The sequence below is a fragment of the Bradyrhizobium prioriisuperbiae genome, assembly GCF_032397745.1.
GTDB lineage: Bacteria > Pseudomonadota > Alphaproteobacteria > Rhizobiales > Xanthobacteraceae > Bradyrhizobium_A > Bradyrhizobium_A prioriisuperbiae.
Genome location: NZ_CP135921.1, coordinates 5,279,483 through 5,394,825 on the forward strand (window position 1 = coordinate 5,279,483; position 115,343 = coordinate 5,394,825).

General features: G+C 62.4%; 93 protein-coding genes and 1 pseudogene (1 of these 94 cut by a window edge). 64 read left to right on the forward strand and 30 right to left on the reverse strand.

Annotated elements, in window-relative coordinates:
• Together ahcY and RS897_RS24955 are read left to right on the forward strand one after the other, a co-directional pair.
• A protein-coding gene (ahcY, locus tag RS897_RS24950) for an adenosylhomocysteinase (RefSeq protein ID WP_315831383.1) crosses the window boundary here: on the forward strand, positions 1–232 show its 3' portion. 1,172 nt of this gene lie to the left of the window's left edge; the window shows 232 of its 1,404 coding nt (coding positions 1,173–1,404); the start codon falls outside the window, past its left edge; it ends in the stop codon at positions 230–232.
• 205 nt (positions 233–437) lie between these two features.
• The gene (locus RS897_RS24955) at positions 438–632 is read left to right on the forward strand and encodes a hypothetical protein (protein WP_315831384.1); all 195 of its coding nucleotides are present in this window, start codon (positions 438–440) and stop codon (positions 630–632) included.
• Between the two features lie 80 nt (positions 633–712).
• Here RS897_RS24955 and RS897_RS24960 read toward each other — a convergent pair whose 3' ends face one another.
• The 3 genes from RS897_RS24960 to galE (RS897_RS24970) form a co-directional block, all read right to left on the reverse strand.
• Positions 713–1,405: a fumarylacetoacetate hydrolase family protein gene (locus tag RS897_RS24960; RefSeq protein WP_315831385.1), complete on the reverse strand. Its 693-nt coding sequence runs from the start codon at positions 1,403–1,405 to the stop codon at positions 713–715.
• A gap of 95 nt (positions 1,406–1,500) precedes the next feature.
• Positions 1,501–3,315 carry an ABC transporter ATP-binding protein gene (locus RS897_RS24965; RefSeq protein ID WP_315831386.1) on the reverse strand — a complete coding sequence of 605 codons (1,815 nt, stop codon included), beginning with the start codon at positions 3,313–3,315 and terminating at the stop codon, positions 1,501–1,503.
• A 192-nt stretch (positions 3,316–3,507) separates the two neighbouring features.
• A complete protein-coding gene (galE, locus tag RS897_RS24970; RefSeq protein ID WP_315831387.1) occupies positions 3,508–4,521 on the reverse strand; it encodes a UDP-glucose 4-epimerase GalE in 1,014 nt (337 codons plus the stop codon).
• 187 nt (positions 4,522–4,708) lie between these two features.
• Here galE (RS897_RS24970) and waaC point away from each other — a divergent pair, with 187 nt between their 5' ends.
• Complete coding sequence (gene waaC / locus RS897_RS24975; RefSeq protein ID WP_315831388.1) at positions 4,709–5,662, forward strand: lipopolysaccharide heptosyltransferase I; 954 nt, start codon at positions 4,709–4,711, stop codon at positions 5,660–5,662.
• Here the strand turns inward: waaC and RS897_RS24980 are convergent.
• Genes RS897_RS24980 through waaF form a run of 3 tightly spaced genes read right to left on the reverse strand, consistent with a single transcriptional unit; the run spans position 5,659 to position 7,935 of the window.
• Positions 5,659–6,195: a D-glycero-alpha-D-manno-heptose-1,7-bisphosphate 7-phosphatase gene (locus tag RS897_RS24980; protein WP_315831389.1), complete on the reverse strand. Its 537-nt coding sequence runs from the start codon at positions 6,193–6,195 to the stop codon at positions 5,659–5,661. The two genes, waaC and RS897_RS24980, sit on opposite strands and share 4 nt — an antisense overlap.
• Complete coding sequence (locus RS897_RS24985) at positions 6,192–6,794, reverse strand: D-sedoheptulose 7-phosphate isomerase (protein ID WP_315831390.1); 603 nt, start codon at positions 6,792–6,794, stop codon at positions 6,192–6,194. The genes RS897_RS24980 and RS897_RS24985 overlap by 4 nt, the downstream gene beginning before the upstream one ends.
• Positions 6,795–6,813: 19 nt before the next feature.
• Positions 6,814–7,935 carry a lipopolysaccharide heptosyltransferase II gene (gene waaF, locus RS897_RS24990; protein ID WP_315831391.1) on the reverse strand — a complete coding sequence of 374 codons (1,122 nt, stop codon included), beginning with the start codon at positions 7,933–7,935 and terminating at the stop codon, positions 6,814–6,816.
• 184 nt (positions 7,936–8,119) lie between these two features.
• On the opposite strand from waaF, the gene rfaD reads away from it, so the two are divergent.
• From rfaD to RS897_RS25010, 4 genes are all read left to right on the forward strand, one after another.
• A complete protein-coding gene (rfaD, locus tag RS897_RS24995; RefSeq protein ID WP_315831392.1) occupies positions 8,120–9,100 on the forward strand; it encodes an ADP-glyceromanno-heptose 6-epimerase in 981 nt (326 codons plus the stop codon).
• Between the two features lie 31 nt (positions 9,101–9,131).
• On the forward strand, positions 9,132–10,616 hold the full coding sequence (gene rfaE1 / locus RS897_RS25000) for a D-glycero-beta-D-manno-heptose-7-phosphate kinase (RefSeq protein WP_315831393.1): 1,485 nt from the start codon (positions 9,132–9,134) through the stop codon (positions 10,614–10,616).
• A complete protein-coding gene (locus RS897_RS25005) occupies positions 10,613–11,920 on the forward strand; it encodes an O-antigen ligase family protein (RefSeq protein WP_407654296.1) in 1,308 nt (435 codons plus the stop codon). Before rfaE1 ends, RS897_RS25005 begins: the two co-directional genes overlap by 4 nt.
• Before the next feature lie 79 nt (positions 11,921–11,999).
• Entirely contained in the window at positions 12,000–13,892 is a 1,893-nt protein-coding gene (locus tag RS897_RS25010) for an SDR family NAD(P)-dependent oxidoreductase (protein ID WP_315831394.1), read from the forward strand.
• Between the two features lie 101 nt (positions 13,893–13,993).
• Here the strand turns inward: RS897_RS25010 and RS897_RS42320 are convergent.
• The 5 genes and pseudogenes from RS897_RS42320 to RS897_RS25025 form a co-directional block, all read right to left on the reverse strand.
• Positions 13,994–14,350 (reverse strand): annotated as a pseudogene (locus tag RS897_RS42320) (DUF4214 domain-containing protein); the annotation flags it as partial.
• A gap of 76 nt (positions 14,351–14,426) precedes the next feature.
• Positions 14,427–14,663: a DUF4214 domain-containing protein gene (locus RS897_RS42325; protein ID WP_407654565.1), complete on the reverse strand. Its 237-nt coding sequence runs from the start codon at positions 14,661–14,663 to the stop codon at positions 14,427–14,429.
• A 736-nt stretch (positions 14,664–15,399) separates the two neighbouring features.
• Positions 15,400–16,674: a DUF4214 domain-containing protein gene (locus tag RS897_RS25015; RefSeq protein WP_315831395.1), complete on the reverse strand. Its 1,275-nt coding sequence runs from the start codon at positions 16,672–16,674 to the stop codon at positions 15,400–15,402.
• A gap of 68 nt (positions 16,675–16,742) precedes the next feature.
• Complete coding sequence (locus RS897_RS25020) at positions 16,743–17,801, reverse strand: MraY family glycosyltransferase (protein ID WP_315831396.1); 1,059 nt, start codon at positions 17,799–17,801, stop codon at positions 16,743–16,745.
• Between the two features lie 44 nt (positions 17,802–17,845).
• Positions 17,846–19,024, reverse strand: a complete 1,179-nt coding sequence (locus tag RS897_RS25025) for a glycosyltransferase family 4 protein (protein WP_315831397.1) — start codon at positions 19,022–19,024, stop codon at positions 17,846–17,848.
• Positions 19,025–19,338: 314 nt separating this feature from the next.
• Here RS897_RS25025 and gmd point away from each other — a divergent pair, with 314 nt between their 5' ends.
• The 11 genes from gmd to RS897_RS25080 all read left to right on the forward strand — a co-directional run bounded on the left by gmd (position 19,339) and on the right by RS897_RS25080 (position 30,543).
• Entirely contained in the window at positions 19,339–20,430 is a 1,092-nt protein-coding gene (gmd, locus tag RS897_RS25030; protein WP_315831398.1) for a GDP-mannose 4,6-dehydratase, read from the forward strand.
• 118 nt (positions 20,431–20,548) lie between these two features.
• A complete protein-coding gene (locus tag RS897_RS25035; protein WP_315831399.1) occupies positions 20,549–21,604 on the forward strand; it encodes a GDP-mannose 4,6-dehydratase in 1,056 nt (351 codons plus the stop codon).
• 108 nt (positions 21,605–21,712) lie between these two features.
• Entirely contained in the window at positions 21,713–22,852 is a 1,140-nt protein-coding gene (locus RS897_RS25040; protein WP_315831400.1) for a glycosyltransferase, read from the forward strand.
• A 44-nt stretch (positions 22,853–22,896) separates the two neighbouring features.
• Positions 22,897–23,715 (forward strand): ABC transporter permease, encoded by an 819-nt coding sequence (locus RS897_RS25045; RefSeq protein WP_315831401.1) that lies wholly within the window; start codon positions 22,897–22,899, stop codon positions 23,713–23,715.
• Between the two features lie 5 nt (positions 23,716–23,720).
• Positions 23,721–24,479, forward strand: a complete 759-nt coding sequence (locus RS897_RS25050; RefSeq protein ID WP_315831402.1) for an ABC transporter ATP-binding protein — start codon at positions 23,721–23,723, stop codon at positions 24,477–24,479.
• A gap of 133 nt (positions 24,480–24,612) precedes the next feature.
• Positions 24,613–25,863 (forward strand): hypothetical protein, encoded by a 1,251-nt coding sequence (locus RS897_RS25055; protein WP_315831403.1) that lies wholly within the window; start codon positions 24,613–24,615, stop codon positions 25,861–25,863.
• 13 nt (positions 25,864–25,876) lie between these two features.
• The gene (rfbC, locus tag RS897_RS25060) at positions 25,877–26,407 is read left to right on the forward strand and encodes a dTDP-4-dehydrorhamnose 3,5-epimerase (protein WP_315831404.1); all 531 of its coding nucleotides are present in this window, start codon (positions 25,877–25,879) and stop codon (positions 26,405–26,407) included.
• Complete coding sequence (locus tag RS897_RS25065) at positions 26,404–27,309, forward strand: NAD-dependent epimerase/dehydratase family protein (protein ID WP_315831405.1); 906 nt, start codon at positions 26,404–26,406, stop codon at positions 27,307–27,309. Before rfbC ends, RS897_RS25065 begins: the two co-directional genes overlap by 4 nt.
• Positions 27,310–27,443: 134 nt before the next feature.
• Positions 27,444–28,217 carry a glucose-1-phosphate cytidylyltransferase gene (gene rfbF, locus RS897_RS25070; protein WP_315831406.1) on the forward strand — a complete coding sequence of 258 codons (774 nt, stop codon included), beginning with the start codon at positions 27,444–27,446 and terminating at the stop codon, positions 28,215–28,217.
• 2 nt (positions 28,218–28,219) lie between these two features.
• A complete protein-coding gene (rfbG, locus tag RS897_RS25075; RefSeq protein ID WP_315831407.1) occupies positions 28,220–29,290 on the forward strand; it encodes a CDP-glucose 4,6-dehydratase in 1,071 nt (356 codons plus the stop codon).
• Between the two features lie 14 nt (positions 29,291–29,304).
• Positions 29,305–30,543 carry a methyltransferase domain-containing protein gene (locus RS897_RS25080; protein ID WP_315831408.1) on the forward strand — a complete coding sequence of 413 codons (1,239 nt, stop codon included), beginning with the start codon at positions 29,305–29,307 and terminating at the stop codon, positions 30,541–30,543.
• Between the two features lie 131 nt (positions 30,544–30,674).
• Here the strand turns inward: RS897_RS25080 and RS897_RS25085 are convergent, their stop codons facing one another.
• Both RS897_RS25085 and RS897_RS25090 read right to left on the reverse strand, forming a co-directional pair.
• The gene (locus RS897_RS25085; protein WP_315831409.1) at positions 30,675–31,493 is read right to left on the reverse strand and encodes a hypothetical protein; all 819 of its coding nucleotides are present in this window, start codon (positions 31,491–31,493) and stop codon (positions 30,675–30,677) included.
• 3 nt (positions 31,494–31,496) lie between these two features.
• Complete coding sequence (locus RS897_RS25090) at positions 31,497–33,437, reverse strand: glycosyltransferase family 2 protein (protein ID WP_315831410.1); 1,941 nt, start codon at positions 33,435–33,437, stop codon at positions 31,497–31,499.
• A gap of 428 nt (positions 33,438–33,865) precedes the next feature.
• Between RS897_RS25090 and RS897_RS25095 the strand changes: the two genes are divergently transcribed.
• Together RS897_RS25095 and RS897_RS25100 are read left to right on the forward strand one after the other, a co-directional pair.
• The gene (locus RS897_RS25095) at positions 33,866–35,176 is read left to right on the forward strand and encodes a class I SAM-dependent methyltransferase (RefSeq protein WP_315831411.1); all 1,311 of its coding nucleotides are present in this window, start codon (positions 33,866–33,868) and stop codon (positions 35,174–35,176) included.
• 138 nt (positions 35,177–35,314) lie between these two features.
• Positions 35,315–38,485: a glycosyltransferase gene (locus RS897_RS25100; protein ID WP_315831412.1), complete on the forward strand. Its 3,171-nt coding sequence runs from the start codon at positions 35,315–35,317 to the stop codon at positions 38,483–38,485.
• A 9-nt stretch (positions 38,486–38,494) separates the two neighbouring features.
• On the opposite strand, the gene RS897_RS25105 is transcribed toward RS897_RS25100, so the two are convergent.
• The gene (locus tag RS897_RS25105) at positions 38,495–39,976 is read right to left on the reverse strand and encodes a glycosyltransferase family 4 protein (RefSeq protein WP_315831413.1); all 1,482 of its coding nucleotides are present in this window, start codon (positions 39,974–39,976) and stop codon (positions 38,495–38,497) included.
• 13 nt (positions 39,977–39,989) lie between these two features.
• On the opposite strand from RS897_RS25105, the gene RS897_RS25110 reads away from it, so the two are divergent.
• Entirely contained in the window at positions 39,990–41,171 is a 1,182-nt protein-coding gene (locus RS897_RS25110; RefSeq protein WP_315831414.1) for a glycosyltransferase family 4 protein, read from the forward strand.
• A 54-nt stretch (positions 41,172–41,225) separates the two neighbouring features.
• Positions 41,226–42,389 carry an LPS export ABC transporter permease LptF gene (gene lptF, locus RS897_RS25115; RefSeq protein WP_315838740.1) on the forward strand — a complete coding sequence of 388 codons (1,164 nt, stop codon included), beginning with the start codon at positions 41,226–41,228 and terminating at the stop codon, positions 42,387–42,389.
• A 73-nt stretch (positions 42,390–42,462) separates the two neighbouring features.
• Here lptF and RS897_RS25120 read toward each other — a convergent pair whose 3' ends face one another.
• Positions 42,463–44,022 (reverse strand): ArnT family glycosyltransferase, encoded by a 1,560-nt coding sequence (locus RS897_RS25120; RefSeq protein ID WP_315831415.1) that lies wholly within the window; start codon positions 44,020–44,022, stop codon positions 42,463–42,465.
• Between the two features lie 17 nt (positions 44,023–44,039).
• A complete protein-coding gene (locus RS897_RS25125) occupies positions 44,040–45,542 on the reverse strand; it encodes a glycosyltransferase family 39 protein (protein WP_315831416.1) in 1,503 nt (500 codons plus the stop codon).
• A 468-nt stretch (positions 45,543–46,010) separates the two neighbouring features.
• On the opposite strand from RS897_RS25125, the gene RS897_RS25130 reads away from it, so the two are divergent.
• The 16 genes from RS897_RS25130 (at position 46,011) to RS897_RS25205 (ending at position 66,245) form a co-directional block, all read left to right on the forward strand.
• On the forward strand, positions 46,011–47,546 hold the full coding sequence (locus RS897_RS25130) for a glycosyltransferase family 39 protein (RefSeq protein ID WP_315831417.1): 1,536 nt from the start codon (positions 46,011–46,013) through the stop codon (positions 47,544–47,546).
• A 152-nt stretch (positions 47,547–47,698) separates the two neighbouring features.
• Positions 47,699–48,352 carry a winged helix-turn-helix transcriptional regulator gene (locus tag RS897_RS25135; RefSeq protein WP_315831418.1) on the forward strand — a complete coding sequence of 218 codons (654 nt, stop codon included), beginning with the start codon at positions 47,699–47,701 and terminating at the stop codon, positions 48,350–48,352.
• Positions 48,349–48,858, forward strand: a complete 510-nt coding sequence (nusG, locus tag RS897_RS25140) for a transcription termination/antitermination protein NusG (protein ID WP_315831419.1) — start codon at positions 48,349–48,351, stop codon at positions 48,856–48,858. Before RS897_RS25135 ends, nusG begins: the two co-directional genes overlap by 4 nt.
• 189 nt (positions 48,859–49,047) lie before the next feature.
• Positions 49,048–50,031: a UDP-glucose 4-epimerase GalE gene (gene galE, locus RS897_RS25145; protein ID WP_315831420.1), complete on the forward strand. Its 984-nt coding sequence runs from the start codon at positions 49,048–49,050 to the stop codon at positions 50,029–50,031.
• A 22-nt stretch (positions 50,032–50,053) separates the two neighbouring features.
• Positions 50,054–52,123, forward strand: coding sequence for an acyltransferase family protein (locus tag RS897_RS25150; protein WP_315831421.1), 2,070 nt, complete (start codon positions 50,054–50,056; stop codon positions 52,121–52,123).
• Positions 52,124–52,262: 139 nt separating this feature from the next.
• Positions 52,263–53,096 carry an ABC transporter permease gene (locus RS897_RS25155; protein WP_315831422.1) on the forward strand — a complete coding sequence of 278 codons (834 nt, stop codon included), beginning with the start codon at positions 52,263–52,265 and terminating at the stop codon, positions 53,094–53,096.
• Positions 53,097–53,192: 96 nt separating this feature from the next.
• The gene (locus RS897_RS25160) at positions 53,193–54,509 is read left to right on the forward strand and encodes an ABC transporter ATP-binding protein (protein ID WP_315831423.1); all 1,317 of its coding nucleotides are present in this window, start codon (positions 53,193–53,195) and stop codon (positions 54,507–54,509) included.
• A gap of 235 nt (positions 54,510–54,744) precedes the next feature.
• Positions 54,745–56,820, forward strand: a complete 2,076-nt coding sequence (locus tag RS897_RS25165; RefSeq protein ID WP_315831424.1) for a glycosyltransferase — start codon at positions 54,745–54,747, stop codon at positions 56,818–56,820.
• A 97-nt stretch (positions 56,821–56,917) separates the two neighbouring features.
• The gene (locus RS897_RS25170; protein WP_315831425.1) at positions 56,918–57,910 is read left to right on the forward strand and encodes a glycosyltransferase family 2 protein; all 993 of its coding nucleotides are present in this window, start codon (positions 56,918–56,920) and stop codon (positions 57,908–57,910) included.
• 770 nt (positions 57,911–58,680) lie between these two features.
• Positions 58,681–59,202 (forward strand): glycosyltransferase, encoded by a 522-nt coding sequence (locus RS897_RS42330; protein ID WP_407654566.1) that lies wholly within the window; start codon positions 58,681–58,683, stop codon positions 59,200–59,202.
• A 42-nt stretch (positions 59,203–59,244) separates the two neighbouring features.
• Entirely contained in the window at positions 59,245–60,183 is a 939-nt protein-coding gene (locus RS897_RS25180; protein WP_315831426.1) for an NAD-dependent epimerase/dehydratase family protein, read from the forward strand.
• 25 nt (positions 60,184–60,208) lie between these two features.
• The gene (locus tag RS897_RS25185; RefSeq protein WP_315831427.1) at positions 60,209–61,120 is read left to right on the forward strand and encodes an alpha-1,2-fucosyltransferase; all 912 of its coding nucleotides are present in this window, start codon (positions 60,209–60,211) and stop codon (positions 61,118–61,120) included.
• A gap of 46 nt (positions 61,121–61,166) precedes the next feature.
• On the forward strand, positions 61,167–61,889 hold the full coding sequence (locus RS897_RS25190; RefSeq protein WP_315831428.1) for a class I SAM-dependent methyltransferase: 723 nt from the start codon (positions 61,167–61,169) through the stop codon (positions 61,887–61,889).
• A gap of 42 nt (positions 61,890–61,931) precedes the next feature.
• Positions 61,932–62,807: a glycosyltransferase family 2 protein gene (locus tag RS897_RS25195; protein ID WP_315831429.1), complete on the forward strand. Its 876-nt coding sequence runs from the start codon at positions 61,932–61,934 to the stop codon at positions 62,805–62,807.
• The gene (gene asnB / locus RS897_RS25200; protein WP_315831430.1) at positions 62,807–64,774 is read left to right on the forward strand and encodes an asparagine synthase (glutamine-hydrolyzing); all 1,968 of its coding nucleotides are present in this window, start codon (positions 62,807–62,809) and stop codon (positions 64,772–64,774) included. The genes RS897_RS25195 and asnB overlap by 1 nt, the downstream gene beginning before the upstream one ends.
• A gap of 37 nt (positions 64,775–64,811) precedes the next feature.
• Entirely contained in the window at positions 64,812–66,245 is a 1,434-nt protein-coding gene (locus tag RS897_RS25205) for a glycosyltransferase (protein ID WP_315831431.1), read from the forward strand.
• Positions 66,246–66,263: 18 nt separating this feature from the next.
• On the opposite strand, the gene RS897_RS25210 is transcribed toward RS897_RS25205, so the two are convergent.
• A complete protein-coding gene (locus tag RS897_RS25210) occupies positions 66,264–67,226 on the reverse strand; it encodes a lysylphosphatidylglycerol synthase transmembrane domain-containing protein (RefSeq protein WP_315831432.1) in 963 nt (320 codons plus the stop codon).
• 349 nt (positions 67,227–67,575) lie between these two features.
• Here RS897_RS25210 and RS897_RS25215 point away from each other — a divergent pair, with 349 nt between their 5' ends.
• The 9 genes from RS897_RS25215 (at position 67,576) to RS897_RS25255 (ending at position 79,446) form a co-directional block, all read left to right on the forward strand.
• Entirely contained in the window at positions 67,576–68,859 is a 1,284-nt protein-coding gene (locus RS897_RS25215; protein ID WP_315831433.1) for a nucleotide sugar dehydrogenase, read from the forward strand.
• A gap of 38 nt (positions 68,860–68,897) precedes the next feature.
• Positions 68,898–69,914, forward strand: a complete 1,017-nt coding sequence (locus RS897_RS25220) for an NAD-dependent epimerase (RefSeq protein ID WP_315831434.1) — start codon at positions 68,898–68,900, stop codon at positions 69,912–69,914.
• Positions 69,915–69,925: 11 nt separating this feature from the next.
• Positions 69,926–71,338, forward strand: a complete 1,413-nt coding sequence (locus RS897_RS25225; protein ID WP_315831435.1) for a mannose-1-phosphate guanylyltransferase/mannose-6-phosphate isomerase — start codon at positions 69,926–69,928, stop codon at positions 71,336–71,338.
• Between the two features lie 220 nt (positions 71,339–71,558).
• Positions 71,559–72,554 (forward strand): Gfo/Idh/MocA family oxidoreductase, encoded by a 996-nt coding sequence (locus tag RS897_RS25230; protein WP_315831436.1) that lies wholly within the window; start codon positions 71,559–71,561, stop codon positions 72,552–72,554.
• Between the two features lie 43 nt (positions 72,555–72,597).
• Complete coding sequence (locus RS897_RS25235; protein ID WP_315831437.1) at positions 72,598–73,746, forward strand: DegT/DnrJ/EryC1/StrS family aminotransferase; 1,149 nt, start codon at positions 72,598–72,600, stop codon at positions 73,744–73,746.
• A gap of 85 nt (positions 73,747–73,831) precedes the next feature.
• The gene (gene murJ, locus RS897_RS25240) at positions 73,832–75,358 is read left to right on the forward strand and encodes a murein biosynthesis integral membrane protein MurJ (RefSeq protein ID WP_315831438.1); all 1,527 of its coding nucleotides are present in this window, start codon (positions 73,832–73,834) and stop codon (positions 75,356–75,358) included.
• Between the two features lie 72 nt (positions 75,359–75,430).
• Positions 75,431–77,725, forward strand: coding sequence for a xanthine dehydrogenase family protein molybdopterin-binding subunit (locus RS897_RS25245; RefSeq protein WP_315831439.1), 2,295 nt, complete (start codon positions 75,431–75,433; stop codon positions 77,723–77,725).
• A gap of 120 nt (positions 77,726–77,845) precedes the next feature.
• Positions 77,846–78,283 (forward strand): c-type cytochrome, encoded by a 438-nt coding sequence (locus RS897_RS25250; protein WP_315831440.1) that lies wholly within the window; start codon positions 77,846–77,848, stop codon positions 78,281–78,283.
• A 236-nt stretch (positions 78,284–78,519) separates the two neighbouring features.
• The gene (locus tag RS897_RS25255; protein WP_315831441.1) at positions 78,520–79,446 is read left to right on the forward strand and encodes a c-type cytochrome; all 927 of its coding nucleotides are present in this window, start codon (positions 78,520–78,522) and stop codon (positions 79,444–79,446) included.
• Between the two features lie 129 nt (positions 79,447–79,575).
• On the opposite strand, the gene RS897_RS25260 is transcribed toward RS897_RS25255, so the two are convergent.
• Positions 79,576–81,069 (reverse strand): porin, encoded by a 1,494-nt coding sequence (locus tag RS897_RS25260; protein ID WP_315831442.1) that lies wholly within the window; start codon positions 81,067–81,069, stop codon positions 79,576–79,578.
• Between the two features lie 521 nt (positions 81,070–81,590).
• Positions 81,591–81,785 carry a hypothetical protein gene (locus RS897_RS25265; RefSeq protein ID WP_315831443.1) on the reverse strand — a complete coding sequence of 65 codons (195 nt, stop codon included), beginning with the start codon at positions 81,783–81,785 and terminating at the stop codon, positions 81,591–81,593.
• Between RS897_RS25265 and RS897_RS25270 the strand changes: the two genes are divergently transcribed.
• A complete protein-coding gene (locus RS897_RS25270) occupies positions 81,769–82,251 on the forward strand; it encodes a MarR family winged helix-turn-helix transcriptional regulator (protein WP_315831444.1) in 483 nt (160 codons plus the stop codon). The genes RS897_RS25265 and RS897_RS25270 overlap by 17 nt on opposite strands.
• A gap of 125 nt (positions 82,252–82,376) precedes the next feature.
• Positions 82,377–83,354: a DMT family transporter gene (locus RS897_RS25275; protein WP_315831445.1), complete on the forward strand. Its 978-nt coding sequence runs from the start codon at positions 82,377–82,379 to the stop codon at positions 83,352–83,354.
• A 53-nt stretch (positions 83,355–83,407) separates the two neighbouring features.
• Here RS897_RS25275 and RS897_RS25280 read toward each other — a convergent pair whose 3' ends face one another.
• Complete coding sequence (locus RS897_RS25280; RefSeq protein WP_315831446.1) at positions 83,408–83,644, reverse strand: Lrp/AsnC ligand binding domain-containing protein; 237 nt, start codon at positions 83,642–83,644, stop codon at positions 83,408–83,410.
• Positions 83,645–83,770: 126 nt separating this feature from the next.
• On the opposite strand from RS897_RS25280, the gene thiD reads away from it, so the two are divergent.
• The 7 genes from thiD to RS897_RS25315 all read left to right on the forward strand — a co-directional run bounded on the left by thiD (position 83,771) and on the right by RS897_RS25315 (position 90,209).
• Positions 83,771–84,580: a bifunctional hydroxymethylpyrimidine kinase/phosphomethylpyrimidine kinase gene (thiD, locus tag RS897_RS25285; protein ID WP_315831447.1), complete on the forward strand. Its 810-nt coding sequence runs from the start codon at positions 83,771–83,773 to the stop codon at positions 84,578–84,580.
• Positions 84,581–84,732: 152 nt separating this feature from the next.
• Complete coding sequence (locus RS897_RS25290; RefSeq protein WP_315831448.1) at positions 84,733–85,392, forward strand: class I SAM-dependent methyltransferase; 660 nt, start codon at positions 84,733–84,735, stop codon at positions 85,390–85,392.
• 65 nt (positions 85,393–85,457) lie between these two features.
• Positions 85,458–86,273 (forward strand): UDP-2,3-diacylglucosamine diphosphatase, encoded by an 816-nt coding sequence (locus tag RS897_RS25295; RefSeq protein WP_407654297.1) that lies wholly within the window; start codon positions 85,458–85,460, stop codon positions 86,271–86,273.
• Positions 86,273–87,322 (forward strand): glycosyltransferase family 4 protein, encoded by a 1,050-nt coding sequence (locus RS897_RS25300; protein ID WP_315831450.1) that lies wholly within the window; start codon positions 86,273–86,275, stop codon positions 87,320–87,322. The genes RS897_RS25295 and RS897_RS25300 overlap by 1 nt, the downstream gene beginning before the upstream one ends.
• A 97-nt stretch (positions 87,323–87,419) precedes the next feature.
• Complete coding sequence (locus RS897_RS25305) at positions 87,420–88,400, forward strand: threonine ammonia-lyase (RefSeq protein WP_315831451.1); 981 nt, start codon at positions 87,420–87,422, stop codon at positions 88,398–88,400.
• A 14-nt stretch (positions 88,401–88,414) separates the two neighbouring features.
• Entirely contained in the window at positions 88,415–89,209 is a 795-nt protein-coding gene (locus tag RS897_RS25310; protein ID WP_315831452.1) for a tyrosine-protein phosphatase, read from the forward strand.
• 61 nt (positions 89,210–89,270) lie between these two features.
• A complete protein-coding gene (locus RS897_RS25315) occupies positions 89,271–90,209 on the forward strand; it encodes an SMP-30/gluconolactonase/LRE family protein (RefSeq protein WP_315831453.1) in 939 nt (312 codons plus the stop codon).
• Positions 90,210–90,237: 28 nt separating this feature from the next.
• Here the strand turns inward: RS897_RS25315 and RS897_RS25320 are convergent, their stop codons facing one another.
• Positions 90,238–91,878 (reverse strand): 5'-methylthioadenosine/S-adenosylhomocysteine nucleosidase family protein, encoded by a 1,641-nt coding sequence (locus RS897_RS25320; protein ID WP_315831454.1) that lies wholly within the window; start codon positions 91,876–91,878, stop codon positions 90,238–90,240.
• 165 nt (positions 91,879–92,043) lie between these two features.
• Positions 92,044–93,564, reverse strand: coding sequence for a hypothetical protein (locus RS897_RS25325; protein WP_315831455.1), 1,521 nt, complete (start codon positions 93,562–93,564; stop codon positions 92,044–92,046).
• A 125-nt stretch (positions 93,565–93,689) separates the two neighbouring features.
• On the opposite strand from RS897_RS25325, the gene RS897_RS25330 reads away from it, so the two are divergent.
• On the forward strand, positions 93,690–94,901 hold the full coding sequence (locus RS897_RS25330; RefSeq protein ID WP_315831456.1) for an MFS transporter: 1,212 nt from the start codon (positions 93,690–93,692) through the stop codon (positions 94,899–94,901).
• Here RS897_RS25330 and dgcA read toward each other — a convergent pair.
• Positions 94,871–95,866, reverse strand: a complete 996-nt coding sequence (gene dgcA, locus RS897_RS25335) for an N-acetyl-D-Glu racemase DgcA (RefSeq protein ID WP_315831457.1) — start codon at positions 95,864–95,866, stop codon at positions 94,871–94,873. The two genes, RS897_RS25330 and dgcA, sit on opposite strands and share 31 nt — an antisense overlap.
• 257 nt (positions 95,867–96,123) lie before the next feature.
• On the opposite strand from dgcA, the gene RS897_RS25340 reads away from it, so the two are divergent.
• From RS897_RS25340 to RS897_RS25350, 3 genes are read left to right on the forward strand one after another with little or no spacing between them, the layout of a single operon-like run.
• Positions 96,124–97,257 (forward strand): MlaE family ABC transporter permease, encoded by a 1,134-nt coding sequence (locus tag RS897_RS25340; RefSeq protein ID WP_315831458.1) that lies wholly within the window; start codon positions 96,124–96,126, stop codon positions 97,255–97,257.
• 4 nt (positions 97,258–97,261) lie between these two features.
• A complete protein-coding gene (locus tag RS897_RS25345; RefSeq protein WP_315831459.1) occupies positions 97,262–98,086 on the forward strand; it encodes an ABC transporter ATP-binding protein in 825 nt (274 codons plus the stop codon).
• Between the two features lie 14 nt (positions 98,087–98,100).
• Positions 98,101–98,991: an MlaD family protein gene (locus RS897_RS25350; RefSeq protein WP_315831460.1), complete on the forward strand. Its 891-nt coding sequence runs from the start codon at positions 98,101–98,103 to the stop codon at positions 98,989–98,991.
• A gap of 3 nt (positions 98,992–98,994) precedes the next feature.
• Here the strand turns inward: RS897_RS25350 and RS897_RS25355 are convergent, their stop codons facing one another.
• Together RS897_RS25355 and RS897_RS25360 are read right to left on the reverse strand one after the other, a co-directional pair.
• Entirely contained in the window at positions 98,995–99,708 is a 714-nt protein-coding gene (locus tag RS897_RS25355; RefSeq protein ID WP_315831461.1) for an alanyl-tRNA editing protein, read from the reverse strand.
• Between the two features lie 123 nt (positions 99,709–99,831).
• Positions 99,832–105,639 carry an apolipoprotein A-IV repeat region-like domain-containing protein gene (locus RS897_RS25360; protein WP_315831462.1) on the reverse strand — a complete coding sequence of 1,936 codons (5,808 nt, stop codon included), beginning with the start codon at positions 105,637–105,639 and terminating at the stop codon, positions 99,832–99,834.
• Between the two features lie 538 nt (positions 105,640–106,177).
• Here RS897_RS25360 and RS897_RS25365 point away from each other — a divergent pair.
• The gene (locus tag RS897_RS25365) at positions 106,178–106,570 is read left to right on the forward strand and encodes an Hpt domain-containing protein (protein ID WP_315831463.1); all 393 of its coding nucleotides are present in this window, start codon (positions 106,178–106,180) and stop codon (positions 106,568–106,570) included.
• A gap of 159 nt (positions 106,571–106,729) precedes the next feature.
• Positions 106,730–107,050: a 2Fe-2S iron-sulfur cluster-binding protein gene (locus tag RS897_RS25370; protein ID WP_315831464.1), complete on the forward strand. Its 321-nt coding sequence runs from the start codon at positions 106,730–106,732 to the stop codon at positions 107,048–107,050.
• A gap of 85 nt (positions 107,051–107,135) precedes the next feature.
• On the opposite strand, the gene RS897_RS25375 is transcribed toward RS897_RS25370, so the two are convergent.
• Together RS897_RS25375 and RS897_RS25380 are read right to left on the reverse strand one after the other, a co-directional pair.
• A complete protein-coding gene (locus RS897_RS25375) occupies positions 107,136–108,095 on the reverse strand; it encodes a helix-turn-helix transcriptional regulator (RefSeq protein WP_315831465.1) in 960 nt (319 codons plus the stop codon).
• Positions 108,096–108,223: 128 nt separating this feature from the next.
• The gene (locus RS897_RS25380) at positions 108,224–108,667 is read right to left on the reverse strand and encodes an acyl-CoA thioesterase (protein WP_407654299.1); all 444 of its coding nucleotides are present in this window, start codon (positions 108,665–108,667) and stop codon (positions 108,224–108,226) included.
• Positions 108,668–108,858: 191 nt separating this feature from the next.
• Here RS897_RS25380 and RS897_RS25385 point away from each other — a divergent pair, with 191 nt between their 5' ends.
• Positions 108,859–109,887: an NAD(P)/FAD-dependent oxidoreductase gene (locus RS897_RS25385; RefSeq protein WP_315831466.1), complete on the forward strand. Its 1,029-nt coding sequence runs from the start codon at positions 108,859–108,861 to the stop codon at positions 109,885–109,887.
• A gap of 65 nt (positions 109,888–109,952) precedes the next feature.
• Entirely contained in the window at positions 109,953–110,633 is a 681-nt protein-coding gene (locus tag RS897_RS25390; RefSeq protein WP_315831467.1) for an O-methyltransferase, read from the forward strand.
• Between the two features lie 28 nt (positions 110,634–110,661).
• On the opposite strand, the gene RS897_RS25395 is transcribed toward RS897_RS25390, so the two are convergent.
• The 3 genes from RS897_RS25395 to RS897_RS25405 all read right to left on the reverse strand — a co-directional run bounded on the left by RS897_RS25395 (position 110,662) and on the right by RS897_RS25405 (position 114,948).
• A complete protein-coding gene (locus tag RS897_RS25395; RefSeq protein WP_315831468.1) occupies positions 110,662–111,570 on the reverse strand; it encodes an acyl-CoA desaturase in 909 nt (302 codons plus the stop codon).
• A gap of 237 nt (positions 111,571–111,807) precedes the next feature.
• Positions 111,808–113,784, reverse strand: a complete 1,977-nt coding sequence (locus tag RS897_RS25400) for an SGNH/GDSL hydrolase family protein (RefSeq protein ID WP_407654300.1) — start codon at positions 113,782–113,784, stop codon at positions 111,808–111,810.
• A 111-nt stretch (positions 113,785–113,895) separates the two neighbouring features.
• On the reverse strand, positions 113,896–114,948 hold the full coding sequence (locus tag RS897_RS25405) for a lysylphosphatidylglycerol synthase transmembrane domain-containing protein (protein ID WP_315831469.1): 1,053 nt from the start codon (positions 114,946–114,948) through the stop codon (positions 113,896–113,898).
• Positions 114,949–115,343 lie beyond the last annotated feature (395 nt).

The window sequence follows — 115,343 nt, forward strand, 5'->3', positions numbered from 1 at the left end:
CGTGATGTCGGCCTCGTTCACCAACCAGACCATCGCGCAGATCGAGCTGTGGACCAATCCCGGCAAGTACGAGAAGAAGGTCTACACGCTGCCGAAGCATCTCGACGAGAAGGTCGCGACGCTGCATCTCAATAAAATCGGCGTGAAGTTGACCAAGCTGCGTCCGGATCAGGCTGCCTATATTGGCGTCAAGCCGGAAGGCCCGTTCAAGTCGGATCATTATCGCTACTGATCCGCGTAGCTTAAGCGACAAGGAAAGCCCCGGATCGATCCGGGGCTTTTTTGTTTCAGGGTGCACTCACGCGGGTTCAAGTCGACGTGCGAGCAGATCGGCTGCCATCTTCTGGTCGTGCTTTTCGGCAAGCTGCAGTCGTGTTGGTGGTGGGGGCCAGATTCTCTCAGGTCTGGCGCATCTGTTTCTTCACCGGAGGCTGTTCATGGTGTTCGACAAACGAAATAATGTGACACCGCTTTCACGGGCCGATCGCGCGACTGTGTCCGATCCGGGGACGTCGATGCTCGCAGCGGAAGGACTGGAGCTCATGCGCATCTTCGTCCAGCTTGCGTCCACGGACGATCGGCTCAAGGTTATCGCGTTCGCAAAACAAGTGCTGCGAGGTGCGGAGCAATGATCGGCGTCACCCCCTGAACGCGAAACGGCCCCGTAACATCGGGGCCGTTGTAAGCTTGCAGTTGAAGCGGCGGGCGCGCCTTAAGCGGGCTCTGCGATCTGAACCTTCAATGTGCCAATGCCGTCGACGCCGCACTCGATGTTGTCGCCGGGCGACAGGGCGGCGACGCCCGCGGGCGTGCCGGTCAGGATCAAGTCGCCGGCGCCGAGCGAAACCTGGAGCGACAGCTTGGAAATGATCTCGGCCACGTTCCAGATCATCTCTGAGAGATCGCCCTTCTGCCTCTCAGCGCCATTGACCGACAGCCAGATCTTGCCCTTTGACGGGTGGCCGATCTCGCTGGCGGGGCGCAGCGCGCCACAGGGCGCGGACTGATCGAACGACTTGCCGATCTCCCAGGGCTGTTCCTTCTTGCGCGAGGCCATCTGCAGGTCGCGCCGGGTCAGGTCGATGCTGACGCCATAACCGTAGACATGATCCAGCGCCTTGTCGGCCGCGATGTTCAGGCCGCCGCTCTTCAGCGCCACCGCCAATTCAACCTCGTGCTGGAAATCCTTGGTCAGCGACGGATACGGCACGGTGACGCCATCGGGCGCGAGCATGTCGGCGTGCTTGGCGAAGAAGAACGGCGGCTGACGCTCGTCGTTGCCGAGCTCACGGATGTGTTCCAGATAATTGCGGCCGACGCACCAGATCCGCCGGACCGGGAAGGCTTGTCCGGTGCCTGCAACGGGGATCGATGGGGTGGCGTGGGCGGGAATGACGAACGACATGGACGGGTCTCGATGGTTGGGAACGACGGCGTGATTGCCGGAGGACGAGGACGGCGGGCTTGTAAAACGTGCCGCCGGGTGGGGCGACGCGGAACTTACGCCGACGCCGCAACCGGCGCCAGTGGCGAGGTTTCACGATGTTGCAAGCGGAAGAACGAGGCATAACGGCCGCCGCGCCGCAGCAGGTCGTCGTGCTGGCCGGATTCGACGATGCGCCCGCCTTCGACCACCAGGATCGCATCCGCGTGCATGATGGTGTGCAGGCGATGGGCAATCACGATGGTGGTGCGGTTCTGGCATAGATGTTCGATGGCTTCCTGGACCTGCCGCTCGGATTCGGAATCGAGCGCGGCAGTGGCCTCATCCAGCAGGATCAGCGGCGCATCTTTCAGCAGGGCGCGGGCAATCGCCACCCGCTGGCGCTGGCCGCCTGAGAGCTGGGTGCCGTGCTCGCCGACCGGCGTGTCGTAGCCGAGCGGGAAGCCCATGATGAAATCGTGGGCACAGGCGGCCCGAGCAGCGGAGATGACGTCTTCATCGGATGCGCCGATCCGGCCGAATGCGATGTTTTCCCGGATGGTGCCGCGGAACAGATAGACATCCTGCCCGACATAGGCGGCCTGTTGGCGGAGTGACCGGCGCGAGACGCTGGATATATCCTGGCCGTCGATCAGGATCTGCCCGGCGCTGGTCTCATAGAGCCGCAGCAGCAGCGCCAGCACGGTGGATTTCCCGCCGCCGGACGGGCCGACCAGCGCGGTGACCTTTCCGGGTTCGGCGATCAGGCTCATGCGGTTGAGCACCGGCTCATCCTGGCGATAGGCGAAGCTGACGTCGCGCAGCTCCACGCGGGCATCGCTGAGCTTCAAGGCGGGCTTGTCGCTGTCGTCGGGCTCGGTCGCGGGGCTGTCGACGATTTCCAGCAGCTTGCTCGCGCCAATGAGACTGCTGTTGAGGTCGATGTTCAGCCGCGCCAGGCGCTTCGCCGGCTCATAGGCCAGCAGGAATGCGGTCAGGAACGAGAAGAACTGCCCAGGCGTCGCGCCCTTCACGACCACGCCATAGCCGCCATAGATCAGCGAGGCTGCGATCGCAAAGCCGCCGAGCATTTCCATCAGCGGGCTGGAGCGGTTGGACACCCGCGCCATCTTGTTGGCGTTGCGCTCGACCGCCGCGATGTTGGCGTCGATGCGTTCCCGCATGGTGTCTTCGAGGGTGAAGGCCTTGACCGTGCGGATGCCTTGCAGGGACTCCTGCATCGTTTCGAGGATGTCGGAATTGTTGGTGAACTGGGTGTGCGCCAGGTTCCTAACCCGCCGGACCAGCTTGCGCAGCACCAGGATCGCGGGCGGAGCGACCACAAGCCCGAACAGCGACATCAAGGGGTCCTGCAACAGCATGACGATGACGAGGCCGATCAGCGACAACAGATCGCGCCCGAGCGCGGTGATCAGCAGGCTGAGAACCTGTGTGACCGAGGTCGCGCCCGCAGTCAGCCGCCCCAGGAACTCCGATGAATGCCGTTCCGAGAAGAAGCCGACGTTTTCGCGCATCAGTTTGGCGAACAGGCGCCGCTGATTGTTGGCGACGATGGCATTGCTGATCTGCGACAGGATCACCGACTGGCCGTAGGTCGCGGCCCCCTTGGCCATGAACAGCGCCATGGTGGCGAGCGACAGCAACACGATGCTGTGGAAATCGCGGGCCACGTAGGCCGCGTTGATCACTTCACCGAGCAGCCAGGCCGAGAGCGCCGTGGTGGCGGCGACGATGGCCATCAGGCCGAATGCCACCAGATACCGCCGCCAATAGGCAACGCCCTGTTCCGTGACCAGCCGCCGGATCAGCGCGGCCGCGCCATAGGGATCGTCGGTTACTTTTCGTGTGTTTTTGACTGGGAAATCGGTCATCCGCGTTCCATTGACAGCGTGGCGAAACATGCCGCGGCGCGGTCAGGGTTCGTGCGAAACGTCCGCCTCAATGCCCCCAATGGGTGGTTTTTTCAAGCAAAAACAGGGCCTCGTCCCCGATCATTGGAGGTCCTGAGCGCGAAAATTGGGCTTGAATATCCGAGACTTGTTACAGGTTCGTCATCGCCTCGGTCAGCCGGTGGCGACGCGTCCTTCGCCCTGCCGGCGCTCCTGCAGGAGCTTTTCCTCCCAGGCCAGCGCGTGCGCCGCGATGGTCTCGAGATTGTCGTACTGGGGCGCCCAGGCGACGGCGGAGTGGATGCGGCGGGTATCCGCGATCATGGTCATGATGTCGCCGGGGCGGCGGTCGGCCTGCTGGACCGCGAAGTTGCGGCCGGAGACGCGCCGCACCGCTTCGATCACCTCGAACACCGAATAGCCGCGGCCGTAACCGCAGTTCCATGTGGTCGAGGGGCCGCCATTGCTCAGATAGCCGAGCGCGGCGCGATGGGCCTGCACGAGGTCGCTGACATGGACGAAGTCGCGGACGCAGGTTCCATCCGGGGTCGGATAATCGGTGCCGAACACGTCGATCTTGGCGCGCTGGCCGGTGGCGGCTTCGACCGCGATCTTCAGCAGATGGGTTGCGCCCGCGGTGGCGAGGCCGACGCGCGCCAGCGGATCGGCGCCGGCGACATTGAAATAGCGCAGCACGACATAGCTCATGCCATGCGCGGTGGCGACGTCATGCAGCATGATCTCCGCCATCAGCTTCGACATGCCGTAGGGCGACAGCGGCCGCGTCGGAGCTTCCTCGACCACAGGCATGTGGTCGGGATTGCCGTAGACGGCCGCGGTTGATGAGAAGATGAAGCGCGGGATGTTGCAGCGAACCGCGACGTTCAGGAGGTTGCGCGTCGCCATGGCGTTGTTGCGATAATAGCCGAGCGGATCGCGCATTGATTCCGGAACGACGACCGAGCCAGCGAAGTGGATGATGGAATCGACGTGGTGCGCGGCGATGACGCCTTCGACGAGATTCTCATCCGACACGTCGCCGATGAACAGCGGCACGCCGTCGGGAATGAAGTTGGAAAAGCCGGTGGACAGGTTATCGATGACGACGACGTTTTCGCCGGCTTCCGCCAGCGCGAGAACCATGTGGCTGCCGATATAGCCGGCTCCGCCGGTCACAAGAACGGTCATGCGAATCTCAACCTCTGCGTCCGGCGCCGAAATGGTCGGCGCCGAGTGTGTTCGATCCTGCTCGTCGTTCGTCGATATCCGGTATAACGCACACCGCGCGAGGTGCATTTTGATGGCTTTTTAGCCGCGAAACGGCTTTATGGTTTCCAAACCGTAACGGACCTTCCGCGCTTTGAAGACGATGTCGATGCCTCAGATTCTGGTCGTAAAAACATCGTCGCTCGGCGACGTCGTTCATCAGATGCCGGCGATGTCGGATGTACGCCACCGCTTTCCGGATGCAAAGCTGACATGGATTGTCGAGGAAGCCTTCGCGCCGCTGGCGCGATTGCATCCGGGCGTGAACGAGGTCGTGGCGGTATCCACGCGCCGCTGGCGATCCCAGCTGTTTCAAGGCGGGACATGGCGCGAGTTCGCTGCGTTTCGAGCCAAGGTTCGTGCCATCGCGGCGGAGACCGTCATCGACACGCAGGGTCTGCTGCGTTCGGCCTTGATTGCACGGCTCGCCGCCGGCACGCGCCACGGCTATGACCGCACCAGCATTCGTGAGCCGATCGCATCACGGTTTTACGATGTCACGCACAATGTGGCGCGCGATCAGCATGCGGTGACCCGCAACCGGCTGCTGACGGGATTGAGCCTCGGTTATCGGCCGGACGAGGCGATCGATTATGGTCTGGTTCGCCCAGTTCAGGCCGACGTGCGGCCCTATGCATTACTGCAGCACGGCACCTCGCGCGCCGCCAAGGAATGGCGCGAGGTCGATTGGATCGGCGTCGGCAAATGGGTGGCCGGCCGTGGGCTCGAGGTGGTGCTGCCGTGGGGCAACGAGCGCGAACGGCTGCGTTGCGCGCGGCTGGCGGCCGCCATCCCGGGGAGCCGCATTCTCGAGCGCCAGCCACTCGATGCGACGGCGCAGGTGATCGCCGGCGCCACGCTCGTGATCGGCGTCGACACCGGGCTGCTGCATCTCGCGGCAGCTTATGGCGTGCCGCTGGTGGCGATCTTCCTGGCGACGGATCCGGGACTCACGGGTCCTGTGGGTTCAGGCTCGATCACGGTGCTTGGTGGCAAGGGGGCTTATCCCTCGTTCGTCACGGTGACGGAAACTCTGGAGCGGCAGCAGTCGCTTTCCGTTTAACGCAGTTTCGCCAGCACCTCGTCGACCATGACGGCGAGGTCGCCGCCGCGAAACAGGAAACCCGGAAGTCCGGCGGCGGCGGCCGCGTCCATGTCGATCGGCTTGTCGCCGATCATGAAGCTGCGCTCGCGCACGACCGGCCAGTGCTGCATCAGATCGAGGAGCATGCCGGGCTTCGGCTTGCGCCAGTCGCTGTCGCGACGATAGCGCGCGATGGTTGCTTCGGGATGGTCCGGGCAATAACGGATGTCGTCGATTCGCGCGCCGCTGCCGGCGAGTTCGCTGCGCATCCAGTCGTGCAGGGCGCGAACATCGTCCTCCGAAAAGAAACCGCGCGCGACGCCGGACTGATTCGTCACAACGAATACGAAGTAGCCGGCTTCGTTCAGCCTGCGGATCGCGGTAGCTGCGCCGGGCATCCAGCGGAAGCGTTCTCGTGTGCCGATATAATCGTCGTCGTAGTTGAGCACGCCGTCGCGATCGAGAAAGGCGGCGGGCCGGGGCGCAGGCGAGGGTGCGCCGCTCGTGCTCATGCTTTCGGCGCCGTGGTCAGCGCGTGCTCGATCTCGTCGCAGATCGCGTGTCCGGCCACCATGTGCAGTTGCTGGATCACCGGGGTGTCGTCGGTGGGCGAGACGAACAGCAGATCGCAATGCGCCGTCATCGGCTGGTCGTTGATGTCGCCTTTGGCGCCGACGAAGCCGACGGTGACGAGGCCGAGTTCGCGCGCCATCTTCAGCGCGGCCACGATGTTGGGCGATTTGCCTGACGTGGAGAAGCCCCAGAAGATATCGCCGCGCCGTCCCAATCCTTGCACCTGGCGCGCGAACACCTGCTCGTAGCCGTAGTCGTTGGAAATCGCGGTCAGTGCCGAGGTGTCGGTGGTCAAGGCGATCGCCGCCCAGCCGGGCCGGTCGATCTTGTAGCGGCCGACGATTTCGGCGGCGAGGTGCTGGGCGTCGGCGGCGCTGCCGCCGTTGCCCGCGAGCAGCAGCTTGCCGCCGCCCTGCAGCGCCCTGATGGTCGCCCAGGCGATGTCATGCGCGGTCTGCAGCAGGGGATCGCTGCACGCGGCTTCGGTCATGGCCGTGAGCGAACTCTGGAAATGGGCGGCGATCCGGTATTGGCTCACGGCGTCCTCCGTCACATCGTCACTGGTACTGACCGGGCAGCACCGGTGCAAGCGGCGCGGGATGGGGTGCAAGGGTGGCGCCGGTTTTCGCCAGAATGTCCCGCACGATCGTCGTCACCGATCCGGAGCCGATATCGGTCATGCAGCGGTGGTTGTTCGCCGTGCACACCGGTTTGTGGCAGGGCTGGCAGGGCAGTTTGGTGTCGCTCTGGACGGTGGCGGCAAGGCCGTTGAGCGGCGCCCAGTGGTAGGGGCTGGTGGGCCCGAAAATGCCGACCGTGGGGGTGCCGATCGCCGCCGCAGTGTGCACCAGACCTGAGTCATTGGAGACGGCGAGATCGGCGGCGGCCAGCGCCAGGATGCCGTTGCGCAGGTCGGTGCCGGTGAGGTCGCGCACCCGGGGGCCGCCGGCTTTGACGATGTCCGCCGCCAACGGCTTCTCGCCGGGGCCGCCGACCACCCAGACGTCGATGCCGCGCTCAGTCAGTTGCCGGGCGAGTTCGGGATACGACGTCCAGCGCTTGGAAGGGCCGACGGATCCGGGTGCCAGGGCCACGATGGACGCTTTTTGCTCCAGCGCCTGAGCCTTTCGCCAGGCGTCGACTTCGGTGGATGGCACCACCAGCTGCGGCGGCGGCCAGTCCATGGTCAGTTTGGTGTCGGGGGCCAGCGCCAGGGCGACCTTCTTGTCAATCAGCCGGGGCAGGGCCTTCTCGCCCCAGCGCCAGTCGTTGACCAGGCCGAAACGCAACTCCCCGACAAAGCCGGTCCGCTGCGGAATGCCCGCCAGCGCTGGCGCAATGGCGCTTTTCCAGGTGCGCGGCATGATCAGCGCCGTGCCGTAGCTCTCGGCGCGCAGCCGCTTGGCGAGCTCCCATTGGCTGGCGAGGGACAGCCGGCTGCGGCGCAGGTTCCAGACGATGGGCTGGCGGACGCCCGGCATGTAATCCACCAGCGGCGCGCACAGGCTGGTGGCCAGGATATCCACCGGGCGATTCGGCCAGCGCTGCTTCAGCACCCGCACCACGGTGTGGCCGCGGACGAAATCGCCGATCCACATATAGGGCACGATCAGGATCGGCCTGGTATCGACCGTGTCGATCTCCGACTCCTCCAGCTGAAAGTCTGAATTTATATTCATAGTATCGAAAGATTCCGGCTCGGCCCGATCCCGAACATTGGGCTTCAGCCGGTTATAACCTGATCCGCCCGCCGTCTAGTGGCCGATGCATGCGATATTCCCGATCCCAACAGGCCGCGCATCGGTTGCCTGCCGGACACGACTGAGGCAAAGGTGGCCTCGCAACGCAAAAGACGGATTTTTCATGCTGCTGGTGACCGGCGGGGCCGGATTTATCGGATCGAACGTCGTGGCCGCCCTGAACGAGGCCGGCCGCGCCGACGTGGCCGTTTGTGACTGGCTCGGCAGTGACGGCAAATGGCGCAACCTGGCCAAGCGGCAACTCGCCGACGTGGTGCCGCCACCCGAACTGATGACATGGCTGCAGGGCCGGCGCGTCGAGGCCGTCATCCATCTCGGCGCCATCTCGGAGACGACTGCGACCGACGGCGACCTCGTCATCGACACCAATTTCCGCTTCTCCCTGAAGCTGCTCGACTGGTGCACGGCCAATGCGACGCCGTTCATCTATGCCTCCTCGGCCTCGACCTATGGCGATGGGGCCCAAGGTTTTGCCGACGACAGCTCGGTGGCCGCGCTGAAGCAGCTGCGGCCGATGAACCTCTATGGCTGGAGCAAACATCTGTTTGATCTCGCGGTGCTGGGCAGGGTCGAGAACGGCGACAAACTGCCGCCGCAATGGGCCGGGCTGAAGTTCTTCAACGTGTTCGGCCCGAACGAATATCACAAGGGCACCATGGCGAGCGTGCTGGCGCGCCGCTTCGACGACGTCAAGAATGGCCGCGTGGTGCAGCTGTTCAAGTCGCACCGCGACGGCATCGCCGACGGCGACCAGCGGCGCGATTTCATCTATGTCGACGACGTGGTGCGGGTGATCGTGTGGCTGTTGTCGCGGCGCTCGGTCTCAGGCCTGTTCAATGTCGGCACCGGCCACGCCCGCAGCTTTCGCGACCTGATGCTGGCGGCCTACGGCGCGCTCGGTGCCAAGCCCAACATCGAATACATCGACATGCCGGAGCAAATTCGCGGCAGTTACCAATATTTCACGCAAGCCGGTGTCGATCGCCTGCACGGCGCGGGCTATAACGGCGGCTTCACGGCGCTGGAAGATGCGGTTGGAGCCTATGTCGGGGGGTTCCTCGATCAACCCGATCGCTATCGCTGATCGCGTCAACCTAAAGGTACGGAACGTCCGCATGCTGGATTTTGAGGCGCTGTCGCAGGCGATGGTCGGCCAGACGGTGCTGTGCATCGGCGACCTGATGCTCGATGAGTTCGTCTATGGCGAGGTCTCGCGCATCTCGCCGGAAGCACCGGCGCCGGTCATTGCAGTCCAGCGCAGCGAAATCAATGTCGGTGGCGCCGGCAACGCGGCGCGCAACATCGCGAGCCTCGGCGCGCGCTGCCTCTTTGTCGGCCTCGTCGGAGAGGATGACGCGGGCAAGACATTGCGGGTGGAACTCGGGCGCGAGCCGTTGATCGAGCAACTGCTGGTGGTGGATCCTGCGCGGCCGACCACCCGCAAGGTGCGTTATGTGTCCGAGCATTTCTCGACCCACATGCTGCGCGCCGATTGGGAGCAGGCGGCGCCCGCGTCCGACGCGATCGAGCGCAAGCTGATCGACACGGCGTTGGCGGCATTGCCGCGTGCCGATATCGTGTTGTTGTCCGATTATGCCAAGGGTGTGCTGACGGCGCGGGTGATCCGCAATGTGATCGATGCCGCTCGCAAGCTGAACAAGCGGGTGATCGTCGATCCCAAAAGTGCCAACTTCGCTGTTTATCGCGGCGCCTCCCTGCTGACGCCCAACCGCAAGGAACTGACGGTGGCGAGCCGCAACCGGACCGGCACCGCGGCCGAGATTGCCACCGCGGCGCGCGAGCTGATGCTGCTCGCCGATTGCGAGGCGATGCTGGTCAAGCAGAGCGAGCACGGCATGACGCTGGTGCCGGGCGAGGGCGCGTCGATCCATGTGCCCGCCCAGCCGGTTAAGGTGCGTGACGTCTCGGGCGCGGGCGACACGGTGGCGGCGGTGCTCGCCGTGGCCCTTGCCGCCGGTGCCGACTGGGACACCGCACTGCGCTGTGCCGCCGCCGGTGCTGCGGTGGCCGTCGGCAAGCAGGGGACTGCGACGGTTTCGCTCGCGGAGTTGCGCCGCCGTATTCTTCCGCATGCATCGCTCACGGCCGAGGAGAAGATCGCGGAGACGGCTGTCGATCTCGATGCCCGCGTGGCGGATTGGCGGGCACAGGATCTGCGGATCGGCTTCACCAATGGCTGCTTCGACATTCTCCACCCCGGCCATGTGCGGGTGCTGACGCGGGCCCGCGCCACCTGCGACCGGCTGATCGTCGGCCTCAACAGCGATGCCTCGGTGACGCGTCTGAAGGGCGAAGGGCGGCCGGTGCAGAACGAACGCGCCCGCGCCGAGGTGCTGGCGGCGCTTGAGGCGGTGGACCTGGTGGTGATTTTCGAGGACGACACGCCGATCGAGCTGATCACCCGGATCAAGCCGGGAGCTCTGGTCAAGGGCGGCGACTACACCCGCGAACAGGTGGTCGGCCACGAGATCGTCGAAGCGCATGGCGGCGAGGTTGTGCTGGTCGATATCCTCGAAGGCTTCAGCACCACATCGCTGGTGGCGCGTGCGCGTGAAGGCAAGACAGAAGGCAACGCATGAGCGAGGGCCTCGCCCAGCATCAGGTCGCGCGCGACTGTCCGGTACCGGGTACGCGTGGGCCGGTGGCCCGGCTCGTGGCGGCATGTCGCGATCCGGCGGTGCGAATGCGAAACGCCGATGTGCTGGCGGCCGCGATTGCTGCGACGCTGCCGTGGTCGACGACGGCGCCCGCCGTGTTCACGGTGCTCTGGTTGATCGCACTGGCGCTGGCGGTGGACCTGCGCGGGTTGTTGCGCTCGTTGGCGCGGCCGGCCTGCGCGCTGCCGCTGGCGTTTTTTGTACTCGCTGTGGTCGGCACGCTGTGGTCGGACAGCTCCTGGGCGGCGCGGCTGCACGGCATCAATCCGGTCAGCAAGCTCTTGGCGATCCCGATTCTGCTTTATCATTTCGAGCGGTCGGAACGTGGCCTCTGGGTGCTCAAGGCCTTTCTGGTCTCCTGTGCGTTGCTGATGGTCCTGTCGTGGATCGTGCTGGTCGCGCCCGGATTGAAGGTGACTGCCACCACCAATCCCGGCGTTCCGGTGAAAAACTACATCGACCAGAGCCAGGAATTCACGCTGTGCATGTTCGCACTGGCGTCGCCGGCGCTGGCGCTGTTTCGCCAGCGGCGCTTTGCCTGGGCTGCGGCCTGCGTAGCGCTGATGCTCGGCTTTTTCGCCAACATGATGTTCGTGGTGTCGGCGCGCACGGCGCTGGTCTACATCCCGGTGCTGCTGGTGCTGTTCGCGGTGCTGCACCTCAGCGCCCGCGCCTCGCTGATATTGCTGGCCGCGACCGTCGCCGCCGCGGTGCTGGTGGGGCTGACGTCACCCTATCTGCGCGACCGGATCGCCAACGTGGCCGTCGAGTATCAGGGGTACCAAAGCAACGCGGTGACATCGACGGCACAGCGACTGGAATACTGGAACAAGTCGCTGAAGTTCATTGGTCAAGCACCGGTGTTCGGCAACGGAACGGGGTCGACCAAGCAATTGTTCGAGCGCGAGGCGGTCGGTCAGACCGGCCTCTTGGCCGAGGTGATCGGCAATCCGCACAACCAGACCCTGAACGTGGCGGTGCAATGGGGGCTCGTCGGTTGTCTCGTGCTTTATGCCATGTGGATCGTACACTTGATGCTATTCCGCGGTGTCGTTGGCCTTGCAACCTGGGTTGGGTTGACCGTGGTGGTGCAGAACGTGGTCAGTTCGCTGCTGAACTCGCATCTGTTCGATTTCCACGAGGGATGGATGTATGTTCTCGGCGTCGGCGTCGCCGGTGGAATGGCGCTGCGCGAGCGGGCGGCGAAGCAAGGCGCGGCGCCATGAAAGGCGCCGCATCCGGTCCCATGGTCACATTCGCGCGCATCGCGACAACTGTCTGGCAGCAATGATCCGATTCTACGGCATGACATGGCGGAACTGGCTGATCGCAGCGCACGACGTGCTGGCGACCGCGGCCGCCGTGCTCGTCACTTTTTTTGTGCGGTTCGAGGGCTCCAGCTTTTTCGACCGCCTGCCGGTCCTGTTCTGGATCCTGCCGTACTTCCTCGTCCTGAGCTTCGTGGTCTGCTACCTGTTCAAGCTGACCGCCACCAAGTGGCGCTTCATTTCCTTCCCCGACCTGCTGAACATCGTCCGGGTCGCAACCGTGCTCGCGGTCGCGTTGCTGATCCTGGACTACATCCTGCTGGCGCCGAATGTGTACGGCACATTCTTTTTCGGCAAAGTCACCATCATCCTCTACTGGTTCATCGAGATCTTCTTCCTCAGCGGCGCGCGGCTGGCCTATCGCTATTTCCGCTACACCCGCACCCGCAACCAGGCGCGGGTGGTGGATGCCGTGCCGGCCCTGCTGATCGGGCGGGCCGCGGACGCCGAAGTGCTGCTGCGCGCCATCGAGAACGGCGCGGTGAAGCGGCTGTGGCCGGTGGGCGTGCTGTCGCCGTCACCATCCGATCGCGGGCAGCTGATCCGCGGTGTTCCCGTGCTCGGCAACCTCGAAGATCTCGCCGATGTGGTCGGTGACTTCGCGCGCCGGGAAAAGCCGATCGATCGGGTGGTGATGCTGCCGTCGGCGTTCGAGCCGGAGGTGCAGCCGGAATCTGTGCTGACCCGCTCGCGCAAGCTGGGGCTGACGGTGAGCCGGCTGCCGTCGCTGGACGAAAGCCAGGATGCGCCGCGGCTTGCACCGGTGGCGGTGGAGGACCTGCTGCTGCGCCCGAGCGTCAAGATCGACTATCGGCGGCTCGAGGCGCTGGTGAAGGGCAAGTCCGTGGTGGTAACCGGCGGCGGAGGCTCGATCGGCTCGGAAATCTGCGAGCGTATGGTGACGTTCGGCGCGGCGCGGCTGCTGATCATCGAGCATGCCGAGCCGGCGCTGCATGCCGTGGTGGAGCAGCTGTCGGCGCGGGGATCGGCGGCGGTGATCGAAGGTCGCATCGCCGACATTCGTGACCGCGACCGCATCATGCGGCTGATGCACGAGTTCAAGCCCAGCATCGTGTTCCATGCCGCCGCGCTCAAGCACGTGCCGATCCTGGAGCGGGACTGGGCGGAGGGCGTCAAGACCAACATCTTCGGCTCGGTCAATGTGGCCGATGCGGCGCTCGCCTCCGGTGCCGAGGCCATGGTGATGATCTCGACCGACAAGGCGATCGAGCCGGTGTCGATGCTCGGGCTGACCAAGCGCTTCGCCGAGATGTATTGCCAGGCGCTCGATCGCTATCTGGCCAGCAAGGGCAACGGCAAACCGCCGATGCGGCTCATTTCCGTGCGGTTCGGCAACGTGCTGGCCTCGAACGGATCGGTGGTGCCGAAGTTCAAGGCGCAGATCGAGGCCGGCGGGCCGGTGACCGTCACTCATCCCGACATGGTGCGCTACTTCATGACCATCCGCGAGGCCTGCGATCTCGTGGTCACCGCGGCCACCCATGCGCTGCAGCCGCAGCGGCCGGACGTCTCGGTCTACGTGCTGAACATGGGGCAGCCGGTGAAGATCGTCGATCTCGCCGAGCGGATGATCCGCCTGTCCGGACTGCAGGTCGGTTACGACATCGAGATCGTATTCACCGGCATTCGCCCCGGCGAGCGGATGAACGAAATCCTGTTTGCGCATGAGGAGCCGACCACCGATATCGGCATTGCCGGCATCGTCGCCGCCCGCCCCAACGAACCGCCGTTGGACACCCTGCGCGGCTGGTTGCTGTCGCTGGAGAAGGCAGTGGCCACGGAAGACCGCAGCGTGATCGAGGTGGTGCTGAAGGATGCGGTGCCGGAGTTCAAGGCGGGCGCGGCCTGAACCTCGGCATGGAGTTTTCGAACCGCCAATCCAGTTGACGAGTTGCATTTAGTAGACCAAGTGCCGCCCTTCTCGATCGACGGGAGCAGATGCTTTTGCGCTTCCTGAGACTCCGAAATACCCAGCTCAACATCCGCGCGGGACGCGCCGTGGGCCAAAGTATCAGTCCATCCTTGGAGCCCGGCCGGGTCAGCATGCCTGCCGTGTGCGTTGAAGTAGAGGATATCGACGAATTGAGCGTTGCTCATTCCAGTATGCGTACTCTTGTATTCGGCCGAATTCAGAAACCCTCGAGCGGTGCCCTTGAACGAAAATGAACCGTTGTTGGCAAGTCCGGTCCACCCGGCAGGACCTGCGGCGTTCGGGGCGCGCGCCAATAGCCCGTAGTAAAGGCGGCCCATGTTCGATGCCTTCTCCACGCTTTGTGCGAAGCCGATTGCAACATCCGCCCGAGACATTCCATGATTCAATGCGTTGACCCAACCCTCTCCGGTTGGTTCCGAATGTCGATGCAATACGGTTTAATACAACTGCTCAACAAAAGCGGCGTTGTCCGATGCGTTGATATGAGATTGGGCTTCCGGAGAGCCAAAATGCGGCGGTAACGTCATGTAAGGACGTTCCGTGCTCGATGGCCGAAACCCAACCCTCAAACCCGAGAGGGTCGGGAGTTCGATCCAAAATCGCGTCATAGAGCGCGTAGACCGCGCCACCGGGGCTTTTGACATCGTGAACGGTCGTGCCGAACAGGTCCTCTGTGGTGCCGTACAGGCCTGAATTCCGTGAATATCGGACTGCGTCAGGTCTGTAACGTCAGGATCCAGCACCGCATTCATGATGGCCGGCGTCGGCAAACAGGCTTGTGCCGCTGCTGACGATCTGGTTGCCGGATGCCTGCCTGCCCTCGCTGCTTTCCAGGGTGACGGTTGTCGATTGGAATACGCCCTGAGAAGATTTCCCTCGCTTCACCGAGCGTGTTGTCGGTGCCGTCGATTCCTTCAAGCGCAAATACGATATTTGTGGTTGCCGCCGAGGCCGCTTGCCTGATCTGAATGTTTGCGTATGTGGACTAATCGGCGAAAGCTGCGGAAAAATGGGATGCGAAGCTTGCGGGGATGGCGCCGTCGGTCGCCCAGGTAACAGTGCCTCCGCCAGTTCCGATTAATGGGGGAGCCCCACTTCGCACCTTCGAGGACATAGTCAGCCATGTCGTTTGATGTCTCTCCTTTTATCTTCACGATAATACTTGCCACAATTCTAATGCACCCAAAGAGCCCAAAATAAAGCTGGCAATAATTAAAGAGGATGGCTTCGTGTTTATTTTGATTGTTTGGATTAAGAATTAAATATCGCTATCGATCTCGCCGGAGGCATGATCGGCCTCTCCGGACTGCAGCCGGACTATGACATCGATATCGTGTTCACCGGCGCGCCCCTTCTGCTCACGTTGTAAAAGCCATGGGTGACCGTAATGGCCGCGGTGATCTGCTACGCGTGGGGGCTCAATCTAGACCAGAAGCCAGGATTGCTCGATGTGAGACAGATGATGATTAAGTGCTTCGGCGGACTCCGCGATGCCTATCGCGACATCCGCGTGCGAGGTGCCGTTGGCAAGCGCGTTGACCCAGCCTTGCAGGCCGGCACTGTCCGCGTGGCGGCCGAGCGCGTTGACATAAAGGCTATCGACGAACTGCGCGTCTGACATTCCCGCGTGCGAACTGTTGTATTCGGTCGAGTTCAGGAATGCCTGAGCGATGCTGGTTAGCGAAGCGCCATCTTTGATCACATTGGTCCAGCCAGCAAGGCCGGCCGCGTCCGGCGCGCGCCCGAGCAATCCGTAGTAGAGGCGGGCAACGTTTGAGGCATCGAGATCGGGCGCGAAGACCCCGGCGTTCAAGCTGGCCTGCATGCCGCTGACATTCTCGGTGCTGAGCGCGAAAGCTATCGCGATATCGGCTCGTGACATGCCCTGATTGAGTGCGTTGGTCCATCCTTGCAGCCCGGCGGCTTCGGGCTGGCGATGCAGTGCGGTCTGATAAAGCTGTTCCACAAACGTGGCGTTGTCCGCTGCGCCGAGATGCAGCTGTGCTTCCGGCGAGGCGAGAATTCTCGCGGCTACTTCGTGCAGTGATGTGCCGTGTTCCAACAATGAAACCCAGCCCTCGAAACCCAACGGGTCCGGTGTTCGCCCCAGGATAGCGTCATAGAGGGCATAGATTTCACCGCCCGGGCCTTGGACATCGTGTACAGTCGCTCCAAACAGATTTTGAGGTGGGGCGCTGCCATAAAGCGCTTGAACTCCGTCGATGTCCGATTGCGCGAGGTCGGTCACGCTCGTGTTCAGGTAGGCATTCATGATCGCGGGCGTGGCGTTGTAGTGGTCAAGGCCAATGGCGTGCCCGATTTCGTGCAGGGCGACCTGGAATAAATTCACGGCACTGTTGCTGATGATCTGGCTGCCGGACAGGTGCCAACCTTCCCCGGTGTCAAATTCGATGGCAGCGGAAATGAACTTGCTTCCCGAGTAGTAGAAGCTGGTTTCTCCAAGAATCTGGTTGAGGCCGTCAATCGCGCTCATCGTAAAATCGATTTGCGAAACAGCAGTCGACGCCACCTCCTGGAATTCGATGTTGGCGTAATGTGACCAGTCTGCAAAGGCGGCGCTGAGTTCGGCCAGGAAGCTGGCCGGGACTGTCGCATCGACCGCCCAGGTCACAATACCTCCAGCCGTACCGAAGCTGGCCGTGCCCCATTTCGGACCTTCCAGAACGTAGTCGACCATTTTGAGCTCCGTCGATTGGGCATCTTCAGATTAGAAGCTTAATGAGTTTCAAACAATCGGCGATGACGTTACTTCGGAGTGCGCAAAGGTTTTGTGAGGCGATATCCTTTGATTCGTGAAAATCGCCTCAGTACGATGGCCACGGCGATGGCTCCTGTTACGCACAGCAGGAGATCAATTTCGAACGAAGTCAGTATCAGTGAGGCCGCGGCCAGCGCACCGAGCAGGATATTGAGCACGAATACGTCACGCACAACCTGGATGACCTTGAAGCCGTTATCTGTCGCGCGCTGATAGAAGTGGGTCCGGTGCGCCTCCCAGACCTTCTCGCCTCGGGATAGCCGGAGCGCCAAGGTGATTGTCGCGTCGGCGAGATAGTAGAGCGGCAGCAGCAGTGCTGCGACGAGATGGCCTTGCCCGGCAAGCTGCACCAGGCACCAGGCGATCAAAAGACCGATGGGCAGGCTGCCGACGTCCCCCAGGAAAAGCCGCGCGACCGGCCGGTTGAACGGGGCAAAGCCGAGGAGGGCGCCGGCAAGCGCGAGCGCAAGCGGGACTACGTCGGTGGTCCAGCCGGCGAGAGCGAAGGCCGACAATGCGACCGTCATGGGCAGCATCTCGGCGACCGTCATCCAGTCGAGCCCGTCCATGAAGTTCACCAGATTGATGAACCAGAGCATTGCGAGCAGCAGCAGGCTGCGTTCGAGCCAGAGCGGGAGAAACGGTGCGATGTGCAACTGGGCCGGCAGGACAATCAGCGCGGCGGTGACGGCCGCGACCTGCATCGCCAGGCGCGGCAGCACGGGGAGCGGACGCAGATCATCCATCGCACCGACCAGCGCGAGGAAGATCGCTGCCGCCAGGACAATCGCAAGAGCATATGTGCCGGTGGCATGGGTCCACAGCCCTGCAAATGCAACGGTCAGGACGGTTGCCGCGATGACGGCGATGCCGCCGCCTTGTGGCGTCGGTTCGCTATGCGAGGAGCGGGTATTTGGCCGGGCCAGGGCATAGCGGACGAGCAGGGGGCGCAACACGACGATCAGCGCGGCGCAGAGGACCGCCGAGACAACAGGAATAGCCGCGAGGAGCAGCGGCTGTTGCAAAAGCTGATCGATCGCCATCATGCGGCGTGTCTAGTAAATGGTTGGGAGGCTGACAACTGTCGGCGTCATCGCGCGATCATGGAGCGATAGAGCTCCAGCGTGGTCTGGCCGATGGCGCGGGCCGACATCTTCTCGGCCACGAGCTCGCGGGCGGCGGCACCATAGCGGGCGCGCAGCTCGGGCGATTCGGCCAGCGTGGCGATGGCGTCTGCCAGGGCCGAGGGATCCTCGATGGGGACCAGCAGACCCGTGCGATCATGGATGACGATTTCGCGGCAGCCAGGCGCGTCCGTCGATACCATTGGCCGGCCGAAGGCTGCGGCTTCGAGCAGGCTTTTCGGCAGACCCTCCCGGTGCGAGGGCAGGGCCGCGATATGCGAGCGCTGCCATAGCGAGGCGATGTCGTCGACATGGCCGAGCCAGGTGATGCCGGGTTCGCGGTTCCAGGCCTGGGCCTCCTGCAGGGACACCGAGGCGGGGTTGGCCGGATCGGGCTCGCCCGCGATGTGGAGATGGATGTCGAGACCGCGCTGCCGTAACAGCCGATGCGCCGAGAGCAGCGCCCGGATTCCTTTGTCGGTCAAAAGCCGCCCGGCGAAGCCGACGGTGATCGGCCCCTCCGGCTCAGGCAGCGGCTGCAATGCGTCGGTATCGACGCCGGATCCGGGGATCAAGGCGAGATGGCCGCCGGAAATCCCGATTTGCTCGAGCGCGGCCTGGTCGTCGGGATTCTGCACCAGGGTGACCGCGTGCTGGCGGTTCAGCAGGAATTTCAGGGTTGCGGTCATCGCCCGGCGGAAAAATCCGGAGCGGGACTGGCCGCCGGTAAACGTATAGCCGAGACCGGTCAGCGCATTGACTTGCGGCCGGTTAGCACCCAGCGAGGCCAGCCCGCCGAGCACGCAGCATTGCAGGCCGACATGATGTACGAGCGTCGGCCCGACGGCCTTCCCGACCCGCCGCAGGGCCAGGATGGTCGACAGCGCCGCCAGCGGCGACAGGCGACCGCGCACGAAGGGGATCGGGTGCAGCGTGAAGCCGTGGGCGCGGATGGCCTCCGCATCTTCTCCAATGCGGGTGGCGACATGAACGCTGAAGCCGGCCTCACGGGCGGCGCTGGCCATCGGCAACCGGTGCGACAGGAAGGCCCAGTCTTCGGAGACGACGTAAAGGATCGAGCCGCGCAGGGGCTGTATTTCGGCTCCGGCGATGAATTGTTGTTGGGGGCGTTCCGCAAAGGCCATTTCGGCGCAGTCTATCTATTGCCTGATGAAGTCTTGGACAGTGAAGTCTTGGTTAGTGAAGTCTTGGTCGGGGAAGAGGTGATGAAGACTTGAGCAGCAGCTATCTCATTGCTTTGTCGGTGGAAATTGAAATCGTGTTCACTTTACCAAGAAACATTAAACTGCAACCGACAATTGTAAATGCTTGCTGCGCCAGCTAAAGCTTCGAACTCGACCTCCCGGATAAGACGGAACGTCGCATTCTCGACCCGATGCGTCTATAGCTGCGCGGACGATAATGATCGACGACCTCTAAACCATGGACTGTGAGCTGAATGTCGAAGAAAACCGCTCTGATCACTGGCGTCACCGGACAAGATGGAGCCTATCTGGCGGAGCTCTTGCTCGCCAAGGGCTACAGCGTGCACGGCATCAAGCGGCGAACGTCGTTGTTCAACACCGATCGCATCGACCACCTCTATCATGACCTCCATGAGAAGGGCCATGATTTCACCTTGCACCATGGCGACCTGACCGATTCGTCCTGCCTGATCCGCATTGTGCAGCAGGTGCAGCCCGACGAGATCTACAATCTCGCGGCGCAGAGCCATGTTGCCGTGTCGTTCGAAGAGCCGGAATACACCGCCAACTCGGACGCGCTCGGCCCCCTGCGCCTGCTGGAAGCGATCCGGATCCTGAAGCTGGAGAAGAAGACCCGCTTCTACCAGGCATCGACCTCCGAGCTTTACGGGCTGGTGCAGGAGGTTCCGCAGAAGGAAACCACGCCGTTCTATCCGCGCTCGCCCTATGCGGTGGCCAAGCTCTATGCCTACTGGATCACGGTGAACTATCGCGAAGCCTATGGCCTGTATGCCTGCAACGGCATTCTCTTCAACCACGAATCACCGATCCGCGGCGAGACTTTCGTGACCCGCAAGATCACCCGCGCACTGGCCCGCATCAAGCTGGGGCTACAGGAGAAGCTCTATCTCGGCAATCTCAACGCGCTGCGCGACTGGGGCCACGCGCGTGACTATGTCGAGATGCAGTGGCTCATGCTGCAGCAGGACAAGCCAGAAGATTATGTGATCGCCACCGGTGAACAGCACTCGGTGCGGGAGTTCGTCGAGCTTGCCGCGAAGGAAGCCGACATCGCGGTGCGCTGGGAAGGAACCGGCATCGACGAGAAGGGGTATGATGCCGCGAGCGGCAAATGCATCGTGGAAGTGGATTCGCGTTATTTCCGCCCGGCGGAAGTGGAGACACTGCTCGGTGATCCGTCAAAGGCGAAGCGCAATCTGGGCTGGACGCCCACGACATCGTTTGCGCAGCTGGTCACGGAGATGATGCAGGAAGACCTGAAATCCGCGCAGCGCGACGAGCTGGTCAAGCAGCACGGTTTCAAGCATTTCAACTACAACGAATAGAAACAATGACGCCGTACAAACATCACACAAAGCAGGCAGTGCATCGTTTGCGGAGTGCAACCGGGTCACGCTAAACCAGTGAGGGCGGGGCATAACACGACCGGATGGGGACAATCCGTTGGCTAAAACTGCGTTGATTACCGGTGCGAGCGGGCAGGACGGCCGCTATCTGGTCGCTCTGCTTCGCCGACACGGCTATTTGGTGCACGCGCAATCCCGACGGCCGTCGGCTCCCGGGACGAAGGATGACGGCATTCGCTGGCATCTGGGCGAACTGACCGACGGCGCGTTCCTGGAATTGCTGATCGCCAGCACCAAGCCGGACGAGATCTACAATCTTGCGGCCGTGTCGCGGCCCATCTTGTCGTGGAAGGCGCCGCGGGAGACCGCCGAGATCAACGCGTTCCTGCCCCAGGCCATCTGCGAACTGCTGCTCAAGCACAAGCCAGACGCCCGCCTGTTCCAGGCCTCGTCGTCCGATATCTTCGGTGACGGCTTCAGCGAGCGCCAGGACGAACACACCCACTGCGAGCCGAAATCGCCCTATGGCGTGGCCAAGCTTTATGGCCATCGGATCATCGGCGCCTACCGGCAGCAATACGGCCTGCATGCCTGCTCCGGCATCCTGTTCAATCATGAAAGTCCGTATCGTCCGCTGTCGTTCGTTTCGCAGAAGATCGCTTATGCCGCGGCGGCGGCCTGGTGTGGCGTGCGCGATACCCCTGAACTTGATGAACGGGGCCGGCCGATCCTGCTGGACGGCAAGCTGCTGCTGGGCGACCTCGGCGTTCGCCGCGATTTCGGCTTCGCCGGCGACTATGCCGAGGTGATGCACATGATCCTGCAACATCCGATGCCCGACGATTACGTGGTCGGTACCGGCGAAAATCACTCGATCCAGGAGTTCTGCGAAGTGGCCTTCCACTCGGTCGGTCTCGACTGGACCGATTATGTCAGCGTCGATCCGAAACTCATTCGCAAGACCGATAGCCACTACACCCGCGCCAATCCGGACAAGCTGAGGGCGGCCTTCAACTGGCGGCCGAAAGTCGGGTTTGCGGAACTCGTTTCGACCATGGTCCAGGTACAGGTCAAACGGGTGCAGGAGGACCTGACGGCACGGTCGTCTGCGCCGCGGCCCGCGTTCGGAAAAGTCGATTCCGGTTTGCCCTAAGAAAAATCCCGCTTGTCAATATCTTATGCGACGCACCATTTTGAAATCGGTATTCACTTTTTGCGGAATTCGCGCGACGGTGAAGCCTGTTCCCTTGGATAACCCGTCTTGATCCGTGTCCTGCATGCCTACAAGATCTATTTGCCTGACGTGCATGGCGGGATTCCGCACGTCATCGCGACACTGGCGAAGCTGCCGCGGGCTGGGTTCGACGGTTTGGTGTTGGTTGCCCGCGCGTTCGGCCTGGGGCGGACCTACCGGGTTGACGAGGTGCTGGTGAAGGCGGTGACGTCATTGGGCACGGCCTTTTCCACGCCGATGGCGCCGAGTTATCCCTTCGTGTTCGCACGGCAGGCAAGGTTGGTGGACGTGGTGGTCTGCCATGCACCGTTTCCGCTCGCTGACATGGGCGTCCTGCTTGGCTTTCCCCGGCGGGCCGCGCTGATCGTGCACTGGCATGCGGAAATCATCGGACGCTCGCTGCTGGTCTGGCTGATGACGCCGCTGGTCCGGCGCACCCTCGCGCGGGCCGATAAGATCATCGTGTCCGATGCGGCCATTGTGGCGAATTCGAAATTCCTGCAGCCGCATGCCCTGAAATGCGTCGTCGTGCCTTATGGCTGTGACGTCGACTATTGGGGCGCGCTCAGTGAGAGCGAGCAAGCTGTCGTCGACGGCATGAAGGCGCGCTATCCGCGACTCGTGGTCGCCGTCGGACGTCTTGTCGGCTACAAGGGATATGAGGTTTTTCTGCGCGCCACGCAGGACGTCGACGTCCAGGCCGTAATCGTCGGGGATGGCCCGCTCAAGGCGGAGCTCGAGAGCCTGGCCGCGCGGCTTGGAATTTCCGGCCGGGTGATGATTCTCGGCGGCCTGCCGCGCGACGAGGTGAAGCAGTATATTCATGCGGCCAGCGTGCTCGCGTTTCCGTCGGTCACGGATGCCGAGGCGTTCGGTCTCGTGCAACTAGAAGCGATGTCCGCCGGGCGCCCGATCGTGAATACCGCGCTGGGAACCGCCGTGCCGCACGTCGCGCGCGATGGGCAGGAGGGGCTGACCGTGCCGCCGAACGATCCGTCGGCGTTCGCACAGGCGCTCGGCAGGCTGCTTGACGAACCCGAGCTTGCGCGCAAGCTGGGTGACGCTGGGCGTGTGCGCGCGCAGACGGAATATGCTCAGTCGCTGTTTTTGGAGCGAATGCAGACAATTTACAGGGAGGCCGCCGGTCGGCGGCAGTCGCAAACGTGATAGTTTTGTCGAAGCAAGCCCACGACGACGAGCAGCGAGGTGACATGCGGGCGGCCGTGCGGGTGCAGGGCGGGTATGGGCAGCTGCAGTTAGCGATCCGTGACATCATCGACGGCGCTTTGCTATGGCCGCTCTGGTGCCGGCTGGGCTGGAACGACATCCTGCAGCGCTATCGCCGATCGCTGCTCGGTCCATTGTGGCTCACGGCCAGCATGGCGATCATGGTGGTCGCACTCGGAATCGTGTACGCGCAAATCTTCAAGATGGCGCTGCACGATTTCATGCCGTTTCTCTGTGTGGGATTGCTCGTGTGGGGCATTATCAGTTCGGTGCTCACCGAGGCGGGATCGCTGTTCACAGGCGCCGAATCCTACATCAAGCAGATCCGGCTGCCGTATTCGGTCTACGTCTATCGTTTCATGTGGAGCAAGATCATCATCTTTGCCCATAACTTCGTGATCTATTTCGGCATCCTGATCTATTTCCAGATCTGGCCGGGCAGTGCCGCACTGTATGCGATTCCCGGATTTCTGCTGATCGTGCTTAACGGCGCGCTGACGAGTATCTATATCGGCATGGTCTCCGCCCGCTTTCGCGATATTCCGCAGATCATTGCCAGCATTGTCCAGATTCTGTTCTTTCTAACGCCGATCATGTGGAAGCCGGAGTTGCTGGGGAGCCACTCCGTTCTGATGACGTTCAATCCGTTCTACCACCTGGTCGAGGTGTTTCGGGCGCCGCTGCTGGGGGTGGTGCCATCCGTGGAAAATTATGTCGCTCTGGGCCTCATCTCCGTCGCGAATTTCATACTGGCGGCAGCCTTCTTGGTGCGCTTCCGGGCGCGGATCTCCTATTGGGTGTGACGTCGATGCCGCAATCCGTACTTACTCTCGATAACGTTAGCGTATCTTTTCCGGTCTATCAGGGCGGGAGCCGCTCGCTGAAGAAAAGCCTATTGTCGCGCAGTTCCGCGGGACGCATCGCCCGTGATGCCAGTGACCGGATCACGATCGACGCGTTGCGCGAAGTATCATTCTCGCTCGACATTGGCGACAGATTGGCGCTGATCGGATCGAACGGGGCGGGCAAGACCACACTCCTGCGCGTGATGGCCGGCATCTACGAACCGGTTGCCGGTACGATAGCGATCCATGGTCGCATTTCGCCGATGTTCGACATCGGACTGGGCATCGATACCGACCTCAGCGGCTATGACAACATCCAGATGCGTGGCCGGTTGCTCGGACTGTCGTCGCGTGAGATCGAGAGGCTGCTGCCCGATATCGCCGAATTCACGGAACTGGGCGACTATCTTGACATGCCTGTGCGGACTTATTCGTCGGGCATGGTGCTGCGGCTGACTTTCGCCGTGGCGACCTGCTTCGAGCCGGAAATCTTGCTGATGGATGAGTGGATTTTAGCCGGCGATGCGAGTTTCATGGTCAAAGCGCAGGCGAGGATCGATTCGTTCGTCCGCAAGGCCAGCGTCCTGGTGCTGGCATCGCATAATCTCGAGATTTGCCGCAGGTGGTGCAACAAAGGCGTGTGGTTGCAACAAGGCCAGGTGCAAGCGTTTGGAAAGATTGCAGATGTGATCGAGAGCTTCCGTGCAACGGTGGCATCGTAAAATCTCGAGGCGTCGCGACACCCAGGTCGAATAGGGGCATGTATAGTGTCAACCGAGCGGAGCTATTGTGGGTGTCACGCTTGGGACGACACTCCTAAACTAGGCTCCATAGATTTTTGGAATTCAAGGGTCAATGTTCAACAAGCCTGACAAAATCGAAAATGGGGGCTCCGCCCGCCGCCACGTTCTGATCGCAGGGACCGGTCGAGCTGGAACCAGCTTTCTCGTGAAGTATCTGACTGCTCTGGGCCTGGACACCGGCTTTCAGCTAGACCAGAAGTCCGCACCGTGGGACGAAAACGCTAACGCTGGATTGGAGCATCTTTTGCTGGTCCATCCGGACGCCGAGTTACCTTATGTTTTGAAGTCGCCGTGGGCCGGCGAATACATAGAGCAAATTCTTCAAAGCGGGCGCTTCGTTTTTGACGCAATAATTGTTCCGATGCGGGATCTCGTCGAAGCCGCGTCGAGCCGAAGCATCATCGAGCATCGCGCAATCCATCAAGGTAACCCCTGGATGGCTGATCGGCTCGATGCGACGTGGGAGGTCTTTGGGCACACGCCCGGCGGTGTGATTTATTCACTCAATCCTCTGGATCAAGCGCGATTGCTGGCGATGGGTTTTCATCGGTTGGTGCATCGCGCTGCCGAAGCCGGAACTCCACTTATTTTCCCGGTGTTTCCTCGGATGATTGAAGACTGGTCCTACCTCTACCAAACGTTGAAGCCGATTTTGCCGGCGATCGTGACTATCGAACAAGCAAGAGAGGCTCACTCCCGGACGGCTTCCGAAGCGTTGGTACGCGTGGAAGCGGAAAAAAGAAGTCATGATGAAAGTTCGGACCCCGATGCCCGCAAGTTGCTGCAACATTCGCAAGGCGCGGAACTAGACATGATCGCTTTACGTCGAGAGCTTCGTCGCGTCAGAGAAGAGAAGAGGGCCGACGTCGTACGGCTCCAGGCGGAGCTTTCTGAGACCAATGGAAAGCTGGAACAGGTGTGCGTCCAAGAGCGAGAAACGGCCGCTCGCTTGTCGGAGCGATACGAGGCGCTGGAACAGGTGTGCGTCCAAGAGCGAGAAACAGCCGCTCGCTTGTCGGAGCGATACGAGGCGCTGGAACAGGTGTGCGTCCAAGAGCGAGAAGCGGCCGCTCGCTTGTCAGAGCAATGCGAGGCGCTGGAACGGGTTCGGAAGGTCTTGGAAGCAACCGAAACTGATTTGCAGCAAGAAGCGGCGAAGCGAAGAAGCCTGGAAGAGGCCGTTACCGCGCTTCAGGCCGAGAACAAAGCCTTGCGAGATCATGTCCAGAGTCTCGTCAACAGCAGATCATGGAAAATTACGTCCCCGCTGCGAAGGCTGGCTTCTCCCCTCAGAGACCGATGAGGTAAAGCGTGACATGAAATTCTCGGCGACGAATATTCCTGGCGTCTGGATCGTCGAAGTGACCTCGTCTCAAGACGAGAGAGGGCTGTTTGCCCGTACTTTTTGCGCAGATACCTTCAGCCAGCACGGGCTGGTTTCACAATTCCCGCAATGCAATTCCTCCTGGAATGCAAAAAAGGGGACGTTGAGAGGGATGCATTATCAGGACATGCCTCATCCTGAAATAAAACTGGTCCGCTGTACGAAAGGTCGGGTTTTCGACGTTGTCGTCGATCTTCGTGCGGACGCTCCGACGCACCGCAAGTGGGTTGGAGTTGAGCTGGATGCAAATCGACGGAATGCGGTCTATATCCCCGAAGGATGTGCTCACGGCTTCCTGACCCTCGAAGACGATTGCGAGGTCTTTTATCATATGGGCGAACGCTACGTGCCTGAGTTGGCGAGAGGGGTCCGCTGGAACGATCCGGCGTTTCAGATCGAGTGGCCGATGCATCCAGCTCTCATTTCAGAGCGGGACGCGAGCTTGCCCGACTACGTGTCATGAAGAAGGTTCTGGTCACAGGGGCGTCCGGTTTTTTCGGGCTTGCCGCAATAACCGAGCTCAAGGAGCGTGGATTTGAAGTCCACGCGCTGTCGCGGCGGGCACTTCCGCTCGACGGGGTCTGCTGGCATGAAGTGGATCTCTTGAGCTCCAACCGGATGGTCGAGTTGCTGGATGCAACGAGGCCGAGTCATCTGCTGCATCTTGCATGGAACGTGGGACCCGGTTTCTGGACTGCAAGCGACAACCTGGATTGGGGCGCCCTCACGCTTCGACTTATTCGTGCCTTTCATGAAGCGGGCGGACAGCGCATCGTCAGTGCCGGTACGTGCGCTGAATATGACTGGCAGGACACCAGCCCGCTCTTCATTTCTGAAGATCATCCGCGAGGGCCTGCAACTCTTTACGGCCACGTGAAGGATTGTACGCGGAGAGTGCAGGAGGCTTTCGCGCTGCAGGCTGGCATCTCACAGGCTTGGGGAGTTTTGTTTATGTCATACGGGCAGCGGGAGCGACCGGAGCGCTTGGTTCCAGCGGTCATCGCAGATTTGCTCGCGGGCCGGGCCACGCGGACGACCAGCGGCGAGCAGGTTCGTGACTGGCTCGACTGCAGGGATGTCGGGAGAGGCTTCGCCGAGCTGCTGGACTCGCAGGTGGAGGGACCGGTCAATCTCGCCTCGGGCCTGCCAGTTGCGGTTCGGGACATTATTCTCAAGCTCGGCGAGATCTGCGGACGGCCCGATCTGGTTCGCTTCGGTGACATTGCCTCCCGGAAAGGCGATCCATCCCGCTTGGTCGCGAATGTCGATCGGCTCTCCGGCGAAGTCGGCTTTCGGCCGGCTCGGACGCTGGACCAGGGCCTCAGTGACGCTGTGGATTGGTGGAAATCCAAAGCCATCGTATAACGCCGCGCGCCTTGATACGTGGGCGAAAAGTGGTCAAAAATACAACTTTCATTACGCATTGCAGGGCGCTATGTACCGCATAACGCGAACTTTTTGCCTTTGATGAGCCATCCGAGAGTCGCTGGAGAAAGACGATGAAGGCTGTGATTTTGGCTGGTGGCCTCGGCACGCGATTCAGCGAGGAGACTGGGGTGCGGCCCAAGCCGATGATTGAAATCGGCGGCCGGCCTATTCTTTGGCACATCATGAAGATCTACTCGAGCCACGGAATAAACGACTTCGTGATATGCTGCGGCTACAAGGGGTATGTCATCAAAGAGTACTTCGCCAATTACTTCCTGCACATGTCGGATGTCACTTTTGACATGCAGCACAATGAGATGCAGGTCCTTCAGAAATTTGCGGAACCGTGGCGGGTCACTCTGATCGACACCGGTGAGCAGAGCATGACGGGCGGTCGCCTGAGGCGTGTCCGGCAGCACCTGGGGAATGGGAACGAAGAGTTCTGCTTCACGTACGGCGACGGTGTGGGCGACATCGACATCACCGGACTGATCGGCTTCCACCGCTCGCAGGGCCGGCTCGCCACGCTGACCGCGACGCGCCCGCCCGGCCGGTTCGGCGCGCTCGGCCTTGATGGCAGCCGTGTCACAAACTTCCTCGAAAAGCCGGAGGGCGATGGCGGATGGGTGAACGGTGGCTTCTTTGTTCTTTCGCCCGACGTGATCGACTACATTGCTGGAGACGACACGACCTGGGAGCGTGAACCCATGGAGCGATTGGCGCGGGAGAATCAGCTCGGTGCCTGGTTCCATGACGGGTTCTGGCAACCTATGGACACCCTACGTGACAAGAAGCACCTTGAGGAACTCTGGTCGACTGGTTCGGCGCCCTGGAAAAATTGGTAAGAATGTTTGGAGATATTTACAAAGGCCGACGGGTCCTCGTCACGGGCCATTCCGGCTTCAAAGGCAGCTGGCTCGTCCTGTGGCTGCAGCAACTCGGTGCCGAGGTTACAGGACTTTCCCTGGTGCCGAACACGCAGCCGAACCACTGGACGCTGCTTGGGACGAACATCGACTCGGTTTTTCTCGATATCCGGGATCCGCAGCGGGTGATGGCCGCCATCGGAGAGGCGAAGCCAGAGATCATATTTCATCTGGCGGCGCAGCCGCTGGTGCGAAGATCCTATCGCGAACCGACCGAAACCTGGCACACGAACGTCGTGGGTACGGCAAACTTGCTGAACGCATGTCGCTTCACTGAATGCCTGAAGGCCGTCGTCGTCGTGACCACGGATAAATGCTACGCGAATATCGAAGCCGACTATGCCTATCAGGAAAGCGACCGGCTGGGAGGCTATGATCCCTATAGCGCGTCGAAAGCCGGCGCCGAGTTGGTCGTCGACAGCTTTCGTCAATCATTCTTCTCGGAGCGGGGGCCGCTGATCGCGAGCGCGCGTGCCGGCAACGTCATCGGGGGCGGCGACTGGTCGGAAGACAGGCTTATTCCCGATCTCAGTCGCGCGATGGAGAATGATGGCGTGCTGGAAATCCGCTCGCCACGCTCCACCCGGCCTTGGCAGCATGTTCTGGAATGTCTTTCCGGCTACCTGCTGCTCGGCTCTCGGCTCCTGTCCGGGCAGCGGCAGTTCGCGGAGGCCTGGAATTTCGGGCCCGGGCGCGACGGGAACAGGACCGTCGAGGAAGTGCTAACTACTCTGAGATTGAGCTGGCCGAAATTGAGCTGGGAAGTTCGCGCTGGCGATCATCCCCACGAGGCGAAGCTGCTGCAGCTAGACTGCAGCAAGGCCAATTCGGTTCTCGAGTGGTGGCCGGTCTGGACATTTGAGACTGCGGTCGAGAAGACCGCGGAATGGTATTGCGCCTGGTCAGAGGATCGAACCGTTCTGAGCGTGAAACAACTGGAAGATTATATCGCGTCCGGACGGGCAAAAGGTTCGACCTGGACCCGGTGCTGATTGGAGCGCTGAATATGTTCAAGAATCTCGTATGCCGGCATTGTGGGACGGCGGTCAGCGAAGGCGTTGCCGATCTGGGATATGCTCCGCCGTCCAACTCCTATCTTGCGCCCGCAGATCTGAGATCGCCGGAGACGTCATATCCTCTTCGAGTCAATGTGTGCACCAACTGCTGGCTGGTTCAGACCGAGGACTATGCGGACGCGGGAGAGCTGTTTTCAAAGGACTATGCCTATTTCTCCTCGACGTCCAAAAGCTGGCTCGAGCACGCGAAAAATTACACGACTGCCATCACCTCGCAGCTGAAGCTAGACCGGCGGAGCTTCGTGATCGAGGTGGCCTCGAACGACGGCTATCTGCTCAAGAATTTTGTGGCTGCCGGAATTCCCTGTCTGGGCATCGAGCCGACCGAAAGTACTGCGCGCGTGGCGGAGGAGCTCGGTATCCCGGTTCACCGGAAATTCTTCGGCGCCGAAACGGCGGATGCGCTGGTCCGTGAAGGAAAGGCCGCCGATCTCATCTGCGGCAACAATGTCTATGCGCATGTACCCGATATCAACGACTTCACCTCCGGTCTTCGCATCGCGCTGAAGCCGTATGGAACGATCACGCTCGAATTTCCGCACCTGATGCGGTTGATGGAGCTGTGCCAGTTCGACACCATTTACCACGAGCATTTTTCGTATCTATCCTTGGCGGCGGTGAACGGTATTTTTGCAAGCCACGGACTCAGGGTTTTCGACGTCGAGGAATTGAGCACTCACGGGGGAAGCTTGCGGGTCTATGGTTGTCACAGCGATGATCCGCGCGAGGTGACGTTGCGAACCCGAGAACTGCTCGACTGTGAAGATCGCTTTGGAATTCGCAATGTGACGACATACCGATCCTTCCAGCGTCGGGTCGATCGTCTGAAGGATGATTTCGTTTCGTTCCTGATCGAGCAGAAGCGGGCCGGCAAGACGGTGGCTGCCTATGGAGCGGCGGCCAAGGGCAATACGCTGTTAAATTATGCAGGTGTCCGACCGGACCTTCTGCCGTTTGTCTGCGACGCGGCCGCGTCCAAGATCGGCAAGTTTTTGCCCGGCAGCCACCTGCCGATCCTGCAGCCGTCTGAGATCGAAAGCCGACGACCCGATTTCGTCATTATCCTTCCGTGGAATATCGCCGATGAGGTCATGAAGCAGTTGAGTACCGTCAGGGGATGGGGAGGCAAGTTCGTGACAGCCGTACCCGAGATCAAGGTAATGGCCTGATGCTCGCGCTCCGCGACCGGGGCGGCGCCTGACGCGATCTTCACCGTTGTCGCGGGCGCGCCTCGGACAGCGTGAATCTTCGGCTTGCCGTCCTGAGCATTTTCCCGACGATCTCTGCCCGTGGTTTCGGATCATGCTCCAGCGAGAGGGCCGTCGGATTTGTTGAAATGATACAGGACGCTGCCTCTTCCCCAAGCCAGGCGGAACAGGGTGCGCTTTTCGGCCATCGGTGCTCGTTCAAAACCGCGGGTCTGGTTGTCATGAACAAGCAGATTACTTTGCGTGCCCTGGCGGAACGTCTCGCTGGCGGGCCACCATGGCGTCCGGTACCCGCGTCCGTTCTTGCCGACTACCAAAGCTGCGAGGCCCAAGGCATGGATTCGCCGGGAAAGGCTGGCAGGCCCGTGCTCGAACAGCCAGACGGCCATCTTCGAGGTCATCCGCTGGCCTGGATGCATCGTAAGAAACAGTTCCCTTCGGAGCAGGAAGGCGTTGGAACGTAGGTGAGGATTGGGAAAGGTATCCTCGGCCGAGTATTTCGGGGCTTCGAATGAACCGGTGGCGCCAACCATTCCCACGCCGGGCAAAACGTGGTTCACGACCAGCTTCAGCAGCCAGTCATGGCTGTTGAATTCACTGCTCGTATTGAGAAAGCAAACATTCTCGTGCTGCGTCCGGCTGGCCGCATCGAAATACGCGCCGAGGTCGAAGCTGTCGTCGCTTGTATAAATTTCACCATGATCAACCGGCGCGAAGACGGCTCGTGCTTCATTCAGCTCCTCGACGTTCTTGAATCCCTTGAAGATGATCAGCAGGTCATGATCGCAGCCCGCGCTGAAGCGGCGATAAGAATCGCGAAAGCGGCGGAATTTCGCGACGGAGTCCACATCGGCGCCTCGGGCGAGATAGAAGACGGCCAGCCGTTCAGCGGATCTTCCGATCACAGTCATCGATCAGATCGCCCTCTGATTGTAGCTTAAATCGAAAGTCGGAGGGTGAATCGTGAGGCATTCTTCATTGTAAAACGGATCACGGTCGATGATGGCCCACCGCAACGCGAAGTATGCGGCGTCGTGAGGGCGGGGCGGCTTTACGATTGAAATGGACTCGTAATGGGTGAGCTCGGCTTTCGGCTCATAAACGGCGTAGTAGCCGTTCTCGAAAAGCTTGAGACAATAGTCGATGTCGTTATAGTCGATCGGGAGATTCTCGGAATAGCCACCAACCTGCCGGTATAGTTTCGCCGGGGTCATCGCGACCGCGCCCGTGACGGCCAGATAATTCCGGACGCCGCAGGTGCTGAAGAAATAGCCCTTGTCTTCGCGGCTGGCGCCACGACGAACATGTTCGGGTTGCCCGCGATTGGACACCACTCCTACATGCTGAATGGTCTTGTCCGGGTAAAGCAGCTTGGCGCCGACGACGCCTACGTGCGGCTTCTCGAAATGGCTAAGCATGCGCTCGATCCAGTCGGCTGCGAGCGGCTCGACATCGTCGTTGAGGATCAGGAAAATCTCGCCGGACGCCAGCGAAGCTCCGATGTTGAGCTTCTTCGCGATGTTGACCTCCGGCAGATCGTAAGTCGCGAACTTGAGAGGGGCCGCCTTGACATGACCGAGGCGCTCACGATCAAAATCGCCGTTATCGATGACGACGAATTCCAGGTTCGTGTAGGTGGATCGCGCCAGGGTCGTGTCAATACATTGCACAATCAGATCGACCTTTCGGTTCTTAATCTCGACAACGCGACCAGCGGTCGGAATGATAATGGAGACCAGCGGCTTGACGCGCGGTTGGAGCAATACGTCATAGCAGCCGTGTCCGGTAACACTCGCCGTCACGGCGCCCCGTCGGCCGGTGCGATGCAATCGGCCCGAGATGGCTCTCGTGTCCGCGTGAATCTGCTCGATGGAGATCGGTTCGCACGACGTGGTCGTGCGATGCAGCAGCACTTCTCGCACATGAAGTATCCGAGGCGTTCGCTCTGCGAAGCGCAGCAGAAAATCGTACGGGTTCTCGATGTCGCTCAGCAGATCGCCAGCTTTCGAGAGACGATAACAGGCGGCATTGCCGATATAGTTCATCGACTCTAGATAATCCGGGCTCCAATCCGGCTTATGGAATGGGCTATGTCGACCTGTTTCGTCCCAGACGTCCTCGTCAAAATAAATCAGGTCCAGGTCCGGCTGTGCATTCAGTGCTGCGGCGCAGGCGTATAGGGCTTTATCGTTCAAGCGATCTTCCGGCTGCATCCATATCATATAGGTGGACACCGGTTCCGACCCGGCCAACAACTGCAGGACTTCCGCAGCAGAGTAGGCCACGAGATGATCGGGATAGATCTGATTGGCGCAGCTCTGAGCCGCAGCGCTGCCATCGGCTCTCGAGCCATCGATCCATATGATGAAGAGCGGGCGGAAGGTCATGACCTGAAGATGCTGAAGCAGCTCCGAGAGTTCTCGCTCGCCTTCGCGCTGCATTTTCGCGAGAAAAACCTGATAGGGAGAGGAGCTCTGATGTGTTGACGGAGCCTGGCGCAAAAAATGACTCAGTGGATTTATGCGGGAGGCCGCGATCGACGGGTTCGCCTGCAGGTACGATGAGGTCGAAAAATGAGGGTGCGGATCATAGCTCAGTTCGACCCCATGTCGAACATAGTGGACGAGCGGATTGGTTCCGCTCGCTTCGACCTCCGGGTACTCCATCAGGTACCAGTTTGTATCGAAAAACCTGTTGGGATTCCGGCCCTCAATAACGCCATGGGCGAGATAATGTTGCAATGGATCGCACTTGGCGGCAGCAACATCCCTGTATTTTTCAAGATACCAATGTTCGTCGAACAGCCCCGACGCACGAATCAGGGCTTCCTCGTCGACTGCTCCGACGCCAGACATCCCTCTTGTCTGCTCTTTCAATTTAGTGGGCGCCTGATGCCGATCTGAGATGGAGCACGGGGGGCCCAGGAAGGTTCGTATCGGTAGAACATAACGCTTCGTATATCCTATAGTTGTGCGCACCCTAGACATCTCTTGGCAAGCTGGCAAGCGCGTGTAATTTATGGCGGAACATGCAGAATGTCACAAGAATGGAATATGGGTTCTGGCGTTGCCCCTCTAACCGGCTACGTGAGCGGGAGGGTATCTCCGACGTCGCCGGGAGCCGGGCTTTCGTTTTGAGTGTTTCGCGTGATTGCTGGTCCCGGGGCGCGGTCCGACAATGGCTGATGCGACATAATCTGGCCGCCGCGATCTGATCTCCGAACTGTCAGTCTGTACCGCGATCGGGCAACGTCCGACGCCAATTCTGAAGGTATCCTTGCGACATGTCGGAAGAAGGCAATCTTCTCAGTATATTTGAGGCGCACCGCGGAAAGTTAAGCGACAAGTGGTCCAGCTACTTATCGCTCTACGACCATGCGTTCCGACCTTATCGCGACCGCAAGATTTCCCTGCTCGAGATTGGCATCCAAAACGGAGGCAGTCTCGAGATTTACGCTAAATATTTCGCCAACTTCGAGCATATCGTCGGATGCGATATCGAGCAGAGATGTGCATTATTGCGCTATGGAGAGCGGATCGACGTCGTGACCGGCGATTGCAACGAAGCATCGACGAAGCGCGCAATCGCCTGCATTTGTGCGGAATTCGACATCATCATCGACGACGGGTCGCATGTTTCCGGGGATATCATTCGTGCGTTCCTGAATTATTTTCCCTTGCTGAAGCCGGGTGGGATCTTCGTTGTTGAGGACTTGCACTGTAGCTACTGGCAGAACTGGGGAGGCGGCTTGTATCGAGATGTGTCCTCAATCTCGTTTCTCAAAATGTTGGTTGATGTCGTCAATCACGAGCATTGGGGCAACGGGGAAAAGAGGCGTGAGCCGATCGATCGTCGCTTTCCCGGCATTCTTCCTAACGATGCGGAGGCGCTGTTGTCAGAAATTCACTCCGTTCAATTCCACAATTCCATATGCATCATTTCAAAAGCGTTGCCGCCGCAAAATGCGCTGGGTTTGCGCCTAGTCGCGGGTACGGAAGCCCTCATCGACGAAGGGCCCAGGCTGTCTGGAGGCGCGAGCTCGGACGAGTCGGATCAATCGGCCAATCCTCAAGCGTTCTTTCGGGATATCAAGGCCGAAAACGAAGTTCTGCACAAGATGATCGTGGAGCGAGACGCTCAGCTCGTCTCTCTCAACAATTTGCTGGTTGACCGGAATTCGGAGACGCAAACGCTCAACAACAGCCTCGCTGAGCAGCGAATGGTCTGCCGAGCACTGCACGTGGCACTGGCCGCGGCGCCGCCGATTCGCGTTCATTGGCTCGAGCGCTTGCTCTGGCGTACGACGCTCGGCAGGCGCTTGTGCCGTATTCTTTTCATCCGAGGGCAGGCGCAATTGCTCGAGGATTATAGGCTCGTGCTTGGAAGCGGCCAGTTTGATCTTCTTCACTACATCAAATACAATCAGGATGCGCTTCATGAGATTCCTGATCCGATATTGCACTATTTGATGGTTGGATATCGTGAAGGCCGTGACCCCTCGCCATTGTTCAGTTCCCGGAAGTATATTAGCGAGCACGGTATGGTCGGAGACATCAATCCACTCGTTCATCATATTCGTTCAACCATGAAATAGTCGGTTAGAGATCAACTGCATATCTGAAGTCCGCGGCTCGACGTGTCCCGATGAGAGGGCTCCCGAACGTGCGGCCAAAGGGCTTATAGCGGTGCCGCGTGATCGGCAGCCCAGAGAGAGAGAGAGAGGGAAAATCCAGTGAAGATCGGGATGCTTACGGAAAGGATGAAGCTCGGCTTTGGCGTCGATCTTGTCGTTCACGAGCAAGCATCCAGACTGGCGAAACTTGGTCATCAGGTTTCGGTGTTCGTCATTAGCGCAGATGAGCGGACTCATGCTGCGAACTATGACCTGGTGACGATATCCAAGATCGTTGACGTGCATGATTACTCGTCGGAATTGTCGATCAACAAGATACTCGACGAACTGCACGCCAGGAAGATCGATCTGTGGATCTTGCACACTCCACCTTTTTACGACTGGCTTTCCTACCTGCGCGCTCCAGCGATTATTGTGGAATACGGAACGCCGCCGGGATCATTCTTCGATGCGGACACGGCCCGGCACCTGGAGCGGATGACGGATCATCGTTTCACCAACATCTACAGTGAACTGGGCTGGTCAGATGCGATCGTCTCGATATCCAGATCCATTCATGAGTGGCTTCCGGCTCGAGCGAAACTGTTCTCATCGGTCGTCTACCTCGGCGGAGATCACTACGAGCGGGCATCCAGCGAGCAGGTGGGTGCTTTTCGGCGCTCGATAGGGGTTGCAGACGACGAGTGTCTGATCCTCTGGGTTGGACGGATGCAGTTCGCTGATGACGAACAACCCTACAAGAATTTTGCCGAACTCCTCTCCCTTATCCCAAAAATAAGGCGGCGATGCCGCGGCGTGAAGATTGCTCTTCTCGGCAAGATCGCCAAAGAAGAACTCAGCAAGCTTGATTCCTACGAGGTAATCTTGTTGGCCGGCCATCCCAGGGAGGAGATGGGGGTTGCCTATGCGGCTGCGGATATCCTGATCAATCTTTCCAGATGGGAGGGTTTCAATCTCGCTTTGGTCGAGGCGCAATACCAAGGCACCCCCGTCGTCGCCTATGATATCGGACCCCACCCGGAGGTTGTTGCTAACGAGAAAACCGGGATGCTGGTGCAAACACCGGATGATATGCTGGCAGCCATTGATAGTTTGGTCGGCGATCGGGAGTTAAGAGAAACACTTTCGAGGAACGCGAGAAGCTTCGCGGACGGATTTACGTGGGACGCCAATGTCGCCAAGCTGGCAGCATTGATCGCCGATTGTCATGGCCGCAGCTTTGCGGCGTCGTCGGCCTTCGAACGGAAGCCGAAAACAGACCTCGCAGTGGCCGAATTCCTTGCCGCCAAGCAATTTTCTCTCGACCAACTTCTTGCGCTGGACGGAGAGAAATTCATCCGAGCGGCCTATCAGGCTGTGCTCGGCCGGGATGCTGATGCTGGCGGCCTGCAACTCTGGTTGGGGCGGCGCCGCAGCGGGGAGAGCAAGCTTTCGATTTTGACCTCCTTGTGCCTTTCGTCGGAGGGAAAACAGCTCGTGCCTCATCCCAGCATAACGCAGGCCGTTCGTTTCTATCGATTTTCGGGCGGACGGCATCTTAACCTCATGTTGCGCTTTTTCGGCCTGACAAGAAGCCTCAATGACGTGCGGTTGCAACTGCGTCGTTTAGCTGGGCAGCAGGATGCCGTTGGGGCCGGGCTGAGAAAGGTGATAGCGGTTCGTCGAAAGCTGCTTGGAATTCTGCCTGCCCGCCGTCCAGCGCTCCAGCCGCCACAGGATGCGTCCGACATCCGACAGCAACTGCAACGGCTGGAGGAGCGGCAAGATGTCCTCGCTACGGACCTGGCCCAGCGTCTGGCAGATAAAGGGGCGCCCGAGCCTGCATCGGTTCGCGAGTGGTTTTTGAATCAGCGTTTGCTTCTGGACGCGTGTCCGCTGACGGTGAGGAAAGGGGCGGTCTGGCAGTCCCGCATCGGTCCCCGCCATGTCGCGCTCGTTGCTCCAGGGGCCAGCTTGGAGCCCTCCGCTCTGTCGTGTCTTGCTAAGGCCGTGGAGAGGTCGCAGGCTGATATCGTGTTCGGAGATGAAGTCGAGGAAGTGACCGCTGCAGACGATCTGCGTTTGCGGGCTCGTGGTTTATTCTCGCATGACGCGTTTATGCAATTTCCCGATCTGGGAGGGGTCATAGCGGTGCACGACGCCATACTCGCGCAGGCGTCGTGCCCTGAGACCGTTGCCCTGACAGGATCCGTACTGCTGCGACTAGTCGCTCGGGCTCATAGCATCAGCCATATTCCATCGGTTTTGAATAGACGGTCCAGCGCGGCGATCGGCGCTAACCTGCCCAGCGCTGCAGATGTTGGCGTCTATCTCGGAAAAATATGCAGAGGGCCAGTCCTGCACGCTTGTGATCGCCATGGCTTCGATGTTCGATATCCAGCCAATTCGCCGTGGAAGGCAGCAATTATTGTTACTTCATACGGCGGGGTGCCGTCGCTGGCGCGTCGCATTGAGGCTATCGAGGCAAGCACGGAAGCCGACAGATATAAGTTGATCATCGTGAATGGCGATGCGGAATTGTCAACCCAGATCGACAGTCTGAACCCTCGATATCAGGTGCTGCATTTCCCTCGCGACACAAGTGCATGTGTCATGTTCAATGCGGCCGCCCGCCAAGCTCCGCAGGATTGCAATCTTTTCACCGTACTGAACGGCGATGTGATGCCAGCCTTGCCGGACTGGTTGCCGCGTCTCGCCGAAGCCTGCTTGCGCAATGAGGTTGGTGCTGTTGCGCCGCTGTCGATATATCCCGACGGCCGCGTGAGCCATGCCGGCATGGTTGTGGGTCTGATGGGTATATGTGGGCACGTGTCTCGCTTCACGCCGTACCGCCAGGACGACGGGAGCGTCAATCCGGGCTATCTGCAGTGGTTGGTCGGTGTGCGGGAGGTGTCTGCGGTCTCGTCCGCCTGCATAATGATCTGCAGGAGAGTCTTTCTTGAATTGGGCGGTTTTGATGAAAACCTGTCCAATGATGCCAGCGATATCGATCTCAGCTTTCGGCTCCGTGCTGTTGGGCTACGTGTTTTGTTGGACGCTCGGGCTGTTGTGCGCCGGCACGATCCGATCCCACGGCATTTCCGGCCTGCCGACACGGCAAGTGCCGGCCTTCTCGCGCAGAAACATGCGGCGGTCCTGGCTGAGGAGGATCCCTTCTTTAATCCCCTGCTTTCATCTGGATGCCACGAACCTACTCCTGCCCTGCAATACAGGACTGTTTTAGATGTCGAGCCTCGCACGGTGTCGCTGGCGCCCTGGGAGCTCCGCTGATGCGGCGGATCATACCTCCTTGTAGATTTCTGTCAGGTCGTCAATGTGCTTGTCCCATGAAAACATCTTGCTGCGCCTCAGTCCTGAGGCTCGCAATCCATTGGCATGAGCCGGATTATTGAGGACACGCTCAAGAGCTTCGGCTGCTTGATCCGTCGAGTCGGGGGCGACCAACTCGCCGCTGTCGCCAATAACTTCGGGCATCGATGAGGTGTTGGAACAGATAACCGGGCAAGATGATTTCATGGCCTCTAGGATGGGGATACCGAAGCCCTCGTAGAACGACAGGTACATGAAGCATTCAGCATGGCGATAGAGTGACGGCATATCCGAGAGTTGCACATATCCGGTGAAGACAATTCGATCCCTGTAAGGGTACTCATCAAGGAAGATCTTCAGGCCGTCATTTCGCCAGCCCATGGGACCGGAAAGCACCAGCATGACATCGTCACGGTTGGGATTGCGCTCACAAAAACGTCGATATGATTGCAGAATGCCGACAATATTTTTTCGCGGTTCGATGGTCGAGACGCTCAGGATATAGCGCTTGCCGGTGCCAATCTTATATCGGTCTAAAAATTCGTCGCGTTCGACGATGTTCGGATGCTCGTAGACCGAATCGACGCCGAGGTGCGAAACTTTGACCTTGTCTGCCGAGATCCCGAAATTTTCGACGAGGTCGCGCTTGGTCGACTCCGAGATCGCGACCACGATGTCGAATTTACGGAACGAATTCGCTTTGCGTGCCTCTTTGACGATGTTTGTTCGCTCGTGATAGTCCGGAAAAAGTGTCGTGGTGAGATCGAAGCACGTAATAACGTTTTTCTTAGCGTGCCGCGATGCATAGTTGTACCAGTCGGTACAATGATAGATGTCGCATGATTTTGTTGCTCTGTTGATCATGCGCGGCAGCGGTAAGTCGACAGACAATCCTTTGTCGACGGTTAAGCGCCGGATCTTGTAAATTAATTGATCGAACTCGTTTGTTTCCACGAGTTGGTATCGCAGAGACTTGGCAAAATTCGCAAGCTCAGGATGGGTGAAATTCAAATCCTGAAGAAGGACGGTAATGTCAAAGGAGGGGTCTTTGATCAATCCTGCAATAATATTATAAGCGTAGTTCACGATCCCGGTTCGAGGAAATCGCAGAACAAAACCGTCGATGGTGAGGCTTCTCATAGTCCTTCTTCTTTGCTGGTTAATCTGTTCTTGCTTGCCAACTGGTTGGTCATTGTACGCCTGCCGGTATATAGACGGAGCGAGGGTTCGGCCAGATGCAAAGCGGTTGCTGCGATTTTGCGGAACGCCATTGGTAAGGAGTTCCGGCAAGAGCGTTTCGCATAAATTCGCCGCAAATGGTCTAGCAAGGCATAGCGGTGTGGCGGGCTCCGTGTTAGAGGCTTCGGTCTGCGCGAATTTTGTTTTGACTAGGCCATGCTGATCGATGAGTGCTTTGTCGACGCGACCGACCATAGGGCTGGAATCTGGCATTTTGCGCGGCCCGATGACAGGAATAGCGAACTATACCTTCTGGATCGTGCGTTCTCTCCTGGAGCATGGGCCATCGTTTCGCTATGTGGGTTTTGACAGGCTAGGGTGGCGTGAAGTCAATCTGGCCTCGATGAAAGGGGCGACGAAAGCGCGCGATGAGGACAATGGTCGGCACGTCTCGGCGATCCCGAGTGAGCGCCTGCCCGATCACATCGTGCGTTTGGCAGCTCAGGGAGTGCGACGATTGTCGTACTTCCGGCAGATCGGGGTTCTGTACAGAGCGGTCTATCGCCGCAGCTTCGAGTTTTCGCTTCGCCCGCAGCAGCTCGACCTGTTCCATGCCTTCAATTTTCGCCCCCCTGCGGATCCCGGTGTGCCGGTGTTGCCCGTGGTGTACGATCTGTCGACGTTTCGCCACCCTGAGTTCCATCCGGCAGATCGCGTGGCTTGGCTTGCGCCGCTTAGTAGGATCGTCGCCCGCGCGCCCATGGTGCAGACCATTTCGGAATTCAGCAAGCAGGAGATCATCGGGGTGTTTGGCACCCCAGCCGACCAGATTTTCGTCGCACCGCCGGCCGCAGCTGCACTGTACAGGCCGATCGGGCAAGGCGCGACACAGCGTGACCTCGCTCCGTTTGATCTGAAATATGGTAGTTTCTTCTTGACTGTCGGCACGCTCGAGCCGCGCAAAAACATTCGTACATTGATCGCGGCGTACGCGCGGCTTTCACCCGCCGTGCGGTCGAACTGCCCGTTGGTTGTGGCTGGCGGCAAGGGATGGGGCAGCCTCGATCTTCCAGCGCAGGCAGAGTCGCTGCGCGCCGATGCTACGTTGCGCTTTCTGGAAGGGGTAAACAACCCACAGCTCCGCAGCCTCTATGAGGGCGCACGACTGATGCTGATGCCATCGCTTTACGAGGGGTTCGGCATGCCGGTGGTCGAAGCGCTGGCTTGCGGGACGGCAGTGGCACATAGTGCGGATACATCGATGGATGAAATCTCGGGCGGATTCGGCCAACGGGTGGCTGCCCTGGATGTCGACGGCTGGAGCGATGCCCTGCGCGAGGCGATCGCTGGTTGCGATCATGACGATCCAGCGCTGCGCGTTGCCAGGGTCGCGCAGGCGCGGCAATTCGACTGGGACCGCAGCGCCGGCCTTGTTCTCGCCGCGTATCGTCAATTGATTCCCGGCTGAGGCATCAATACAGTAGCCATCTCGGTCGTTGGCCGGAAAGGACGTCTTTTGCGGATCAGCTCGATCGACGGCTATGTCGTCAAGATGACCTTGATGTCGTTCCTGATCGTCCTGATCTCGCTCACCGGCGTGATCTGGATCACGCAGGCACTGCGTAATATCGACCTGATGACCGGCCAGGGGCAGACCATCCTGGTGTTCTTAGGGATCTCGGGCCTGATCATTCCGCTGCTCGTCTCCATCATCGCCCCGATCGCGCTGCTGGTGGCGGTCATGTATGCGCTGAACCGGCTGGCGACCGATTCCGAGATCATCGTGATCAGTGCGGCGGGGATGCCCCCGGTGCGGTTCCTGCGGCCGTTTCTGCAGGCGACCGTGATCGTCTGCGTCCTGGTGGCGACCATTACGCTCTACGTTGCGCCCGAATGTTTGCGCATGCTGCGGCGATGGAACGCCCAGCTCGGCGCCGACGTGCTCGCGAACGTGATCCAGCCCGGGCAATTCATCAAGCTGGGGCAGCTGACCCTGCGCATCCAGGAGCGGCGGCCGGGCGGCGTGCTGGTCGGATTGTTCATCGACGACAAGCGCGACCCCGCGCAGCGGGTCAACATCGTCGCGGACACCGGCACGGTGATCAAGAATGAGCGTGGCTCCTTCATCATTCTGCAGGATGGCAATCTGCAGCGGTTCGAGGCCGGCAAGCGCGATCCCGCGCTGGTCGCCTTCAAAAGCTATGCATTCGACATGTCGCAGTTTGCGGGCGCGGCACAGAACGTCACCTACAACGTCACCGAGCGGCTGACGCCCGATCTGTTTTCGCCGCCGCCGGACGATCCGCTCTACGTCAAATCCCCCGGCGAATTCCGTGCGGAGTTTCACAATCGCATTTTCGCGCCGCTCTATCCGGTGATCTTCGCGCTGATGGCGTTTGCGTTTCTGGGCATGCCGCGCACGACGCGGCAAAGCCGGAATTTTGCGATATCGAGTCTCTTGGTGGGAATTCTGGTGGTGCGGGTCGCGGGCTTTGCCTGCTCGACGATCGCGGTGAAGACGCCCGCTGCCATCCTGGTCCAGTACGGGATGCTGATGGTCGTTGGCAGCCTTTGCGTCTGGAGCATTCTGCGCAGTGTCATGATCGAGGCGCCTGCGGGCCTGATCGAGGCGATTAACAATCTCAGCCGGCGGCTGGTGCCGGCACGGATGCGCGGGTCTGCTTGAAAACAATTCAGAGATTCCGCGATGTCTTCAGGTGGATACGATGGCGTGCGGGCGTGGCGCAAGCAGTTGCTTGTCACCAGCGGCATTCCGGCAAGATCCCGACCTCGCCGCGGTTTTGGCTGAGCTTGTAGGCAAAGAAGCCGCGGCGGCCGGTCGTGCCCACCGGCGTCGTGAACTGTCCAAGGTATTCGACGCTCCCATAGAACGGCTGCACGCGATCCCGGTCCGGACAGGATGTCACGAACAGGATTGGCTCCGTCGCTTGTGGCGTCAGCGGGTGGACGACGTCGAATTGCGGGCTGTCGCTCGTTCCCCATGACAGGATGTTTTGCGGCCTGCCGCGCCAGTAGTAGCGCAGCGCTGCGATATCGCCGCGATAATCGTTGGCGATAGTCGGCGTACCGGTTTCTTCGGCGAGTTGCCCGACGCGCTCCGCGTACGCGCGCCATCCCAGGGTGCGATTGTAGGGATTGGGGGTCTTCAGGAAGGGAAGCGCAATGCGTGTCGCCATGCTGTCCATCGCGAGCAGGGCGGTCTGCAGCACGATGCCAAGAGCGAGGCTTCCATAGAGCAATCCGCGACGGCCGATGCGCAGCAGCAGCGCCGCTGTCAGGATCAGCCCTGAGGTCGCCGAGACCGACGCCCAATTCGGATAGGCGTGGACGCCGATGGCGATGAGGGTGATGAGCACGACCGGCACGATGAAGAACGCGATCATCAGTCGATCCTGGGTAATCAGCTCGCGCGAGCGCCATTTCACGGTCGCGAAGATCATCACGCCGAAGACGATGGGGCCGAATACGCCGAACTGCGCGCCGAAAAATTCGAGCATGCGCCCGATGCTTGGGCGAAATTCCTCGCCGAGCACCAAGTCTCCGGTGTGTCGGAACGTCATGAACGAATTGCCAATGTTCCAGATGATGTTGGGCAACACCACGATCGTGCCGACCAGCAGGCCGGCCCAGACATGGGGCTCCCTGAAGATCTCCCGGGCGCGGCGGTTGGCGAGGGCGGCGAGCAGCATGCCGGGTATGAAATAGATCATGGCGTATTTCGACAGCAGGCCGAGTCCGATCGACAGGCCGAGCACCACCGCCCAGCGCTTGCGTGGCGCGACCAGGAGGTAGGCATAGGCGAGTAGCGCCATTGTCCAGAAGAACAGCAGCGGCACGTCTGTTGAAATAATACGCGACGAAAATGTGATGCCGGTGGTCAGCGCCGTGAGCAGGCTGGCCCAGAACCCGGTGCGCTCGTCATAGAGCACGCGCGCGGTGAAATAGACGGCGAGGCTGGTCGCACAATGGAACAGCGGCGCCGGCGCGCGGATGCACCATTCCGCGTCGCCGCAGACCTGCCGGGTTGCCGCCAGCAGCCAGGCCAGCAATGGCGGCTTGGAATAATAGCCGAACGCCAGGTCTTGGCCCCACATCCAGTACTGCGCTTCGTCGTAGAACAGGTCGACGACGGAGAACCTCAGCCCGACGAGGCGTGTGATCGTGAGGCCGACGAGAAGGACCGCCAGCAGCGCCAACGACGAGAAGGGGGCCGGACCAGCCTCGCGCCGCGATGCAATCGAGGCGTTCGGCTGTCTGTCGTGCAATTGGTCGTCGGCTGATGGTGCGGTCGATGCCATATGGTCTTTTTCGACAGTCAGGATGACGGCTTGCAGCCCTGCGGCGGAACGAAGCGGTAGAGGTAGGTGTAGCTCTTGGCTTTGTAGGTGCGCCGCAGCGGCAGTGTGAGGCTTTTCTGGTCGGACATCCCTGCCGCGTCAGGCAGGACCCGTGCCATGCGCTCGACGATCTCCGGAACCGTGTCGATCACGATGGCGCCGCGAGCCCGCAACGCGGATGCGTCGAACCATGGCGCGCCGGCGATATCCCGGTAGTTCAGCGCCGTCACGTTTGGCCCGGTTTCGATGCCGACCCCATAGGCCGCCTGCCGGCCCCCCAGCACGTAGGCCGGCCCGCAGGCGTAGGTCCTGGTCCAGTCGGCGAGGATCGCATGGGCGGCGGCGGGCGTCGGCTCCTGCAGGCCACTGTGGCTTGCGAACACCGTGTACAGCACCATGATGACAAGCCCGGCCGTGAGATATGTCGCGTCGATCGTCGTGGTCACCTGCCGTTCGAACCATGCGCGGCAGCCCTCCTTCCATGCGATCAGGGGGGCGAGCGCGGGCACCGCCATCATGGCGTAGGGTGCATCGAATCGCCAGACATAGTTGAGCCCGGCGATCAGCACCAGCAACAGCAGCATGATCTGCATGGTTGCGTTCATCACCAGCAGAAAGCGATATTCGTCGGACCAGGCGGTAAGCTCGCCGCGCCGCAGGGCGAGAACGCCCTTCCAGAGTCCGGCGAGGACGATCGCGACACCCGGCGCAAAACAGATGAGATAGCCGAGTGCGTATTCGTACAGCCTGTTGATCTTGTCGCCAGAGGTGCTTGCGAGATCGAAGTGTTCGACGCCCCATGCGACAGCGCCGCGATTGCGGATTGCAGCGAAGGCATGAGGGGCGACCAGCATCAGGCCGACGATGCCGGCCAGATAGAAGCCCGGCCGCTTCAAGACGGTCCGGAATGCGGGAACGGCGAGCATGGCCACGCCCAAGCCGACGAACAGCACGGCAGCATTGTATTTGGTGAGCACGCCGACGGCAGACCAGATGCCGAACGCAATCCAGTGACCGAGGCGATCGGTACGGCCGGCACAAAGGCAATGGAATACGATCGCTGGCCATGACGTCAGCTGCAGGATATCGGCGTTGAGCGCGAACGAGAGCGGTGCGAATACAGTGTACAGTGAGGTGCCGAACAGCACCGTGAACAGCGCAGCGTTGCCCGGTGCCGTCACCATCAGCAGTATTGCATAGAGGTAGGCCAGCCCCACCGTCAGCAGGAGCTGACCCGCCAGGATCATCGCGGCGGCCGATGGGCCGGCCAGCCAGTCCACCGCGCCGCCGATCCAGCTCATCATCGGTGGGTGCGCCGGTGTGACCGGCGGAAAATGCCGCCCCCAGGCGATCAACTCGCGGACGTCGTACAGCGGTGTGGGGAAGACGGTGATAGCCAGCGCCACCGGGAGCACCAGCGCCAGGGCGAGGCTCGCAAGGGCCTTCGACGGGAATGCCGTTGCGGCAGGTTCAATCGACATCAAACAAGCTTTCGCAGCGCGCGGCTGCCATCCGCTACAAAAAAAGAGCAGGAGACGAGAAGGGCGATCCTGCAATCAGGACATGCGCGAACAATCATGGTCGAGCATTCGACAGCACACGGAAAATCGCCGTCATCGGGATATGCTCCGGCTGAAAATAGCTTGTCCACAGGACACAATAAAGGGCTCTGTCGTGCCCGTCCCGTGGGCTTGGCGGATGGTCGCGATTGACCGCACGGTGGCGTAGCGGCTAGTCTTTCCCCATTGTTGATTGATTGGCATGGTTCGCAGCGGCGCGTGGTGGAGCGCAGTCTGGGTGCGATGACCGGGTTGTCCGGTCGCATTTCGGTGGGCTAGTCCGCGGCAGGCCGTGCGCGATCCCTTAGATTGGACGTTTCAAGCGATGATTGCCGCGAGGGAACGGGCCGGGCGTCGCGCCACTCGTGTTTGCCGATGACGGCCTCATCCATGATGCGGCCTGTCGTTTCCGTCCCGGCCGGGTCCTGGCGGCGGCCTTTCGATGCGTGGCTTGACGGTATCGAGGACGGCTGGGCGATTCCCGCGCTCCTCTCGGTGTTCGTCGCCTTGTGGATGGCGATCCTCCAACTGGCCTATCTGAGCGGTGACCTGCATCCGGACGTGATCGAGGCCTGGACCCTTGGTCAATCGCCGGCCTGGGGCGGCATCAAGCATCCTCCCTTGATGGGCTGGATTGCCCGCGCCTGGACCACGGTCTTTCCGGTAGCGGATTGGTCGTTCCATCTGCTGGCGATGACCAACGCGGCGATCGGGCTCTGGGCAATCGATCTGATCGTGCGCCGGTTCGTGCGTGGCGACACGCGCGGGCTGATCGTGCTGCTCTTGTTGCTGTTGCCAGTCTATCAGTTCCAGGCCCAGCGCTTCAATGCCAACGCCATGCTGCTGGCGCTCTGGCCGTTGACGATCTATTGCTTTCTCCGCTCGTTCGAGATGCGGCAGTTCCGCTGGGCGCTGGCAGCCGGTATTGCCGGCGCGCTTGCCATGCTGGGAAAATATTATTCGGTATTCCTGATTTTAGGATTTGTAATCGGGGCCGTCTGCCATCCGCAGCGGCGGGCCTATTTTGCGTCCATGGCGCCGTGGATTTCAGCGATTGCCGGCGTCGCGCTGCTCGCCCCGCATGCGCATTGGCATGCCATATCGGGAATCAGTCCATTCGACTATGCGCTCGCGGCGCACGGTGGCCAGGCGATGTGGGCTTCCGTGAAATCCGCCGGAGGTTTTTGGCTGGGGGTTGCGGCAACGCTGGCGCTGCCGCTTCTGGTTTGGGCAGCACTTGCGAGGTCGAAGCGTGAAGCCTACATGGCGGACCTGCGGAAGCTGGATCCGGGATTGCTGTTGCTGCTGTCGATCGCGGTTGCAACCATTATCGTGCCTCCCTTGGTCACGATCATGCTGAAAAGCTCGATTACGTCGACATGGGCCGCGCAGGGGCTGTTTCTGTTTGTCGTGGTGGCCGTCTGTGCGGCGAAGTTTTCCGTCGACCGGATCGACATCGACAGGCTGGCGGCCGTCATTCTGCTCGCAACCTGCGTCGCGCTCGTTTGCGCGCCCATTCACGCGTTCTACCGCAACACTCATCCGTTCAAGGAGGGCCGCAATTATTACAAGCTGGCCTCGCATGAGTTGATGCGGCAATGGCGCAAGGTTTCGACAACCCCGCTTGCAGCCGCCAGCGGCGACAAGCTCGCCATGGCGCTGAGCTTCTACAGTCCCGATCATCCCCTGTTCGTCGTCCCGTACGACGCCAAATACGAGTGGCAAGTTCCAGCGCAGGAGGTCCTTCGCAAGGGCTGGGCCACCATCTGTCTTCCGGACGAGGCGACCTGCCTGGTCTGGTCGAAGATGGTTGCGGGTCTTGCCGCCGGCGCGGTGCTCATGGACTTTGACGTCCAGCCGAGGCTGTGGGGCCGACCGGGGGTGTCCACGCGGATTTCGGCCGTGATGGTGCCGCCGCAGCGGTGAGGGTACCCGGCACTTCCTAGCGTCACCGCGTGGGCTGGGCCTCAAAAATGGTGCCATGACAATATGTTACAATTGTTCATGGCCTGAACGCCGCCCTTGACGTTCACGAGTTGAACACGCTATGACCGGCGCCGGACCTCAAGGGACTGACGATGGAACGTCTGCTGGAAACCGAGCATGAGAACGAGCATATCGTTCTCGGCCTGCTGAATTCCGTCGAACATGACGGCGAGCGGTCGCAGCGCCATATCGCGGCCGAGCTTGGCATCGCGCTCGGTCTTGTCAACGCTTACCTCAAGCGCTGCATCAAGAAGGGCCTGGTCAAGGTCCACGATGCCCCGGCGCGCCGGTATGCTTACTACCTGACCCCGCAAGGCTTTGCGGAAAAATCCCGGCTCACGGTGCAGTACCTGTCGGATTCGTTCTCGTTCTTCCGCCTCGCCAAGAGCGATTGCGCGCGGGTGTTCGACGCGGCCAAGACGCGGGGCTTCAGCCGCCTGGTGCTGGCCGGCCAATCCGATCTCACCGAAATCGCCATTCTCTGCGCGGTCGAGGCGGCGGTGACGATCGTGGCCGTGGTCGATCCGCGCGGCGAGGGGGCGCGATTCATGGGCGTCGACCTTCGCAACTCCTACGCCGAGGTGACGGCGCCGTTCGATGCCGTGGTGGTGACCGACGTCAGCCGTGCGAGCCAGTCCTACGATTCAGCAGTTGCGGTCTGCGGGCCCGAGCGGGTGCTGGCACCGGAGCTGCTGCGGTTGCGCGTGCCGGCCAATGCGGGAACGGCGACGGGGAGCGCGGCATGAGCGAGAGCGCGCGCTGGTATGTGGTGCAGACGCAGGTCAATGGTGAGGCCAGGGCCGCGCAGAATCTGATCCGCCAGGGCTTCGAGATTTACCTGCCACGCTATCTGAAGCGCCGGCGGCATGCCCGCAAGGTGGATGTCACCGCCAAGCCGCTGTTTCCGCGCTACCTGTTCGTGGCCATCGACGTGGCGACGCAGCGCTGGCGCGCCGTCCAGTCGACCTTCGGCGTCTCGCACCTCGTCAGCAGCGGCGACGATCCGGCGAGCGTGCCTGAAGGCGTGGTGCGCGCGCTGAAGTCGCGCGAGGACACCAGGGGCTTCATCCAGGTGGATACGAAGCCGGCTTTCGCGCCGGGCGACAAGGTGCGGGTGTTGGCCGGGGCGTTCATGGACAATGCCGGCCTGTTCAACGGCCTGGCCGACCACGACCGGGTTGCAATCTTGCTCGACATGCTCGGCCGCAAGGTCCGCGTGCTGCTCGACGCAGATATGGTCGCCGCCGCGTAAGCGGCTTCATCGCGCGCCACGATGTGTGGCGCGCTTCGTCTCCGCTCCGACCAGGGAGCAAGCCGTGTGACGAGCAAGTCACCCGGACTGCGGTAGCATGGAAAAAGTTCGAAGCGTCATGAACTCTGTTGCTCGGTGCGCCTCCGGCAAAGGACGTCGCCTTGTCGCGTTGATAGCAGGAAATCCGAAATGACTGTCCTGGTCACCGGCGGCGCCGGTTATATCGGCAGCCACGTGGTGCATGATCTGATCGACCGTGGCGAGCGTGTGGTTGTGCTTGACAATCTTGCGACCGGATTTCGCATCGCAGTGCCCGCCGAAGCGCCGCTCGTCGTTGGTGATGTCGGTGATGGCGCGCTCGTCGCCGACTTGATTGCCGAGCACGGCGTCAGCGCGGTGATGCATTTCGCGGCGTCCACGGTGGTGTCGGAATCCGTTGCCGATCCCGCTGCATATTACCGCAACAACACGATGGGTTCGCTGGCGCTGTTCGAGGCCGCAGTACGGGGCGGGGTGAAGCATGTCGTGTTCTCCTCCACTGCTGCGGTCTACGGTAATCCGGTGCAACAGCCGGTTGGCGAAGACGTGCGACCCGCGCCGTTGTCCCCCTATGGCACGTCGAAGCTGATGACCGAGACGATGCTGCGCGAAATCGCCGCCGCCGCCGGGCTCTCCTATGTGGTTCTGCGTTATTTCAACGTCGCAGGTGCTGATCCGAAGGGCCGCATCGGGCAGTCGAGCAGAATGGCGACACATCTCGTCAAGGCTGCGGTGCAGGCGGCGCTCGGATTGCGTGATCATCTCGATATGTTCGGCACCGATTATCCCACGCCGGATGGCACCTGCGTGCGCGACTATATCCATGTCAGCGATCTGTCAGCGGCCCATCTTGCGGCGCTCACGTATTTGCGCGGCGGCCGCGAGAGCGTGACCCTGAATTGCGGCTATGGCCGCGGCTATTCGGTTCGCGAGGTGATTGCGGCGGTGAAGCGCGTGTCCGGGGTGGACTTCCACGTCGCCGAGCGGCCGCGTCGACCGGGCGATCCTGCCGCTATCGTTGCCGACGCGCGCGCGATGCAGCGCGAATTGTCCTGGACTGCGGCCCATGATGACATCGACACCATCGTCTCCCATGCGCTGGCATGGGAGCGGCAGTTAATGATGCAGGCATGACAATGCCCATTCGGTGTCAAGCGTGCTGCTCGCGACCAACGACGGCCGGAACATGTTTGTTGTTCCGAAACGCCTGAAAATGACAAGCCTTGTAGATACGGCTCGCGATTCAACAGAGGCGCGGAATGGAATGCGCGTGCTTCCATCGGGCCCATACAATTCGGCGATGGCAAAGCACAATTTTCATCCAAACTATCGGCCCGACATCGACGGGCTGCGGGCGTTGGCCGTGCTCGCTGTCGTCGTATTCCACGCTTTCCCCGGTAAGTTGCGTGGTGGCTTTGTTGGCGTTGACGTATTTTTCGTGATTTCCGGTTTCTTGATCTCGACCATCATTTTCAAGAGCCTGGAACGCGGGAATTTCAGTTTTCTGGAATTCTACGTGCATCGGGTTCGTAGAATTTTCCCGGCGCTTCTCGTTGTTCTGGCGGCGATGTGTGTTTTGGGCTGGCTATTCTTGCTGCCTGAAGAATACGAAATGCTGGGCAGGCACGTGGCGGCGGCTGCCGGCTTCGTTGAGAATTTTGTTTTGTGGAAGGAAGCCGGCTACTTCAATCCGGTGTCGGAACTGAAGCCGCTTACGCACCTGTGGTCGCTTGCGGTTGAAGAGCAGTTTTATCTTGCCTATCCGCTTTTGATCTGGATCGGCTGGCGATCGCGCTTCGGTATCCTGCCCGTTGTGAGCGCGCTCACTGCATTGTCGTTTTGTTTGAACATCGTCGAAATCGGCAGAGATCCTGTCGCGACGTTCTTTCTTCCCCACACTCGGCTATGGGAGCTGCTGTCTGGATCAATACTGGCCTACATCACCGCTTCTCGATCTGTCTCCGCTCGACCGACGATGGATGGTGCGATGTCTGTCGTGGGAGGATTGCTGCTCGTCGTATCTGCGATAGTTATCGATCAAGACGACCGTTTTCCGGGCTGGCTCGCCCTGCTGCCGGTTGTTGGGGCGGTCTTGATCATTCGGGCTGGACCGGATGCCTGGCTCAACCGAAATATCCTGGCTCACCGCCTGATGATCTTTGTCGGCGTGATCAGTTATCCCCTTTACCTCTGGCACTGGCCTCTGCTTTCGTTCGCGCGCATCGTGTATGGAGAAACGCCTTCTCCCCTGATCAGGATCATTCTGGTCTCGATCAGCTTTCTGCTCGCCTGGCTGACTTACAGCCTTATCGAGAGGCAGTTTCGTTTCGGTCGAAGCGCGATGTTGAAGGCCGCATTGCTCACGGGGCTGATGGTGGCTGTGGGGGCTTGCGGCCTGAGCCTGTGGCGATTCGACAACCGGGAGACGACGGCGAATCTCACTTCGGATTTTGATCATCGAAGGTTCTTCGGTTATATCAGCACGCACTTCGACGAGTGCGGCCCGCAAAAACTTCGCGAAGCAGCCGTTCGCTTTGAGGGAGTGAGACGTTGTGCTCAAACCAGAGCGGCGGAGAGGCGGACAGTCGCTATCGTCGGCGATAGTCACGCGGAGCATCTTTTCATAGGCGTTGCCGAAGAACTCGGCGCCTCGCAGAACGTCGTCTACTATCAATATCCTTGCGAGCCGTTCTTTGCCCAAAATGAAGATGCGCAATGCGGAGCGATGACGGAAGCGATTGAATATGTTGCGTCGAATCCGCTCATTCGCACCGTCGTCATTGCGGGCTATTGGGTCGGCCGATTTCAGCTCAAAGGGAAAACTGACGCGGAATCGGCGGCGTTCTTCGAGCAGGGACTGGAGTCGACGTTCAAGAAGCTCTCGAACAAGGAAGTCTATATCGCGCTCGACGTGCCGAGTTTTCCATTTGATTCCAGAGGGTGCGTTTCGCGTCCAAATCCTCTCGGTTTGCATCGTTCGGAGCGTTGCGAGATGCCGCGAGCCGGCCATGAAGAAGCGACAAAGATGTACCGTACTGCTTTGAAGCGGGTTGCCGGCAGGTTCCCCTCGGTGAGGGTTCTGGATCTTGCCAAGTATCTTTGCAACGACCAAACTTGCTCCATGCGCAGAGGCGGCCTGCTGATGTACCGAGATGGAAGCCATCTTTCGGTCGAGGGATCAAAGTATGTCGGTGCGGAAATAGCGCGGGCCATCACGGAGCCCTGACGTAATCCGTACATTGCGATCCTTACATTGCGTCTCCCGCAAACAGGGGGCGTCGATGATCTCAGTTTCTCCCGTCCAATCGTTTCGTTGTCGCCGCATGACCTCGTCGGGCGGCTGATTCCTCGTCGTCAAGGTGAATATGACTACAAAAATAGCTATCCGAATTATCAAGCCGCACTCCGAACGCAGCTTTGCTGCGGATGTTGCGAGCATCTGGGCGAACCGTGATCTGTTGCTGGTGCTTGCGCGCCGCGAGATCTCGATTCGTTATCGGCAGACCATAGTCGGACTGCTTTGGGTGGTCCTGCAGCCGCTGGTGACCACCGCGATCTTCACGACGGTGTTCGTTGTATTCGTGCGCATTCCCACCCAGGGAGAATCTTATCCGCTGTTTGCCTTTGCGGGTCTTGCGGTCTGGCAATATTTCAATCGTATCGTGATCGACGGCGGCAACAGCCTCGTCACCAATGCCGCGCTGATCACGAAAGTGTCGTTTCCACGGCTGATCATTCCGATGGTGTCGCCGCTGGCAGCTGCGGTGGATTGCATGATCGCGCTCCTCGCGCTGGTCGTGACGACTCTCTTGATGGGTGCACATGTAAGCTGGACGGTGGTATTCGCGCCCGTGGTGGTTTTCGCGGTTGCGTTGTTCGGCTATGCCATCGCGCTCTGGCTTGCCCCATTGAATGCTGTTTACCGCGATGTGGGAATTACTCTGCCGTTTGTCATGCAGGTTGCGATGTACATGAGTCCGATCGTCTATCCGTCGTCTCTGGTGCCCGAAAAGATTCGCTGGCTGTTCTCGCTAAATCCGATCGCAGTGATGGTAGATGCGATGCGCTGGGTGGTGCTCGGCACCAATGCGCCATCGCCGGCCGGACTTGCGGCCTTTGGTGTCATCACCGCGCTGTTGTTCTGGAGCGGCACGAGAGTGTTTCGACGCATGGAGGGCACTCTTGTCGACCAGATCTGATTTCGTGATATCCCGTATGATCGATGCCATTGCTCGCCCGCACGGTTTTCGGCGTCGCCTGGAGTCGACGGTGAGGGTGGCGCAGGGGCTGCGACGATGACGACGGCGATCGAGGTTCGAGGTCTCAGCAAGAAATACTTGCGTGGGGTCCATCGTGGTCAAAGGCAATTGCTGTCGCAGGTCATGACGCAGTGGGGCCGGCGCCTGATCGGCCGGCAAGCCGACATCGGGCACGTGCAACGCGCCGTCGAGCCGTTCTGGGCGCTCAGCGACGTGTCGTTTACCATCGAGCAAGGGCAGGTGGTCGGCATCATCGGACGCAATGGATCGGGGAAGAGTACACTGCTCAAGATCATTGCCCAGATCACTTCGCCGACGGCGGGTGAGATTCGTCTGAACGGTCGCACTGGTACGCTGCTGGAAGTGGGCACCGGCTTTCACCCCGAATTGACCGGCCGCGAGAATGTATTTCTCAATGGCGCTATACTCGGCATGGGTCGTGCGGAGATTTCTCGCAAATTCGACGAGATCGTCGATTTTTCCGGTGTCGAAGCGTTCATCGATACGCCGGTGAAGCGCTATTCGAGCGGCATGCAAACCCGGCTTGCATTTTCGGTCGCGGCACATCTGGAGCCGGAAATCCTGATCGTCGACGAGGTGCTTGCCGTCGGCGACGCTGAGTTTCAGAAAAAGTGCCTCGGAAAGATGAACGAGGTTTCCAAGGTTGGCCGAACCGTATTGTTCGTCTCGCACAACATGAGCGCAGTCGATCAGCTGTGCAATCGCATCATCTGGCTCGAGGCCGGAAAGGTCGTCGAAGATTCGACTGATACTTACGGGGTGTCGAGCCGATATCTGTTCGGCGGAAAGGACGGCTCCGTCAAAGGCGAGATTCGCGCACCTGAGGCGCCGGTTCTGGATACGGAATTCTTCACATTCCGCTCGTTTCGCGTACGTGACGCCGACGGCAAGACGATTACCGGTCCGGTTCCCGCAAACATCGATGTTTATGTCGATGTGGGTCTGCATATGAAGAAGCTGCACCGTGCATTGTCGATAGGCTACGCGATTTCCAATGAAGCGGGTGAGACGGTTTATTGGACGATCATGACCGACGCGAACGACGATATGGTTGCGGACATGCATGTCGGCGATCTGACGCTGACGACGAAGATACCGCCTCGATTTCTCAATCAAGGCTACTACAGGTTGGACTTCATGGCGGGCATTCACTATATCGGCTGGCTTGCCGAACCCGGCAAGACCGATCTTGCCGTATTTCTTCAGGTTGAGGGCGGTATGAGTGACTCCGCGTTCTGGCGTCACCATCGCCCCGGAATCGTTGCTCCCGTATTGCCCTGGAGCGTGGAGAAGGACGTCGAGCGTGCGGCGACAGGGGCGGTTGCCGGTTGATTATGTCAGTCGGGGCGCCGCGCTGCTTTTTGCTTTCATGCCGCCCGGACAGCCGCCAGGAGTTTTCACGGGCCTGAATCCGATGGCGCGTGCGTAGTGCGGGCATCAGTCCAGCGCGACCCGTCATCGACGTCGGCGTCGTGCCCGATGGTGTCTAAAGCGTGTCGGCTGGTGATGCATGGAGTGGTCTTCAGTATGATTTTTGCAATTGCCAGACAGGCAAGAGGAGCAGCGGATGAGTGACGGTTCGGCGGCGATCGAGTTTTTTCGCCGCGTCAAACGCGTTGGTGCGCGCGTTTTTCGAAGGTTCGTCGTGGAGCCGTTGGGGCGTCGTGCGAATGTTGTGGAGACGTTCCCGCTGTCGACGCAAGGCGGGCGCGCTCCAAACTCCGATGCCATCTTTACCGTCCTGATTCCAACCCTGGACCGCGCGGTCACTCTTGCTCATACGATCAGGACCTGTCTTTCCCAGGACGATCAGAACCTGCGTGTGATCGTAAGCGACAATGCCTCCAGCGATAATACCGCCGAGGTTGTTGCGTTGTTCTCGGACGCGCGCTTGTCCTATGTCAATCCGGGCCGGCGCCTGGGGATGTCGGAGCATTGGGAGTTTGCCATCTCTCATGTGGGTGACGGGTACCTCACCGTACTGGGAGATGATGATGGGCTTCTGCCCAATGCGGTGCTCTCGGCGCGCCTGCTGATTGCAAGATACAATACCAAAGCGCTGACCTGGCAGAAGATCGAATATCACTGGCCCGATCATATCATTGCAGAGTTTCGCGATTGGCTGCAGGTTCCGCTCTCGACTGATGTCGTGAAAACGAAAACGCGGGATGCGGTGAAGGATGTCATCGGTTTCCGGGCGTCCTACTCCAGATTGCCCTGCATCTACAATTCGTTCATTTCCACGGACTTGATCCGGGCTTACCGTACAAAAAACGATTCTGTGTTTTTCAGCGGTCTGGCTCCCGACGTATATTCGGCGTTCGCCATCGCGTCTCAGATCGAGGAATTCATTTTTTGTCAGAGGCCTCTGTCGATCAATGGTGCCAGCAGCAAGAGCAATGGTACCATTCAGACCGTCGGGGATCGGGAAGACCAGCTCGCGAAGAGCTTTTGGAAGGACACGAAATTCACGTTCGAGCCGGGGATTCCCGAATCCCATGTCGTTGAATTCTTCATCGTCGATGCCTTCCTGAAGGTCCGGAGAACGACCGGCTGCTTCAGCTCCGATATCGTAGATAATGAAATGCTGATCCGCTCGGTCGTCGGCTCGACATTCGGCGGATATATTCCAGTGGGTCGACGCGAAGAGCGTCTCGGAGCCTTGAAGACCTACGCCGACTCCGTCGGGCTAAGAACGCTGTTCGATGATGTTTGTGATCGCGGGTCTCGAGCCGCGGCTACGGCAGGGTTGCCGAAGCCGGGATACCATCATCCGCATTCGATCGTGTTCGACGCTTCGATGTTGGGGGTGAGAGATGTCCATGCGGCGACGCTACGCGCCGCCGAGGTTCTGGACTTGATGGTCGGGGAAGACGATCTCTTCAAACGTCTCCTGAAAACGCGCCGCCCTGATCTTGCGGTGGCTCTTTTTGCCCGGGCGAAGGCAGGGGTGCTGCGTCTTCATCTGGGATGCGGGGGCGTCTACCTTGACGGATATGTCAACGTCGATTTCCCTCAATCGGAACACAACGTCATGACGGTCAAGCCGGATGTGTTTTGTGATCTCACGGAGATAGACCTTCCCGAGCAATCCGTTGAGGAAGTCCGCCTGCATCATGTCTTTGAGCACCTCAATCGTGCGGTGGCGCTCGCATCCGTGATCAAATGGCATCGCTGGCTTCGCGTCGGAGGAAAGTTGCATGTCGAGACGCCTGATTTCGAGGCGTCGGTGCGAGACTTTCTCAACGCGGACGATATCCGGACGAAGATGCGCGCTATCCGGCATCTCGAAGGCGACCAGGCCGACGGATGGGCCTATCATGTCGGGCAATGGTTTCCCGAGCGTTTCGAACGCACGTTCAAGCAGTTTGGCTTCGACCAGACGGAAATTCGCCGGGAGGACTCCGGGCATACTCCGCCATTGCGAAATGTCGTCGCCATTGGAACCAAAACAGTCTCCAGGTCTGCAAGGGAGCAGTATGAGGCTGGCTGCGAGTTGTTGAGAGATACCATGGTGGCCGACGAGGAAGCTCCGACGTGGGAGGTTTGGAAGAAGCAACTCGCTGGTGTTCTCGGGGCCGAGGCGGTGCCGGTCCCAACTCGTTTCCACCCGCAATCACATGATGAGCCGCTGAAGTCATGACGGGTGCTGTTTGGAGGGGCGGCTCAGGCCCCCGTCGATACGAGACGCTCCGGCCTGTTGGGACTCTCGTCCGTGGCCGCTGCCGGCAGTGCCTCCCATGAGCCCGGTGCCCGACGTCAGCGTCGTGTTGTCAGTTCGCAACGGCGGAGCGGATCTGCCGAAAGCTGTTGCGACCATTCTGGAGCAGACCTTCGCCAACTTCGAGTTGATTGCCATCGACAATGGGTCGGTGGACCAGACCGCGCAGTTTCTGGACGACATCACCGATCCACGCCTCCGTGTTTACCACCAGGCGGACGCCGGACTGGCCAGCGCGCTGAACCGCGGCATTTCGCTGGCGCGGGGCCGTTATGTTGCCCGTCAGGATCATGACGATTGGGCGGACCGAACCAGGCTGGAGAAACAGGTCCGGTTCCTGGATCGGCATCCGGAGCATGGGCTGGTCGGCACCCGTGCGGAGATCTGGATCGGCGATCACCCCACCGGGCGATTTCACGATCATCCAAGCGAAAACGGAGTGTTGCGCTTCGAGCTGCTGTTCAACAATCCGTTCGTGCACAGTTCGGTGATGATGCGGAGGACCGCGCTCGACCAGGTGGGAGTCTACACCACCGATCCCGCGCGGCAGCCACCGGAAGATTATGAACTGTGGTCGCGCATCGCGCGACGGTTTCGCGTCGCCAATTTGCCCGAACGCCTGACGATCTATCGTGAAGTTCCGACCAGCATGTCGCGTGCTGGAGCCCATCCGTTCAGGGCGCGCGTGATACGTATTTCGGCCGAAAATCTGGCCATAGCAACCGGGCGCTCGGCTCCTGAGCAGGTGCATGTCGACGTCGCCACGTTGATGCAGGGGGTACCTGAAGAGTTGTCGCAAGCCGCCGATATCGGGCAGATGTGCGAAGTCGTGACGGAAGCCGCCTCGAAGGTTTTCGAGGGGCAATTCGCGCGCGAGGATGCCGAACTGGTCGAGATGCGGCTCGAACTGTTGCGCCGGCGGTTCAGATTTCGGAGCCCTGCTTATCGGGTCGCGCGAGCGGCCGCTCGCCGGGTTTGGGGCGGCATGCGCCGGCTCAGGCTGTTCAATTGACGAGGCCGAACATGCGCATTCTTTTCTGCTGCGAAAGTTACTGGCCGAGCCGCGGTGGTGTCCAGGAAGTCATACGCCAGATTGCGGAGCGAATGGCAACCGCTGGACATGAGATTGCCGTGGCTGTGCGGCGGCAGGCGGATCGCACCTCGCAAGTGCTTAACGGTGTGCGGATTCACGAGTTCGACGTCAGCGGCAACCTGGTTACCGGAATTCGGGGCGAGGTGGAGCAGTATCGGAATTTCATCAAGAGTTTCGATGGTGATGCTATCCTCATCAAGGCCGCTCAACAGTGGACCTTCGACGCGCTTTGGCCCGTGCTGGACGACATCAAAGTCCGGAAAGTTTTCGTGCCCTGCGGATTCTCCGGCCTGTTCGAGCCCGCCTACACCGGCTATTTCCAGCAAATGCCGGCAATCCTGCGAAAATTCGATCATCTGATTTTTTATGCGGAGCAATATCGCGATATCGATTTTGCCAGGGCTCATGGCATCGATACCTTTTCGATCATTCCCAATGGCGCCAGCGAGATCGACTTCGATCGTGTCACCGCCGGCCGGTTGCGCGCAAAATTCGGCATTCCCGATACGGATTTCTTGTTCCTGACCGTCGGTTCTCCGATCGCGGCAAAGGGCCACAAGGAAGTCGAAGATGCCTTTCTGAGGATGGATCTCGGTGGGCGCGCCGCAACGCTGATCCTCAACGGCACCTCGCCGAGCCGCCGTTTGAGCGATCTGCTGCGCCCGCAGACCCTCGCACGAGGCGTTGCCATGTTGCGCCGTGACGGTTGGCTTGGTGTCCGCGCGCGGCTTTTCCCGGAGCGGGTCACCGTTGCCGCCGCTGCGAACGATACCAAACGCATCCTGCGTCTCGATCTGCCTCGCTCGGACGTGCTTGATGCGTTCATGGAAGCCGATTTGTTTGTTTTCGCCTCCAAGGTCGAATATTCACCGCTGGTACTGTTCGAGGCGGCGGCGGCCGGGACACCGTTCTTGACGGTGCCGGCCGGCAATGCGGCTGAAATTGTACGTTGGACCGGTGGAGGCATCTTGTGTCCCGCCGATGTCGACGCCAGAGGTTATGTGCGTGTTTCGCCCGATCTTCTCGCAGCGGAAATGGAGAAGGCGGTGCGGTCGCCGGACCTGCTGCAGCGATTGGGCGCGGCTGGACACAAGGCCTGGCGCGAGCGGTTTACCTGGCAAGTCATCGCAAAATCCTATGAAAATGTTTTGCGCGGGGAAACAGTCTTCGCGCCGTTCGCGCCAAGTGGCCGGATCGGGCGCAGCAACTGATTATTCGGCAGATTGACCGTTATCGTGAGAGTATTCAGGCACATGGCCAAATCTAGCGTCCTTGTCACCGGTGCCAGCGGGTTCATCGGCAATCACCTCGTCGATCGTCTGCTGGCGGATGATGCGGTCGTGACCGCGCTGGTCCGGCCGGAGAGCTCGCTGCCCGAGCGATGGCGGGGCAGGGTCGACACGATCCAGTGTGATGACTGGAGCGAGCAGGGCCTGCGGCGGACGCTTGCCTCCTTCGCCTGCGACACGGTGTTTCATCTCGCGGCCTATGGAGTGCGGCCGACTCATCGCGATGTCGACAGCATGATCCGGATCAATACCGAATTGCCCGCGACGCTGGTGCGGCTCTGTCAGCTCTGGAATGCCCGGCTGGTGATGTCCGGGACCTTTTCGGAATACATGAAGCCGGCGTCGAACGAACTGCTGATGGAGCTCTCGCCGCTTGAAGCGCATAAGCTCTACGGCTCCTCCAAAGCTGCGGGAGGCCTCATCGCCAGCGCGGTGGCCACGGCGCTCGGCGTCGGCCTGCGCAGCCTTCGGCTGTTCAAGGTTTATGGTGCCGGCGAAGCGTCTCATCGGTTGCTGCCCGCGCTGGTCCATGGATTGAAGCAACGGCAGCGAGTGCCGATCTCGTCGGGCACGCAGATTCTCGATTTTGTCTATATCGATGACGTGATCGAGGCATTGTTGCGGGCGGACGATCATATCCGTGATCATGGTACGGTTGCCACCTGGAACGTTGCCACCGGACAAGGTCATTCGGTTTCCCATTTCGCGCAACTTGTCGCGGATACGATGAACGCAGGCCATGATCTGCTCGGCTTCGGCGAAATTGCCATGCGCAAGGATGACGAGCCCTGGCTGGTCGGCGATCCCGGGTTGATGCAATCGCAGCTCGGCTGGCATCCGGGCATCGATCTGGAGACCGGTGTCGCCGCGTCCGTTGCGGCGATCACCGGCCGCGCTGGTTGATGATACGGCAGGGCGGCCAATTCGTGTGATTACCATCGCGATCCAGGGCGGCCTCGGCAACCAGATGTTTCAGTATGCGGCCGCCAAGGCGCTGGCGTGCCGGCATGGCGTCGATCTCGTCATAGATGAGAGCTCATTTCGCTCCTACACGTTGCGGAATTTCCTGCTCGATCGCCTTCAGGTGCCGGAGGCCGTGGCAGACCGCGTGATCGATGCGTCGAGTCCGGTCAAGAGTTTCACGGCGGTGAAGTGGCGAAATCGTGCCAATCGGATTCTGAGCCGCCTTTCGCTACCGGAACTACCGCAGCGGGGAAATACCTATTCGGAGCCGCACTTCCATTTCGATTCTCGCTTTACGGAGCTTGGCGCGTCGACGTCGCTCTTCGGATATTTCCAGAGCGAGCGCTACTTCATCGAAATCGCCGATATGCTGCGGGATTGTTTCCAGCCGCGCGATCCGATCGGGCCGCCAGCGCAGGCGATGGCGGATGTGATCGCGCGCAGCGAGATGCCGGTGTCCGTTCACATCCGGCGAGGTGATTATGTCAAGTCCGCCGAAACCGCCCGCGTCCATGGTTCGCTGAGTGCGCCGTATTACAGGACTGCATTGCAGGTCCTGCAAGGCGCATTGCCGTCCCCGATGACGGTGTTCGTGTTCTCCGATGATCCGGCGGAAGCGGAAGCGGTGCTCGATTTCGTCCCTCGAGACCAGCTTGTTCACGTCAGTGGCGATCCGGAGCGACCCTGGGAGGACATGGCGCTGATGTCGCGGTGCCGGCATCACGTCATCGCCAACAGTTCGTTCAGCTGGTGGGGCGCCTGGCTCAATCCGGCCCCGGAGAAAATCGTCATCGCGCCACGCGAATGGTTTACCCCGGCAGAGTTGCGCCAGCGCAACACCTGTGATCTCTATCCGCCGGGCTGGATATTGCTGTGACGGCATCGGTTTTTGAAATTACCTGATTTGAATCGGAGTTTGGATCATGTCGCTGGTCGGCGCACGTTCAATCATTAGCGGTCTTCGTCGCCGCGCGCGTCGCGCAACCGGCGGCTGGGGCGATCCTGTTCGCAACCCCGATGCCTCCGAATTCGAGGTCGATCTCTGGACGCTGTCGGATTTCGTGCTCGACAAGATCGTGCCTGTCGTCGGCGTGCGACCTTATCCGTTGAATGAACTGTTGCTGATGACCGCAGCCGCATGCCGGCTGAAGCCATCGGTCGTGTTCGACTGGGGGACGCATATCGGTGCCTCCGCCCGCATCTTTCATGAATGCGACAAAGCGTTCAAATTCGGCTTCGAGATCCATTCCATCGATTTGCCGCCCGACGCGAGCCACGTCGAGCATCCTGGTCAGGAGCATGGCCGTCTGGTGCGTGGGCTTGCCAACGTTCACCTGCACCGCGGCAATGGTGTCAGGGTCGCGCTCGATGTCTGGCGCAGGCTTGGCCAGCCGAAACGCCCGCTGTTTTTCGTCGACGGAGATCATGCTTATGAGTCCGTGCGCGATGAACTCGGCGAGATTTTTTCAACCGTTCCCGACGCCAGTGCGTTGGCCCACGACAGTTTCTTTCAATCCGCCGATGCGAACTATAATGTTGGCCCTGCGCTCGCCATTGATGAGGTCGTGCGCGGCTTTCCGGGGCGCTTCAAGGTGATCAAGTCCGGCCTTGGATTGCCGGGGATGACCCTGCTGGTGACAGTCTGACGACGCGCGGCCAGTCAGCCGGATCTCGGGCAAAAAATGAAGATGGCGTTGCCGCTCGTCTCGATCATCCTGTCGATGCGTAACAGCGCGGCCACGATCGGCGCCGCGGTGCGCTCGGTCCAGCTGCAGACGCTGCGGGATTGGGAGCTGATCGTGATCGATGACGGCTCGTCCGACCGAAGTGCCGAAATCGTCGATGGGTTCGGCGACGCGCGAATCCGGCTGGTGCGCGAGCCGGTGAGCGCCGGGCTTGCGCCGCGGCTTAATCAGGCCGTAACGCTCAGCCGGGGCGATTTCATCGCGCGGATGGATGCGGATGACATCTGTTTCCCGGACCGGCTGTCGCGGCAGGTCGAACAGTTGCAGCAGGAGCCGCAGCTCGATGTCGTCGGCTGCGCCGCTGTCGTGTTTACCGATGGCCATGAGTTGGTCGGCCGGCTGCCGATCGGGGTGACCCATCAGCAGATCACGGCGCGCCCGTGCGACGGCTTTCCGTTCCCGCATCCGACATGGTGTGGGCGCGCCGCCTGGTTCCGAAACAATCCCTACGATGCGGCGTTGATGAAAGCGGAAGATCAGGATCTGCTGCTGCGGACCTTCCGCACCAGCCGGTTCGGCGGCCTGGAGGACGTGCTGCTGGGCTATCGCCAGAACCAGCTCGACCTGAGGAAACTGCTGCCGGGGCGGCGCACTTTCATCGGTTCGCTCTGGCGCTATGGCGCACGCACCGGCGAGCATTGGCCGGCGCTGGGTGGGATCGTGCTGCATTTCGTCAAGGGCGTGGTCGATGTCATCACCGTCGGCCTCGGCCTCAATCGTCTGGCGCAGCGACGCCGGCTGCAGCAGGTGCCGCCAGAGGTCGCGGAGCGATGGCAGGAACTGCGGCAGCAGCTTGATCTCGACAAGGCGGCCTCCTGATGTGCGGCGTTGCCGGCTTGATGCGACCGGGCGGTGGCGACGACACTGCGCTGGCGGGCATTGCCTCGCGCATGGCGGATGCGCTTCGTCATCGCGGGCCCGATGCGGGCGGGGTGTGGACCCGCGCGACCGCGGGCATCGGCTTCGGTCACCGCCGGCTCTCGATCCTCGATCTCACGGAGGCGGGCGCGCAGCCGATGCGCAGCGAATGCGGTCGCCTTGCCATCACCTTCAATGGCGAGATCTACAATCATCAGCAGATTCGCGCCGAACTCGAGGCCGCAGGCGCGGCGCCGAACTGGCGCGGACATTCGGACACCGAAACCCTGCTGTATGCGGTGCGGCAGTGGGGCGTGGCCGCGGCGTTGCGGCGGTTCACCGGCATGTTCGCTTTCGCGCTGTGGGACGAGGCGACACGGACGCTGACACTCGCCCGCGACCGGTTCGGCGAGAAGCCGCTGTTCTATGGCTGGTGCGGCCGTGACCTGGTGTTCGCGTCGGAATTGAAGGCACTGGCCGCGCATCCCGTGTGGGCGCCGTCGCTGGACCGCACCGCGCTGACCGCGTTCATGCGTTATTGCTATGTGCCCGCGCCTGGCACGATCTGGCAGGGCATTCACAAACTCCCCCCGGCCTCGTTGGTGACATTCCCAGCCGATGCGTCCGTAGGGGCGATGCCTGAGCCGGTGGCCTATTGGTCGCTTCGCGAGCAGGTGGTCGCGGGGCAGGGCGCGCGGATCGACCATGAGACGCAGGCGATCGATGAGCTGCAGCGGCTGCTGTCGATTGCGGTGAAGCGGCAATGCCTCTCCGACGTGCCGCTCGGGGCTTTTTTGTCCGGCGGCATCGATTCCTCGGTCGTCGTTGCGCTGATGCAGGCGCAGGCGAGCCAGCCGGTGAAGACTTTCACCATTGGCTTTTCCGAGGGCGCGTTCAACGAGGCCGACGACGCCCGCAAGGTGGCGCATCATCTCGGCACCGCGCACACCGAGCTCACGGTGGATGCCAAGACCGCGAGAGACGTGATCCCGAAACTACCCGGGATGTATGACGAGCCGTTCGCGGATTCCTCGCAGATCCCGACCCATCTGGTGGCGGCGCTGGCGCGGCAGCATGTCACTGTGGCGCTGTCCGGCGATGCCGGCGATGAATTGTTCGGCGGCTACAATCGGCATGTCTGGGGCACGCAGCTGAACCGCCGTCTCAGCCGGCTTCCGGCGCCGCTGCGCCGCGCGTTCGGCACCGTGCTGGGCGCGGTGTCGCCGGAGCCGGTCGGCACGATCGCGCGGTGGATCGAGCCGCTGCTGCCACAGCACTTGCAGGTGCGTCGCGCCGGCGATCAGGCAGCCAAGCTCGCCCGCATCGTTAATGCTCCTTCGCTCGATGATATGTACCGGTTGCTGTGTTCCATCGACAACGCGCCGGCGCTGACCGTTGTCGGAGGCGAAGAAGCGCCGAACTGGTCCATGCGCGAGATGGACGCGCTGACAACCCCGCTCGATCCGCTCGACCGCATGACACTCTCCGACGCATTGAGTTATCTCAGCGACGACATTCTGCAGAAGGTCGATCGGGCCGCGATGGCGGTCAGCCTGGAGACCCGGGTCCCGTTTCTGGATCGTGACGTCGCGGAATTCGCTGCGCGCGTGCCTCCTCGCATGAAGGTGCGCGACGGCCGCGGCAAATGGCTGGTGCGGCAGGTGCTGTACAGGCATGTCCCGGCGGCTTTGGTCGACCGGCCGAAGACCGGTTTCAGCATCCCGCTCGACGACTGGCTGCGCGGACCCCTGAAGGCGTGGGCCGGCGATCTCTTGTCGCCGGAGCGGCTGCGGCGACAGGGGCTGTTCAATCCCCGGCGCGTCGAGCTCATGCTCGGCGAGCATCTGAGTGGTCGACACAACCACGGCTATTGGCTATGGAACGTGCTGATGGCGCAGGCTTGGCACGATCAATGGTGCGCCGGCTGACCATTCCTCCCGCATCCGCGCGAGACATCACTCCGTCATGACCGATCTTTCCAGCCGCAAAGCGGCCATTCTTGCACATTCGGAAACATTCGCCGCCTCTCGCGGTGACTGGCGCGCGCGTGCGCGCTTTTTCCATGACGAAGACGAGACCTATCTTCGTTTCCTGATTCCCGAAGGCGCGCGGGTGCTGGATATCGGGTGCGGCACCGGCGACACGCTGGCCGCGCTCAAGCCGTCGTATGGCGTCGGTGTCGACTTCAGTCCGGCGATGATCGCGCAGGCCCGCGTGCGTCATCCGGAATTGACGTTTCATCTCGGCGACGCGGAAGATCCGGCGACCATCACAGCGCTCGAAGGTCCGTTCGATTACATCCTGGTGCTCGACACCATCGGTGCGGTCGACGATTGCCAGACATTTCTGAGCCAGTTGCATCCGCTGTGCACGCGGCAGACGCGTCTCGTGATCGGCTACTATTCCCACCTCTGGCATCCGGTGCTCCGGCTGGCGGAGCGCGGCGGACGCCGGATGCCGCATCCGGAGCAGAACATCCTGTCGCCGGCGGACGTGCGGGCCTTCGCCGGTCTCGCCGACTTCGATCCGGTGAAATCCGAGCGCCGCCTGCTATCGCCGCTGGCCCTGTTCGGCGTGGGACGTTTCATCAACCGCTTCATCAGCATCCTGCCGGGCTTTCGGGCGCTGTCGCTGCGACACTACGCCGTGTGCCGCTCGCTGCCGGCGGCGGGATCGGACGTGAAGTCGGCGACGGTGGTGATCCCGGCCCGCAACGAGCGCGGCAACATCGAGCCCGCGGTGCAGCGGATCCCGCAATTCTGCGACGACATCGAGATCATCTTTATCGAAGGCCACAGCAAGGACGAGACCTTCGCGGAGATGGAGCGGGTCAAGGCGGCCTATCCGGGCAAAGACATCAAGACCATGGTGCAGCCCGGCAAGGGCAAGGCCGATGCGGTGTTCACCGCATTCGACGCCGCCCGCGGCGATGTGCTGATGATCCTGGACGCGGACCTGACCATGCCGCCGGAACAACTGCCGAAATTCTGGGACGCGGTGCAGTCGGGCAAGGGCGAGTTCATCAACGGCTCGCGGCTGGTCTATGCCATGGACGATGGCGCCATGCGTTTTCTCAATCTGATCGCCAACCGCACCTTTTCTTATTTGTTCTCGTGGCTGCTGAACCAGCGCTACACCGATACGCTGTGCGGCACCAAGGTGATGCGGCGCAGCGACTATCAGCGCCTGAAGGCCGGCAAGGCCTATTTCGGCGACTTCGATCCGTTTGGTGATTTCGACCTGATCTTCGGCGCCTCCAAACTCAACCTGAAATCGATCGACATGCCGATCCGCTATGCGGCGCGCAGTTATGGCGAGACCCAGATCTCGCGCTTCAGGCACGGCTGGATGCTGCTGAAGATGGTGGTGTTCGCGTTTTTCAGGATCAAGGCGCAGTAGAGCGCCTCACTGCCGGCCTCATTGCTCCTGCAGCTCCATCGCCGCCGATCCCTTCGCGGCTTTCTCGGCGCTGAAGACCCAGACCAGCCCGCCGATCGCCCCGACCGCGAACGACACCGCACCGAACAGGATCGACACCACGAGGCCATCGGCCTGCGGCAGACCCGCATAACCGAATGCCACCATCATGGTCGCTTCGCGCACGCCCCAGCCGGCGATCGAGATCGGCAGCATGGTGATCAGCATGATGGGCGGGATCAGCAGGAACACCTGGGGAAATGTCGCCGGTGCCGCAATCGAGCGCACCACGGCCCAGGCGATCACAACGGCGAGAACGTGGACCGCCAGCGACAGCACGGCGATTTTCGGGCCGCTCTGGCGACTGAAAATCACCTTGTTGGCGATCACCGCGCAGGCATGAATATGCTTGGTCGGCAGCCACGCGGTCAGCCAGGCCCATGACAGCCGGCCAAAGGCGAGAAACGCCAACCCCGCGGCCAGCGCGCCGAAATCGATCAGCGACAGCGCGGCGCGGCCGCGGGCATCGCCGATCAGCTGATAACTCCAGGGCAGGCTGGCGACGATCAGGATGGCCAGTGCCACGAGGCCGATCGCGCGGTCCACCAGCACCGAATAGGTTGCGGCGCGCCAGCCGGCGCCGGTGCGGCTCACCAGCCACAGCCGCACGGCATCGCCGCCGATCGACGACGGCAGGCTCTGGTTGAAGAATGCCCCGATCATGTTGAAGCGCAGCGCCTGGGCAGCCGAAAGCGGAGCTCCGCACAGCGCGGTAATTTCCCGCCACCGCAGCGCGCCGAGCAGGATCTGCACCAGCGTCATGGCGATCGCCACCGCGATCCAGCCGAGGTTGATCTGGTTCATGCGCGCCAGGATGGCAGACACATTGACCCCGCGCAGCGCGAGATACAGCAGCGCCCCGGACACCAGGATTTTGAGCGCAACGAGCAGGATTTGGCGCATGATGGGCCGACGGGGCCTTCGGTCAGGAGGAAACAGCCAGAATGCCGAGAAATCTGGCCGATCGGCGGCTGAATTGACGCGATTTGACGCGTTTCTGCCCGCGCGGCGGTCACTGCCGCGGAACAGGCGCTAGGTATGGCTTTCAAGGGCTTATGGCAAGTGCAAAGCCGGCCTCCCGGGCGTTACGGGGGACCAGTTCCGGGGCTTTGGGCGGCCTTCTGGAAGGTTTCTTGTCCCCATCCCGACGCTCCCCCGGCAATGTTCCCGGGCGTCCCTTGCAGCCGCCGCGGGCTGACGGTTAAAGAGGGCCGGGGCGGCAGGCCCCGGCTTTTGGGAGTCTGGGCAGCGGGTGGCGCACCAACGTAAGATTGCGGTGATTGGACTGGGTTATGTCGGCTTGCCGGTCGCGGTGGCTTTCGCCCGTGATTCCCGGCCGGTGATCGGCTTCGACATCGACAAAACGCGGATTGACGAGTTGCGCGACGGGCGCGACCGCACGCGCGAGGTGGACGCGGCCGAACTGCGCTGGCCCACGCTGGTGTTCTCGGATGAGGCGGTTCGTCTGTCCGAGGCGGATTTTTTCATCGTCACGGTTCCCACCCCGATCGACGACGCGCGCAAGCCGGATCTCGGCGCCATGCTGGCGGCGTCGCGAACCGTCGGCGGCGTGCTGAAAAAGGGCGACATCGTCGTCTACGAATCCACCGTCTATCCCGGGGCCGTCGAAGAGGAGTGCGCGCCGATCCTGGCGAGCGTTTCCGGGTTGCGCGCAGGAATCGATTTCAGCGTCGGTTATTCGCCCGAGCGCATCAATCCCGGCGACAAGCAGCACCGGTTCGAGACCATCATCAAGGTCGTCTCGGCGCAGGATGCGGCGACGCTCGATATCGTGGCCGATGTCTATGGATCGGTGGTGACCGCCGGCATTCATCGCGCACCGTCGATCAGGGTCGCGGAAGCCGCCAAGGTGATCGAGAACACCCAGCGCGATCTCAACATCGCTTTCATGAATGAACTGTCACTGATCTTTCACGCGCTGGACATCGACACCGGCGATGTTCTCGCCGCGGCAAGAACCAAATGGAATTTCCTGCCGTTTCAGCCAGGACTGGTCGGTGGTCACTGCATAGGCGTCGATCCGTACTATCTGACGCATCGTGCTGAAAAAGCAGGCTATCATCCCGAGGTCATTCTCGCCGGCCGCCGCATTAACGACAACATGGGCCAGCACGTTGCCCGCGAATGCATTCGAGGCCTTTTGCGGCGGAAGGGAAGCGGCGGGATCGTGACGGTGCTGGGTTTGACCTTCAAGGAAGACGTTCCGGATACGCGCAACTCCAAGGTCGTCGACATCGTCCGTGAACTGGAATCGTTCGGATTGACGGTGCAATTGCACGATCCGCAAGCCAACCCGGACGACGCCAAGCATGAATACGGTCTGACGCTGACTGCGTTCGAAACGCTGCGTCCGGCAGAAGCTGTTATCTTTGCCGTTGCTCACAGCCACTATGTCGCCGGCGGCTGGCCCATGATCCAGGGGCTGCTGGCGGACGGTGAGGGGCTGGTGCTCGATGTGAAGTCGAAGCTCGATCGGGCTGCGGTGCCGGCCGGCATCGAGCTGTGGCGTTTATAAGGGCATGTTGACAAGAGCGATGGGCTCGGCAGGTTTGAATGGCTGAACAGGCGATACTGGTGACCGGCGCGGCGGGCTTCATTGGCTTCCACGTCGCGCAACGATTGTTGCAGGCGGGCAAGACCGTGGTCGGTCTCGACAACCTCAACGACTACTACGATCCGTCCCTCAAGGACGCGCGACTCAATGTGCTGCACAACGATCCGCGCTTCCAGTTCGTGAAGATGGATCTTGCGGACGAAGGCGGCATGGACCGGCTGTTCGCGCAGCACAAGTTTCCGGTGGTGATCCACCTCGGCGCCCAGGCCGGTGTGCGTTACTCGCTGCAAAATCCGCGCGCTTATATCTCGTCGAATCTGCAGGGCTTCGGCAACGTGCTCGAGGGCTGCCGCCACAATGGCTGCCGGCATCTGTTGTATGCGTCGTCGTCGTCGGTCTATGGCGCCAACACCAAGCAGCCGTTTTCGGTGCACGACAATGTCGATCATCCGATCAGCCTGTATGCGGCGACCAAGAAATCCAACGAGCTGATGGCGCATTCCTACAGCCATCTGTTCCGGCTGCCGACCACGGGGCTGCGCTTCTTCACGGTCTACGGGCCGTGGGGACGCCCCGACATGGCGATGTACATCTTTACGAAGGCGATCCTGGAAGGACGCCCGATCAAGCTGTTCAACCAGGGGCAGATGCAGCGTGATTTTACCTATGTGGACGATATTGCCGAGGCCATCGTCCGCCTGACTGAGCGTCCGCCGCAGCCCGATCCGTCCTGGTCTGGCGACAAGCCCGATCCGGGTACCAGCACGGCGCCCTGGCGCGTTTACAATATCGGCAACAACAAGCCGGAACAGCTGATGCATGTGGTATCGGTTCTGGAGCAGGCGCTCGGGCAAACCGCCCAGAAAGAGCTTCTGCCGATGGAGCCGGGCGACGTGCCATCCACTTTCGCCGACGTCGACGATCTGATGCGCGATGTCGGTTTTCGTCCATCGACGTCCATCGAAGACGGCATTGCCAACTTCGTGCGTTGGTATCGTGACTATCACAAGCTTTGACGGCGGGATTCATGTCTGATCGTATTATTCCCTTGATCATGTGCGGCGGCGCGGGAACACGGCTGTGGCCAGCCTCGCGCGAGGGACGGCCGAAGCAGTTTCTGCGGCTGTTCGGCGCGCTGTCGACATTTCAGGAAACGATGAAGCGGGTGTCGGATCCCTCGTTGTTCGCGCGGGTGATCGTCATCACCAACGCGGCCTATCGCTTCATGGTGCTGGAGCAGCTCGCCGAAATCCGGCTCGAGGCCGACGTGCTGCTGGAGCCGGCGCGCCGTGATTCCGGCTCGGCCATCGCCGCCGGCGCCGCGTTCGCGCGCACCCGTGATCCCGAGGCCGTGGTGCTCGCGCTGGCCGCCGATCACGTGGTCAAGGACACGCCCGCCTTCGTCGACGCCTGCCGCCGTGGCCTGGTTGGCGCAAATGCCGGCCGCATCGTCACGTTCGGCGTCGAGCCCGAACATCCCTCGACCGAATACGGCTACATCCGCCCCGGCGAGACCATCTCGGGCGATATCCGCGCGGTTGCGAAGTTTGTCGAGAAGCCGGACGCGGCGACCGCGGCCGGTTATGTCAGCGACGGTTATCTCTGGAACAGCGGCAACTTCATGTTCCGCGCCGAGACGCTGCTCGATGAGTACGCCAAGTTCGATGCCGACAGCGTCGAGGCGGTCACATCGGCGGTGAGCAAGGCGGGGCGCGATCTCGGATTCGTCACCCTCGACAAGGAATCGTTCGAGAAGGCGCGATCCATTTCCATTGACTATGCAGTGATGGAGAAGACCTCGCGGGCCGCGGTGGTGGCGGTCGCCTGCGGCTGGTCCGATGTCGGCTCCTGGCGCGCTGTCTGGGAATTGTCGCCCAAGGACGACGACGGCAATGTCACACAGGGCCAGGCCGTGTTCGAAGGCTCGCGCAATTGCAACGTGTCGACCGACAAGACCCTGGTCGCGCTCGAAGGCGTCGAAGACCTGGTCGTGGTCGCTACCCAAGATGCCGTGCTGGTGTCGCGCCAGAAAGATGCCGGCGGCCTGAAGCGGCTGGTCGGCAGACTGCGGACCATCGCGCCGCAGGTGACGGAAGATCATCCCAAGGTGCATCGTCCCTGGGGATCGTATCAGTCGCTCGACATCGGCGAGCGCCACCAGGTCAAGCGCATCATCGTCAAGGCGGGCGGGCGGCTGTCGCTGCAGAAGCATCACCATCGCTCCGAACACTGGATCGTGGTGCGCGGCGCGGCGCTGGTCACGGTGAACGAGATGCAGAAGGTCGTGCACGAAAACGAGTCGATTTACATTCCGATCGGCGCCACCCACCGGATGGAAAATCCCGGCAAGATTCCACTGGAATTGATCGAGGTGCAGACCGGTAGTTATCTCGGCGAAGACGACATCGTGCGCATCGAGGACGACTACAAGCGCTCGTGAGGCGATCGGCTCAGGGCCGTTCCGGCCCTCGCCCGGCCTCGGGAATACCTCTGTTTTCATCTCCAGCGATTCGCGGCCGGGCCGGGGCATCCCTGTAATTCTTTGAATCAAAACGTGTTTAACGGCAGGCGGCGGAGGTTCGCAACCCCGCTGCCGCCGTGCTAGACCATGCCGCGGCGCATGTCGGGGTATCGCGCCGGCTTGGAATTCGGGGATTTCGATGAGCTTGAAAAAAGTTGCACCGGGCGCGGCCCTCCGCGTGGGAGTGATCGGTGCGGGCATCATGGGCAGCAACCATGCCCGCGTGCTGGCCGGCCTGCCAGGCATCGCGCTGACCGGCATTGTCGATCCGCTGCCTGCGCACCGCCAGCGGGCCACCGAGATGGTCGGCTGCAAGACGTTCACCGGCCTGGATGAGCTGGTCGCGGCCGGCGTGGATGCGGTCACGGTCGCGGCGCCGACCCATCTGCATCATGAGATCTCGCTTGAACTGATCTCGCGTGGCATCCACGTGATGGTCGAGAAGCCGATCGCCTCGACGGTCCAGGAGGGCCGGGACATCGTCAATGCCGCGCAAGAGGCCGGCGTCACGCTGATGGTCGGCCATGTCGAGCGCTTCAATCCGGCGGTGGCCGCGATCAAGCAGGCGATCAAGGATGAAGACATTCTCTCGATCGCCATCACTCGCGTCGGCCCGTTTCCGCCGCGGATGTCGAACGTCGGCGTGGTGATCGATCTCGCCGTGCACGACATCGACCTGATCCGCTGGTTCACCGAATCCGACATCGTCGACGTGCAGCCGCAGCTTTCCAGCGCCGTCGCCGAACGCGAAGACATCGCGCTGCTGCAGTTCCGCACCGAATCCGGCGTGCTCGCCCACATCAACACCAACTGGCTGACGCCGTTCAAGGCGCGCAGCGTCACGGTGGCGACCCGCGGCAAGTATGTGATGGGCGATCTGTTGACGCGCCAGGTCACCGAGTGCTTCGGCTTCCAGCCCGACGGCAGCTATTCGATGCGCCATCTGCCGGTCGGCCATGATGAGCCGCTGCGTGCGGAGCTGATCGCGTTTGCTGATGCCGTGCGTTCCGGCAAGGCGCCGGCGGTGACCGGCGACGAAGGCGTCGCCAGCCTCGAGATCGCCATTCAGTGTCTGGAAACGCCGGCCAAGCCGGCCAACACCGCAGGCAAGCGGCCGCGCCGCGCCGTCGGCTGATCGTTCTGCGCCGACCGTCGTCTCCGGTGAACTGCAGGACTGCATGAACCAGCACACGCCCCCTCAGGCCATCGCCTTTATCGATGTCGTCGCCCAGCGCCGCAGGCTCGGACAAGCGATCGACGATGCGGTGACGCGGGTGCTGACCCACTGCCAGTTCCTCGGCGGTCCGGAAGTGACGCAATTCGAGGCGGATCTTGCAGCTTTCACCGGCGCCCGCCATGTGGTGACCTGCGCCAGCGGCACCGACGCGTTGCTGATGCTGCTGATGGCCAAGGGCTTTGGGCCCGGCGATGCGGTGTTCTGCCCGTCGTTCACGTTCTGCGCCACCGGCGAGGCCGTGGCGCTGGTCGGGGCGACGCCGGTGTTCGTCGATGTCGAGGACAGCACGTTCAATCTCGATCCGGCCTCGCTCGTCCGCGGCATCGCGACGGCCCAAAAACTTGGACTCGTGCCCAAGGCCGTGATCCCGGTCGACCTGTTTGGACAGAGCGCTGATCACGATGCGATTGCCGCAATCGCGGAGGCCGAGGGGCTGTTCGTGCTGGACGACGCCGCGCAAGGGTTCGGCGCAAGCTACAAGGGCCGCCGTCTCGGCACCTTCGGCCACGCCACCGCGACCAGCTTCTTTCCGGCCAAGCCGCTGGGATGCTACGGCGACGGCGGGGCGATCCTGACCGACGACACGGAGCTTGCCGAAACGCTGCGCAGCATCCGCGTGCACGGGCAGGGCACCGACAAATACGACAACGTTCGTCTCGGCCTGACCGCCCGGCTCGACACCATCCAGGCCGCGGTGCTGATCGAAAAGCTGAAAATCTTCCAGGACGAGATCGACGCCCGCAACCGCGTCGCCAAGCGTTATTTCGATGCGCTGCATAATATCGTCACCGTGCCGCGTGTCGCCGAGGGCAATGTGTCGGTGTGGGCGCAGTACACCATCCGCCTGCCGCGCGGCGAACGCGACGGCTTTGCCACCGAGCTGAAGGCGCGGGGCGTGCCGACTGCCATCTATTATCCGAAGTCGCTGCACCAGCAGACCGCCTACAAGCATTATCCGGTGGCCGAGGGCGGGCTTGCGATCAGCGAACAGCTGTCCGAAGAGGTCATCAGCCTGCCGATGCATGCCTATCTCGATGCGGCGACGCAGGATCGCGTGATCCAGGCTGTGCGCGACGCGGTCGCAAGCTGATTTCGGCGTTTTGCGCCGTCTCCCCATGGGTTAGGGTCTGATTCAATCGTTGAATCAGACCCTTCTCCTATCCAGTTAGCATCCGATGCTCAGGCGTATTTTCACCGTCGGCGGATATACGCTGCTCTCGCGGCTGACCGGTTTCGCGCGCGACATCATGCTTGCGGCGATCCTCGGCGCGGGGCCGATGGCGGACGCGTTCCTGGTCGCGCTGCGGCTGCCGAATGCCTTCCGGGCGATCTTTGCCGAAGGCGCGTTCAACACGGCATTCGTCCCCGCCTACGCTCACGTCCACGGCGAACGGGGCGAAGCATCCGCCAAGCTGTTCGCGGACCGCATCTTCACCCTGCTATTCATCTCGCAGGTGGTGCTGCTGATCGTTGCGTGGCTGTTCATGCCGCAGGCGATCTCGATCCTGGCGCCGGGTTTCAGCGACGATCCGACGCAGCGTCAGCTCGCCATCGAACTGACCCGTATCACCTTTCCCTATCTGCTGCTGATCACCCTGGTGACGCTGTATGGCGGCATGCTGAACGTCATGCATCGTTTCGCCAGCGCAGCCGCCGCGCCGATTTTCCTCAACCTTGCCATGATGGCGACACTGGCACTGGCGGCTTTCTTTCCCAGCGCCGGCCATGCCGCGGCCTGGGGCGTGCTGATCTCCGGTTTCCTGCAGTATTTTCTGCTTGCGGCGGATACCGCGCGTCACGGCGGCTTGCCGAAATTTGCGCCCCTGAAGCTCGACGACGATGTCCGTGGATTCTTTCGCACCATCGGGCCCGCCACACTCGGCTCGATGGGAACACAAGTCGCTGTGTTTGCCGATACGGTCATCGCAACGTTCCTTCCGGCGGGCGCCTTGGCGGCGCTCTACTACGCCGAGCGGCTCTACCAGCTTCCGATCGGTGTGATCGGGATCGCGATCGGCACCGTGCTGCTGCCGGAAATGTCGCGGCGCCTGACCTCAAGCGATCACGCCGGCGCCATGGCCTCGCAGCGCCGCGCGTTCGAGTTGACGCTGCTGTTTTCGGTGCCGTTCATTGCGGCATTCCTGACGGTGCCCGACATCATCATGCGGGCGATGTTCGCTCGCGGCGCTTTTACCAAGGCGGACGCGGCGGCGGCCGGCGCCACGCTTGCCGCCTACGCCGTCGGGTTGATTCCATTCGTGTTGATCCGCAGTGCAGTATCCACCTTCTACGCGCGCAAGGACACGGCGACGCCCGTTAAAGCGTCGCTGATCGGCCTTGCGGTCAATGTTCTGCTCAAGATCGCGCTGGTCGGCGGGCTGGCACAGGTCGGGCTGGCGCTGGCCACAGCGATCGGCGCCTGGGTCAATTTGCTGCTGGTGATCGGGTTCGCGGTCCGGGCCAAGTATCTGGAGTTCGATCGGGCGTTCCGGCTGTCGCTGCTGAAGTTCGCCACGGCCGGCGTGCTGCTGGCGGCCGTGTTCTGGCTGACCGGCCGATTCGCGCCGCTGTTATTGGCGGGCATTGCGACGTTCCGCGATGAATTGACGCTGGGGCTCTTGATGGTTGTCGGAACAGGGGTTTATGGCGCCGCGGTATGGCTGCTATTCGGCCGCCGCTGGGTCACTTCTTTGGTGCGCTGAGGGGGTTTGCGCTGGGGCGCGATCCGCTGCAATATAGAATGGTTCTAGTTCTGAAGTGCCCCCGGAGATCCAATGGCTCCCATCAAGTTCGGCGTCGGTCATAGCGTCCGCCGCAAGGAAGACGACGCTCTCATTCGCGGCAAGGGCCGCTACACCGCCGATCACGCCCCCTCCAGCCTGCTGCATGCCCTGGTGCTGCGTTCGCCGCACGCCCATGCCAAATTCAAGCTCGACGCGTCGAAGGCGCGCAACCTGCCGGGCGTCGCCGCCATCCTGACGGCAGACGACACCGCCGCTCTCGGCGATCTTCCCTGCCTGTTCAACCTGCCGGACGAGCCGTTCACCGCACCGTCATATCCGATCCTGGCCAAGGACCACGTGCGTCATGTCGGCGACGCCATCGCCTTTGTGGTGGCCGAGACCCTGGATCAGGCACGCGATGCGCTCGAGGCTGTCAGCGTCGAATGGCAGGCACTGCCTTCAGCCATCGGCGCCATCCAGGCGCTGAAGAAGGACGCGCCGCAGATCTGGCCCGACAAGCCCGGCAACGTGCTGTTCGACACATCGATCGGCGACAGGAAAGCCGTCGAGGCGGCGTTCGCGAAGGCGCATGCGGTGGCGGAGATCGCGATCGTCAATCCGCGCATCGTCACCAACTACATGGAAACCCGCGGTGTCATCTGTGAGTACGACGCGAAAGCCGATCATCTGACGCTGACCATCGGCAGCCAGGGCAGCCATCGTCTGCGCGATATCCTCTGCCAGAACATTCTCAACATCCCGGTCGAGAAGATGCGGGTGATCTGCCCGGATGTCGGCGGCGGCTTCGGCACCAAGCTGTTTCCCTACCGCGAATATGCACTGGCCGCGCTCGCCGCGCGCAAGCTGCGCAAGACGGTGAAGTGGGTGGCCGAGCGTGCCGATCATTTTGTCGGCGACGCCCAGGGCCGCGACAACATCACCACCGCGAAAATGGCGCTTGCGGAGGACGGCAAGTTCCTCGGCATGGATGTCGATCTCGTCTCCGACATGGGCGCGTATCTGTCGACCTTCGGGCCTTACATCCCGCATGGCGGTGCCGGCATGCTGCCCGGTCTTTACGACATCCAGGCGTTCTACTGCCGCGTCCGCACCGTGTTCACCAACACCGTGCCGGTCGATGCCTATCGCGGCGCCGGCCGTCCCGAGGCGGCTTATGTGGTGGAGCGGCTGGTCGATGCGGCTGCGCGCAAGCTCGGCATGACGCCCGATGCCATCCGCCGCAAGAATTTCATTCCGCCGCGCGCGATGCCCTACACAACCGCGACCGGCAAGGTTTATGACTCCGGTGATTTCGTCGCGCACATGAAGCGTGCGATGGAGGTGGCCGACTGGAAGGAGTTTCCCAAGCGCGCCAAGGCGGCGAAAAAGCAGGGGCTGGTGCGCGGCATCGGGCTCGGCACTTATGTCGAAGTCTGCGGCACCATGGGCGAGGAGACCGCGGAAGTGCGGCTCGATCCCAACGGCGACGTGACAGTCTTGATCGGCACCCAGTCGAGCGGGCAGGGGCATGCGACCGCCTATGCGCAGCTGGTCGCTGAGCAGTTCGGCCTGTCGCCGGAGCGCGTGCACATGATTCAAGGCGACACCGACCTGGTCGCGACGGGGCTCGGCACCGGCGGCTCCAGCTCGATTCCGTCGGGCGGCGTCAGCGTTGAGCGAGCCACCCGCAAGCTCGGCACCAGCCTGAAGGAGCTGGCGTCCGAAGTGCTGGAAACCGGCGCTGGCGATCTCGAGATCATCGACGGCACCATCCGCATCGCCGGCACCGACCGCACTGTGTCGTTCGCGGACCTTGCCAAGGGCGCCGATCCCAAGAAGCTGACCGCCAGCGAGAAGTTCTCGAGCGCCGACGGCACCTTCCCGAACGGCACGCATGTGGTGGAGGTCGAGATCGACCCGGCCACCGGCGTCATCCGGATCGTCAACTATGTGATCGTCGACGATTTCGGTGTGACGCTCAATCCGCTGATGCTGGCGGGCCAGGTGCATGGCGGCACCATGCAGGGCATCGGCCAGGCGCTGATGGAGCAGACGGTCTACGACGCCAAGGACGGCCAGCTCGTCACCGGCACGTTCATGGACTATGCGCTGCCGCGCGCCGCCGATGGTCCCGCGATCCAGTTCGAAACCCACAACGTGCCCTGCACCACCAATCCGCTCGGCGTGAAGGGCGCGGGCGAGGCGGGCGCGATCGGCTCCTGCCCGGCGGTGATGAATGCCATCGTCGAAGGCCTGTGGCGGGAGTATCAGATCGACCACATCGATATGCCGGCGACGCCGGAACGGGTGTGGGTCACCATCCAGCGCCATCACAAGCCGTCATGATCGAGATGGCATGTGCGGAATAACTTGCGGCCGGCGGTGTTCAATTGGATTGGACGATCGCCGGCTTGATTTCTCGAAGCCTTATTTCAATGCGGGTGCGCCCGCGAGGGGGAATGACAGATGATGCGTGCATTGGTTGTCGCCGGAGCCCTGGTTCTGGGAATCTCGGTGGTTGCGGCCCAGACCCAGGATCCGATCGCGGCCCGCAAGGCCCTGATGAAGGACACCGGCAAGCAGGCGGGCGGCGGCGCGGCCATGGTGCGGGGTGAAGCACCGTTCGACCTTGCCAAGGCCAAGGCGATCTTCGTCGCCGTGCAGAAGCAGGCGGCGGAAGCCCCCGCGCTTTTCCCGGACAATTCGAAGACGGGCGGCGAGACCGCGGCATTGCCGGCGATCTGGGAGAAAAAAGCGGATTTTGACGCACGTTTCGTGAAACTTGGTGAAGACGCCAAGGCGGCGCAAGCGAGTGTCACCGATCTCGAAACCTTCAAGGTGGCATTTGCGGGTGTCGGCAAGAACTGCGGCGGTTGCCACGAGCTTTATCGCCTGAAGAAATAACCGGCGCCGCGTTGCCGGCGTCAAGAGGGCGGGACCGTGTTACGGTTCCGCCCTCTGTCATTTGAATGGTCCGCCGGGCCAATGGCGTTATGTCGCGGCGGCGGCTGTCGCGAAAACAATTTTTGGATTGCTGGAATACATGGTCTGATCGCTCAGTCTAACAGAGATGCGCAGCTGTCCGGCCCACGTCGGGGCAGCGTCCCCATCGATTTCTGACTTATTCCACGGACTGACGCATGTTTCGCAAATTCGTTCTCCTCGCCTTGGTCGTTGTTGCCGCAGGGCTCGGCGTGTTCTGGTTCATCACCATCCCCGCCGTCATTCCGGCCAGCGCGTTGCCGGCCCATAAGCCCGATCTCGGCAATGGCGAGACGGCATTCAATGCCGGCGGCTGTTCCTCCTGCCATGCCGTCCCCAATCAGCCGGATCGCCTGCGGCTCGGTGGTGGGCTTCCGATTCCCTCGCCATTCGGGACGTTCTATGCGCCGAACATCTCGCCTGATCCCAACGATGGCATCGGGCGCTGGAGCGAGGCGGATTTCGTCACCGCGGTGCTGAAGGGCACGTCGCCGCAGGGCACGCACTATTTTCCGGCGTTTCCCTACGGCTCCTACCAGCACGCCCGGGTGGATGACGTGCGCGACCTGTTCGCCTATCTCAAGACCTTGCCGGCGCTCAGTGGCAGGATCAGGGATCACGACGTGCCGTTTCCGTTCAACATCCGGCGCAATCTCGGCGGCTGGAAGTTTCTGTTCCTCGACGGCAAGCCGTTCGTGCCCGATCCGGCGAAATCCGAGCAGTGGAATCGCGGCGCCTATCTGGTGAACTCTTTCGGCCACTGCGCGGAGTGCCACAGCCCGCGCAATGCGCTCGGCGGCATCATCACGGCGCAGCGCTTCGCCGGCGGTCCCAATCCGGAAGGCAAGGGCTGGGTGCCGAACATCACGCAGAAGGGTCTGTCGGAGTGGAGCGAGAAGGCGATCGCCTATTTCCTCGAGACCGGCGATACGCCCGACGGCGATTCGGTGGGCAGCACCATGACGCGGGTGATCCGCAATACGTCGCAGCTGAGCGAAGCGGATCGCACGGCGATGTCGGTGTATCTGAAGTCATTGCCGGCGGTGGAGGGGCCACCGAGGCCGAAGAGCGCTGAGGCAAAATAGACGTTGCGCCGCCGGCGCGAGGAGAAGCGATACGGCTTGCGGCATATGAACAAGGAAAAACCTCCGGCGGGGCATCGCCGGAGGTTCCTGGAGGTTTACTAAGAAGATCTCCTTTCGTGTTGTTGACGATCAGAAGCTGCGCAGGATCTGAACCGCGCCGTTGTAGGCGTTCTGATCCTTGATGGTGAACGGGTAGTTGGCGCCATAACCCGGAACGTTCGAGGAGACGAACGTGCCGCTGTAGTTCTGGTCGAGGTGGGTGTAGATGAACTCAGCCGACAGCGTCAGGTTCTGAACCGGGGTCCAGGCCGTCCGGGTGCCGATCTGGGCAACCGCCAGCTTCGAGGTGCCGAAGCCCGGAGGAGGCGCAACACCGCCCAGGATCGCCGTCGTCAGCGCAAGGTCACCCGAGCCGTACGAGATCGTGCTGTACGAACCGAACACCGAGGTTCGCCATGCCGGGGTCCAGTAGTGCTCATAGTAGGCGCTCACGTCCCACGCATTGCTCTTGCTGATGCTGGTGCCGTTGGCCGCGCTGGTGCCGCTGTAGACGCCGTCGAGAATGTAGCCAAACCCGATGGTGCCGCCATTGGCGATCGCGAAACGACCCGCACCCGCGCTATCCCAGGTGCCGCCCCAGACGTACTTGGCAGCGCCGTTGGCGAAGGTGGCTTCAACCTTCAAGCTGTCGCCCACGCCGGTCGGCAGGTTCTTCAGCTCGAAAGCGCCGGTGACTGCGTAGCCCCAGGTCGATTCCGGGTGCCCCGAGTCGCTGGAGGCGGGGGTGTAGTAAGTGCCGTGGACTTCGTGCGCCGCCGCACCGAAGTGCAGAGAGCCCCAGGCCTGGTCGAGGCGGATGTTGCCGACGATGTCAGGAACGTGATCGCCGCCCGAAGCGTTGCCCAGGAAGGTGTTCGCCGAGGTGCCGTAGCCCGGGGTGATGCCAGCGGCCAGGAACGGAACGGCGAACGGCTGCGACGCGTTGATCACGCCGGCAGTGCGGTAGGGCTGAGCGTCTTCGAGCGAAATCGTCGCCGACACACCGTTGCCGAACGAGGCGGTGTAGGCGATCTGCGGGATGCCGGTGGCATCGTTGGAGCCGGCGAGGAAACCGGACGAGATGTACGGCTTGGCCAGCGCCCACTGCGGATCGAACTGCGAGACGGCCTTACCGAAGGTGAAGCCGGCGAACTGGATGAACAGGAAGTCGTTCTCGACGAAGCCGCCCGCGATGTTTTCGCGGCCCTGAGCGAAGTCGAACTGCAGGTTGGCGTAGGTGCGCAACACGCCGTATTCGGTCGACGTGCGGGTATCCAGGAACAGGTTCAGGCGCTCACGCGTCGAGAAGTAGTTCCGGTTGTATGAACCCGCGCCGTTGGCGCCGCCCTGCCAGAACGGCACGTCGTAGGTGGTGCCGTTGAACGCAGTGTCCAGGCGCAACGCACCGCCGATGCGGAGGCAGGTGTCGGTGCCGGGGATATAATAGAAGCCGGCGCCGTAGAGCGAGCAGATCTTGACGTACTCGACCGCTTTGGCCTTGACGGGAAGATCGGCTGCCTGTGCGCCGGACAGCGCGACGAAACCCGCCGCGGTGCCCAGCATGAGGCTCTTCGTAATATTCATTCTAGACCTCCAAGTTTTTGTCTTGTGGGTCCGGTATGTCTGGCGCGGTCGCGCCGCTAACAATCCGTGCCCGCGAACCCGGCTCAGTGCCCCGCAAACACGCGACGCAACTTCAGCGAAACCACCAGACGGGACGACTTTGAGGGTGCCCCCCTCCGCCGCACGAAATTGATACGTAATGAAAACAGATAACTCAAATAGGAAACTTAGTTATATAATTTTATGGCGGAACGTGTTGCGGGCGGGCCACAGATGCTTCGCCTCGTTTTGACTGTCCGCGGCAAATTAGCCCAACTTTAAAAACGGCTGGAATTTCAGCGCTTTGTGCCCGTTGTTGTGGCTTGTGTTGGTTATATTTCTAAATTACATTTCGTTCACGAACCCGTGAGATTCGTTACGTTTTCGCAAGGTGGGGAGGGCATTCCCGTCCTGCGGACTATTCCCGCCCCTCGTCGGGCGGGCAGCGCCGGCACCGAGTCGGCGGGCATGACGGGCCTCACGCAACAATGCGGGATGTTGAATCAATCGACACCCACCTGGATGGCTTGTGGTGGAGGTGTTGGAATGTCGATTCGCAGAAATGCGCAGCGGGCCGAGGCCGTTTTTTTCTCGGGGGACAAGAGCGCCGGGCCGGCTTCGTCGAAGGTTTCTGCCGCGCCGAAACCCTCTGCTTCGCCGAAGTCTTCCAGGGACCGCAGCGTGCCTGCGCCGAGCAAGGACTACACGACCTACCGCGAGATTTTCTGGGATCTGATCTCGATCACCAGCAATCTCGAGGACATGCGCCGGCACTGGGCCAAGAAGTTCGGTGTCACGGGTCCGCAGTGGGCGATCATGCTGGCGATCAACGACATGGACAAAGGCGGTGGCGTGCCGGTCGGCGAGGTCTCCGCGAAAATCCACGCGGTGTCGACATTCGTCACCACCCAGACCAAGCTGCTCGAGCAGCGCGGCCTCCTGACGCGCGTGTCGTCCACGGCCGATGCCCGGGTCGTGCTGATGTCGCTGTCGGACCGCGCCCGCAAGGAGATCGCGAGGTATTTCGGGCAGTGGGGCGATCTGCACAGTTTCATCTTCGCCGATTTCGATGCCGCGGCGCTGCGCGACATCAAGCAGAAGCTCGAATTCCTGAAGCGGCGAACCGATATCGCCAGTCGCCGTACCGCCGCCGACGATTTCTGAATTGATCTGATCGGGGTGATGGCCGCTCCGCGCATGCCACCATGCCGAATGATCGCTTTCCGTGGCCTCCGTGCCGTGGTCTGGTCTGAATCGCTCGCGCCTCCGCCTGGTCCCTTTATTTCCTGATGCATATCGTCAAAGCCGTCTCGCTCAAGATCGCCTCAACGCTGATGTTTGCCCTGATGGGCGCCCAGGTGCGCTACCTGGGCGGGGCGTTCCCGGTCGGCGAGGTGGCGTTCTGCCGGGCGCTGTTCGCGCTGATTCCGATTCTCCTGGTGTTCGGCTGGCGTGGCGAGCTTCGCGGCGCGCTGCACACCAGCCGGCCGAAGGATCATGTGCTGCGCGGCGCCTTCAGCATTGTCGGAACGTTCTGCACATTCGGCGCGCTGGCGCGGCTGCCGCTCGCCGACTACACCGCCATCGCCTTCATTGCACCGCTGATCACGGTGATCTTCGCGGCGCTGTTCCTGAAAGAGCATGTGCGGGTTTACCGCTGGAGCGCGGTGATCATTGGTTTCGGCGGCGTGATCCTGATGCTGCTGCCGTATCTCGGCAATCATGTCGAACTGACATCATCGGTGCTACTCGGGCTTGCCTTCGCGCTCACCAACGCGCTCAGCTCGGGCGGCGCGACCATCCAGATCCGGCGGCTGACCGCGACCGAGAGCACCGCTTCGATCGTGGTGTTCATGACGCTGCTGGTGATGCTGGTGTCGCTGCTGACGGTCGCGTTCGGCTGGCGCTGGCCAGTGAGCTGGATCGAAATCGTGGCGCTGGTGGGGGTCGGCATGGCCGGCGGTCTCGGCCAGATCCTTTTCACCGACAGCTATCGTTACGCGCCGGCGTCGTTTCTCGCCCCGTTCGACTATACCGCGATGATGTGGGCCTTCTTGTTCGGCTACCTCTTCTTTTCGGAGGTGCCGACGCCGTTCGTGATCGCAGGCGCCGTGATCGTGGCCGGTGCCGGACTGTTCGTGATCCTGCGCGAGCGCCAGCTCGGCCTGAAGCGATCGCGCGAATTGCCGGTCGCGCCCTTGGTGGCGGCCTCCGACGACGGGGACGACGAGGATACGGCGGCCTCGACATACGCCAAGGCCTCCTAGCAGCGCATCTCGAGGCCACTGACCGCCGACGGCCGGGCTCTCGCCGGTCCTGCTCAAAACGCCTTGAAGGTGATGATGGTGTAGGTGTCCTGGATACCCGGCAGCACCTGCACCTTCTCGTTGATGAAGTGGCCGATATCGATGTCCTTTTCGACGTAGAATTTGACCAGCAGGTCATAGTCCCCGGCGGTGGAATAGATCTCGGATGCGATTTCGGCCTCGGCCAGGGCGTTGGCCACCACATAGGACTGGCCAAGCTTGCATTTGATCTGAACGAAAAACGGGACCATATCTGTATTCTCCGGCGCTAGCCCTGATTTGGGGGCAATAGAGCCAAAACCGCCCGCCATGGCAAGCCGGCTTTCCGGCCGGGGCCCCGGCCCGGAAATGACGGATTTTGTGGTGAGAATCGACCGATGACGACCCCCATTGCGCTGACCATCGCAGGCTCCGATTCCAGCGGCGGGGCGGGCATCCAGGCCGACCTGAAGAGCTTCGCCGCCTGCGGGGTCTACGGCGCCTCCGTGATCACCGCGCTGACCGCGCAGAACACCCGCGGCGTCACCGCCATTCATGCGGTGCCGGCGGATTTCGTCACGGCGCAGCTCGATGCGGTGTTCAGCGATCTCGATGTCAAAGCGGTCAAGATCGGCATGGTGGCGCAACGCGACGTGATCGAAGCGATCGTCGCGGGGCTCGCGCGCTGGTCGGCAAAGCACGTGGTGCTGGATCCGGTGATGATTGCCACATCGGGCGACCGGTTGCTTCCCACTGAAGCGGTCGATGCATTGCGCAGCCGGCTGATTCCGCGCGCCGGCCTGATCACCCCCAATCTGCCGGAAGCGGCGGCGCTGCTCGACACTGATATCGCCACGAGTGACGACGAGATCGAGCGGCAGGGACATCGCCTGCTGGCGCTCGGCTGTCCGGCGGTTCTGATCAAGGGCGGGCATGGCACCGGTGCGGAAAGCACCGACTACCTGATCGACCGGCAGACCACCATCCGCCTGGCCGCGCCACGCATCGCGACCCAGAACACCCACGGCACCGGCTGCTCTCTCTCCTCGGCGGTCGCAGCCGGGCTCGCCCAGGGCTATGATCTTGCGACCTCAGTCCGGCGTGCCAAGGACTATATCAGCGCCGCGATCGCAGCCGCCGACCGGCTCCAGATCGGCCATGGCCACGGGCCGGTGCATCATTTCCATGCGTTCGAGACCAAGCGCTAGCTCGTCGTTCCTCTTGGTTCGAGCAGCAGCACTAGACCTGTTGTCTCCAAAAATGTCAGAACGCTGACTGTCGTGTGACTGTCGCAGTCCGTTGCTATCCCGAAATCGCAAACGATGATTTCGCGATTCCTTCAGTTGGCAGCGGACACGGCATGACATCGACCGACCTCGATAAATCCATCGTGGAAACCGCCTATGCGCGCTGGGCTCCGATCTATGATGCGGTGTGCGGCCCGGTGATGGTGAAGGGACGTCGCGCCGCCGCGAAGGCTGCGCGCACCGTCGGCGGCAAGATCCTGGAAGTCGGTGTCGGCACCGGACTGTCGTTCGACGACTACGACGCGACCACCGAGATCACCGGCATCGATCTCTGCGCGCCGATGCTGGAAAAAGCCCGCGCCAAGATGGCGAGCGGGCGTTATCCGCAGGTCAAGGCAGTGCATCTGATGGATGCCCACCAGATGAGCTTCGCTGATGCGACGTTCGATTGCGTGGTCGCCCAGTTCGTCATCACCCTCGTCGCCAACCCCGAGCAGGTGCTGTCGGAGTGCCATCGCGTGGTGAAGCCGGGTGGGCGCATCATTCTCGTCAATCACCTGTATTCCGAGCGCGGGGTCGCCGCCGCCGTCGAGCGCTGGGCTGCGCAGAAAACCCGCTCGCTCGGTTTGCGGCCGGAGTTTCCGTTTGCCCGGCTGCAGGCCTGGGCCAGCGCGAACAAGGACGCGATCCTGGTCGAGCGCCGCAAGGTGGCGCCATTCGGTATCTATACACTGGTCTGTTTCGAACGGATGGCGGTGCAGGCGGCTGCCTGAAACGCGTGACGGGTTTTGGGGCGCCCGTCATCGTTATGTCATCGGAATCTGGTAGCCGCTCGCGCATGGGAAGCGACGTTATGAGCGAAGGTCAGCAAGAGAGACACTTTCGCACATTGTTCATCTCCGACGTGCATCTCGGCGCGCGGGGATCGCAGGCCGAAAGGCTGCTGGACTTTCTCCGCTACCACGATGCCGACACCATCTATCTGGTCGGCGACATCATCGATGGCTGGGCGCTGAAGTCGAACTGGTACTGGCCGCAATCCCATAACGATTTCGTGCAGAAGATGCTGCGCAAGGCCCGCAAGGGCGCCCGCGTCATCTACGTGCCGGGCAACCACGACGAGTTCCTGCGCTCTTATTACGGCACCCACGCCGGTGACATCGAGGTGGTCGAGCAGACCATCCATGAAGGCGCCGACGGCAAGCGCTATCTGGTGATCCACGGCGATATCTTCGACCTGGTGGTTCAGAACGCGCGCTGGCTCGCCCATCTCGGCGACAAGGCCTATGACTTCGCGATCCAGATGAATCGCCTGGTCAATGCCGGCCGCAAGCTGTTCGGCTTTCCGTACTGGTCGCTGTCGCAGTGGGCCAAACTCAAGGTCAAGAACGCCGTCAATTATATCGGCGCTTTCGAGCAGACGCTCGCCGGCGAGGCGCGGCGGCACGGCGCCGACGGCGTGATCTGCGGCCATATCCACTACGCCACCATCCGTGACGAACACGGCATCCGCTATATGAACTGCGGCGACTGGGTCGAGAGCTGCACCGCGATCGTTGAACACGACGATGGTCGCTTCGAAATCCTGAAATGGACCGGTCCGCTCACTCAGACCGAACCGGCGACGCGGCCCGTTTCGGCGCAAGCAGCTTGATGCGTATCCTGATCGCAACCGACGCCTGGCACCCGCAAGTCAACGGCGTGGTGCGCACGCTGACCATGATGGCGGATGCGGCGCGCAAGCTCGGCGCCGACGTCAGTTTCCTGACGCCGCAATCGTTTCGGACCTTTGCGCTGCCGAGCTATCCGGACCTGCGGGTCGCGCTGCCCAATCCGATGCAGATCGCCCGCCTGATCGCCGAAGCCAGGCCCGACAATATCCATGTCGCCACCGAAGGGCCGATCGGGTTCCTGGTCCGGCGTTACTGCCGCAAGCACGGCATTCCCTTCACCACCAGCTTTCACACCCGCTTTCCGGAATACGTCTCGGCGCGGTTTCCGATCCCGGAATCCTGGGTGTGGGTGGCGCTGCGGCGTTTCCATGCGCGCAGCGGCGCGGTGATGGCGGCGACGCCGGCGCTTGCCGGTGAATTGCGTTCTCGCGGTTTCCGCAATGTGGCGCTGTGGCCGCGCGGTGTCGATGCCGAGCTGTTTCATCCGCGCGAGGCCGATCTCGGTCTGCCGCGGCCGGTGTTCCTGTCGGTCGGCCGCGTTGCGGTGGAAAAGAATCTCGAGGCCTTCCTGGCGCTCGATCTGCCCGGCACCAAGGTCGTCGTCGGCGACGGCCCGGCCAAAGCCGCGCTGCAGAAGCAATATCCGGAAGCGGTCTTTCTGGGCGCCCGCCATGGCGAAGCACTGGCGGAGGCCTACGCGGCCGCCGATGTGTTCGTGTTTCCAAGCCGGACCGATACGTTCGGGCTGGTGCTGCTGGAAGCGCTGGCCAGCGGCGTGCCGGTCGCGGCCTTTCCGGTGTCGGGGCCGCGCGACGTGATCGGCCATGCCCCGGTGGGCGCGCTGGACGAGGATCTGCAGCAGGCTTGTCTCGCGGCAGTGTCGCTGTCGCGGAGCGCGTGCCGGGAGTTCGCGCTGAAGCTGACCTGGGAAGCCTGCGCCCGCGCCTTCATCGACAATGTGGTGCGGGTGCGCGCCGAACATGAGGGTGAGGCGGCTCTGGTTTCGCCGGGGCCGCATCTCGCGGCCTGAGCCTTTTGGCAAGTCCATTTTGGCACGTCTGGGCTTCCAGGTCTGGGTTGCAAAGTCTGGGCTACCAAGCGCTCGCCATGCGCGATAAAATCCCGCTATGACTGAGTCCCTTCCCGTGACGCCCGCCGACATCGATGCGGCCGCCCATGTGCTGGCGCCGTTCGCAGTGCGAACGCCGCTGGTTTCATCTCCCGCGCTCGATGAGCTGACCGGTGGGAAAATCCTGCTGAAGGCCGAGGTGCTGCAGCGGACGGGCTCGTTCAAGTTCCGCGGCGCCTTCAACAAGCTGTCCTCGATCCCCGTGGCGTCGCGCGGGGCCGGCGTGGTGGCGTTTTCCTCCGGCAATCATGCTCAGGGCGTCGCCGCCGCGGCGCAGCTGCTCAAGATGCGCGCAACCATCGTGATGCCGTCCGATGCGCCGGTGTCGAAACGCGAACGCACCAAGGGCTACGGCGCCGACGTCGTGCTTTATGACCGCCTGCGCGAGGATCGCGAGGCGATCGCCCGCGAGCTTGCCGCCAGGCAAGGCGCAACCATTGTGCCGCCCTACGACGATCCCAAGGTCATCGCCGGGCAGGGCACCACCGCGCGCGAATTCTGCGAGGATCTGGCCGCGCGCGGCAGCACGCCCGACATCGTGGTGGCGCCGGCGTCCGGCGGCGGCCTGATCGCCGGCATTGCAGTTGCGACCAAGGCGCGGTTTCCCGACGCCACCATCATCACCGCCGAACCGCAGGGTTTCGACGATCATGCCCGCTCGTTCGCCAGTGGTGAACGCGAGCTGCACCGTGCCGAGGGCAGCACCATCTGCGACGCGCTGATGGCGACGATTCCCGGCGAAATCACCTTCGCCATCAATCAGCGGCTGGTGACGCGCGGCGTCACCGCGTCGGACGCTGAGGTCGGGATGGCGGTTGCGTTCGTGTTTCGCGAGCTCAAGCTTGTGGTCGAGCCGGGCGGCGCGGTGGCGCTGGCGGCGCTGCTTGCGGGACGGATCGATGCCCGCGGCAAGACGGTGGTGATCGTGCTGTCCGGCGGCAATGTCGATGCCGACATGTTTTCGCGGCTGATTGGTTAGCGCGGGGCATGGGCATGCAGGACGGGCCTGGTGCGAACGAGCGGGTCCTGCCGTTCGCCGGGATTCATAATTTTCGCGATTATGGCGATTACCCAACCGCCGGCGGTGGGCGGGTGGCGAAAGGCCGTCTGTACCGGTCCGCGCAGCATCAAGGGGCAAGCCCTGACGATCTGCTGAAGGTCGGCGCGCTCGGTCTTTCGACCGTGGTGGATCTGCGCGGCGCCCGCGAGCGTGAAGCCGCGCCGTGCCCGCGTCCCGAGGGTTTTGGGGCTCGAGTAATCTTCACCGATGAGGAGACCGCCGGGCTCGCGCCGCATCTGCAGGCGGCGCGCGAGGTCGACGGCTCTGAGGGCATTCGGGGGGCAATGTGCCGGGGCTATGCCGCGATGCCGTTCCGGCCGTTTCTGGTGCAGGTGATGCGCGACTATTTTGCGGCGCTGGCGTCCGACGACGGGCCGGCGCTGGTGCATTGCGCCGCCGGCAAGGATCGCACCGGACTTGCGGTGGCGCTGCTGCATTCGCTGCTCGGCGTGCATCGCGACGACATGATGGCCGACTATCTGCTGACCAACGTGGCGGGGCATGTCGAGGCCAGGATCGAGGCCGGTGCCAGCGTCATCCGCAGCCAGTACGGGACGACGCTGAGCGACGACGCCATTCGTGCGCTGATGATGGTTGAGCCGAATTATCTAGACGCCGCATTCGCCGGGATTGTCGAGCGGCACGGCAGTCTCGACGGTTATCTTCGCGACGAACTCGCTGTCGATGCCGAGCGCCGCGATGCGATCAGGACGCAGCTTCTGATCTGATCAGTCCCGCGCCGTCGGGCGGCTGCGGGACATGTCTTCTTGAACTTCAGGAGCTGACGTCATGTGGCAACCCAGCCCTCGTTATCCCGATCCCGCGATTGAAATTCTCGATCCGCGGTTTGCGAAGTATCATATCGTCCTCTCCGCGGTCGAGCGGCTGACGACGGGGCTGCGCTGGGCGGAGGGGCCGGTCTGGTTCGGCGACGGACGTTACCTGCTGTGGAGCGATATTCCCAACAACCGCATGCTGCGCTGGGACGAGGAAACCGGCGTCACCAGCGTGTTTCGCAAGCCGTCCAACTTCGCCAACGGCAATACAAGGGATCGCCAGGGCCGGCTGATCACTTGCGAGCACGGCGGGCGGCGGGTGACGCGGACCGAATACGACGGCACGATCACGGTCCTGATCGATCGTTTCGACGGCAAGCGATTGAACTCGCCGAACGATGTGGTGGTGAAGAGCGACGACAGCATCTGGTTCACCGATCCGCCGTTCGGGATTCTCGGAGACTACGAGGGCTACAAGGCCGAACCCGAACTGCCGACCAACGTCTATCGCCTCGATCCGGCCACCGGTCGGGTCAGCGTCGTCGCCGACAGCATAGTTCGCCCCAACGGCATCTGCTTCTCCCCCGACGAGAGGCGCCTCTATGTGGTCGAGTCCGGCGCCCTGCCTAAGCGTATCCGCGCCTTCGATGTCGGATCCGACGGCATTTCGCTGAGCAACGATCGCGTGTTCATCGACGCAGGGCCTAAGGGATCGCCCGACGGTTTTCGCTGCGATGTCGACGGCAATCTGTGGGCCGGCTGGGGCACCGGAGACGGTCTCGACGGCGTCATGATCTTTGCGCCGGATACCACCCCGATCGGCCGGATCGCGTTGCCCGAGCGCTGCGCCAATCTGTGCTTCGGCGGCGTCGCGCGCAACCGCCTGTTCATGGCGGCGAGCCAGTCGCTCTACGCGCTCTACGTCAACACACGCGGCGCGCCCGGCGGCTGATGCCGGTGCCCTGCAAAGACTCGAAGCGTCATTCGAGTGTTATGCGCCAGTTATCCAGGTCAAACAGAGCATCGTCGTCGGGCAGGGGCCCGTAATGGCCGAACTCACTGTCAGTCGGCGGGACAAAGTTGGTCTGGGAAATGAGATCAATCATGAGGGGAAAACAACGTCGGTCCCTCAGCTCCGGATACACGTTGACGAGGAAATCGCCGGAGCCGCCTCCGCGGGCCAGATAACGTTCGAAACCTTCGTTCGTCGCTATCGCATTGCCGATGGGACCCGCCATTCTCCGCTGAGTCCCGCTGTGCCAAACGGCCACGTCGCGACTCGGGTCCGTCGATGCCGAGCGCGTCCACATCAGCTCCAATAGGCCGAGGATTCTTTGGGCATATTGGGGCCCGGAATCCTGGATTTGCCTGGTCAGCTTGGGGTGGAAGAGGATCTCCAGGCGCCGCAGGACCATGCTCGATTTATAGTCCAGTGTCCTCAATCTGTGCTCGAAGTCGGCGATGTCGCGCTGCTGGAGCAGGTCAGGGTTGCCGGCCTTCTCTAGACGCTCTTTTTCGGCGAGGATGGCGCCTGCCTCCGCGTATTGGACCGAAAAACTGGGCTTGGTCCCCACATTGCGAGCATTCAGAATCTGCTGGGCAAGTGTTTCGGCCTCAAGTTGTCCGTGCTCCAGGCTTTCGCCGATCAGCTTTCCAAGCTGGTCCCGGATTTGAACCAGCTTGATCGCAAACAGCTTGGTGGGGGCAGTCTCGACCTGCGGCGGAACGGGTACGGCAGTCTCCTGTTCCTCCCTGAACAGCCCGGCGCGGACGGCAGCGACAAACAGGGACACCGCGTTTTTGGTCGCGAGAATGCGGACGCGGTTGCCGGCGATCTTCTCGATCTTCTCCTTTCGCTCATCGGCGAAATCGGAGATGGCGCGGATGGCGATCGCCCTCGGGGGCCTTGCGCGGATCAATGTCGCATCATGGACACCGGCCGACTCCATCTCCATGGCTGCGATTTTGCGATCTATTCGTTTGCGCACCCACTGCCCGAAGGCGGTGCCTTTGCCGACGGCCGGTCCGCTCGCCAGATTCCTGTCGTCGCCGGCAAGCAGTCGATTGTCCGGCAGCGACAGGTTTTCGGCGGCGAGTGCCGCGCGGATCTTCGGTGTGATCAGCGCATCGGAATGCGCGGCCATGTCCTGCTGCCATTGGTCAAAATATGTTTTCCCGGTCCTCCAGAACACCCCAAACCTGTTCAACAGGCGAGGTGAGGTGGTGAATCGATTGCCCGATGTGTCGAGCGTCCATTCCTTGCCGTCGCCGGTCGATGCCGCGTTCGCAAGGTATTCGTTCACACTGTCCGGGATGAAAATGTCGCCGGGGTTGAGATCGTCGCTCAGCGAGCCGGCTATTCCGAGCACAACGACGTTGCGTGGATCGAACTCGGTGATCAGCGCGGAGGTGAATGTTGCGGATCTCGTGTTGCCCATCTTGCCCGCGGGCACCACGACGATGGACAGATCACGCTGCTGGACTGGCGAGGGAATTTTGCCGACAAAGTATGTCAGCGTCAGGTCTGCAGCCTCATGATCCTCAAAGCCGTCGCCCAGCACGTCCATGACGTACCGAAACTCTTCTCCCAAAGCCACATACAGCAGCACATCGACTGACATGAGCCGGCTCTCAATGAATCGTCCGAATAAAACTTTACAGGAATAACTTCACAGCAATCGCTTCGTCCCAGCCCGAGAACTCCGGAGCTTATAGGCACGATCAAATCGTCGGGGCCGATCCCGCAATGTTGCTCCAAAGTCGAGCGAATGTCATCATCAATGGAGCTAGCTGAAGAACGCGATCCGCTCTGCCTGGCTCATGCGGCGGATCGGCGCCAGGGGATCGGACCGGACAACCGGGTTCGACACCATGCCTAGCGCGATCAGGGCGCTGCCGAGCGAGACCGGCGGTTCGGCTGTGGCCTGCGGTTCAGGGACTGGCGCGTCTGCGACGGCCTCAGTCGGCTGAACCGGCTGCGGTTCGATGACCGCGACCGGGACAATGGGGGCTTCTGTGCTCGCCGGGGGCGCGTTGGCGATCGTCGCATCGACCGGTGTTTGACCTGCGATTTCGACCATCGCGGCGAGCGCCAGTTCAGGCGTCAGGTCTTCGGCGACGGCATCGATCGGCTGCACCGCAGGCGAAATTGCGGCCGCTGCCACGAAGGCCTCTTCCATGCTTGCAAAAGGCGTGTCGGCGGTGGATGCGTCGGCCGGTGGTTCAGCCGGAGGTGTGGCGGCCGTCGCGCCTTCCAGTGCTGCCAGTTCTGCTTCCGCGCCGCTCGTTTCGGCCAGCCCTGTTTCTGCCAGCCCTGTTTCTGCCAGTCCCGTTTCTGCCAGTCCCGTTTCTGCAACGGCTTCGACCGGGGCCACCTGAGGTTCGATGGCCGCCGTCGGTGCGACGGGTTCGTCGCTGTCGGCAATCGAGGCGTCTGCGATTGAAGCGCTGGCCGGCGCGTCTTCAGAAATGGCGGCAGTTGTCGCGTCCGCTGGGGCAGCCGCCAGTGTTTCGGCCAACCCTGTTTCTGCAATGGCTTCGACCGGCTGTGCCATCGCCTCGACCGCGGCGACCGGCTCAACGATGTCCTGCGTGCGCGCCACGGGCATGTCGCTGATCGATGCGCTGGCCGGTGGCTCGACCGCGATGGCGGCGGCCTCGGCCGGCTCGGCTGCTGTGGTGTCGCTGACGTTCGGCGACGACGGCCAGAGGCTGACCACGTTTTCCGCAACCGACGTGGATGCGGGGGTGGGCGCAATGCCGGTCTCGTCGGCGAGTTCGCTGATTTTCCGCGCGATCAGGTCGAACGATGCCAGCACGGTGGCGGGTGCATCGTGGCCGGCCAGCGCGTCGTGGCTGGCGCCGATCGCGCGCGCCTGGGTCTCGAGGATATCGCAGATCCGGTTATCGTAGCCGATCTCGCGCAGCCGCCAGGCCACCTCGAGGATGACGCGCAGGCCCTTGTGCGCCGGCGCCAGCGCGGTGTCGGCATGCAACTCGGTGAGGGCTTTCGACGCGGTGGCCCTGGCCTCGTCAACAGCGCTGCGGATTGCCGCGATGTCGGCGAGCTGAGCCACGGGCGGAGATGCCGCCTCCTGCTTTTGTGCCGCGACGATCGATTCGACCCGTGCCACAGCTTCCAGCACCATGGCGGTGTCGGCATTGCGGTTGCGGCGGGCGTATTCCTTCAGAAACCAGCGCCCCCGCGAGGTCTCCATGAAGGCTTCGCTGATGGCCTGGTAATCCGATTCGGACGGCAGCGTTCCGCTGGCTGAGATCGGCGAGAGTGCGAAGGCGTCGTTGGCCATGATCCGTCCGGCGCGTTACCCACGCGCTGTAAATAACTGGTCGTTCGTTGATCGCGCTGTTTCGACGCAAAACCACCCGCGCTACATACGATCACCATGAAAGCCAGCGAATCGCAATTGAATTGATGATTGGAGATTCACAAATTCCCGTTGCCTCGCCCGACGTTACGAAGCGATTCGCGCTCCGCCTGGCGATCGTCTACGGCGCCGTGTTCGGACTGACCGGAATCAGCCTGCCGTACTTTCCGGTCTGGCTCAAAGCCGTTGGTGTCGACGTCTGGTGGATCGGGATCATTACCGCGATGCCGGCGCTGACCCGCTTCACGGTGCTGCCGTTCGTCACCGGCTTTGCGGAGCGGCGCCGCGTCCTGCGGCAGGCCATCGTGGTGCTGGCCGCGCTCACCTCATTCGGCTTTCTCATGGTCGGCCAGTTTCAGCAGCCGCTGCCGATCCTGCTGTTGTTTGTCCTGACCGCCTGCGTCTGGACCCCGATCATTCCGATGGTCGACGGCTACGCCCTCAAAGGCGTCCGCCAGTACGGATTCGATTACGGTCCGGTGCGGCTGTGGGGATCGGCGGCCTTTGTGATCGGCGCACTGGCATGCGGCCTGCTCGTCGACATGGTCTCGGCCACCCGGGTGATCTGGGTGATGGCGGCGATGGCGCTGATCGGCGCGTTGACCAGCCTGCGGCTGCAGCCGCTGGCGGCTGTCCCGGTTTCGGGGCCGCAGCCGCGCGCCGTGATGCTGCTGCGCAATCCCGGTTTCCTCGCCATCATCTTCACCTCGGCCCTGGTGCAGGGCAGTCACGCCACGCTCTATTCCTTCGCGTCGATCGCTTGGCAGCAGGCGGGGCTCGGCGGAGTGACCGTGTCGCTGCTGTGGTCGCTCGGCGTGGTCGCCGAGATCGTGGTGTTTGCGATCTCGCCGCGGTTTACCTGGTCGCCGGTGACACTGGTGGCGCTCGGCGCCGCCAGCGCCACGCTGCGCTGGGTGCTGACGGCGCAACAGCCGCCGCTGCCGCTGCTGGCGCTGATCCAGATCACGCACGGACTGACGTTCGGCCTGACCCAGGTCGGCGTCGTCGGCTTATTGCTGCGTCACGTGCCGGCCCAGGTGATGGCCTCGGCGCAGGGCTATCTGGTCGCCGCGACCGGCATCGCCATGAGCAGCGCGACCATTGCGTCGGGCCCGCTGTATGCGCGTTACGGTGAGGGGGCCTATTATGGGATGTCGGCGATGGCGTTTGTCGGTGCCGGTCTGATCCTGTTTGCCGGCAAGCGGTACCACCTGTCGGCGGATAGCGTTCAGCCCCAGAGCCCGGCGTCGGGCGGATAGACCGTCGAACCATCGTAATGCAGCCCGCCATCGCGGTCGGCTGACAGCAGTAGCGGTCCGTCGAGATCGACCAGGCGCGCCTGCTGCGCAATCAGCATGGCCGGCGCCATGGCCAGCGAAGTGGCCACCATGCAGCCGACCATGATGTCGAAGCCGAGCGCGCGGGCCTCGTCGGCCATCGCCAGCGCCTCGGTCAGGCCGCCGGTCTTGTCGAGCTTGATGTTCACGGCGTCGTAGCGGTCGCGCAGTGCCGCCAGCGAGGCGCGGGCATGGACACTTTCGTCGGCGCAGACCGGGATCGGTCGCTGAATCCGCGCCAGCGCGTCGTCATGGCCGGCGGGCAGCGGCTGCTCCACCAGGGTGACGCCGACCTGGGCGCAGGCGTTGAGGTTGTGTTCCAGATTGGCTGATGTCCAGGCCTCGTTGGCGTCGACGATCAGCTCGGAGCGAGGCGCCGCAGTGCGCACCGCCGCGATCCGCGCGCCATCGCCGTCGCCGCCCAATTTGACCTTGAGCAGCGGCCGGTGCGCGGCGCGTGCCGCCGCCTCCGCCATGGCCTCGGGGGTGCCCAGCGAGAGAGTGTAAGCCGTGGTGCATGGTGCGGGCGCGGGGCGGCCCAGCAGATCCCAGATCCGCCGGCCGGCTGTTTTGGCTTCCAGATCGAGCATGGCGCAATCCAGCGCGTTGCGGGCTGCGCTCGCCGGCATCGCGGTCTGCAGGCCTGCCCTGTCGAGCCCGCTGCGCAGCGGCTCCACCATGGCCTCGATGGCGTTGAGCGTGCTCTCAGGTGTTTCCCCATAGCGGGCGTAGGGGGTGCATTCGCCGCGGCCGGTGAGGTTGCCCGCGGACACCTTCGCGACCACCACCACCGCCTCGGTCTTGGCGCCGCGGCTGATGGTGAAGCTGCCCGCGATCGGCCAGCGCTCGATTCGGGCCAGAAGGTTCCGGGGTAGGGTGGAAGTCATTCAGAAATCTGGTGATTTTCTTGACGGAATTGTCACATTTGCCCCAGTATGGCTTTAAATGTGTGGCTGTAAATGCACCGCGCTTGTGGTTTGGGTTGTGGCGCGAAGTCCCCAGTGGGCAGGCGCGCGCGAGTTCGCAACAAAACTCAACATGAATCGCCATTTCAAAAGGCCCATTTGAATCCCAAGTTGGCTTATGAAAAAGCGCGCGCTGAGTTCGCGGAACTCGGATTCGGGCATCGGAACAGGACTTGACGGTGGGTGGTGAGCCGACTTTGGAACGCGTCGCCGATGGCGGCAGCGTGGCGTTGCAGGCGTCCGGGCCCTGGACGGCGCAGCATGCCCGCGTGCTCGAGCGCATGGTGGACGCCGCCGCCAAGCTCGACGGCGCCCAAACCGGCGTGCTGATCGACGTCTCGCAAATCGCCAAGCTCGATACCTTCGGCGCCTGGCTGATCGAGCGGCTGCGCCGTGGTCTCGCCCAAGGCGGTGTCGAGCCCAGGATCGCGGGCCTGTCGGCGGACTATTCCAGTCTGGTCGACGAAGTGCGGCGCGTCGGCACTGCCGAGTGGCCGGCGCGGCGGCGGTTTTCCCTGATCGGCATGTTCGACAGAGTCGGGCGCGGCGTGGTGGAGATCGGCGAGTCGCTGATCGCGCTGGTCGACATGACCGGCGCGCTGGTGGTCGCGGGCACCCGCGTCGCGCTGCGGCCGAGCAATTTTCGCTTCACCTCGATGGTGCATCACATCGAGCAGGTCGGCTGGCGCGCGGTGCCGATCGTGACCCTGATCACCTTCCTGATCGGCTGCATCATCGCCCAGCAGGGCTTGTTTCATTTCCGCCAGTTCGGCGCCGACGTGTTCGTGGTCGACATGCTGGGCGTGCTGGTGCTGCGCGAGATCGGCGTGCTGATCGTCGCCATCATGGTGGCGGGGCGCTCCGGCAGCTCATACACCGCCGAGCTCGGATCGATGAAGATGCGCGAGGAGATCGACGCCCTGCGCACGATGGGCTTCGACCCGGTGGAGGTCTTGATCCTGCCGCGCATCCTGGCGCTGCTGGTGGCGCTGCCGGCGCTGACCTTCATCGGCGCGATGGCCGCGCTTTATGGCGGTGGCCTCGTGGCCTGGCTCTATGGCGGCGTCGATCCCGATGCGTTCCTGTTCCGCCTGCGCGAGGCGATCTCGATCGATCACTTCGTGGTCGGCATGATCAAGGCGCCGTTCATGGCGCTGGTGATCGGCATCGTTGCCAGTGTCGAGGGCCTGCTGGTGCAGGGCAGCGCGGAATCGCTGGGACAGCGCACGACGTCGTCGGTGGTGAAGTCGATCTTCCTGGTCATCGTCATGGATGGCGTGTTCGCCATCTTCTTCGCCTCGATCGGGATCTAGCGCGATGACCCGAGATACTTTGACCCAAGATACTTTGACCCGAGACACGATATTCCGGGACCCGACGTCCGAGAGCGCGATCATCTCGGTGCGCGACGTGTCGGTCCGGTTCGGCGCCCGAAAGGTGCTGGATGGCCTCGACCTGGATATTCGCCGCGGCGAGATCCTCGGCTTTGTCGGCGCTTCGGGGGCCGGCAAGTCGGTGCTGATGCGCACCATCATCGGCCTGGTGCCGAAGCTCAGCGGCCACATCGAGGTGCTGGGAACGGATATGGATGCGGCTGACAGAACCTCGCGGCGCAGTGTCGAGCGGCGCTGGGGCGTGCTGTTCCAGCATGGCGCGCTGTTCTCGTCACTGTCGGTGCGGCAGAACATCCAGTTTCCGGTGCGCGAATATCTCAAGCTGTCGGATCGGCTGCTCGACGAAATCACCATGGCCAAGCTTGCCATGGTCGGGCTGAAGCCGGAGGTGGCGGAACGTTTTCCGTCAGAACTGTCCGGCGGCATGATCAAACGTGTGGCCTTGGCGCGGGCGCTGGCGCTCGATCCGGACATCGTGTTCCTGGACGAGCCGACCTCGGGCCTCGATCCGATCGGCGCCGGCGAATTCGACGAACTGGTGCGGACCTTGCAGCGGACTTTGGGGTTGACCGTGTTCATGGTCACCCACGACCTCGACAGCCTGCACACCGCCTGCGACCGCATTGCCGTGCTGGGCGACGGCAAGGTGATCGCGATCGGCACCATGAACGACATGATGGCTTCGCAGCATCCGTGGCTGCGGGCGTATTTTCACGGTGCGCGCGCACGCGCGCTGACAGCTTCGTAGTTGGAGTAGACGAGATGGAGACGCGGGCGAATTACGTCCTGATCGGGTTCTTCACGCTGGCGGTGCTCGCCTGCGGGTTCGGATTCGTGATGTGGTTCCAGAGCCTGCATGCGGCCAAGGCGCGCAACCCGCTGCGGATCGTGTTCGAGGGCTCGGCCTCCGGCCTGCGCACCGGCGCCAGTGTCAACTTCAACGGCATCCGCATCGGCGAGGTGATGTCGGTCAAGATCGACGACCCCAAGCGTGTGATCGCGCTGACCTCGGTCGACAAGACGGCGCCGATCCGCCAGGACACCCTGGTCGGCCTGGAATTCCAGGGCCTCACTGGCGTGGCCGCGATCTCGCTGAAGGGCGGATCGCCGGACGCGCCCGAAGTGCCGCCCGGTGACACCGGCATTCCGACCCTGACCGCCGACCTCAGCGCCACCCAGGACGTGATGGAATCGGTGCGCACTTCGGTGCAGAACCTCAATCGGTTGGTCTCCGACAACCAGGCGGTGATCCGCACCTCGCTGCAGAGCATCGAGGCGTTCGCCTCGACACTGGCGAAGAACTCCGAGCGCATCGACAGCATCATGAGCGGCGTCGATGCCTTCATCGGCGGCAAGGAAGGCGGCGAGCTGGTCGCGGCGGTGAAGTCGTTCAGGGATCTTGCGGATAACCTCGACAAGCGCACCGCCGACATCACCGCTGGCGTCAACCGCCTGACCGCCTCCGGCGCCAAGGATCTCAGCGGCCTGATGGCCGAGGGACGCCGCACGCTCGACGACATCAGCCGTGCCGTCAATAATTTCGACAAGAATCCGACCCGCGTGCTGTTCGGCGCCAGCAGTAGCGATACGCGACCGGATCAGCCGCGTTCCGTGGTGCGGGTGCCGGCGGACGCACGGGCGCGGGCGCGGTAGCAATTAATCCGCGAATCCGATCCGCACCCGTCGGTTCTGCCGCCCCTTGTTCTCGATCTTGAGGATTTTGACCCGCCGTGCCTGGCCAGTCGAGGCAAGGTGCGTGCCGCCGCAACCCTGGCGGTCGAGGTCCGCGATCTCGACAATGCGCACCAGGCCATCGGCCTGTCGTGGCGGTGCCACGGATTTGCTGCGGAACAGGCCCGCCGTGGCATTAGCGTCGTCCCATGGCATATGAAAGGCACGCACCGGCAAATCCTGCCGGATCACATCGTTGATGGGGCCGTCGAGTGCGCGCAGCCGGTCATTGTCGGCGCCGGGCAGATCGAAGTCGAGGCGGAACGTGGCGTCGGCCGAGAGCTGGGCGCCGGTCAGCAACGCGCCGCCGAAATCTCGGAACACGACGCTGTTGGCGACATGGGCGAGGGTGTGCAACTCGCGCATCAGGTTGCGGAAGGGCGCATCGATCGTCACCAGCACCGTGTCGGCGAGGACCGCGTCGCCATCGAACGCATGCCATAGTCCGCCGTCGCCCGCGGTGACCTCGCGAACAGCCGCCCGGCCGCCGGTCCAGGCAATTGATGCGATATCCATGAGCTGACCGCCGCCGCCGGGAAAGATCGGCGAGCCGGCCAACAGCACCATGCCGGGGCGGGCATCGAGCACGCGGCATTCGCGCGCGACGACATCAGGATGCTCCTGGCAATCAAGCTGCATGTTGAGTTCCTTCCGCGCGCCGTCGTCTGCAGTGTACCGTACGGTCCTGCAACGACAAGCCGGCCACAAAAAAGCGGAGGCTTTCGCCTCCGCCTTTGTCATTCAATCGCGATCGATGTTCGATCAGCCCAGCCGACCTGCCGCGTGGGCGAGCAGGGTATAGACCAGTCCGGTTTCCGAGGTGAGATAGCCGCGCAGGGTCTGCGCGCCGCGTTCGTCCCGCGCCACGTCGTCGAGCAGGCGCTCGAACTCGGTGATGTAGCGGTCGACGGTCTGCTTGAAGCTGCGCTCGGCGCGATACTTGCGGCTTACCTCGTCGAAGGCCTTCTGGCCGGCCGGCGTGTAGAGCCGCTTGGTGAACGCCTTGCGCTCGCCGCGCTGATAGCGGTCCCACATTTCGGCTGCAAGATCGCGATCCACCAGGCGGGCGATGTCGACCGTCAGGGAGTCCAGCGGATTGCCGTTGCTTGCTGCAGGCCGAGCCGGCTGCGGTGCAGGACGGCTGCGCGGAGCCTCGGCACCAGTGTCGGCGCGGTTGAGCAGGCCGGAGAGCCAGCCGTCGCCGCTCTGGTCCGCGCTCGGGCTGACCGGGGGGGCTTCGGTGCGGCGGGGCTGCGCCATCGGCAGCCCGATATCCGGTGGTGGCAGGTTCGATGCGCTGCTGTCGCGGCGCGGCGCGGGCCGTGACGGGACGTCGTTGCCGCGGCTACCGGCTGCGGCGGTGGCCATCATCGGCTCCTCGTCACGCTGGTACGACCGGCTGCTGCTGGTGTTGCTGCTGACCACGTCGAGGCCGCGTCCATGACGGGCGACGATCTTGTTCAGTTCGGCCAGCGCCTCGATCTGGTCGACGATCACCTTGCGCATCTGCGAGGTGGAGTCGGCGGCTTCCTGCGGGATTTCGAGCACGCCACGGCGCAGCTCTTCGCGTGTTGCCTCCAACTCGCGGTGCATTTCGCCAGCCATCTGCTTCATGCTCTGCACCACGCCGGCGAACTTGTCGGTCGACTGCTTGAACAGGGCCTCCACATGCGAGGTGTTCTGTTCGTATAGCTCGCTCATCGCCTCCGCCGTATGCCGGCGTTCGTCCTCGGCAGCTTCGCGGACCGCCTTGAACTGCTGGGTGATGGCGGTGGCGCCGCTGCCGGCGGTGTCGGCCACCACCCGCGCGATGTCGCGTGCCCGGGTCTCGGCCGCCGCCAGCGATTCATCAAGAAGACCGGTGAAGCGGCTCAGCCGCTGGTCGAGGTCGGCGGTGCGCAGATCGATGGTGGTCACCAGCGATTCCAGGTCCGCCTTGCGTTCGCTGACGGTCTGGGTGGTGCTCTTGTTGCTCTTCTCAACCATGGCCGCGGCATCGGCCAGCAACTGGCCGTGGGCAGCGAACTGACCCGATAGCGAGCCCAGATCCTCCAGCGCCTTGTTGGTCTTGGTGTTGAAGACGGTCAACTGGTCTTCCAGCGTGTTGGTGGCGACGCCGTTGCGCGAGGTCACGTCGTTCATGGTCGAGACGAAGTCCGCGACCCGGGTGACAAGCGCCTGTTCCAGCGAGTTGAGGTTGTCGTGGGCGCCGGTCAGCACCTCCTGCAGCAGGATGTTGCCTTCGCGCAGCCGTTCGAACAGCGCAACCGTGTCGGTGCGCAGGATCTTGCTGGTTTCCTGCATCTCGGTCACGGCGGCGGCGGCCACCTGGCGCGACTGGTCGATCGCGTTGCGGGTGGTCAGTTCGATGTCCTTGAGCGACTTGTTGACCGCGCCGGTCGCGATCTCGCTGGCGTTGGTGATGGTGCGGGCGAGATCCGCGCTGTTCTTGATGAGGTTCTGCGAGAACACGGTTCCCTTGCTCTCGATCGACTTCAGCGCGTCGTCGGTGACGCGGGTGATGTCGATGTTGATCTGGTTGGTGCGGTCGCCGAGCGCCTGGATCAGCGATCCGCGCGAGGCGTCGACCATCTGCGCCAGGCGATCCGCCTGCTGCTTGACGCCGGTCACGATTTCGTCGGTCTTGCCGAGCAGCACCGTGCCGAACTGGCCGGTCACGGTAATGACCGAGCGCTCGATCTCGCTGGAGGTCGACTTGACCTTGCTGCTTGCCTCGTTCGATGCGGCGACGACGGACGCGCTGGCGTCGCGCGATGCGGTCGCGAGAGCCGCGATCGCCTCCTGGGACACGGCCGTCAGTGCCTTGCTGGTCTCGCGCGACGTGTTGGTGACCGACGCGCTGGTCTCGCGGGCGGCGGTCGTCAGCTCCGCACTCGTGTCGCGGGCCGCGGTCGTCAGTCCGGCGATGGTCTCACGGGCCGTGCTGATCAGCGTGGCTGCCGTCTCGCGAGCGGTGTCGGTCAATCCGGTTGCCGTCTCGCGGGCCGTCGTTGTCAGGACGGTCGCGTTCTCCTGAGACATGTTGGAGAGGATGTTGCTTGCCGCCTGCGCCGCGGTGGTGAGTTCGGCGCTGGTGTCCCGCGACATGCTGGACAGCGTCGCACTGGCGTTGCTGGCGGCGGCCATGACGGCCGCACTGGCCTCGTTCGAGGCGGCGATCACCGAGCCGTGGGCGTCGCGCGAACTGGTCTGCAGCACGTCGGCGGCGGTGGTCGCGACGGAGTTGATGGTGCGCTCGATATTGTCCGAAATCGCCTGGATTTGGGCAGCAGCGTCGCTCGATGTGGCGAGCAGCAGGCTCTGCGCCCCACGGGCGCTGGCCATGACCGAGTCGGCCGTGCTGGTTCCCGCGAACGACACCGAATGCTCGATCTCGTTGGCGAGTGCCTTGATCTGGCCGGTGGCTTCGGACGAAACCGTGAGCAGGGTGCTCTGCACCTCCCGCGCGCTGTTCATGATCGCAGCCGCGGTGGCGTTGCCGGCGGCCGCCAGGGTCTGTTCGATGTCGGAAGACAGGGTCTTGACGTGGTTCGCGGTTTCGCTGGAGGCGCTGAGCAGCGTGGTGTGCACTTCGCGGGCGCTGGCCAGCACCGATTCCACCGTGGACGAGCCGGCCGTCGACAACATGCGCTCGACCTCGGCCGACAGGTTCCTGGTCTGGGTCGCGGTATCAGTCGACATGCTGATCAGCGTGTTCTGAGCTTCACGCACGCTCGCCAGCACCGACTCCGTCGTGGTCGCGGTGGCGGAGGCGAGGGCGCGCTCGATGTCGCCGGACAGCGTCCTGGCGCGGGTGGTGGCTTCCTCCGAACCGGTGATCAGCGCGGTCTGGGCTTCGCGCGAGCTGTTGAACAGCGCGGCCACGGTGGTCGCGCCGGTCGCGGTCAGCGTCTGCTCGGCCTCGGTCACCGCCGCCTTGATCTGGGCGCCGATATCGCCCGAGACGTTGCTCAGGGATTCGTGGGCGAGGCGTGCGTTGTTCTGGATCGAATCCGCGGTGTTGTTCATCAGCACCACGAGCGAGCGCTCGGCATCGTCGACGCGGGCGCGGATGCTCTGGGTGAGCTCCTCGGCGCGCGCGACCAGCACGTCGCTGGCCTGGCGGCCGGTGCTCTCGAAGCGGTTCGCCACGTTCTCGATGCGGGAACCCAGCAGGTTCTCGAACTGGGTGACGCGGGTTTCGATGTCGCTGGCGACGGCGCCGGCGCGGTTTTCCAGGCCGTCATGGATCGCCTGGAAGCGCGACGTCACGGTGTCGGTCAGATGCGCGCTGCGACCGTCGATGATCTCGGTCACGGTATTGATGCGCTGGTCGATCGCATCGATCGCATGGCTGGTGCCCTGCGCGAGCGACGAGGTGAGGGTGGCAATACGGGTATCGAGCGCGCCCACCACCGCGGCCGTGCCGCTCTGCAGCGAGGAGGTGAGTTCGACGATGCGGGTATCGAGCGCCCCGGCCACCTCGGTGGTGCCGTTGGTGAGCGACGAGGTGAAGTGGGCGATACGCGAATCCAGCAGGTCGACGGCGTGAGCGGTGCCGTCGGTGAGCACCGTCGACAGCGTCGCCGCCTTGTCATTGAGCGCGTCGATCGCCTGCGCGGCGCCGCCGCTGAGCGTGTTGGTCAGATCGTGCAGGCGGGTGTCGATGGTGTCGGTCACCGAGCGGGCGCGATTGTCGAACGAGGTTTCGAGCGACTTCAGCCGGCCGTCGACGGTCTCGTCGAACGACCTGATCCGCGTGTCGATGTTGTCATCGAACGCCTTGATGCGGGTGTCAAGCGACACATCGAGGTTGGTGACGCGCGATTCCAGCGTGGTGTGGAACGCGGCCAGGCGCTGGTCGAGCGCGCCGTGGATGTCGCCGGCGCGGGCGGTCACGCGGTTGTCGAAGGTGTCGACATAGGTCTTCAGGGTGTCGGTGATGTCCTGGGTGCGCTGGCCCATCCGATCGACGATCTCGCCGCCGAAGGTTTTCACGGTGCGGTCGAACTCGGCGATGTGGCGGGTGATGAGGGCGCCCAGCGTGCCGCTGTCGCGGGAGAATTTTTCCGCCAGTTCCGAGCCTTGCTCGCGCATCAGTTCGTCGAACGCGATCATCTGCGAGCTGAGATTGTCGTGCGCGGTCTCGGTCTGGCTGACCACCTTGGCGACCAGGGTGTTGATGGTGCCGTCGAGGGCGTCGTTGGCCTTGTCGCCGCTGTCGAGGATGCGGCTGGAGAGCCGCAGGCCGGACTCGTCGATCTTGTGCACCAGGTCGTTGCTGCGCAGCTCGAGCTCCAGCAGCAGCGATTCGCTCGAGGTCTTCAGCGAATCGTGCACCAGCTCGGTGCGATCCGAGATGCTGTCGACGATGTTGGCGGACTGCTCGGCGAACTCGCGGGTGACGCGGTCGATGCGCTCGTTGAGCATGTCGTGGACACGGTCGGCGAGGTCGACGAATTCCTCGTGCACCGCGCCGGTCTTGAAGTTCAGGCTCGCAGTCAGACGCTCGCTGGCGTCGAGCACCGCGCGGGTGGTCTCGGAGCTTGCTTCCTCGAGGCGGTCGAGCAGGTCGCCGCCGCGCTCGCCGAGCGCGAGGATCATGGTGTCGCCGGCATTGCCCAGCGCCTGGGTGATGTGCTGTCCGCGCTCTTCAAGTGCCATGGTGATGGTGCGCGCGACCTCGTCGACGCGGGACGCAATCGCGTCGCTGATCACGGCGATGTCCTGGCGCAGATCGATCTGCACGCCGGAAATGGCGGCGCGGACCTGTTCAGCCTGGCCGACCAGGTTGTCGCGCTGATGGGCGATGTCCTGCAGCAAGGCGCGGATGCGCACTTCGTTGTCGCTGTAGGCGCGCTCGAGCGCGGCGACCTCGTTGGCGACCAGGGTTTCGAGTTCGCCGGCGCGCGCGATCGCGCGCTCGACGCCATCGCCCATCGCCGCGACTTCGCGGCGGATCGCCTGACCGACGGTGACCATGGAATCGGACGCCGCGCCCTCGGGCTCGGAGAAGCGGATCGCGACCTGGGCCATCGATTGCGCGATCATGCGCATCTCCTGGCCGCGCCAGGCCAGGGTCGCGAGGAAATAGCACAGCAGCACGGGGGCCGCGAACAGCGCGATCAACCCGGCGAGCGCCACCACGCCGCCGGAGCCCTGCCCGAGCAGGGTCTGCAGCGAGGGCAGGAAGCTGATGGTGAGGAGGACGGCACCCGCGAGCCAGACGCCCGAGAACACGGTCGCAAGGGTATAGGCGTTGCGGCCGGGCCGGCCCTTCTGGATGGCCTGCAGCAGTTGGCCGATGGTTTCGCGATCGTCGTTGGCGGCGCGGCGGGGCGCCCGGTTCTCGGCGCCGTCGAACTGCGCCCGGTTGTCCATGGCGATCGGCTGGTCGTCGAAGGACGGGTCGTTGAAGGATTTGGGCGAGGGGGCCGGTCCGCCGTCTCGGCGCGATCCCGTATCCCGTGTCGGCTCGGTCGGCGCCACGTCGCTGATATTCAGCGCTTCCTGGATGGCCGAGAGAGCGACTTCGGTGGGGTCTTTCACCTTCTTCGGAGTATTCGCCATATCAGTCTACGCCCCTATTTACGCGTTCCGAGGACCAGCGGGAGGCGGCCGCGAGCTGTGCCGCCTGCATCCCCAAGCCTTCTCGACCCAAAGCCTTCTTGTCCCAAAGCCTTCAGTCAGTGCGAAAGCGATGTCGCCGGTCGCTGTCAGAGTATTTTCCCGGCAACGTGGGATCCGGCTTGCCGCGGAAAATGCTCGGTTTTTGAACCCTGTGCGCGTCCTGATCGCAAAACCGGTACCCACTTTTGCGGACAACGCGCCACCTTTGTCCCCTACATCTGCGAACATCCTATTGGGTGGATGTCTCGAATGAAATGGTCGGCGTTAAGGACTTTTTAATCATCGTTAACGCTGCCACGTGTAAAGCCTTCAAACTGCTGAAAATTCCCAATCGCTATGAGACTTCAAGGCGCCGGCACGGCAAAATTGTGTCAAATTAGCGTCAATTTCGGGTAACGAACCATTAACCACTGGCATGGTTGGCTACGAAAAGTTCCGGGCTGTGGAGTTTTCGGCCTGGGAGTAACGGATCGCTGCCATGCCCCACCCCCTGGAACGGATTGTCTGGATGCCTTCGCCGCCGCTCGTGCCGGACGATACGCCGATCGACCTGACGACGATAGATTTGGCCCATCTCGGCCGCATGACCCTCGGCGACGCCGACGTGGAACGGGAGGTGCTGGCGATGTTCGCCGCGCAGGCCTCCGACCTCGCCGACCGGCTGGCCACGATGCCGTTCGATGCGGACCGGCTCGCACATACTCTTAAAGGCTCCGCGCGGGCGATCGGCGCCTTTCGCGTGGCCGATGCGGCGGCCGAGGTCGAGGTCGCGCTGCGCGGCGAACGCTCGACGGCGGAGCCGATCCGCCTGCTGCGGGCCGCGGTTTCCGAGGCGCGCGGCGTCATCGACGTCATCCTGAAGCGATCGTGATCCTACCGCGGCCGCCTGATCGCCGTCCGATCGGGATGGCGGCAATGTCTTTGTTCCGGCTGGCTGCCTTGTTCCAAAACCTTCCCCCCAGTGCTGGCGCGGGGCGAGCGGACCCGTTATAGGACAGCCATCTCCTTTATTCCGGCAGCACGAGTGGTCATGGTCAAAATCAACTTTGTCGATTCCGCAGGCGCAACCCGCAGCGTCGATGTCGACGCGGGCGCAACCGTCATGGAAGCGGCCATTCGCAACGCCGTTCCGGGCATCGAAGCCGAATGCGGCGGGGCCTGCGCCTGCGCGACCTGCCATGTTTATGTCGACGAAGCCTGGCGCGAGAAGGTGGGCAGTCCCACCCCGATGGAAGAAGACATGCTGGACTTCGGCTATGACGTGCGGCCGAACTCGCGGCTGTCGTGCCAGATCAAGGTCACCGACGATCTCGAAGGCCTGGTGGTGACCACGCCGGAGCGGCAGGCTTAAAGCCGCGTAATCCATCTCCATTTCAGTTCATGTCTATCTGAGAGACGGCTGCCGCGACGTCAAAGCTCCGCAGCTGTGCTTGGCGTTACTCGGCGGGCTGCGGGCCGAATCGGAGATCGCCGGGGGTCATGCCGAAGGCCTGACGGAATGCGCGGTAGAAGGTGGCGAGGCTGTCGAAGCCGCAGGCGAAGGCGATGCCCGAGACCGGCTGGCCGGCATCCGCGGTCAGCAGCTGCTTTGCTTTCTCCAGCCGCAGCGTCATCACGGTCCGCGCGAAGCTGGTTCCGGTCGGCTCGAACAGCAGGTGCAGCTGGCGCACCGAAATGGTGAGAGCGTCGGCGACCATGGCGGGCGACAGGTCCGGCCGGTGCAGGTTGCGCCGGATCAGATCGCGGGTGGCATGATAAAATCCGAAGCGCAGCGCTGCGCGGCTTTCCGGCATTCCGGAGGTAACACGGCCGCGCACGAGCAGCGCCAACTGGGTCAGATGCCTGACCGCGTCGCCGTCGTCGGTCGGCTTCGGGCCCGCATCGGCCAGTGCGGTGAACGATGCCGAGATCAGTGTGGTCAGCCGGTCCGTCTTGAACAGCGGTGCCGGGGCGAGGTCGCGGGCGTTATCAGAGAGATCCTTGTCGCCACTCAGCGGGATCTTGAGCGCGCGGTAGTGAAATCCATCGGAGAATTCCGGCGTCCCGATAAATGTCATGTCGGAGTGGCTGATGCCGAAACCGTTGTTCGGCATCACATGAACGCGGTCGCGGCCGACATCGAGCCAGCCGGTGCCACGGATCTGGTGGCTGATGTAGAGGCTGTTGCTGGTGACCCGCGCGATATCGGCCCTGGTGCGGCTGACGCGATAGGACGACGCCTTCATTTCGGCGAAGGTCGCCTCGCCGATGTTGAAAGCGGAAAACCGCCCCTGGAAGTCGGGACGGCGCTCGCGCTCCAGCTCGATCGTCACGCCGAACAGGCTCTTGCCGCGAACCTCGCACCAATGGTCGAAGCGCTCATGCGGGCGAAGGCTGTCGGTGTTGAAACTGATCATGTGCGTTATGCCGGTCGGAGCCCCTCAAATCTGGCATCGGCCATCGGGGCTTGATTCTCAAATCATATCTTCAATCATATCTTCGCGCGGGCGGCTCGGCTATTGGTCTAACGGGTGCTTTGCGAGGGTCAGCTCCGCCGCAACCAGGGCTGGAATTTCGCGATGATCTCGTCCGTGAGCGGCACCGGCTTGCGGCTGCGTTCATCGACCAGCACGGTCACGGACACCGCCGAGGCCGCGCACTGGCCATTGTGGAACACCACCTGGTCGTAGGTGACCGAGGTCCGCCCCATGCGGGACACCGCAAGGCCGAATTCCACCGTGCCCGGCCAGTGGACCTCCGCCCTGAAATCGATGGCGAGGTGCGCCAGCACCCAGCTCAGCCCCGCCGGCATCAGGCCGAACTTGGGATCGCGGATCAGCGAGACCCGGCCGGTTTCGAAATAGCTGGAATAGGTGGCGTTGTTGACGTGGTGGTTGGGGTCGAGATCGGCGTACCGCACGTTGTCAGACAGCCGGTAGGGGTAGTCGTCGAGGTGGAACACGGGCTTGGCCGGCGACTGCAGATTCACAAGAATTTCTCCGGATTCTGGTTGCCCGAGGGGCGGATCTGCCCCTGTTCTGGCGCATGGACCGACGGCCTGCAAGGCGCATTTAGCGCTTCCCCCCTTGCGTGCCGTTGGCTAGACAATTCTACTAGCTAGACAATTCCATCCACCGGCGAAGCTCCAGCCGCCGGCCCTCCGAACCTGCGAAGAGAGCAATGAGCGAGCCGATCAAAACCGACGTGCTGATTATCGGAGCGGGCCCCTGCGGCCTGTTTGCTGTGTTCGAACTCGGCCTTCTGGACATGAAGGTCCATCTGATCGACATCCTCGACAAGATCGGCGGCCAGTGCGCCGAGCTCTACCCGGAAAAGCCGATCTACGATATTCCCGGCATTCCGATGGTCACCGGGCAGGGCCTGACCGATGCGCTGATGGAGCAGATCAAGCCGTTCAGCCCGACCTTCCACATCAACGAGATGGTCGAAACCATCGAGAAGATCGGCGATCCGCTGTTCCGCGTCACCACCGACGCGGGCCAGGTGTTCGAAACCAAGGTGGTGGTGATCTCGGCCGGCGGTGGCTCGTTCCAGCCGAAGCGGCCGCCGGTGCCCGGCATCGAAGCCTATGAAGGCACCTCGGTGTTCTATGCGGTGCGCAAGATGGAGCAGTTCCGGGACAAGACCCTGCTGATCGTTGGCGGCGGCGATTCCGCGCTGGACTGGACGCTGAACCTGCAGCCGATCGCCAAGCGCGTCACCCTGCTGCACCGCCGCGACGACTTCCGCGCCGCGCCGCACAGTGTCGAGCAGATGCGGGCGCTGGTGAAGAGCGACAAGATGGACCTCAGGCTCGGCCAGATTACCGAGCTTCACGGCGAGAACGGCCAGCTCTCCGGCGCGCAGGTGAAGGGCACCGACAACGCGATGTTCGACATCGCCTGCGATACCATCCTGCCGTTTTTCGGCTTGACCATGAAGCTCGGACCAATCGCGAACTGGGGTGTGAAGCTCGAGAACAATCTGGTGCCGGTGGACACCCAGGCGTTCGAGACCAACGTGCCCGGCATTTTCGCCATCGGCGACATCAACACCTATCCGGGCAAGTTGAAGCTCATTCTCTCGGGCTTCCATGAGGGCGCGCTGATGGCGCAGAAGGCGCACCGCTACGTCTATCCGGACAAGCGGCTGGTGTTCCAGTACACGACATCGTCGTCCAGCCTGCAGAAGAAGCTGGGCGTGAATTAGATCTATTCTGGCGCCGACTCGCTGCGGATCTGCCTATGATCCCACCCCCGTGGAGGTCTCGAGCGATGAGCGTTCTTCATGATCCGGATCTGGAGCGCCTGCTGACGCTGCTGCATGCGACGAGCGACGCCCAGCTTGCCGAGATGCGGGCCTATTTCGAAGCGCAGGACAAGCTCGCCGCCCCGTCGCCGGAGGACGATGCGGCTCGCATCAAGGACTACCTCGCCGACAAACTGGTGGCGCTCGATCGCGACAAGGCGGAGTTCTGTTATCAGCTCTGCCGCGCGAACAATGCCCGGCGCATTGTCGAGATCGGCTCGTCGTTCGGTGTCTCCACGCTTTATCTGGCGGCCGCGGTGCGCGACAATGTGCGCTCCGGTGGCGAGGGCGTGGTGATCGGGACCGAATACGAGCCGGCGAAGGCTGTGGCGGCGCGCGCGAATTTCGTGGCTGCCGGCCTCGACCGCTTCATCGATCTGCGGGAAGGCGATTTGCGCGAAACCCTCAAGACGATCGAAGGTCCGGTGGACTTCATGCTGGTCGACATCTGGATTCCGATGGCGCGGCCGGCGCTCGAACTGGTGGCGCCGCATCTGCGCCCCGGCGCGATCGTGATCTGCGACAACACGACGGACTACCGCGCCGACTATGCCGACTATTTCGCCTTCATCAACGATCCCGCCAACCGCTTCCGCACCATGACGCTGCCGTTCGACGGCGGACTGGAATTGTCGGTGCGGGTTTAGGACGTTTTCCAGAGAAGTGGGTACCGGTTCACTTGCGCCAAACGCGAAGCGTATGCGCGGAGGTTGCGAGCCGCCGCAGCGCGTAGCGCGGCGGCAGATCCGACGGGGTGCGGATATTCCAGACCAGGCCGGCGCGCGCGAACGCCGACAGCGCCCACCACCCGGGATCGAGTTCGCCTGACTCATGCGCCAGGCGTGCCGAGCCCGGGAATGCATGATGATTGTTATGCAGGCTCTCGCCCATGGTCAGCAGGCTGACATAGCCGACGTTGTAGCCCTGCACACCGGCGCCCTCGATATGCCAGGTGCGGGGGCCGCGATTGTGCGCGAAATAGCCGACCAGCCAGTGTCCCACCAGCGACAGCGTGACACGCACGCAAATGCCCCAGATGACCCACGGCAAACCGCCGATCGCGAAAAACAGCACCGCCCATGGTGCCTGCTGCAGCATGAAGGTTCGGTCGATGATCCGATAGAACAGATCGTCGCGGACGCGCGGTTCGATGAGCAGGGTCGGCGGCCGGTCCAGTTTCAACTCGCAATGCAGCTGCCACCAGGCATCGCGCCAGATCGGATTGCGATGCGCCAGAAATGCGTGACAGGTGGTTCTGCGCTGCGCCCAGTCGCGAATGTCGTGCTGCCGGATCATCCCGAACGGACCAGCCATTCCGACCAGCGTGCCGAGATAGACGAAGATGCGCTCCAGCCAGAGCGGGCAGGCGAACGCGTGATGAATCAGCCGGCGGTGCATGCCCAGCGAATGTCCCAGGCAGATGGTGACGGCGGTGGTCGCGAGGAACAGAACGAACGCGCCCCACGTGACTGAGATCGGCCCGCCCACGACGGCGCCCAGTGCCATGGCGGAGATCCAGAGCGATTTTGCCGGGGCCCAGACCACGCGCCCGGCATTGGCGTCGGTGCCGGCAGCTTCAGTCATGCGCGGCGAACGCTCCATCGCGACGGTGGCGGCATCGAGGTCCGAACTTGTGCGAGGTGTGGAGGCTCTAGGATTGGACGGAACGGCTGGCTGTGCAGGCATGGCATCGACCATCGCGACAGCTCCCTGGACGACACGATCATGTCTCACCCCTTGGTCGATGCAAGACCTTTTGGGGTTCATGAGTCGTGCGAACTCAAACCTGCTGATGCGGAGGAGCAGGCGCTGGAGAACGCTCTACCGCTGCACCGCCGGAGCAAGTGGCAGCGGCTCGCGTGTGACCGCGGGCTCCGCGCCGCCGAGGCCGAGCACGCCGGCCATCGCCGGCAGCGCGGCGTCGGCCATCGCGGCGTGGCCTTCAGCGGTCGGATGAATCGCGCCGCCATAGACCGCCGAGAGCACGCCCCAGGTGGCGTCATGGATGTCGGCGGGCAGCGCCGAGGACGACACGCCCTGCGGATAGGTCATCGCGGCGAAGTAGCTGTCGTTGGCATCACGGATCCAGCGCGCGCGCGGCAGGTAGGCGCGGAATTCGCTGGCGCCGCGGCCGCAGGTCATCGGTGCCGCGGGGGCGTCGACCAGGTCGGCGGTGAAGCTGTCGCCCTTGGCCGAGAAGCATTGCCGGTCGAAGTCGGGATCGTTGGCGCCGCGGGCGCAGAAGCCATGGTTGGCGAACGCCTGCTGGTGCTGATCGACGAAGGTCATGCGGTCGCCGTTGGGATCGCGGCACAAGACGCCACCCTGGCATTGTGCGAGGTCCCGCAGCCGTGGCAGAAACTCGCTCTGCACATAGGCCGTTACCCGCTGCAGCCGCCCGGGATCGGCCGTGAAGGAGGGATGGATATCGAAGCCCGCCGGGCCGCCCGGACAGGGCGCGCCATTGAGCAGCGCGGGATTGGCATAGGAGACGTAGACCACGCGTGACAGGTCGCCGCCGACCAGCGGTTTGAGCGCCTCGCGCATCTTGCCAAAGCGCTGCGGCAGGTCGCGCTGCAGTGTCGCGCGGCTGTCGTCCAGCGCGCCCAGCACGCCCGAGCGGCGGAACAGCGCGCGCTCTGTCGGGCCGTTGACGATGACGTCGGCGACGAGGCCGGAGAAGTCGATATCGTTGGCGCCGACCGACAGCAGGATGAGATCGAGTTGGCGCGACGGCTGCCGGCGCTTGGCGGCGGCAAGCGCATCGCGCAGTTCGGATAGTTGTGCGTTGACGGTGCCGGCGCAGGTCACCGCATTGCGGGTGAACAGGCACTCCCGCGCCTTCTGCGACCCGAACAGGCCGTCATTGATGGTGGCGCCGGTGCAGGCCAGCGGCAAATAAGTGACCGCGATATGCTGATACTGCGCCGCGAGCGCCAGCGCCGCGCGGGTCTGATAGCTGTAGAGCGAGCGGTGGCAGGCGGCATTGAACCATTGCGCGCTGAGCACCTGCCAGGAGCGCAGGCCGGTGCCCGAGGTGTCGCCGCCTTCGCAGGCCCGCGCGCCCTTGAAGTTGGCGCGGCCGGGCCGGTAGTACTGCTTGGCCGGGCCACCAAGGTAGGACTGGAAGCAGAAGCCATCGTCGGCCAGCGCCACCGGCCGGTCCGGATTGCCCTCACCGGACGCGACGGAATCGCCGAGCCCGGCGATGAAGATGTCGCGGACTTCGATCTGGGTGGCCACGCGCTGAGAAGGGTCCGCTCCGCTGGAGACGTCGACGGTGGCGGCGGTGGCGCGGCCGTAGCGGACGCGCAGATTGATCGGCTCGGCGCAGTCGAGCGTCGACTGGCGGGGGCCGTCGCCGTCATCGAAAGTCCAGGCGCAGGTGGCGCCGACCGGAATGGCGCCGGTCAGGCGAACCGTGACCGGATGCTCGGTCGGGGTGAGGTAGCTTTCCTTGACGCCGTCGCGGGTGCAGGGCTCGATGACGCGTCCGGTCGGATCAATGCAGAGGCGCGCGACGGTGTTGCGCGCCCAGCCACGGCCGTCGCTCTGGGTTGCGAGCGCGTCTTCGGAGGCCAGCACGCCGCCGGCGCGCAGGCTTTCGGTATGCAGCAGGAAGTCGCGCTCCTCCCGGAACAGCCGGAAGCGGTTGCGTACTTCCCAGGAAATCTGCATCGCGCCGTCGGCGGTCTGGGCTGCCGCGAACTCCGGCGCGCCGATCACGAGCGCTGCGAGAGTCAGGCCGATCCATCGCAGGCGAGCGAGCGGGCGGGACGTCTGCGGACGGGTTTTCATGGCAGGCCCGACAGCGCCGAGGGAGGTCACGTTACGGGCGGTCATGGCGCTTATGAAGGACCAAGGTGAGGCGAAAATAAGGGACTAGCCGGCCTTGCCGAAGGGAATGTCTTATTCGGCCGGATGATGCTGGCGGTTGATGCGTTGCGGCACGGCGATCCGGTTCAGCGTTTCCGACCGGCGCCGTTCGTTCCATGGTTTCACCACGTTGAGCCAGAGTTCACGAAAGCCCATGATCGAGATCGAGATCGCGAACGGGATCAGGAAATACAGGATGCGGAACACCAGCAGCGACGCCAGCAGCTGTTCCTTGCCGAACTGTGGCAGCGCCACCAGCATCGCGGCATCAAACACCCCGAGGCTGCCCGGCGCGTGGCTGGCGAAGCCGATCAGGGTCGCGAGGATGAACACCACCGCCATCGAGACGAAGTCGACTTGCGGCGTCGCCGGCATCAGGATGTACATCGCCAGAGCGCAGAAGCCAAGATCGACGACACCGATGAAGATCTGCAGCATGGTGAGCGGCGCCGACGGCAGCACCACCTTCCAGCCGTTCTGCCCGAGTTCGCGCCGGCCGTTGGCGAGCCAGATCAGGTAGATCGCGATGCCGGCGAGGCAGCCCAGTGCGATCAAACGATTGATCGACGGCGGCAGCAGGTCGATGGCGCTTGCGGCGGCCGGATGCCAGGCCATGCCGATGCCCAGCACGAACATGTTGCCAAGCCAGAACGTCAGCCCGGACAGGAAGCAGATCTTGGCGACATCGATCGCGGTGAGGCCCCAGTCCGAATAGATCCGGAACCGGATCGCGCCGCCGGTGAAGACGGTGGCGCCGATATTGTGGCCGATGGTGTAGCTGGTGAAACTCGACAGCGCCGCGATCTTGTAGGGCACATGGTGTTTGCCGATCGTTCGCAATGCGAACAGGTCGTAGAACGTCAGGGTAAAGAATGCACAGATCACGCACAGCGCCGCCAGCGCGATATCGGCCGGTGATTTCTCCGTCAGCGCGATCAGCACGATGCCGGTGTCCACGCCTTTCAGCGTGCGAACCAGCGTCGTGATGGCCAGGATGATGATCAGAACGCTGGCAGCGATGCCGATCCGTTTCCAACCAGTTCGTCCCGTGAACCCGCGTTTAAGCGCGGTCAGCAGTCGATGCATTCATCCTCCCGGCGGGGCACGACACTCAGGTGAGCCGATTGTAAATTGACCGCGTCGACCAGTTGGATATCAACCAATGCGACGGGCAGGGGACAAGCGGCTGCGGGAGCGATCATAGGCGAAAACTCAGTGGCAAAAAACCGGACACCGGCTGTCTTTGCGGCGATCCGATGTACCAACGGCGAACACGGTTAAATCCCCAGAGCTGTTCGAACAAAGTCGTCGCAAGCAGTGAATCCAAGAGCATTGAAAGGGGCTGTTACATTAACGGCTTCATACACGCTTCGTTGCCGAGGATATAGGGCTTCTGAGCAAGGCATCCAGTCCGCAATATGACGATCGCAATGGCTTCTGGGCTGTCGCAATCCGGACACATTGCCGACCAGACCACCTTG

Bases quoted from the DNA above. Each gene is read 5' to 3' on its own strand.
- RS897_RS25180 (WP_315831426.1), top strand. From the start codon at position 59,245: ATGGCCAAATCTAGCGTCCTTGTCACCGGTGCCAGCGGGTTCATCGGC.
- RS897_RS25405 (WP_315831469.1), bottom strand. From the start codon at position 114,948: ATGCATCGACTGCTGACCGCGCTTAAACGCGGGTTCACGGGACGAACT.
- RS897_RS25220 (WP_315831434.1), top strand. From the start codon at position 68,898: ATGGCTGAACAGGCGATACTGGTGACCGGCGCGGCGGGCTTCATTGGC.
- RS897_RS25355 (WP_315831461.1), bottom strand. From the start codon at position 99,708: ATGCAGCTTGATTGCCAGGAGCATCCTGATGTCGTCGCGCGCGAATGC.
- RS897_RS25370 (WP_315831464.1), top strand. From the start codon at position 106,730: ATGGTCAAAATCAACTTTGTCGATTCCGCAGGCGCAACCCGCAGCGTC.
- RS897_RS25230 (WP_315831436.1), top strand. From the start codon at position 71,559: ATGAGCTTGAAAAAAGTTGCACCGGGCGCGGCCCTCCGCGTGGGAGTG.
- RS897_RS25260 (WP_315831442.1), bottom strand. From the start codon at position 81,069: ATGAATATTACGAAGAGCCTCATGCTGGGCACCGCGGCGGGTTTCGTC.
- RS897_RS25350 (WP_315831460.1), top strand. From the start codon at position 98,101: ATGGAGACGCGGGCGAATTACGTCCTGATCGGGTTCTTCACGCTGGCG.
- RS897_RS25105 (WP_315831413.1), bottom strand. From the start codon at position 39,976: ATGCCAGATTCCAGCCCTATGGTCGGTCGCGTCGACAAAGCACTCATC.
- dgcA (WP_315831457.1), bottom strand. From the start codon at position 95,866: ATGACTTCCACCCTACCCCGGAACCTTCTGGCCCGAATCGAGCGCTGG.
- RS897_RS25085 (WP_315831409.1), bottom strand. From the start codon at position 31,493: ATGACTGTGATCGGAAGATCCGCTGAACGGCTGGCCGTCTTCTATCTC.
- RS897_RS25155 (WP_315831422.1), top strand. From the start codon at position 52,263: ATGACTACAAAAATAGCTATCCGAATTATCAAGCCGCACTCCGAACGC.
- RS897_RS25165 (WP_315831424.1), top strand. From the start codon at position 54,745: ATGAGTGACGGTTCGGCGGCGATCGAGTTTTTTCGCCGCGTCAAACGC.
- RS897_RS25255 (WP_315831441.1), top strand. From the start codon at position 78,520: ATGTTTCGCAAATTCGTTCTCCTCGCCTTGGTCGTTGTTGCCGCAGGG.
- RS897_RS25300 (WP_315831450.1), top strand. From the start codon at position 86,273: ATGCGTATCCTGATCGCAACCGACGCCTGGCACCCGCAAGTCAACGGC.
- thiD (WP_315831447.1), top strand. From the start codon at position 83,771: ATGACGACCCCCATTGCGCTGACCATCGCAGGCTCCGATTCCAGCGGC.
- RS897_RS24960 (WP_315831385.1), bottom strand. From the start codon at position 1,405: ATGTCGTTCGTCATTCCCGCCCACGCCACCCCATCGATCCCCGTTGCA.
- RS897_RS24955 (WP_315831384.1), top strand. From the start codon at position 438: ATGGTGTTCGACAAACGAAATAATGTGACACCGCTTTCACGGGCCGAT.
- RS897_RS25325 (WP_315831455.1), bottom strand. From the start codon at position 93,564: ATGGCCAACGACGCCTTCGCACTCTCGCCGATCTCAGCCAGCGGAACG.
- RS897_RS25170 (WP_315831425.1), top strand. From the start codon at position 56,918: ATGAGCCCGGTGCCCGACGTCAGCGTCGTGTTGTCAGTTCGCAACGGC.
- RS897_RS25095 (WP_315831411.1), top strand. From the start codon at position 33,866: ATGTCGGAAGAAGGCAATCTTCTCAGTATATTTGAGGCGCACCGCGGA.
- RS897_RS25295 (WP_407654297.1), top strand. From the start codon at position 85,458: ATGGGAAGCGACGTTATGAGCGAAGGTCAGCAAGAGAGACACTTTCGC.
- RS897_RS25275 (WP_315831445.1), top strand. From the start codon at position 82,377: ATGCATATCGTCAAAGCCGTCTCGCTCAAGATCGCCTCAACGCTGATG.
- RS897_RS25080 (WP_315831408.1), top strand. From the start codon at position 29,305: ATGTTCAAGAATCTCGTATGCCGGCATTGTGGGACGGCGGTCAGCGAA.
- RS897_RS25110 (WP_315831414.1), top strand. From the start codon at position 39,990: ATGACAGGAATAGCGAACTATACCTTCTGGATCGTGCGTTCTCTCCTG.
- RS897_RS25005 (WP_407654296.1), top strand. From the start codon at position 10,613: ATGAGCGAGGGCCTCGCCCAGCATCAGGTCGCGCGCGACTGTCCGGTA.
- RS897_RS25015 (WP_315831395.1), bottom strand. From the start codon at position 16,674: ATGGTCGACTACGTTCTGGAAGGTCCGAAATGGGGCACGGCCAGCTTC.
- RS897_RS25400 (WP_407654300.1), bottom strand. From the start codon at position 113,784: ATGAAAACCCGTCCGCAGACGTCCCGCCCGCTCGCTCGCCTGCGATGG.
- RS897_RS25225 (WP_315831435.1), top strand. From the start codon at position 69,926: ATGTCTGATCGTATTATTCCCTTGATCATGTGCGGCGGCGCGGGAACA.
- gmd (WP_315831398.1), top strand. From the start codon at position 19,339: ATGTCGAAGAAAACCGCTCTGATCACTGGCGTCACCGGACAAGATGGA.
- RS897_RS24980 (WP_315831389.1), bottom strand. From the start codon at position 6,195: ATGAGCACGAGCGGCGCACCCTCGCCTGCGCCCCGGCCCGCCGCCTTT.
- RS897_RS25385 (WP_315831466.1), top strand. From the start codon at position 108,859: ATGAGCGAGCCGATCAAAACCGACGTGCTGATTATCGGAGCGGGCCCC.
- RS897_RS25050 (WP_315831402.1), top strand. From the start codon at position 23,721: ATGCCGCAATCCGTACTTACTCTCGATAACGTTAGCGTATCTTTTCCG.
- rfbG (WP_315831407.1), top strand. From the start codon at position 28,220: ATGTTTGGAGATATTTACAAAGGCCGACGGGTCCTCGTCACGGGCCAT.
- nusG (WP_315831419.1), top strand. From the start codon at position 48,349: ATGAGCGAGAGCGCGCGCTGGTATGTGGTGCAGACGCAGGTCAATGGT.
- RS897_RS25130 (WP_315831417.1), top strand. From the start codon at position 46,011: ATGATGCGGCCTGTCGTTTCCGTCCCGGCCGGGTCCTGGCGGCGGCCT.
- RS897_RS25135 (WP_315831418.1), top strand. From the start codon at position 47,699: ATGGAACGTCTGCTGGAAACCGAGCATGAGAACGAGCATATCGTTCTC.
- RS897_RS25010 (WP_315831394.1), top strand. From the start codon at position 12,000: ATGACATGGCGGAACTGGCTGATCGCAGCGCACGACGTGCTGGCGACC.
- RS897_RS25330 (WP_315831456.1), top strand. From the start codon at position 93,690: ATGATTGGAGATTCACAAATTCCCGTTGCCTCGCCCGACGTTACGAAG.
- RS897_RS25250 (WP_315831440.1), top strand. From the start codon at position 77,846: ATGATGCGTGCATTGGTTGTCGCCGGAGCCCTGGTTCTGGGAATCTCG.
- RS897_RS25345 (WP_315831459.1), top strand. From the start codon at position 97,262: ATGACCCGAGATACTTTGACCCAAGATACTTTGACCCGAGACACGATA.
- RS897_RS24965 (WP_315831386.1), bottom strand. From the start codon at position 3,315: ATGACCGATTTCCCAGTCAAAAACACACGAAAAGTAACCGACGATCCC.
- RS897_RS25020 (WP_315831396.1), bottom strand. From the start codon at position 17,801: ATGATGGCGATCGATCAGCTTTTGCAACAGCCGCTGCTCCTCGCGGCT.
- RS897_RS25195 (WP_315831429.1), top strand. From the start codon at position 61,932: ATGGCGTTGCCGCTCGTCTCGATCATCCTGTCGATGCGTAACAGCGCG.
- RS897_RS25210 (WP_315831432.1), bottom strand. From the start codon at position 67,226: ATGCGCCAAATCCTGCTCGTTGCGCTCAAAATCCTGGTGTCCGGGGCG.
- murJ (WP_315831438.1), top strand. From the start codon at position 73,832: ATGCTCAGGCGTATTTTCACCGTCGGCGGATATACGCTGCTCTCGCGG.
- RS897_RS25360 (WP_315831462.1), bottom strand. From the start codon at position 105,639: ATGGCGAATACTCCGAAGAAGGTGAAAGACCCCACCGAAGTCGCTCTC.
- RS897_RS25025 (WP_315831397.1), bottom strand. From the start codon at position 19,024: ATGGCCTTTGCGGAACGCCCCCAACAACAATTCATCGCCGGAGCCGAA.
- galE (WP_315831387.1), bottom strand. From the start codon at position 4,521: ATGACCGTTCTTGTGACCGGCGGAGCCGGCTATATCGGCAGCCACATG.
- RS897_RS25205 (WP_315831431.1), top strand. From the start codon at position 64,812: ATGACCGATCTTTCCAGCCGCAAAGCGGCCATTCTTGCACATTCGGAA.
- RS897_RS25375 (WP_315831465.1), bottom strand. From the start codon at position 108,095: ATGATCAGTTTCAACACCGACAGCCTTCGCCCGCATGAGCGCTTCGAC.
- RS897_RS25090 (WP_315831410.1), bottom strand. From the start codon at position 33,437: ATGTCTGGCGTCGGAGCAGTCGACGAGGAAGCCCTGATTCGTGCGTCG.
- asnB (WP_315831430.1), top strand. From the start codon at position 62,807: ATGTGCGGCGTTGCCGGCTTGATGCGACCGGGCGGTGGCGACGACACT.
- RS897_RS25305 (WP_315831451.1), top strand. From the start codon at position 87,420: ATGACTGAGTCCCTTCCCGTGACGCCCGCCGACATCGATGCGGCCGCC.
- RS897_RS25055 (WP_315831403.1), top strand. From the start codon at position 24,613: ATGTTCAACAAGCCTGACAAAATCGAAAATGGGGGCTCCGCCCGCCGC.
- waaF (WP_315831391.1), bottom strand. From the start codon at position 7,935: ATGAATATAAATTCAGACTTTCAGCTGGAGGAGTCGGAGATCGACACG.
- RS897_RS25315 (WP_315831453.1), top strand. From the start codon at position 89,271: ATGTGGCAACCCAGCCCTCGTTATCCCGATCCCGCGATTGAAATTCTC.
- RS897_RS42330 (WP_407654566.1), top strand. From the start codon at position 58,681: ATGTTGCGCCGTGACGGTTGGCTTGGTGTCCGCGCGCGGCTTTTCCCG.
- rfaE1 (WP_315831393.1), top strand. From the start codon at position 9,132: ATGCTGGATTTTGAGGCGCTGTCGCAGGCGATGGTCGGCCAGACGGTG.
- RS897_RS25120 (WP_315831415.1), bottom strand. From the start codon at position 44,022: ATGGCATCGACCGCACCATCAGCCGACGACCAATTGCACGACAGACAG.
- RS897_RS25310 (WP_315831452.1), top strand. From the start codon at position 88,415: ATGCAGGACGGGCCTGGTGCGAACGAGCGGGTCCTGCCGTTCGCCGGG.
- rfbC (WP_315831404.1), top strand. From the start codon at position 25,877: ATGAAATTCTCGGCGACGAATATTCCTGGCGTCTGGATCGTCGAAGTG.
- RS897_RS25245 (WP_315831439.1), top strand. From the start codon at position 75,431: ATGGCTCCCATCAAGTTCGGCGTCGGTCATAGCGTCCGCCGCAAGGAA.
- RS897_RS25395 (WP_315831468.1), bottom strand. From the start codon at position 111,570: ATGACTGAAGCTGCCGGCACCGACGCCAATGCCGGGCGCGTGGTCTGG.
- RS897_RS25125 (WP_315831416.1), bottom strand. From the start codon at position 45,542: ATGTCGATTGAACCTGCCGCAACGGCATTCCCGTCGAAGGCCCTTGCG.
- RS897_RS25235 (WP_315831437.1), top strand. From the start codon at position 72,598: ATGAACCAGCACACGCCCCCTCAGGCCATCGCCTTTATCGATGTCGTC.
- RS897_RS25065 (WP_315831405.1), top strand. From the start codon at position 26,404: ATGAAGAAGGTTCTGGTCACAGGGGCGTCCGGTTTTTTCGGGCTTGCC.
- RS897_RS25365 (WP_315831463.1), top strand. From the start codon at position 106,178: ATGCCCCACCCCCTGGAACGGATTGTCTGGATGCCTTCGCCGCCGCTC.
- RS897_RS25290 (WP_315831448.1), top strand. From the start codon at position 84,733: ATGACATCGACCGACCTCGATAAATCCATCGTGGAAACCGCCTATGCG.
- RS897_RS25160 (WP_315831423.1), top strand. From the start codon at position 53,193: ATGACGACGGCGATCGAGGTTCGAGGTCTCAGCAAGAAATACTTGCGT.
- waaC (WP_315831388.1), top strand. From the start codon at position 4,709: ATGCCTCAGATTCTGGTCGTAAAAACATCGTCGCTCGGCGACGTCGTT.
- rfbF (WP_315831406.1), top strand. From the start codon at position 27,444: ATGAAGGCTGTGATTTTGGCTGGTGGCCTCGGCACGCGATTCAGCGAG.
- RS897_RS25045 (WP_315831401.1), top strand. From the start codon at position 22,897: ATGCGGGCGGCCGTGCGGGTGCAGGGCGGGTATGGGCAGCTGCAGTTA.
- RS897_RS25190 (WP_315831428.1), top strand. From the start codon at position 61,167: ATGTCGCTGGTCGGCGCACGTTCAATCATTAGCGGTCTTCGTCGCCGC.
- RS897_RS25280 (WP_315831446.1), bottom strand. From the start codon at position 83,644: ATGGTCCCGTTTTTCGTTCAGATCAAATGCAAGCTTGGCCAGTCCTAT.
- rfaD (WP_315831392.1), top strand. From the start codon at position 8,120: ATGCTGCTGGTGACCGGCGGGGCCGGATTTATCGGATCGAACGTCGTG.
- RS897_RS25390 (WP_315831467.1), top strand. From the start codon at position 109,953: ATGAGCGTTCTTCATGATCCGGATCTGGAGCGCCTGCTGACGCTGCTG.
- RS897_RS25320 (WP_315831454.1), bottom strand. From the start codon at position 91,878: ATGTCAGTCGATGTGCTGCTGTATGTGGCTTTGGGAGAAGAGTTTCGG.
- galE (WP_315831420.1), top strand. From the start codon at position 49,048: ATGACTGTCCTGGTCACCGGCGGCGCCGGTTATATCGGCAGCCACGTG.